Source organism: Stenotrophomonas sp. AS1 (assembly GCF_048957655.1).
Classification (GTDB): Bacteria; Pseudomonadota; Gammaproteobacteria; order Xanthomonadales; family Xanthomonadaceae; genus Stenotrophomonas; species Stenotrophomonas bentonitica_A.
In genome coordinates this window covers 458,624-573,966 of record NZ_JARVXM010000003.1, presented here as the reverse complement: position 1 = coordinate 573,966, position 115,343 = coordinate 458,624, and the positions used below count along the sequence as shown (strand labels likewise).

93 protein-coding genes and 1 tRNA gene (1 of these 94 cut by a window edge) are annotated in these 115,343 nt (G+C 67.6%); 60 read left to right on the top strand and 34 right to left on the bottom strand.

Translation table 11 applies throughout. The features are described 5' to 3' along the window. Positions 1–139: 139 nt before the first annotated feature. Positions 140–2,590, bottom strand: a complete 2,451-nt coding sequence (locus tag PV764_RS06755; protein WP_284128843.1) for a TonB-dependent receptor plug domain-containing protein — start codon at positions 2,588–2,590, stop codon at positions 140–142. A 269-nt stretch (positions 2,591–2,859) separates the two neighbouring features. On the opposite strand from PV764_RS06755, the gene PV764_RS06750 reads away from it, so the two are divergent. The 4 genes from PV764_RS06750 (at position 2,860) to PV764_RS06735 (ending at position 7,844) form a co-directional block, all read left to right on the top strand. After that, positions 2,860–3,342, top strand: coding sequence for a DUF3574 domain-containing protein (locus PV764_RS06750; RefSeq protein ID WP_070471240.1), 483 nt, complete (start codon positions 2,860–2,862; stop codon positions 3,340–3,342). A 35-nt stretch (positions 3,343–3,377) separates the two neighbouring features. Next, the gene (locus tag PV764_RS06745; protein ID WP_421116346.1) at positions 3,378–4,238 is read left to right on the top strand and encodes an XAC2610-related protein; all 861 of its coding nucleotides are present in this window, start codon (positions 3,378–3,380) and stop codon (positions 4,236–4,238) included. Between the two features lie 84 nt (positions 4,239–4,322). Then, complete coding sequence (locus PV764_RS06740; RefSeq protein ID WP_284128844.1) at positions 4,323–6,044, top strand: thiamine pyrophosphate-dependent enzyme; 1,722 nt, start codon at positions 4,323–4,325, stop codon at positions 6,042–6,044. A gap of 201 nt (positions 6,045–6,245) precedes the next feature. Next, the gene (locus tag PV764_RS06735; protein ID WP_046273848.1) at positions 6,246–7,844 is read left to right on the top strand and encodes a membrane protein; all 1,599 of its coding nucleotides are present in this window, start codon (positions 6,246–6,248) and stop codon (positions 7,842–7,844) included. Positions 7,845–8,030: 186 nt separating this feature from the next. Here the strand turns inward: PV764_RS06735 and PV764_RS06730 are convergent, their stop codons facing one another. Continuing rightward, on the bottom strand, positions 8,031–8,741 hold the full coding sequence (locus PV764_RS06730; RefSeq protein WP_421116345.1) for a glutathione S-transferase: 711 nt from the start codon (positions 8,739–8,741) through the stop codon (positions 8,031–8,033). A gap of 114 nt (positions 8,742–8,855) precedes the next feature. Here PV764_RS06730 and PV764_RS06725 point away from each other — a divergent pair, with 114 nt between their 5' ends. From PV764_RS06725 to PV764_RS06710, 4 genes are all read left to right on the top strand, one after another. After that, positions 8,856–10,172: a retroviral-like aspartic protease family protein gene (locus tag PV764_RS06725; protein ID WP_421116344.1), complete on the top strand. Its 1,317-nt coding sequence runs from the start codon at positions 8,856–8,858 to the stop codon at positions 10,170–10,172. A gap of 105 nt (positions 10,173–10,277) precedes the next feature. Then, the gene (clpB, locus tag PV764_RS06720; protein WP_046273851.1) at positions 10,278–12,863 is read left to right on the top strand and encodes an ATP-dependent chaperone ClpB; all 2,586 of its coding nucleotides are present in this window, start codon (positions 10,278–10,280) and stop codon (positions 12,861–12,863) included. A gap of 124 nt (positions 12,864–12,987) precedes the next feature. Next, positions 12,988–14,289 (top strand): O-acetylhomoserine aminocarboxypropyltransferase/cysteine synthase family protein, encoded by a 1,302-nt coding sequence (locus PV764_RS06715; RefSeq protein ID WP_421116343.1) that lies wholly within the window; start codon positions 12,988–12,990, stop codon positions 14,287–14,289. Between the two features lie 249 nt (positions 14,290–14,538). Next, the gene (locus PV764_RS06710) at positions 14,539–15,420 is read left to right on the top strand and encodes an AraC family transcriptional regulator (RefSeq protein WP_421116342.1); all 882 of its coding nucleotides are present in this window, start codon (positions 14,539–14,541) and stop codon (positions 15,418–15,420) included. 6 nt (positions 15,421–15,426) lie between these two features. On the opposite strand, the gene ybaL is transcribed toward PV764_RS06710, so the two are convergent. Both ybaL and PV764_RS06700 read right to left on the bottom strand, forming a co-directional pair. Then, complete coding sequence (gene ybaL / locus PV764_RS06705; protein WP_019186130.1) at positions 15,427–17,130, bottom strand: YbaL family putative K(+) efflux transporter; 1,704 nt, start codon at positions 17,128–17,130, stop codon at positions 15,427–15,429. Between the two features lie 237 nt (positions 17,131–17,367). Then, entirely contained in the window at positions 17,368–19,761 is a 2,394-nt protein-coding gene (locus PV764_RS06700) for a TonB-dependent receptor plug domain-containing protein (protein ID WP_421116341.1), read from the bottom strand. Between the two features lie 344 nt (positions 19,762–20,105). Between PV764_RS06700 and PV764_RS06695 the strand changes: the two genes are divergently transcribed. Continuing rightward, positions 20,106–21,962, top strand: a complete 1,857-nt coding sequence (locus PV764_RS06695) for an ABC-F family ATP-binding cassette domain-containing protein (RefSeq protein WP_019186132.1) — start codon at positions 20,106–20,108, stop codon at positions 21,960–21,962. Between the two features lie 107 nt (positions 21,963–22,069). On the opposite strand, the gene PV764_RS06690 is transcribed toward PV764_RS06695, so the two are convergent. Next, positions 22,070–22,930 (bottom strand): LysR substrate-binding domain-containing protein, encoded by an 861-nt coding sequence (locus PV764_RS06690; RefSeq protein ID WP_284128847.1) that lies wholly within the window; start codon positions 22,928–22,930, stop codon positions 22,070–22,072. Between the two features lie 205 nt (positions 22,931–23,135). Here PV764_RS06690 and blaL2 point away from each other — a divergent pair, with 205 nt between their 5' ends. After that, entirely contained in the window at positions 23,136–24,038 is a 903-nt protein-coding gene (gene blaL2 / locus PV764_RS06685) for a L2 family extended-spectrum class A beta-lactamase (RefSeq protein WP_284128848.1), read from the top strand. Between the two features lie 171 nt (positions 24,039–24,209). Here the strand turns inward: blaL2 and ggpS are convergent, their stop codons facing one another. Both ggpS and PV764_RS06675 read right to left on the bottom strand, forming a co-directional pair. Further along, the gene (gene ggpS / locus PV764_RS06680; RefSeq protein ID WP_026070239.1) at positions 24,210–26,456 is read right to left on the bottom strand and encodes a glucosylglycerol-phosphate synthase; all 2,247 of its coding nucleotides are present in this window, start codon (positions 26,454–26,456) and stop codon (positions 24,210–24,212) included. Positions 26,457–26,518: 62 nt separating this feature from the next. Continuing rightward, positions 26,519–27,787, bottom strand: coding sequence for an MFS transporter (locus tag PV764_RS06675; protein WP_421116340.1), 1,269 nt, complete (start codon positions 27,785–27,787; stop codon positions 26,519–26,521). Between the two features lie 162 nt (positions 27,788–27,949). Here PV764_RS06675 and PV764_RS06670 point away from each other — a divergent pair, with 162 nt between their 5' ends. After that, positions 27,950–28,585 (top strand): hypothetical protein, encoded by a 636-nt coding sequence (locus PV764_RS06670; RefSeq protein WP_051010555.1) that lies wholly within the window; start codon positions 27,950–27,952, stop codon positions 28,583–28,585. Between the two features lie 85 nt (positions 28,586–28,670). On the opposite strand, the gene PV764_RS06665 is transcribed toward PV764_RS06670, so the two are convergent. Then, a complete protein-coding gene (locus tag PV764_RS06665) occupies positions 28,671–29,621 on the bottom strand; it encodes a DUF3011 domain-containing protein (protein ID WP_284128850.1) in 951 nt (316 codons plus the stop codon). Between the two features lie 171 nt (positions 29,622–29,792). Between PV764_RS06665 and aspS the strand changes: the two genes are divergently transcribed. From aspS to PV764_RS06570, 19 genes are all read left to right on the top strand, one after another. Continuing rightward, positions 29,793–31,550 (top strand): aspartate--tRNA ligase, encoded by a 1,758-nt coding sequence (gene aspS, locus PV764_RS06660; RefSeq protein ID WP_019186138.1) that lies wholly within the window; start codon positions 29,793–29,795, stop codon positions 31,548–31,550. Positions 31,551–31,721: 171 nt separating this feature from the next. Then, a complete protein-coding gene (locus PV764_RS06655; protein WP_046274331.1) occupies positions 31,722–32,255 on the top strand; it encodes a GNAT family N-acetyltransferase in 534 nt (177 codons plus the stop codon). Positions 32,256–32,365: 110 nt separating this feature from the next. After that, entirely contained in the window at positions 32,366–32,998 is a 633-nt protein-coding gene (locus PV764_RS06650; protein ID WP_026070240.1) for an esterase/lipase family protein, read from the top strand. An 84-nt stretch (positions 32,999–33,082) separates the two neighbouring features. Beyond that, complete coding sequence (locus PV764_RS06645; RefSeq protein ID WP_019186141.1) at positions 33,083–33,814, top strand: YebC/PmpR family DNA-binding transcriptional regulator; 732 nt, start codon at positions 33,083–33,085, stop codon at positions 33,812–33,814. Positions 33,815–33,943: 129 nt separating this feature from the next. Then, positions 33,944–34,465 carry a crossover junction endodeoxyribonuclease RuvC gene (ruvC, locus tag PV764_RS06640; RefSeq protein WP_019186142.1) on the top strand — a complete coding sequence of 174 codons (522 nt, stop codon included), beginning with the start codon at positions 33,944–33,946 and terminating at the stop codon, positions 34,463–34,465. A gap of 10 nt (positions 34,466–34,475) precedes the next feature. Further along, positions 34,476–35,066: a Holliday junction branch migration protein RuvA gene (gene ruvA / locus PV764_RS06635; protein WP_046274332.1), complete on the top strand. Its 591-nt coding sequence runs from the start codon at positions 34,476–34,478 to the stop codon at positions 35,064–35,066. A 123-nt stretch (positions 35,067–35,189) separates the two neighbouring features. Next, a complete protein-coding gene (locus PV764_RS06630) occupies positions 35,190–37,040 on the top strand; it encodes a potassium transporter Kup (RefSeq protein WP_341986574.1) in 1,851 nt (616 codons plus the stop codon). A gap of 264 nt (positions 37,041–37,304) precedes the next feature. Then, positions 37,305–38,345, top strand: coding sequence for a Holliday junction branch migration DNA helicase RuvB (gene ruvB / locus PV764_RS06625; RefSeq protein ID WP_019185223.1), 1,041 nt, complete (start codon positions 37,305–37,307; stop codon positions 38,343–38,345). Further along, the gene (gene ybgC / locus PV764_RS06620; RefSeq protein WP_019185222.1) at positions 38,335–38,778 is read left to right on the top strand and encodes a tol-pal system-associated acyl-CoA thioesterase; all 444 of its coding nucleotides are present in this window, start codon (positions 38,335–38,337) and stop codon (positions 38,776–38,778) included. The genes ruvB and ybgC overlap by 11 nt, the downstream gene beginning before the upstream one ends. A gap of 10 nt (positions 38,779–38,788) precedes the next feature. Further along, a complete protein-coding gene (tolQ, locus tag PV764_RS06615; RefSeq protein ID WP_019185221.1) occupies positions 38,789–39,568 on the top strand; it encodes a protein TolQ in 780 nt (259 codons plus the stop codon). Positions 39,569–39,591: 23 nt separating this feature from the next. Next, positions 39,592–40,020 carry a protein TolR gene (gene tolR, locus PV764_RS06610; protein WP_019185220.1) on the top strand — a complete coding sequence of 143 codons (429 nt, stop codon included), beginning with the start codon at positions 39,592–39,594 and terminating at the stop codon, positions 40,018–40,020. After that, positions 40,010–41,071 carry a cell envelope integrity protein TolA gene (gene tolA, locus PV764_RS06605; protein WP_019185219.1) on the top strand — a complete coding sequence of 354 codons (1,062 nt, stop codon included), beginning with the start codon at positions 40,010–40,012 and terminating at the stop codon, positions 41,069–41,071. The genes tolR and tolA overlap by 11 nt, the downstream gene beginning before the upstream one ends. 216 nt (positions 41,072–41,287) lie before the next feature. Beyond that, on the top strand, positions 41,288–42,607 hold the full coding sequence (tolB, locus tag PV764_RS06600) for a Tol-Pal system beta propeller repeat protein TolB (RefSeq protein ID WP_046272625.1): 1,320 nt from the start codon (positions 41,288–41,290) through the stop codon (positions 42,605–42,607). A gap of 64 nt (positions 42,608–42,671) precedes the next feature. Then, positions 42,672–43,187, top strand: a complete 516-nt coding sequence (gene pal / locus PV764_RS06595; RefSeq protein WP_019185217.1) for a peptidoglycan-associated lipoprotein Pal — start codon at positions 42,672–42,674, stop codon at positions 43,185–43,187. 3 nt (positions 43,188–43,190) lie between these two features. After that, on the top strand, positions 43,191–43,997 hold the full coding sequence (gene ybgF / locus PV764_RS06590; RefSeq protein WP_046272626.1) for a tol-pal system protein YbgF: 807 nt from the start codon (positions 43,191–43,193) through the stop codon (positions 43,995–43,997). 132 nt (positions 43,998–44,129) lie between these two features. Next, positions 44,130–44,828 (top strand): 7-carboxy-7-deazaguanine synthase QueE, encoded by a 699-nt coding sequence (queE, locus tag PV764_RS06585; protein ID WP_046272627.1) that lies wholly within the window; start codon positions 44,130–44,132, stop codon positions 44,826–44,828. Positions 44,829–44,902: 74 nt separating this feature from the next. Beyond that, positions 44,903–45,568 carry a 7-cyano-7-deazaguanine synthase QueC gene (queC, locus tag PV764_RS06580; RefSeq protein WP_019185214.1) on the top strand — a complete coding sequence of 222 codons (666 nt, stop codon included), beginning with the start codon at positions 44,903–44,905 and terminating at the stop codon, positions 45,566–45,568. 72 nt (positions 45,569–45,640) lie between these two features. After that, positions 45,641–45,716 (top strand) — tRNA-Lys (locus PV764_RS06575). Between the two features lie 85 nt (positions 45,717–45,801). Then, positions 45,802–46,416, top strand: coding sequence for a DUF922 domain-containing Zn-dependent protease (locus tag PV764_RS06570; RefSeq protein WP_341986519.1), 615 nt, complete (start codon positions 45,802–45,804; stop codon positions 46,414–46,416). 27 nt (positions 46,417–46,443) lie between these two features. On the opposite strand, the gene PV764_RS06565 is transcribed toward PV764_RS06570, so the two are convergent. Continuing rightward, positions 46,444–47,919 carry a S41 family peptidase gene (locus PV764_RS06565; RefSeq protein ID WP_421116339.1) on the bottom strand — a complete coding sequence of 492 codons (1,476 nt, stop codon included), beginning with the start codon at positions 47,917–47,919 and terminating at the stop codon, positions 46,444–46,446. 277 nt (positions 47,920–48,196) lie between these two features. On the opposite strand from PV764_RS06565, the gene PV764_RS06560 reads away from it, so the two are divergent. Next, a complete protein-coding gene (locus PV764_RS06560; RefSeq protein WP_019185161.1) occupies positions 48,197–48,865 on the top strand; it encodes a lysozyme inhibitor LprI family protein in 669 nt (222 codons plus the stop codon). Between the two features lie 21 nt (positions 48,866–48,886). Here the strand turns inward: PV764_RS06560 and PV764_RS06555 are convergent, their stop codons facing one another. The 3 genes from PV764_RS06555 to PV764_RS06545 form a co-directional block, all read right to left on the bottom strand. Beyond that, entirely contained in the window at positions 48,887–49,552 is a 666-nt protein-coding gene (locus PV764_RS06555; RefSeq protein WP_019185160.1) for a DUF3011 domain-containing protein, read from the bottom strand. 109 nt (positions 49,553–49,661) lie between these two features. Beyond that, entirely contained in the window at positions 49,662–50,060 is a 399-nt protein-coding gene (locus PV764_RS06550; RefSeq protein WP_019185159.1) for a response regulator, read from the bottom strand. Positions 50,061–50,182: 122 nt separating this feature from the next. Then, on the bottom strand, positions 50,183–50,947 hold the full coding sequence (locus PV764_RS06545; RefSeq protein ID WP_399619400.1) for a CPBP family intramembrane glutamic endopeptidase: 765 nt from the start codon (positions 50,945–50,947) through the stop codon (positions 50,183–50,185). Between the two features lie 151 nt (positions 50,948–51,098). On the opposite strand from PV764_RS06545, the gene PV764_RS06540 reads away from it, so the two are divergent. Then, positions 51,099–51,395 (top strand): zf-TFIIB domain-containing protein, encoded by a 297-nt coding sequence (locus PV764_RS06540; protein ID WP_019185157.1) that lies wholly within the window; start codon positions 51,099–51,101, stop codon positions 51,393–51,395. Between the two features lie 18 nt (positions 51,396–51,413). Here PV764_RS06540 and PV764_RS06535 read toward each other — a convergent pair whose 3' ends face one another. The 6 genes from PV764_RS06535 to PV764_RS06510 form a co-directional block, all read right to left on the bottom strand. Beyond that, positions 51,414–51,926 (bottom strand): GNAT family N-acetyltransferase, encoded by a 513-nt coding sequence (locus PV764_RS06535; RefSeq protein WP_421116338.1) that lies wholly within the window; start codon positions 51,924–51,926, stop codon positions 51,414–51,416. Between the two features lie 99 nt (positions 51,927–52,025). Beyond that, positions 52,026–53,108, bottom strand: coding sequence for a copper resistance protein B (locus PV764_RS06530; RefSeq protein WP_341986514.1), 1,083 nt, complete (start codon positions 53,106–53,108; stop codon positions 52,026–52,028). Then, positions 53,105–54,898: a copper resistance system multicopper oxidase gene (locus PV764_RS06525; protein ID WP_421116337.1), complete on the bottom strand. Its 1,794-nt coding sequence runs from the start codon at positions 54,896–54,898 to the stop codon at positions 53,105–53,107. Before PV764_RS06525 ends, PV764_RS06530 begins: the two co-directional genes overlap by 4 nt. A 104-nt stretch (positions 54,899–55,002) precedes the next feature. Continuing rightward, on the bottom strand, positions 55,003–55,401 hold the full coding sequence (locus PV764_RS06520) for a CopL family metal-binding regulatory protein (RefSeq protein ID WP_046272672.1): 399 nt from the start codon (positions 55,399–55,401) through the stop codon (positions 55,003–55,005). Between the two features lie 94 nt (positions 55,402–55,495). Then, on the bottom strand, positions 55,496–57,301 hold the full coding sequence (gene recQ, locus PV764_RS06515; protein ID WP_019185152.1) for a DNA helicase RecQ: 1,806 nt from the start codon (positions 57,299–57,301) through the stop codon (positions 55,496–55,498). A 160-nt stretch (positions 57,302–57,461) separates the two neighbouring features. Further along, on the bottom strand, positions 57,462–58,013 hold the full coding sequence (locus PV764_RS06510; protein ID WP_019185151.1) for a Dps family protein: 552 nt from the start codon (positions 58,011–58,013) through the stop codon (positions 57,462–57,464). A 96-nt stretch (positions 58,014–58,109) separates the two neighbouring features. On the opposite strand from PV764_RS06510, the gene hrpA reads away from it, so the two are divergent. After that, positions 58,110–62,213 (top strand): ATP-dependent RNA helicase HrpA, encoded by a 4,104-nt coding sequence (hrpA, locus tag PV764_RS06505; RefSeq protein ID WP_421116336.1) that lies wholly within the window; start codon positions 58,110–58,112, stop codon positions 62,211–62,213. Positions 62,214–62,258: 45 nt separating this feature from the next. Here the strand turns inward: hrpA and PV764_RS06500 are convergent, their stop codons facing one another. After that, on the bottom strand, positions 62,259–62,771 hold the full coding sequence (locus tag PV764_RS06500; protein ID WP_070471292.1) for a hypothetical protein: 513 nt from the start codon (positions 62,769–62,771) through the stop codon (positions 62,259–62,261). A gap of 132 nt (positions 62,772–62,903) precedes the next feature. Here PV764_RS06500 and PV764_RS06495 point away from each other — a divergent pair, with 132 nt between their 5' ends. Next, positions 62,904–65,057 (top strand): bifunctional (p)ppGpp synthetase/guanosine-3',5'-bis(diphosphate) 3'-pyrophosphohydrolase, encoded by a 2,154-nt coding sequence (locus tag PV764_RS06495; RefSeq protein WP_421116335.1) that lies wholly within the window; start codon positions 62,904–62,906, stop codon positions 65,055–65,057. A gap of 29 nt (positions 65,058–65,086) precedes the next feature. After that, a complete protein-coding gene (locus PV764_RS06490) occupies positions 65,087–66,652 on the top strand; it encodes a hypothetical protein (protein ID WP_421116334.1) in 1,566 nt (521 codons plus the stop codon). Here the strand turns inward: PV764_RS06490 and PV764_RS06485 are convergent. Beyond that, the gene (locus tag PV764_RS06485) at positions 66,649–68,748 is read right to left on the bottom strand and encodes a glycosyltransferase (RefSeq protein WP_421116333.1); all 2,100 of its coding nucleotides are present in this window, start codon (positions 68,746–68,748) and stop codon (positions 66,649–66,651) included. The genes PV764_RS06490 and PV764_RS06485 overlap by 4 nt on opposite strands. A 96-nt stretch (positions 68,749–68,844) precedes the next feature. On the opposite strand from PV764_RS06485, the gene mrcB reads away from it, so the two are divergent. The 4 genes from mrcB (at position 68,845) to tsaB (ending at position 74,672) form a co-directional block, all read left to right on the top strand. Beyond that, positions 68,845–71,286, top strand: coding sequence for a penicillin-binding protein 1B (gene mrcB / locus PV764_RS06480; protein WP_019185145.1), 2,442 nt, complete (start codon positions 68,845–68,847; stop codon positions 71,284–71,286). 15 nt (positions 71,287–71,301) lie between these two features. Beyond that, complete coding sequence (locus PV764_RS06475; RefSeq protein WP_046272678.1) at positions 71,302–71,829, top strand: hypothetical protein; 528 nt, start codon at positions 71,302–71,304, stop codon at positions 71,827–71,829. A 69-nt stretch (positions 71,830–71,898) separates the two neighbouring features. Then, positions 71,899–73,956, top strand: coding sequence for an ATP-dependent DNA helicase (locus tag PV764_RS06470; protein ID WP_019185143.1), 2,058 nt, complete (start codon positions 71,899–71,901; stop codon positions 73,954–73,956). A 5-nt stretch (positions 73,957–73,961) separates the two neighbouring features. Then, complete coding sequence (gene tsaB / locus PV764_RS06465) at positions 73,962–74,672, top strand: tRNA (adenosine(37)-N6)-threonylcarbamoyltransferase complex dimerization subunit type 1 TsaB (protein WP_019185142.1); 711 nt, start codon at positions 73,962–73,964, stop codon at positions 74,670–74,672. Positions 74,673–74,778: 106 nt separating this feature from the next. Here the strand turns inward: tsaB and PV764_RS06460 are convergent, their stop codons facing one another. After that, a complete protein-coding gene (locus PV764_RS06460) occupies positions 74,779–75,666 on the bottom strand; it encodes an energy transducer TonB family protein (protein WP_399619377.1) in 888 nt (295 codons plus the stop codon). Further along, positions 75,663–76,613 carry a glutathione synthase gene (gene gshB, locus PV764_RS06455; RefSeq protein ID WP_019185140.1) on the bottom strand — a complete coding sequence of 317 codons (951 nt, stop codon included), beginning with the start codon at positions 76,611–76,613 and terminating at the stop codon, positions 75,663–75,665. The genes PV764_RS06460 and gshB overlap by 4 nt, the downstream gene beginning before the upstream one ends. Positions 76,614–76,872: 259 nt before the next feature. Between gshB and pilG the strand changes: the two genes are divergently transcribed. From pilG to PV764_RS06420, 7 genes are all read left to right on the top strand, one after another. Next, positions 76,873–77,274, top strand: coding sequence for a twitching motility response regulator PilG (gene pilG / locus PV764_RS06450; protein WP_019185139.1), 402 nt, complete (start codon positions 76,873–76,875; stop codon positions 77,272–77,274). An 18-nt stretch (positions 77,275–77,292) separates the two neighbouring features. Continuing rightward, positions 77,293–77,655, top strand: coding sequence for a response regulator (locus PV764_RS06445; protein WP_019185138.1), 363 nt, complete (start codon positions 77,293–77,295; stop codon positions 77,653–77,655). Further along, a complete protein-coding gene (locus PV764_RS06440) occupies positions 77,655–78,185 on the top strand; it encodes a chemotaxis protein CheW (protein WP_019185137.1) in 531 nt (176 codons plus the stop codon). The genes PV764_RS06445 and PV764_RS06440 overlap by 1 nt, the downstream gene beginning before the upstream one ends. 43 nt (positions 78,186–78,228) lie before the next feature. Beyond that, positions 78,229–80,265, top strand: coding sequence for a methyl-accepting chemotaxis protein (locus PV764_RS06435; RefSeq protein ID WP_284128859.1), 2,037 nt, complete (start codon positions 78,229–78,231; stop codon positions 80,263–80,265). 94 nt (positions 80,266–80,359) lie between these two features. Beyond that, positions 80,360–87,136, top strand: a complete 6,777-nt coding sequence (locus PV764_RS06430) for an Hpt domain-containing protein (RefSeq protein WP_421116332.1) — start codon at positions 80,360–80,362, stop codon at positions 87,134–87,136. Next, on the top strand, positions 87,123–88,409 hold the full coding sequence (locus tag PV764_RS06425) for a chemotaxis protein CheB (protein WP_421116331.1): 1,287 nt from the start codon (positions 87,123–87,125) through the stop codon (positions 88,407–88,409). The genes PV764_RS06430 and PV764_RS06425 overlap by 14 nt, the downstream gene beginning before the upstream one ends. Positions 88,410–88,439: 30 nt before the next feature. After that, entirely contained in the window at positions 88,440–88,913 is a 474-nt protein-coding gene (locus PV764_RS06420) for a chemotaxis protein CheW (RefSeq protein ID WP_421116330.1), read from the top strand. Positions 88,914–89,007: 94 nt separating this feature from the next. On the opposite strand, the gene PV764_RS06415 is transcribed toward PV764_RS06420, so the two are convergent. Both PV764_RS06415 and bioA read right to left on the bottom strand, forming a co-directional pair. Further along, positions 89,008–89,742, bottom strand: coding sequence for a 16S rRNA (uracil(1498)-N(3))-methyltransferase (locus PV764_RS06415; protein ID WP_070425747.1), 735 nt, complete (start codon positions 89,740–89,742; stop codon positions 89,008–89,010). After that, a complete protein-coding gene (bioA, locus tag PV764_RS06410; protein WP_046272683.1) occupies positions 89,733–91,124 on the bottom strand; it encodes an adenosylmethionine--8-amino-7-oxononanoate transaminase in 1,392 nt (463 codons plus the stop codon). Before bioA ends, PV764_RS06415 begins: the two co-directional genes overlap by 10 nt. A gap of 50 nt (positions 91,125–91,174) precedes the next feature. Between bioA and nudE the strand changes: the two genes are divergently transcribed. From nudE to gcvH, 8 genes are all read left to right on the top strand, one after another. Continuing rightward, complete coding sequence (nudE, locus tag PV764_RS06405; RefSeq protein ID WP_019185130.1) at positions 91,175–91,723, top strand: ADP compounds hydrolase NudE; 549 nt, start codon at positions 91,175–91,177, stop codon at positions 91,721–91,723. Further along, a complete protein-coding gene (gene cysQ, locus PV764_RS06400) occupies positions 91,720–92,523 on the top strand; it encodes a 3'(2'),5'-bisphosphate nucleotidase CysQ (RefSeq protein ID WP_070425744.1) in 804 nt (267 codons plus the stop codon). The genes nudE and cysQ overlap by 4 nt, the downstream gene beginning before the upstream one ends. Positions 92,524–92,539: 16 nt before the next feature. Continuing rightward, positions 92,540–93,352: a nucleoside triphosphate pyrophosphohydrolase gene (gene mazG / locus PV764_RS06395; RefSeq protein WP_421116329.1), complete on the top strand. Its 813-nt coding sequence runs from the start codon at positions 92,540–92,542 to the stop codon at positions 93,350–93,352. Continuing rightward, entirely contained in the window at positions 93,349–93,672 is a 324-nt protein-coding gene (locus PV764_RS06390; RefSeq protein WP_284128863.1) for a YnfA family protein, read from the top strand. The genes mazG and PV764_RS06390 overlap by 4 nt, the downstream gene beginning before the upstream one ends. Positions 93,673–93,765: 93 nt before the next feature. Beyond that, positions 93,766–94,728 carry an SPFH domain-containing protein gene (locus PV764_RS06385; RefSeq protein ID WP_046272684.1) on the top strand — a complete coding sequence of 321 codons (963 nt, stop codon included), beginning with the start codon at positions 93,766–93,768 and terminating at the stop codon, positions 94,726–94,728. 1 nt (position 94,729) lies between these two features. Further along, on the top strand, positions 94,730–95,161 hold the full coding sequence (locus tag PV764_RS06380) for an NfeD family protein (protein WP_019185125.1): 432 nt from the start codon (positions 94,730–94,732) through the stop codon (positions 95,159–95,161). A gap of 86 nt (positions 95,162–95,247) precedes the next feature. After that, positions 95,248–96,360 (top strand): glycine cleavage system aminomethyltransferase GcvT, encoded by a 1,113-nt coding sequence (gcvT, locus tag PV764_RS06375; protein ID WP_019185124.1) that lies wholly within the window; start codon positions 95,248–95,250, stop codon positions 96,358–96,360. Positions 96,361–96,457: 97 nt separating this feature from the next. Then, positions 96,458–96,853, top strand: a complete 396-nt coding sequence (gcvH, locus tag PV764_RS06370) for a glycine cleavage system protein GcvH (RefSeq protein WP_019185123.1) — start codon at positions 96,458–96,460, stop codon at positions 96,851–96,853. Positions 96,854–96,930: 77 nt separating this feature from the next. On the opposite strand, the gene PV764_RS06365 is transcribed toward gcvH, so the two are convergent. Then, complete coding sequence (locus PV764_RS06365) at positions 96,931–97,083, bottom strand: hypothetical protein (protein WP_284128864.1); 153 nt, start codon at positions 97,081–97,083, stop codon at positions 96,931–96,933. 414 nt (positions 97,084–97,497) lie between these two features. Further along, a complete protein-coding gene (locus PV764_RS06360; protein WP_020424295.1) occupies positions 97,498–97,689 on the bottom strand; it encodes a hypothetical protein in 192 nt (63 codons plus the stop codon). Positions 97,690–97,779: 90 nt separating this feature from the next. On the opposite strand from PV764_RS06360, the gene PV764_RS06355 reads away from it, so the two are divergent. Further along, positions 97,780–98,358: a hypothetical protein gene (locus PV764_RS06355; RefSeq protein ID WP_019185121.1), complete on the top strand. Its 579-nt coding sequence runs from the start codon at positions 97,780–97,782 to the stop codon at positions 98,356–98,358. Positions 98,359–98,496: 138 nt separating this feature from the next. Here the strand turns inward: PV764_RS06355 and PV764_RS06350 are convergent, their stop codons facing one another. Next, positions 98,497–99,891: a serine hydrolase domain-containing protein gene (locus PV764_RS06350; RefSeq protein WP_019185120.1), complete on the bottom strand. Its 1,395-nt coding sequence runs from the start codon at positions 99,889–99,891 to the stop codon at positions 98,497–98,499. A 164-nt stretch (positions 99,892–100,055) separates the two neighbouring features. After that, positions 100,056–101,645 carry a GMC family oxidoreductase gene (locus PV764_RS06345; protein ID WP_421116328.1) on the bottom strand — a complete coding sequence of 530 codons (1,590 nt, stop codon included), beginning with the start codon at positions 101,643–101,645 and terminating at the stop codon, positions 100,056–100,058. 200 nt (positions 101,646–101,845) lie between these two features. Here PV764_RS06345 and PV764_RS06340 point away from each other — a divergent pair, with 200 nt between their 5' ends. Continuing rightward, positions 101,846–103,180, top strand: coding sequence for an NTP/NDP exchange transporter (locus PV764_RS06340; protein WP_037553782.1), 1,335 nt, complete (start codon positions 101,846–101,848; stop codon positions 103,178–103,180). Positions 103,181–103,211: 31 nt separating this feature from the next. Further along, the gene (locus PV764_RS06335; protein WP_341986500.1) at positions 103,212–103,568 is read left to right on the top strand and encodes a DUF1304 domain-containing protein; all 357 of its coding nucleotides are present in this window, start codon (positions 103,212–103,214) and stop codon (positions 103,566–103,568) included. 85 nt (positions 103,569–103,653) lie between these two features. Here PV764_RS06335 and PV764_RS06330 read toward each other — a convergent pair whose 3' ends face one another. The 3 genes from PV764_RS06330 to PV764_RS06320 form a co-directional block, all read right to left on the bottom strand. Next, positions 103,654–104,124 (bottom strand): hotdog fold domain-containing protein, encoded by a 471-nt coding sequence (locus tag PV764_RS06330; protein WP_421116327.1) that lies wholly within the window; start codon positions 104,122–104,124, stop codon positions 103,654–103,656. 63 nt (positions 104,125–104,187) lie between these two features. Then, positions 104,188–106,665 carry an acyl-CoA dehydrogenase gene (locus PV764_RS06325; protein ID WP_019185115.1) on the bottom strand — a complete coding sequence of 826 codons (2,478 nt, stop codon included), beginning with the start codon at positions 106,663–106,665 and terminating at the stop codon, positions 104,188–104,190. After that, positions 106,662–107,585, bottom strand: a complete 924-nt coding sequence (locus PV764_RS06320) for an alpha/beta fold hydrolase (protein WP_343312801.1) — start codon at positions 107,583–107,585, stop codon at positions 106,662–106,664. Before PV764_RS06320 ends, PV764_RS06325 begins: the two co-directional genes overlap by 4 nt. Positions 107,586–107,724: 139 nt before the next feature. On the opposite strand from PV764_RS06320, the gene PV764_RS06315 reads away from it, so the two are divergent. Next, positions 107,725–108,327, top strand: a complete 603-nt coding sequence (locus PV764_RS06315; RefSeq protein WP_019185113.1) for a TetR/AcrR family transcriptional regulator — start codon at positions 107,725–107,727, stop codon at positions 108,325–108,327. A gap of 140 nt (positions 108,328–108,467) precedes the next feature. Here PV764_RS06315 and PV764_RS06310 read toward each other — a convergent pair whose 3' ends face one another. The 3 genes from PV764_RS06310 to PV764_RS06300 all read right to left on the bottom strand — a co-directional run bounded on the left by PV764_RS06310 (position 108,468) and on the right by PV764_RS06300 (position 113,518). Then, entirely contained in the window at positions 108,468–111,293 is a 2,826-nt protein-coding gene (locus PV764_RS06310) for a TonB-dependent receptor (RefSeq protein ID WP_019185112.1), read from the bottom strand. Between the two features lie 351 nt (positions 111,294–111,644). Next, a complete protein-coding gene (locus PV764_RS06305) occupies positions 111,645–112,469 on the bottom strand; it encodes a hypothetical protein (protein ID WP_172838071.1) in 825 nt (274 codons plus the stop codon). Between the two features lie 152 nt (positions 112,470–112,621). Beyond that, positions 112,622–113,518, bottom strand: a complete 897-nt coding sequence (locus PV764_RS06300; protein WP_019185109.1) for an Hsp33 family molecular chaperone HslO — start codon at positions 113,516–113,518, stop codon at positions 112,622–112,624. A gap of 79 nt (positions 113,519–113,597) precedes the next feature. On the opposite strand from PV764_RS06300, the gene mtgA reads away from it, so the two are divergent. Together mtgA and PV764_RS06290 are read left to right on the top strand one after the other, a co-directional pair. Then, positions 113,598–114,347: a monofunctional biosynthetic peptidoglycan transglycosylase gene (gene mtgA, locus PV764_RS06295; protein ID WP_019185108.1), complete on the top strand. Its 750-nt coding sequence runs from the start codon at positions 113,598–113,600 to the stop codon at positions 114,345–114,347. A gap of 39 nt (positions 114,348–114,386) precedes the next feature. Further along, positions 114,387–115,343: the 5' portion of a glycosyltransferase gene (locus tag PV764_RS06290; protein WP_046272689.1), read on the top strand. 63 nt of this gene lie beyond the right edge of the window; 957 of the gene's 1,020 nt are visible here — the first part of the coding sequence; it begins with the start codon at positions 114,387–114,389; the stop codon falls past the right edge of the window.

Below are 115,343 nucleotides of genomic sequence, written 5' to 3'. Positions count from 1 at the left end.
GGTCATGGCATCACCCACGCATCCTCCCGTTCACCACCGGTAGAGCCGACGGTCAGCCGGCTGCACCAAACCCGGTAGAGCCGACCGTCGGTCGGCTGCACAAACCCGGTAGAGCCGACCGTTGGTCGGCTGCACCCCGTCAGAACGTATACCGCACGCGCCCGTAGTAATACGCACCATTGCTACCGATCGGTGACAGCACGTCATACGGCAGGTTGCCGAAGTAGTAGATATCGTCGTTGGACAGATCCGAGTAGTTGTCGGTCAGGTTCTGCCCGCCCAGCGCGACGCTCCACTGCGGGGTGATCTTGTATTCCACCTCGGCATCCAGCTGCCACTCGGCCCCGTAGGTCTGGCGCGGAATGTAGCCATCACCGAAGTTGAACACGCGGGTGACGCTGCCATAGCGGCTCAGGCGGCTGCTCAGCGACCAGCGATCATCGGCCCAGCTGGCGGCCAGCGCGGCGCGGGTGCGCGGGGTGGCATCGGTCAGCGTATTGGTCTCTTCCACGCCGAACAGCACGTAGTCCGGGTCCAGCGCGAGCAGTCCCGGCGGGGTGGCGAGCACGTTCTTCAGCGTGGTCTTGGTGTAGGCGTAGGTGCCGGTGAGCACCAGCTCGCCATCGCCCAGCGACTGCCGCCAGTTGCTCACCAGTTCCGCGCCGCGGGTGCGGGTATCGGCGGCATTGACGAAGAAGCTCGCGCTCTGCAGGCCGGCCACGCCGAACTGCTGCTGCACGTAGTCGGTCAGGGCATCACCGGTGATGCTTTCCGACAGTGCGATGCGGTCATCGATGTCGATCTGGAAGAAGTCCAGCGAGACATCGAAGTGCTCGCCGATACGGCTGGTGAAGCCCAGGCTGGTGTTGAGCGACTTCTCCGGCTTCAGGTCGGTGGCGCCCAGGCCACGCGCGATCGGATTGTTCACCGACAGCACGCGGCCCTGCACCAGCTGGCCGGCCGCGTTGTAGCCGGTGGACGTGGATTCGTAGCCGATCTGCGCCAGCGACGGGGCACGGAAGTTGTTGGAGATCGCACCGCGCAGCGCGAAGGCCGGCGTGAATTCGTAGCGCAGCCCCAGCTTGCCGGTGAGCTCGCCACCGAAATCATCGCTGTGCTCGTAGCGTGCGGCCAGATCGCTTGAGAAATGCTCACCGAACTGGCTGGACAGGCTGGCGTAGGCGCTGGCGACATCGCGCGAGAGCGAGGTCGCATCCTGCGGGGTCAGGCCACCACCGGCCTGCGAGCCGGTCGGGCGATCGGTGAACGGACCCGCGGCATAGCTGGTCGGATCGCCCGGACGGGTCTGGTAATGGTCGCGGCGCGCTTCCAGGCCCAGGCCAAGGCTGTGGGTGATGCTCTCGCCCTGCGAGAACACACGGCCGAGGTCGACGTTCGCGACCGTCAGCTCATTGCGGTAATCACCGGTCTTGAACCGGGTCGGGCTGGTCGGGCCCAGCGAGGCGTTGAGCGAGTTGCGCAGGCGGTAAGTGAACGTGTTGATGCCGTAATCCAGGCTCGCATCGTAGTTCCACTCGCCCCACTGGCCCTTCGCGCCGGCCACGGCCTGTACGTCGCGGTTTTCGCCCTCGGAGATCGGACGGTAGCCGTTCGGGTAGATCTGCGCCCAGTTGGCGTCGCTGTCCGGGTAGCGGAAGTAGTTCGCGCCTTCGCTGTCGCGCTGGTTGAAGGTGGCGAAGCTGTAGAACGTGGAGGTTTCACCGAACGGCAGCTGCGCGTTGTACCAGGCGTTCAGGTCCTTGGTCTTGCCATCGCCGAGCACGTAGTTGCGCTTGCCCTGCAGGGCAAGGTTGGTCGGGGTCTGGTCCCACGGCGGGATCTGGTCGAAGCCGGCGCGATTGGTGCCTTCGTGATTTTTCAGCTCCAGGCCCACGCGCAGGAAGCCGCCCTCATCGCCCAGCCGGGTGCCGACCTTGGCGCTGGCGTAGCTGGTCTGGCCGTCGGTGAGGGTGCGGTCGATCGGCTTGAGGTCGGTGTGGTTGGCGCCGAAGCTCGCTTCGAATGCACCGCCTTCCGGCGCGTCATCCAGTATCACGTTGATCACGCCGGCCACCGCATCGGAGCCATACAGCGCGCCGGCGCCATCGCGCAGCACTTCGATGCGCTTGATCGCGCTGACCGGGATCGCGTTGAAATCGACCGGGGTGGTGCCCTTGCCGATCTTGCTGTCGGTGTTGACCAGGGCGCTGCTGTGGCGGCGCTTGCCGTTGACCAGCACCAGCACCTGATCGGGCGAGAGGCCGCGCAGCTGGGCGGCCCGGATGTGGTCGGCACCGCCGGAGTTGGACTGGCGCGGGAAATTGAACGAGGGCAGCAGCGCCTGCAGGGCGCTGCCAAGCTCGCCATTGACCACGCCGGCCTTGCGGATGTCCTCGGCGGTGAGCACATCCACTGGCGAGGTGGATTCCAGCACGGTCCGGTCAACGGCACGGGTGCCGGTGACGATCACGGTGTCCAGCGTTTTGGCGGTGTTCGGCGCGTCCTGCGCAAGTACGTCCTGGGCGAGCAGGGGGGAGGAAAGGACGAGCGCGATGGCAAGGCCAAGGCGCGACGCGGACGGACGGGACATGCGGACTCCAGCGGGACGACGAGGGGGAGGGAGGGGCGGGGGAGGGGCGGGGGGAGGGGGGAGGGGGGAGGAGCCGGCGTTGCCGATCCAAGGTCGGCACTACCAATCCATCCGGATGAAGCGATATATTATCTTCGCGTGATGTCCCTGTGTGACGCAAGTCCCATCGGGGTGGTTATCAGCAGATAGCGATTGGCGATCTGCGCTGGACCGGGATGTCCGGCACGCTCCTTCCCCCTGCCTGTCCCCGAGTTTCCGGAGAGTTGTCCATGTCGTTCCGCGCCATCCTGATTGCCCTGGTCCTGGCCACCAGCGGCTGTGCCACCGCTGCCCCGGCCGCCAAACCCACTCCGCCAGCCGCCGCCACGGCCACCCTGCAGGGCGACGCCGCGCGCCCGGACGCTGCGGCCGGCTGGGTCCGCAGCGAGCTGTACTTCGGCGTGGGCGAAGAAACCGGCGTGGCCGACCGCCCGCAGACCGAGGGCATCAGTGACGCGCAGTGGCGCGCCTTCCTCGACAAGGAAGTCACCCCGCGCTTCCCGGACGGCCTGACCGTGTTCGATGCCTACGGCCAGTGGCTGTTCCGTGGCGCCGCCGAGCCGAACCGCCTGCGCACCAAGGTGCTGGTGGTGCTGCACGAGAACACCCCGCAGCGCCGCGCCGACATTGAAGCGATCCGCCTGGCATGGAAGCAGGCCACCGGCCACCAGTCGGTGCTGTGGGCGCAGCAGGCGGTTGAAGTATCGTTCTGACCCAGGGCGCCGCAGCGGCGCTGCACGGAGCGATGATGAAACACGGCAATGCGATGCTGGCCGCGGTGTTGATGGGCGTGGCGGCAGCGTCCGCGCACGCGCAGGACGCCGCCCCGGCCCGGCTTCTGCTCGAGGTGGCTGGCGGCGTGCAGGTGCAGGCGACGCTGCAGGACGACGGCGGTATTTCCGTCGTACTGGCCCCGTCGGGCAAGCGTCAGGTGCTGCCGGGGGTGACCGACGCGGACGGCAACGCACGCCTGTCCGCCGAGGATGTCGATTTCGATGGTCACCCGGAGCTGGTCGCGCGTGCCGCGGTCGGCATGGTCAACGAAGCGGTCGCGGCGTACCGCTACGCTCCGGCGCGACAGGAACTGGTGGCGCTGGCGCCCATCGCGAACGACCGTGCGCAGTGCGGTGACCTGATGGGGCTGACGGTGGAGGCAGACAACCGCACCCTGAGCAGCAGCTGCCGCAGCGGGCCGATGTGGTACGTGGATCAGTACCGCTACGACGGCGGTCGCCTGTACCTGTACCGCGCCGAGCGCATGTTGATGCTCGACGATCTGCTCGAGCCGTACGTGTTCGTGAAGCAGACCGCCGACAGCGGTCCCCTGGCGGTCTGGAGCACCTTCGATCCTGAAGGCAACGTGCTGGAGACCGCGATCGGCGATGGTCTGGAGGCGCCGCGCGCCGGCTCGCCGCTGCTGCGCATTTCCGGGCATGTGATGGTGGCGCGGCTGCCGTTGTACCGCCAGCCCGGTGATGCCACGACCCCGCGGTATCTGGTGCGCGATGACCGCGTGGAGCTGCTCGATGAGCGCGATGGCTGGGTGCAGGTAAGTTATGACCATCCCACGCGCGGCGCGGTGCTGGGCTGGGTGAACACGCAGCCGTGACCCAGCGCCGGCACGCGTAAACCCACACGAGTGTCACTTGCCCGGGACTAGGCTGACGTTTCCCCCTCGTCGTGGAAGCATGTCATGAGCAAGCGCGTTGCCGAAATCGTGGTTGAGACCCTCCAGGCCGCCGGTGTCCGTCACTGTTACGGCATCGTCGGCGATACCCTCAACTACGTCACCGATGCCATCCATCACAGCGAGATCGAGTGGGTACACACGCGGCATGAGGAAGTGGCCGCGTTTGCCGCCGGTGCCGAGTCGCTGATCAGCGGGCAGCTCACCGCCTGCGCCGGCTCGTGCGGCCCGGGCGGGCTGCATTTCATCAATGGCGTGTTCGAGACCAACCGCAACCGCGCGCCGATGGTGCTGATCGCCAGCCAGGTGGTCACCGCCGAGCTGGGCATGGAGTTCCCGCAGGAAGTCGATTTCAAGGCGGTGTACGGCAGCTGCAGCGTGTTCTGCGAGCAGGTGCAGAGCGCCGAGCAGGCGCGCCGCGTGGTGACGTTGGCGTGCCAGGCGGCGATCAGCCGCCGCGGGGTCGCGGTGGTGATCCTGCCGGCCGACATCAGCGAAGCGGAGGTCAAGCACGATGTGCCGTTCTCGGTGCATTACACCCAGCCGGTGCTGCGCCCGTCGGACGATGAACTGCAGCGCATCGCCGCGCTGATCGGCGAGGGCAAGCGCATCGGCATCTACGCAGGTGCGGGCTGCGAACATGCGCATGATGCCCTGGTCGCGCTGGGTGCCCGGCTCAAGGCACCGATCGCGCATACCTCGCGCGCGAAGGACTTCGTGGAGTACGACAACCCGTACAACATGGGCATGACCGGCATCTTCGGCATCGAGTCCGGGTATCACACGCTGATGGCCTGCGACACGCTGCTGCTGCTCGGCGCGGACTTCGCTTGGGGCCAGTACTACCCGGACAAGGCCACGCTGATCCAGGTGGACCGCGATGGCAGCCATCTGGGCCGCCGGCATCCGGTGAATCTGGGCGTGGTGGGGGATATCGGCCCGACCCTGGAGGCATTGCTGCCGCTTCTGCCCGAACGCGAGGACCGCAGCTTCCTGGATGAGTGCATGGAGCACCGCGAGAAGGCGCTGGCCACGCGGGCCAAGGAAGAGCAACCGGGCGAAGGCGAGCTGATCCACCCGCAGCATCTCACCGCGCTGATCGACCGCCACGCTGCCGACGACGCGCTCTTTACCGCAGATGGCGGCTCGCCGATGGTGTGGATCCTGCGCCATATCCGCGTCAATGGGCGCCGCCGCACGCTGACCAGCCTGCTGCACGGCACGATGGCCAACGCGATGCCGCAGGCGCTGGGCCTGCAGAAGGCCTACCCGGGCCGCCAGGTGATTTCGCTGTCCGGTGATGGTGGCCTGGCGATGCTGCTGGGCGACCTGCTCACCGCCGTGCAGGAAAACCTGCCGATCAAGGTGGTGGTCTACAACAACAGTTCGCTGAATTTCGTCGAGCTGGAGCAGAAGGTCGAAGGCCTGCTGGACAACTACACCGACCTGAAGAACCCTGACTTCGGCCGCCTGGCCGAGGTGATCGGGTTCTACGGCCGCACCGTGACCCGCTCGGAGGACCTGGAGCAGGCGGTGAAGGATTTCCTGGCGCACCCGGGCCCGGCGCTGCTGGACGTGCACACCAGCCCGACCGAGCTGGTGATGCCGCCGCAGGTGGAAGCCAAGCAGGTGGCCGGTACTGCCCTGTACGCGGCCAAGGCGCTGCTGAGCGGGCGGGTCGGGGATGTACGGGACCTGCTGGCGAACAACTTCCTCAACAAGCCCTGATCCACGCTCCGGTAGTGCCGGCCGCTGGCCGGCTCCCCAGGATTCATCCGACGGTATCGGGAGCCGGCCAGCGGCCGGCACTACGCGGGCGCAATCGGGTATGCGATGACCCATACATCCCGGCGTTCCATTGATGTGCCTGTTACTGGGGGCGGCGAGGCCCTACCATCGGCTACCCCCTCCCCATGGCCGCCCCCGCGCATGTCCGCCTCCGCTCCCGTCCCCACCGGACGCCCCCGCTGGTTCGTCGCCGGCGATCTCAACGGTTTCTTCGGCCTGGTGGTCGACAACCTGTCCATCCTCGGCTTCATCGCGATGGCCCTGGTCGGCATCTTCCAGTTCCCTGCGGATGTGGTGTTCGGCCGCATGTTCCCGGGCACCGCCTTCGGCGTGCTGGTCGGCAACGTGCTCTACACCTGGATGGCGCGCCGCCTGGCCGCGCGCACCGGTCGCGATGATGTCACCGCGATGCCGCTCGGCCTGGACGCGCCGACCAGTATTGGCATGGCGCTGCTGGTGCTCGGCCCGGCCTTCCTCGCCTTCAAGGGCCAGGGCCTGGCCCCGCACGATGCGGCCATCGCCACCTGGCAGCTGGGCATGGCCTCGCTGGTGATCATGGGCGTGCTCAAGGTGATCCTGTCGTTCTTCGGCGAGGCGGTGACCCGCGCGCTGCCGCGCGCCTCGCTGCTCGGCTCGATCGCCGGCATCGCGATCGTGCTGATGGGCTTCCTGCCGCTGCTGGAAACGCTGCGCTCGCCGGTCGTCGGCTTCGTCACCCTGGGCCTGCTGCTGTACGTGCTGATCGCCAAGCGCAAACTGCCGATCCGCGCGCCCGGCGTGCTGGTCGCCTTCGTCTTCGGCACGATCCTGTATTACGGACTCGGCCTGGCCGGCCTGGGTGCGCCGGGCTTCAAGGTGCCTGAGTGGGTACCGCCGCAGGTGGTGCTGCCCTGGCCGACACTGGGGTTCATCGACGGCCTGCCGACCGCGATCACCTACCTGCCGCTGCTGCTGCCGTTCGGCCTGCTGATGGTGGTCGGTGGCATCAACGTTTCCGAAAGCGCGCGTGCGGCCGGTGATGATTACCGCACCCGCGACATCCTGCTGGTGGAGGCCGTCGCCACGCTGGTGGCCGGGTTCTGCGGCGGCGTCGCACAGACCACGCCGTACATCGGTCAGCCGGCCTACAAGCACATGGGCGCGCGCAGCGGTTACACGCTGCTGACCGGTCTGTTCGTCGGCATCGGCGGCATGCTGGGGGTGATTTCCGGGCTGGTGCAGTGGCTGCCGCTGGCCGTGCTGGCGCCGATCATCGTGTACGTGGCGATCGACATCACCACCCAGGCCTTCCAGGCCACGCCGCGCGAGCACGCCGGCGCGATGGTGCTCGGCTTCCTGCCTTCGGTGGCCTACCTGCTGGCGATCAAGGCCCCGGGCTGGATCGCCCCGGAACAGCTCGCGGCGATGACCACTACGCTGGACGGGCATGGCCTGCCGGAGCTGGCGGTGATCTTCACCCTGGGCAACGGCTTCATCATCACCTCGATGCTGTGGATCGCGGCGGTGGTGGCGATGATCGATGGGAAGCTGCTGCGCGCCTCCGGGTTCCTGCTGGTGGCGGCGGTGCTGACCCTGTTCGGCCTGATCCACTCGGTGGACCCGCGCGGTGGCATCTATCTGCCGTGGCAGCTGGAGGGCCTGCCGAAGATCATCAGCTGGCAGTTCACCGGCGCGTACGTGGCGCTGGCCGGGTTGCTGGCGCTGTTGTCGCTGCAGAAGCAGCCTTCAGAACGCGCGTAGCGCTGTAGTGCCGGCCGCTGGCCGGCTGCGTTTCATTGTGCTCACGACCAACGGTCGTGAGCTACCGAATGGGGCAGGTCTGCTGCGGAGCCGGCCAGCGGCCGGCACTACCTGCTCACGACCAACGGTCGTGAGCTACCGAATGGGGTAGGTCTGCTGCGGAGCCGGCCAGCGGCCGGCGCGGCATCATTGCTCGCCATCCAGCTCCGGGTAATGCCGGAAGATGCCATTGGTGTTGAACGCCAGGCGCCGTTCCGAGGCGAGATAGGCGGCGATGTTGGGCCGGGTTTCCACCCGGTCCTTCAGGGCGCGCAGCTGCGGCAGCGTCGGCCAAAGCGCCTGCATGCGGCGCGGGAACATGTACTCCAGCCCGCTCAGCAGCTGGAACAGCGACAGATCGACATAGGAGTGCTCGCGCAGCGGATGACGCCCACCGTTGTGCTTGAGCACGTTCTCGAAGTAACCGAGGAACTTGGGCATTCGCTCGCCGCGCATCGACGTCGCGCGCGCTTTGGCTTCGTGTTTCTGGTCGTCGTAGTACTTCGACGCTGCGATCGGGTGGTGGGTGTCATGCACCTCGGCCACCAGATCGGCGATGGTCAGCTGCAACTGCAGGGCCTGCTGCCGCCGTGAACTGGCATCGGGCACCAGGCCGAGCTCCGGTCCCAGATGATCCAGGATCGCGCCCACCTGGGCGATCACCTGCCGGCCGGTGCGCAGGAATGGGGGGGCAAACGGCTGCAGGCCCTCGACCTTGCCGTCCAGATACGGCTGCATCACGGCATCGCCGTGGACCCGCGCCATATCCGTGTAGCCCGCGCCCGCATCCTCCAGCGCCAGCCGCACGAACTCGCCGCGGCCCTGGATGCCGGTCCAGTAATACAGTTCGTAATGCATGCAGCCACTCCGTGCGGAACCGGTGGCCAGCATGGCCCGCGCAGCCGAAAGCAGGCGTGAGCGCAGCGTGGTTCCCGTGCTAGGGTCGGGCGGGGATGTCGATGGGAGCAGGCGATGCGGATGTGGGCGATGGGCGTGTGCGTGGCGATGTTGCCGGCTGCCGTAGCGGCCGACCCGGTGGCCCTGCACGATGGCTTCGGCTACAGCGATGCAGTGCTGCGTGCGGAACTGACGACGCTGCGCGAGATGAGCGGGGTATCCGGTGCACGCCGGCACCTGGGTGCGGCAGGCTATCACCGCGTCCGTGGTGAGCTGGCCGCCTCCAATCGGGCTGCACGCCAGTGCCTGGACGAAACCCGTGATGCGCCGCCTGCGCTGCAGGGGCTGGCCTTCCTGTGTGAATCCACCTTGGCCGGCAACGCGCTGATCGAGGGCGATATCGCTGGATGGGCGAGCCTGATGCTGCGCGTGCGCGAGGACTACCAGCGCACCATCGTGCCGATGCTCAAGCCCGGCGATGAGGTGCCCGATGTCACCCGCCCGGCATTCGCGGCGTTCACCGACTGGCCGCGCAGTGCGCCGCCCGTTGCCGAGCGCGAGCAGGAGGTGGCGGTGCCGATCCAGTTCAGCAACGAGCTGCCCTCGGTCACGCTTACCCTGCACGGCACGCGCGACGGCCATCCCGTCAGCCAGGAGGCTGCCTTCATCGTCGATACCGGCGCCCCGCGTTCGCACATCACGCGCGCGCTGGCCGAATCGCTGGGCCTGACGGTGACCGAAAACTTCGTGGTCTCACGCATCATCGACGACGACATCCAGCAGGCGGGGCTGGCTGCACCGATCGATATCGAGCTGGGCGGGCAGCGGGTGCGCGATGTTTCGTTCAACAGTGAAGCCACGCGCGAGCTCAACCTGATCGGCCTGGATGTGCTGCGCGCGCTGGGACGGGTCCGCCTTTCCCGCGACACGCTGACGCTGCTCGGGACGCAGACTCCAGCCGCCTGCACACGGCGGATGGTGTTCACCTCCTCGTTGTGGGGGCCGTTCCAGCAGGCCCGCTACCCGATCCGCGGTCGCGAAAACACGCTCATGCTGGTCGACACCGGCTTCAATGGGGCATTCCAGATGCGGGGTGCGCCGCGTTCGTCGGTGCCGGCCGCCGCAATCCAGCGCAAGAATGTCATCACCACGCGCGGGGCGGAGGACATCGAGTACGCGCCGGCCAGCACGCCACTGCAGGTGGCCGATACCTTGGCGAACATTCCGGTGGATATCGCCTTCCAGCCGCCGGATCTGTTTCCCTCGTCCTGGCGGGTCGGCTACGGCGTCACCGGCGGCTACGACGTGGCGCTGGACCTGCCGGCCGGCATCGGCTGCCTGGTGCCATTGCCGCCCGAACCGCCCCTGCTGGGCCGCCCGCCAGGGGCCTGACGAAGCCTGAATCGGCATCTCATCCACCCTTGAAACACGCCCCCGTAACCGCATCTCAGGGACAGTGCTGGCACGGCCAGCCCCGTTTACATCGAGGACAAGAACATGCGGATGGACAAGCTCACCTCGCGTTTCCAGCAGGCGCTGGCCGACGCGCAGTCGTTGGCCGTGGGCCGCGACCACAACATCATCGAACCGGTACATGTGTTCAGCGCGCTGCTGGACCAGCAGGGTGGCAGCACGCGCCCGCTGCTGGCCCAGGCCGGCGTCAACGTGCCGGTACTGCGCGAACGTTTGAATGAAACCCTGGAGGCCCTGCCCAAGGTCTCCGGGCAGGAAGGCAACCTGTCGATCGGCAACGATCTGAACCGGCTGCTCAACAACACCGACAAGCTGGCCCAGCAGCACGGCGATGCCTTCATCGCCAGTGAGTGGTTCGTGCTGGCCGCGGTCGACGATGGCGGCACCCTGGGCATGGCGCTGCGCGCCGCCGGTGCCGACAGGAAGAAGATCGAAACCGCCATCGACAAGGTGCGCGGCGGCGAGACCGTGCAGTCGGAAAATGCGGAAGACCAGCGCCAGGCGCTGGAGAAATACACCATCGACCTGACCGCGCGCGCAGAGAGCGGCAAGCTGGATCCGGTGATCGGCCGCGATGAGGAGATCCGTCGCACCATCCAGGTCCTGCAGCGCCGCACCAAGAACAACCCGGTGCTGATCGGTGAGCCCGGCGTGGGCAAGACCGCCATCGTGGAGGGCCTGGCCCAGCGCATCATCAACGACGAAGTGCCCGAGGGCCTGCGCGGCAAGCGCGTGCTGTCGCTGGACATGGGCGCGCTGATCGCCGGTGCCAAGTTCCGCGGCGAGTTCGAAGAGCGCCTGAAGGGCGTGCTCAACGACCTGGCCAAGAGCGAAGGGCAGGTGATCCTGTTCATCGACGAACTGCACACGATGGTCGGCGCCGGCAAGGCCGACGGCGCGATGGACGCGGGCAACATGCTCAAGCCAGCGCTGGCGCGCGGTGAGCTGCACTGCGTCGGTGCGACCACGCTGGACGAATACCGCAAGTACATCGAGAAGGATGCTGCGCTGGAGCGCCGCTTCCAGAAGGTGCTGGTGGGCGAGCCGAGCGTGGAAGACACTATCGCGATCCTGCGCGGGCTGAAGGAAAAGTACGCCGTGCACCATGGCGTGGAAATCACCGACCCGGCGATCGTCGCCGCGGCCACGCTGTCGCACCGTTACATCGCCGACCGGCAGTTGCCGGACAAGGCCATCGACCTGATGGACGAGGCCGCCTCGCGCATCCGGATGGAGATCGACTCCAAGCCGGAGGAACTGGATCGGTTGGAGCGCCGCGTGATCCAGCTCAAGATCCAGCGCGAAATGCTCAAGAAAGAAAAGGACGACGCCTCGCGCCAGCGCCTGGCCGATCTGGAAACCGACATCGATGCGCTGGAGCGCGAGTTCTCCGATCTCAATGAAATCTGGAAGTCGGAGAAGGCGACGCTGCAGGGTGCCACCCGGATCAAGGAACAGATCGAACAGGCCAAGCTGGAACTGGAATCGGCGCAGCGCCGCCAGGATTTCGGCCGTATGAGCGAGATCCAGTATGGGCAGCTGCCGCAGCTGGAAAAGCAGCTGGCCGCCGCGCAGGAAGTGGAAACCAGTGAGTTCAAGCTGGTCCAGGACCGGGTGACCGCCGAGGAGATCGCCGAAGTGGTCTCGCGTTGGACCGGCATCCCGGTCAACCGCATGCTCGAAGGCGAGCGCGACAAGCTGCTGCGCATGGAAGAGGTGCTGCACAACCGCGTGGTCGGCCAGGAAGAGGCGATCAAGGTGGTCTCCGATGCGGTGCGGCGTTCGCGTGCGGGCCTGTCCGATCCGGACCGTCCCAGCGGCTCGTTCCTGTTCCTGGGGCCGACCGGCGTGGGCAAGACCGAGCTGTGCAAGTCGTTGGCCGAGTTCCTGTTCGACAGCGCCGACGCGATGATCCGCATCGACATGAGCGAGTTCATGGAGAAGCACAGCGTCGCGCGCCTGATCGGTGCGCCCCCGGGCTACGTGGGCTACGAAGAAGGTGGCTACCTGACCGAGGCGGTGCGTCGTCGCCCGTATTCGCTGATCCTGCTCGATGAGGTGGAGAAGGCGCATCCGGACGTGTTCAACATCCTGCTGCAGGTGCTGGACGATGGCCGCCTGACCGATGGCCAGGGCCGCACGGTGGACTTCCGCAATACCGTCATCGTGATGACCTCCAACCTGGGCTCGCACCAGATCCAGGACATGAGCAGCGATGACAGCCCGGAGGCCTACACGCAGATGAAGGCCGCGGTGATGGGCGTGGTGCAGGCGCACTTCCGCCCGGAATTCATCAACCGCCTGGACGACATCGTGGTGTTCCACCCGCTGGACAAGGTGCAGATCAAGCAGATCGCCCGCATCCAGATGCAGGGCCTGGAAAAGCGCCTGGCCGAACGCGGCCTGCGCATCGAGGTCAGCGACGAGGCCTTCCAGCTGCTGGGCAACGTCGGCTTCGATCCGGTCTATGGTGCGCGTCCGCTCAAGCGTGCGATCCAGTCGCAGCTGGAGAACCCGCTGGCGCAGAAGATCCTGTCCGGCGAGTTCCTCAACGGCGATGTGATCCGGGTCGATGCGGCCGAGGGCAAGCTGGTGTTCGTGAAGGGCTAAGCCCCGCGCGCACCGGCGGCCTGATAACCGTTGAGCCTCACACCATGCATGTTTGGCATGAACCCCCGCCTCGGCGGGGGTTTTTTGTTCGGTATCGTCGGCATTCACCTGGAGGCGATGCGCTATGTCCGAACACGGCAGTCCCGAATCACAGTGGCGCGCGGAGACCATCGCGGTGCATGGCGGTTACCGGCCCGACCCCACCACGCGCGCGGTGGCAGTGCCGATCTACCAGACCGTGGCCTACGCCTTCGATGACACCCAGCACGGCGCGGACCTGTTCGACCTGAAGGTGCCGGGCAACATCTACACCCGCATCATGAACCCGACCACGGACGTGCTCGAGCAGCGCATCGCCGCGCTGGAGGGCGGGATCGGTGCACTGGCACTGGCCTCGGGCCAGGCCGCGATCACCTACGCGATCCAGACCATCGCCGAGGCGGGCGACAACATCGTCTCGGCCAGTGCCCTGTACGGCGGCACCTACAACCTGTTCGCGCACACGCTGCCGCAGTTCGGGATCGAAACGCGCTTTGCGGACTACCGCGATCCGCAGGCGTTCGGGGCGCTGATCGATGACCGCACCAAGGCGGTGTTTGTCGAATCGATCGGCAACCCGCGCGGCAACATCACCGATATCGAAGCCGTGGCGAAGATCGCGCATGCGCACGGCGTCCCGCTGATCGTGGACAACACGGTCGCCACGCCGTACCTGCAGCGCTCGTTCGACTTCGGCGCGGACATCGTCGTGCATTCGATGACCAAGTATCTCGGTGGTCATGGGACCAGCCTGGGCGGGGCGATCGTGGATTCCGGTCGCTTCCCCTGGGCGGAGCACAAGCAGCGCTTCCGCCGCTTGAACGAGCCGGACGTGAGCTACCACGGCGTGGTCTACACCGACGCCCTCGGGCCGGCCGCCTACATCGGCCGCGCGCGGGTGGTCCCGCTGCGCAATACCGGCGCGGCCATCTCACCGTTCAATTCCTTCCTGATCCTGCAGGGCATCGAGACCTTGGCGCTGCGCCTGGACCGGATCAACGCCAACACGCTGGCGGTGGCCGAACACCTTCAGCGCCATCCCAAGGTGGCGTGGGTCAACTACGCCGCGCTGCCCGACCATCCCGAGCACGCGTTGGTGCAGAAGTACCTGCGCGGCCACGGTTCCGGCGTGCTGACCTTCGGCCTGCCCGGTGGCCGCGCCGCAGGCGCGCGCTTCCTGGATGCGCTGCAGCTGTTCACCCGCCTGGTGAACCTGGGCGATGCCAAGTCACTGGCTACGCACCCGGCCTCGACCACCCACCGGCAGCTGGATGCGGCCGAGCTGGAGAAGGCGGGCGTCAGCGAAGACACGGTGCGGCTGTCGGTGGGCATCGAACACATCGACGACCTGCTCGCCGATCTGGAGCAGGCGTTGGCCAAGGCGTAGTGGCAGGACCCACGGCGGCCGGTGCGGGCCGGCCGCCGTGGGGTTTTTCCATGGGGCCATGGGATTCTCCGCCATGGGGTAGAGCCACGCCATGCGTGGCTGCTTCTTCTTCCGGCGCCGCAGCCACGCATGGCGTGGCTCTACCGGCAGGGTTAGGATCGGCTGACGATCGCCCAACTGCGCAAGATCGGCCACGCGCAGGGGCGCGGCAGCACGCACGCTGAGCGTCACCTAGAGAGGGAGCCCGCCATGCGCCGCATTGCCCAGGTCCGCCAGCGCCACGGTATCGATCGCGTCATCGCCCATCTGCAGGCCTGCCTGCGTGCTGGCGATCCCTTGCCGGATCTGGAAGCGCTGGCCGCGATCGCGCACCAGTCACCGTTCCATTTCCATCGCCTGTACCGCGCGCTGACCGGCGAAACGCCCGGGCGCACCGTGGCGCGCCTGCGCTTGCTGCAGGCGCTGCAGCTGCTCGGCCAGGCGGACAGCCGGGTGACCGAGGTGGCCTTGAACGTCGGTTATGAAAGCCCACAGGCGCTGGCCCGTGCCTGTCGCCAGGCGCTGGATGCCACGCCGAGCAGCCTGCGCGAGAATGCCGGGCTGCGCAGCCACTGGCAACAGCGGCTGGCACGCCCGCCGGGCGATCACGCCGACGGGACGGTGCCGTTGCAGGTCACGGTGACCACACTGGAACCCTTCGATGTGGTGGCGCTGCGCACGCAAGGGGCCTTCGATGATCTGGATCAGGCGTTCGGCGAGATCTTCACCTGGGCCGCCGAGCAGGGCTGGGTCGAACAGCTGCAGCAGCTGATCGGCATCGCACGGACGGACCACCGCGATGCGCCGGCGCAGGAATGCGTATTCGATTGCGCAATGGGCTTCGGGCGCACGCCGCAGGCGCTACCCACCCCGCTGCGTGCGCTGACGCTGGGCGGTGGCACGTATGCCGTGCTGCGCCATGTGGGCAGTTACGCGGGCCTGGAAGCGGCCACTGATGCCCTGCTACGCGACTGGCTGCCCGACAGTGGTCACACGCTGCGCGATGCAGAGCTGTACTACCACTACCTGGATGACCCCGAAGAGGTGCCCGACGCCATCCTGCGCGCCGATATCTGCGTGCCGGTGGGGTAGCGGCGGTCAGACCACCGGAATGCTGTGCTGCTGCCCCATCGTGCGGTACGGCGGGGTGGACATCACCATCTCGGCCAGCGAGTAGGCCAGCTCGCGCTCGGCCATGACCGTGCCATCGGCGCCGTGGGCGAGCAGGTGCTTCACCTCGGCATCGCTGTGTGCGCGCGCCAGCAGGGTCAGGCCCGGATTGAGCGCGCGCAGCTTGGCCAGGGTCTCACCGGCTTCCAGCGGCTGCGGAATCGCCAGCACGGCGATCTTGGCGCGCTCGGGGTGTGCTTCGGCCAGCACGCGATCGGAGGCCGCGCTGCCACGGATGCCCGGCAGGCCGGCCGCATGCGCCTCGGCGACGTGCTCCTTGTTGTCGTCGATGATCATCACCGGCACGCCACGGTCGCGCAGGACCTGCGCCAGCGCGCTGCCGACGCGGCCGTAGCCGATCACGATGGCATGGTCGTGCAGGTCCAGCGAGGGGCCGGGCGGCAGCTCGGTCTCCACCGCAGTGGGGGTGGTTTCCTGGTTCTTCAGCAGCCAGCGGTCGAGCAGGCCGAACACCAGCGGGTTGAGCATGATCGAGATCAGCGCGCCGGCCAGTACCAGGGCCTGGCCGGTCGGCGGCAGGATCTTCAGGGTCACGCCGAGGCCGGCGATGATGAAGGCGAACTCGCCGATCTGCGCCAGGCTGGCCGAGATGGTCAGCGCGGTACCCGTCGGATGGCCGAAGGCACGCACGATCACGAACGCGGCGGCAGACTTGCCGAACATGATGATCGCGGCGGTGGCCAGCACCTGCCACGGGTGCTCGATCAGGATGGCCGGGTTGAACAGCATGCCGACCGAAACGAAGAACAGCACCGCGAACGCATCGCGCAGCGGCAGGGAATCGTTGGCGGCCTTGTGGCTCAGCTCCGATTCGTTGAGCAGCATGCCGGCGAAGAACGCGCCCAGCGCGAAGGAGACGCCGAACAGCATCGCCGAGCCGAACGCCACGCCCAGCGCGATCGCCAGCACGGCCAGGGTGAACAGCTCGCGCGAGCCGGTACCGGCGATGCGTTCCAGGATCCATGGGATCACCCGGCGCCCGACCACCAGCATCACCGCCACGAACAGGCCCAGCTGCACGAAGGTCCAGCCGATGCTGGCCAGCACGCTGCCGACGGTATGGGTTTCATTGGCCGCATCGGGGCCGAACACGCCGGCCAGCACCGGCATCATCACAAGCGCCAGGACGCAGGCCAGGTCTTCCACGATCAGCCAGCCGATCGCGATCTTGCCGCGCGTGGTTTCCAGCAGGCGCCGTTCTTCCATCGCGCGCAGCAGCACCACGGTACTGGCGGTGGCCAGCGAGAAACCGAACACCACGCCGTAGATCACCGGCCAGCCCATCAACGCGGCCAGGCCCCAGCCGAGCAGCGTGGCGACCAGGATCTGGCCGATCGCACCCGGGATGGCGATCGCTTTGACCTCCATCAGATCTTTCAGCGAGAAATGCAGGCCGACCCCGAACATCAGCAGCATCACACCGATCTCGGCCAGCTGGTTGGCCAGGGCCTGGTCGGCAACGAAGCCGGGGGTGAACGGGCCTACGCAGATGCCTGCAATCAGATAACCGACCAGGGGAGACAAACGCAGCTTGTTGGCCAGCGCGCCGAAGATGAAGGCGAGCCCAAGGCCAACGGCAACGATGTTGATCAGGTCGGTGTCATGGTGCATCGGGGCTCGCAAAGATGGGGGGTGCCCCGATTTTCACCGATGCAGCCGGTCCGGGCAAACATCCTTGCTCGCAATGCTGCTATGTCCCCGTGGTCAGGTCATGTGCTGTCCGGGACAGCGAAGGCGCGCTGCGATGAATGCGCAGATCCCGGCATTTCGGCGGCCCAAACGCACATGCCCCGGGTGACCGGGGCATGGGAAAACCGGTGTTGCCGGCCGGCGGCCGGCACTACCCTGTTACCACTTGTAGGTCACGCGGCCGTACACGTAGGCACCATTGAACCCGTACGGCGAGTAGTTGCTGTAAGGCAGCATGCCCCAGGTGGAGTTCTGCAGGTCCACGGTGCGGTCGGGGTACTCGTCCAGGATGTTGTCCGCACCCAGGGTCAGGGTCCAGTTCTCGCTGGGCTTGTAGCTGGCCGAGGCATCGAGAACCCACGAGGCGTCGTAGGTCTGGTCACGCAGGGCGGTGGCCGAGTTGCGCACGGTGAACGAGCCGTAGCGCGTGGCGGCCAGGTTGAGGTCCCAGCGATCCGAACGCCACGTGCCGCTGAGGATGGTCTTGTCGCGCGGGTAGCTGTCTTCGATGCGGCCGATCTCATCGCGGCCGATCAGCGACTGGGTGATGCCCAGCGCGCCGAACACCGCCGGCGAGGCGATGAACTTCTTCACCTCGGTCTCGTTGTAGCTGTAGGCCGCGGTCAGTTCCAGCGAACTGGCGGCGAAGGGGATGGTGTAGCTGGAGACCGCATCCACGCCGCGGGTGCGGGTGTCCACGCCGTTGGTGAAGTAGGAGAACGCCGTGACACCCGGCAGCCCCAGGTTGGACAGCAGCGCATTGGCGGCGTCATTGGTGGTGATGTTGGTGGACAGCACGATGCGGTCATCGATGTCGATCTGGTACGCATCCACGGTCAGGTACAGCCGGTCCACCGGCTGCAGCACCAGGCCCAGGCTGTAGGAGGTCGAGCTCTCGGCCTTCAGCGGGCTGGCGCCCAGCGCCTGCGCGGCCGGGCTGGTGGTCGGGAAGGTGCCGCGTTCGACGAACACGCCGTTGACGATCGTGCTGGTCACCGCCTGGTAGCTCTGCTGGGCCAGCGACGGCGCGCGGAAGCCGCTGGACGCCGTGGCGCGCAGGGCGACCTTGTCGGTGAAGGCGTAGCGTGCGGAGAGCTTGCCGGAGAACTTGTCGCCGAAGTCCGAGTAGTCCTCGTAGCGGCCGGTGACACCGGCGGAGAACTTGTCGCTGAGGTCGGCTTCCAGGCCAGCGTAGACGGCGTAGTTGTCGCGGTCGGCGTCCACGGCGTTGAGCGGGGTGAAGCCGCCGAAGCCCTGCGCACCGCTGCCGGTGTAGGAATTCAGTTCACCGGCCGATTGCTCCCACTTCTCCTTGCGGTACTCACCGCCGAAGGACAGCGTGACCGGGTAGGCCAGGCCCCAGTCCAGTGTCTTGGTCACATCGGCATTGACGATGTTCTGGGTGTACTCCAGCGCGCCGTCGTAGAACGAGCGCGGGCTGTTTACGCCGAGTGCGTAGTTGATGCTGTTGCGGGTGTGGAAATCGATCTTGTTGGCGCCGTAGTTGTAGCTGACATCCCAGTTCCAGCCGCTGTCCGTATCGCCCTTGACGCCAGCGACCAGCGAGCGGTCCTTGGAGTACTGGTTGATCTCCGGCACGAAGCCGTTCGGGTAGGTCTGCGCCAGCAGCGCGCCCTGGCTGAGGTGGTTGCGCGAGCGGTAGAACGCGAACGAGGTGATGTCACGGTTGCTGGCCATCGCCGTGGCGTAGGCCGAGACGTGGTCGCTGAACTGGAAGCTGGCGTTGGCCGAGGCGGCGGTCGCATCCACCTGCGGATCGCCGACCACGAAGGTGGTCTGGCCGATGCTGGGGAAGTTGCTCGTGTTCGGCGTGGTGCCCTGGTAGGGACCGGCACGGTTGCTTTCGTCCTGCTGGATGATCTGGCCGGCCACGTGCACGCTGCCACGGCCGTCGGCGAAGCCGATGCCGGTATCGCCGGAGAGCTGGTACTTGTTGCCGTCACCGGCCGAGTACTGGCCGGCGTCCAGCGCCAGGCTGCCGCCGGAGGACGAGCCTTTGAGCACGATGTTGATCACGCCGGCGATGGCGTCCGAGCCATACTGCGCCGAGGCGCCGTCGCGCAGCACTTCCACGCGTTCGATCGAGGCGATCGGAATCGCGTTGATGTCCACCGCCGAGGAGCCGCGGCCGATGCTGCCGTTGACGTTGATCTGGGCCGAGGTGTGGCGGCGCTTGCCGTTGACCAGCACCAGCACCTGGTCCGGGGAGAGGCCGCGCAGCTGCGCCGGGCGGATGCCGCTGGTGCCGTCGGTCAGGGCCGGGCGCGGGAAGTTCAGCGAGGGCAGGGCGCGGGCCAGGGCCGTGGCCAGTTCGGTGGTGCCGGTGGACTGCAGCGCCTCGGGGGTGATGATGTCGATCGGCGACTGCGACTCGGCCACGGTGCGGTCGGCCACGCGGGTGCCGGTGACGATGATGGTGTCCAGGGTGTTGGCCGCCGTGCGGGCGGGCGCATCCTGGGCCGTAGCGGCGAAGCTGGACATACCGAGCGCGACAGCTACGGCGGCGGCGAGCGTACTGGTCTTGCGGTTCATCAGGATGTGGCTCCGGTAGTGGCGGTGCTGCACCAAAGCGACATCACGACATCGAGGATCGGGTCTGCGAAGGCGGTTGTTGCGGTGCGCAATAGAGGGATTAACGGGATATTCATCGCTTGTCAAATGTTTGCCGTTTTCGCAAAAAACGTTGCAGCAGCAACCATTTACGTGAGGCGGGGGATTCGACAGGAGGGTCCCGGGGAAGCGCGGGCAGGGTCGTGGGAGAGAGAAACGAGGCCTGCCGCGCATCCCGGGGCCCGTCAAGTATTCGTTAACGCTAGAATTACGTCGCAGGAAAGGTGCTCACGAGCACATTCCATTCCGTTATATGGACCCCCAAGATGATTTCCCTTCGTAACTTCGCCTTGCGCCGTGGCGAGCGGCTGCTGTTGTCCAATGTCGACCTGACCCTGCACGCGGGGTACCGCGTGGGCGTGGTCGGCCGCAACGGGGCCGGCAAGTCCAGCCTGTTCGCCGCTGTGAAGGGTGAGCTGGAGGCGGACAAGGGCGACGTCGATCTGCCCGGCAAGATCCGCATCGCCAGCGTGGCCCAGGAAACCCCGTCGCTGCCCGACCCGGCGCTGCAGTTCGTGCTGGAAGGCGACACCGAGGTGGCCGCCGTCATGCGTGAAGAGGCTGCGGCCGCGGCACGTGAAGACTGGGAAGCCGTTGCCACCGCCCACCAGCGCATGGCCGAGATCGGCGCCTATGACGCCGAAGCGCGCGCCGGCAAGCTGCTGCATGGCCTGGGCTTCCCGGCCGAGACGCACTCGCGTGCGGTCTCCTCGTTCTCCGGCGGCTGGCGCGTGCGCCTGAACCTGGCACGCGCGCTGATGATGCCCAGCGACCTGCTGCTGCTGGACGAGCCGACCAACCATCTGGATCTGGACGCGGTGTTCTGGCTGGAGCAGTGGCTGCTCAAGTACCCGGGTACCCTGCTGCTGATCTCGCATGACCGCGAGTTCCTGGACAACGTGGCCACCCACACCCTGCACCTGCACGGTGGCGGCGCCAAGCTGTACGTTGGCGGTTACACCGATTTCGAGCGCCAGCGCGCCGAACAGCTGCGCCAGCAGCAGCTCGCCCACGAGAAGGAACAGGCCGAGCGCGCGCATCTGCAGAGCTTCATCGACCGCTTCAAGGCGCAGGCCAGCAAGGCCGCCCAGGCGCAGAGCCGCATGAAGCGCCTGGCCAAGCTGGCCGGCACCGAGGCCGTGCGCGCCGAGCGCGAATTCCGCATCGAATTCGCCCCGCCGGCCAAGCTGCCGTTCTCGCTGATCCGCCTGAACCATGTCGAGGCCGGTTACGGCGCCGATTCGGTGATCCTGCACAACGTGGGCTTCGGCCTGGAGGCCGGCCAGCGCATCGGTCTGCTCGGCCCGAACGGCGCCGGCAAGACCACGCTGGTGAAGACCCTGGTGGGTGAACTGGACCCGATCAGTGGTGAGCGTGCCGCGCATCCGGACCTGCGCATCGGTTACTTCGCCCAGCACACGGTGGAATCGCTGCACGAAGGGCAGTCGCCGATGGAGCACTTCCGCGACCTCGCCCCGGACGCGCCGAACCAGTCCTTCCGCGATTTCCTCGGCAAGTGGAACTTCGCCGGTGACCGCGCCTTCGAACCGGTGGATGGATTCTCCGGTGGCGAACGCGCGCGCCTGGCGTTGGCGCTGATCGCCTACCAGCAGCCCAACGTGCTGCTGCTCGACGAACCGACCAACCATCTGGACCTGGAAATGCGCGAAGCGCTGGCTGAAGCGCTGGCCGACTTCGAAGGCGCAATCGTGATGGTCTCGCATGACCGCCATCTGATCGGCCTGGTCTGCGATACCTTCTGGCGCGTCGCCGATGGCGTGGTCGAGCCGTTTGACGGCGACCTGGATGCGTACGCGGCCTGGCTGCGTTCGCGTCCCGCCGCGCAGGGCACCAAGCACAAGCTCGCCGCGGCCGCCCCGGAGCCGGCACCGCCGACCCCGCCGCTGCCCGCGCGCAAGCCGGCCAACCCGCACAAGCTGGCCGCCGCTGAAGCCAAGGTCGGCGAACTGGAGGCGCTGTTGGCCGACCTGGACCGCCAGCTGGCCGATCCGTCCAACTACGCCGATGCGACCCGCATGGCCGTGCTCGGCCGTGATCGTGAAGCCACTGCCACCCTGCTCAGCAAGGCCGAGCAGACGTGGATGGAATTGCTGGACGCCTGATCGGGGCGGGCGATGCGGCACGCTGGTCGTGCCGCATCCCGTGTAGATCCACGCCATGCGTGGATGAGGTGCGTTCCGACGTTCGGCTATCCGCGCATGGCGTGGATCTACCGGGCGTCCAGCCATTCCCGGAACCGCCGCGCCGCATCACTCTCGGCGCGCGAGCGAAGCCGCGTCAGCCAGTACCGCCCCAGCTCCAGCGTCTGCGCGAAGGGCTGGATCAGGCGGCCGTGGGCCAGATCCTGCTCGAACATCTTCAACGGCAACAGCGCCACGCCGGCGCCTGCGGCGGCGGCACTGGCCAGCGTCAGTGACGAATCAAACACGGGGCCGCGGGCGTCCAGTTCCGGTACGCCTGCGGCCTGCAACCAGCGTGGCCACTCATCGCTGCGGTAGGAGCGCAACAGCGGCACGCTGGCCAGATCGCGCGGCTGCCGCAGCGTACGTGCCAGCGCCGGCGCGCACAGTGGCGCGAACGGTGCATCCAGTACGGGTTCGCTGACCTGCCCCTGCCAATCGCCATCACCGAACCGGATCGCCAGGTCCAGCCCTTCACCGGCCAGGTCGATGCGGTTGTTGTGGGTCTGCAGGCGCAGCTCGATATCCGGATGGCGCGCATTGAAATCCCCCAGGCGCGGCAGCAGCCAGCCGGTGGCGAAGGTGCCGACCACCCCCACGCTCAGCACCTCGCGGAAATGCCCGCCGACGAACCGGTCCAGGCTCACCGCGATACGGTCGAAGGCCTCGTTGAGCACCGGATACAGGCGCGCGCCTTCGTCGGTCAGTGCAACGCCACGCGGCAAGCGGGTGAAAAGCGACACCCCCAGCCGATCCTCCAGTGCCCGGATCTGATGGCTCAGCGCAGCCTGGCTGACGCACAGCTCCAGCGCGGCGCGGGTGAAGTTCTGGTGCCGGGCAGCGGCCTCGAAGGCGCGCAGGGCATTGAGCGGCAGCTGGGGGCGGAGCATGGGCGAGCCGTGAGCAGGGGTGATGCATCATCGCACCGCGGGGCGGTGCCAGCACGCCAATCACCACGGATACACCAGATTTCGTGGGGTTGGGAGGCGTGCTTCCGTTGATGGTATTAGGTGAGCTGATGGCTCCCGATGAAAATCCTCGCTGGTGGCCGGCGCGCAACCTGCCAATACTCGGGCCTTCGCCAAGGAGAACCCCATGATCGCTCGACGACAGTTCCTGCAATGGACCGGCGCGGCCGCCGCGTCTGCATTGGCCGCCACCGCCTTCGCCAAGACGCCGCTGCCCTCGCCGCAACCTGCCGTCGCGGCGAAAGACTTCGCAGCGTTGGAAGCAGCAAGCGGTGGTCGCCTGGGCGTGACCCTGCTCAACACCGCCACCGGCTGGCGTACCGGCAACCGCCAGGACGAACGTTTCCCGATGTGCAGTACGTTCAAGTTCGTATTGTCTGCGGCGGTCCTGCATCTGGCCGACCAGGGCACGCTCCCGCTGGACCGGCGCATCCCCGTGCGCCAGCAGGACATGCTCTCGCATGCGCCGGTGACGACGCGACACATCGGCAAGGATGTCACCGTGCGCGACCTGTGCCGGGCAACGATGATCACCAGCGACAACCCTGCCGCGAACCTGCTGCTGGGGGTGGTCGGGGGACCGGCCGGGGTGACCGCGTTCCTGCGTGCCAATGGCGATGCGGTGACCCGCAATGATCGGCTCGAGCCGGAGATGAACCGCTTCACTCCCGGCGACCCGCGCGATACCACCAGCCCGGCCGCGATGGCGGCGAGCCTGCAGCGCTTCGTGCTCGGGGATGTGCTGAAGCCTGCCTCGCGGCAGCAGCTGGCGGATTGGCTGATCGACAACGAAACCGGCGATGCGCGGCTGCGTGCCGGTTTGTCCAAGGCGTGGCGGGTCGGCGACAAGACCGGCAGCAACGGGGAGGACACCACCAACGACATCGCCATCCTGTGGCCGCTCGCCGGCGGTGCGCCGTGGGTGCTGACCAGCTACCTGCAGGGCGCGACGGTGGACGATGCCGGCCGCAACGATGTGCTGCGGCAGGTGGCCGTGATCGCCGAAGGCATCATGCAGCAGGCCGGGTAGGCGATACCGCCCGGGAGGCACCGACCGTTGGTCGGTGCGCACGCCGTAGTGCCGGCCGCTGGCCGGCAACCCATGAAACCGGCATCGCCCGCAGCCGGCACCGCTTGGAGCCGGCCAGCGGCCGGCACTACCTGGAGCCGCCGGCCAGCGGCCGGCACTACCGTTCCCGCGTCAGCCTTCGGATTGGCTGGTGCGCACGGCCTCCAGGAACTCCCGGCCCCAGCGATCCACGTCGTAGTACTCCACGCTGCCGAACAGCTGGCGCATGCGTCCGGTGGCTTCCTCGTCGGGCATCGACAACGCCTGCAGCAGGCCAGCGGTGAGGTCGGCCGGGTCATGCGGATTGGTCAGCACCGCGCCCTTCAGCTCGGCCGCCGCCCCGGCGAATTCGCTGAGCACCAGCACGCCGTTGCTGCCCTCGATCCCCTGCGTGGCCACGAACTCCTTGGACACCAGGTTCAAGCCATCACGCAGCGGGGTGATCCACATCACCTGCGCGGCGGCGTAATGGGCCACCACTTCTTCGAACGGCAGCGCCTGGGCGAAGAAGCGCACCGGCGTCCAGTCCAGCCGCGAGAAGCGCCCGTTGATCCGCCCCACCGCCTGCTCGATCTGGTTCTGCAGCGTGCGGTAGATGGTCATCTCGCGTGCGGCCGGCACGCAGATCATCAGCAGGGTGACCTTGCCCTGGCGATCCGGATGCTGTTCCAGCAGGCGCTCGAACGCCTCCAGTTTGGCCAGCGTTCCCTTGGTGTAATCCAGGCGCTCCACCGAGAGCACCAGCTTGCGCGCGCCGATCTCGCGGCGCAGCTTGAAGATGTCGTTGCGCACGTCACTGCGTGCGAGCACGTTGTGGATGCGGCGCAGGTCGGTGCCCACCGGATGTGCACCCAGAGCGACTTCGCGATCGCCCACACGCAGGCGCGTGGTCATCGTGTCCAGGCCAACCGCGCACCCGTAGGTGAGGAAGCGCGGGGCGCAGCTTTCCCACGCCAGGCGCTCGGCCGGCATCGCACCGCGGACCACGTCCACGAAGTTCTCCACCTGGCGCGGAATGTGGAAGCCGATGTAATCGCAGCTGAGCAGGCTGCCGATGATCTCGCGGCGCCACGGCACCACGTTGAACACATCAGCCGAGGGGAAGTAGGTGTGGTGGAAGAAGGCGATCTTCAGGTCCGGGCGCAGCTCGCGCAGCGTGGCCGGCACCATCCACAGGTTGTAGTCGTGGATCCACACCGTCGCGCCATGCGCGGCTTCGGCGGCAGTGGCCTCGGCGAACTTGCGGTTGACCTTCAGGAACACCTGCCAATCTTCCTCGCGGAACTTGGCGCGCTCCCAGAACACATGCAGCATCGGCCAGAACGCTTCCTTGGAAAAGCGCTTGTAGAAGATGTCCACTTCCTGCTTGCTCAGCGGCACGCGCGCGGCGGTCAGGGTCGGGTAGCGCTCGGCATCCACCGGCAGGTGGGTCTGGAACGGGCCGCGCTTGGGCTCATCGATGCCCCAGGCCACCCAGGAGCCTTTCTGGCCGCCTTCGAAGAAGCTCAGCAGGGAGGGAATGATGCCGTTCGGCGAACGCGGGGGGCGCTGCACCAGCACGCCGTCTTCCATGACTTCATCGAAGGGCAGGCGGTGGTAGACCATCACCAGGTCCGCCCCGTCGGCGCGTGCCTGCGCCGGGGGGCGCAGGAAGGGATCGTCATCGGCAAGCAGGTGGAAATGTTCGATCGCTTCGAGAATGCCGCCACACCCCGGTGCCTGCGCGTGGAAGGTGTGGTCCAGGTCGGCGGTGGCGGCGGTCAGTGCCGGCTCGGAATCGCCGACGCACACCCCGCGGAAACCGGAGGTGTACATCGACAGGTCGTTGAGGGTGTCACCGGCGACCAGGATGCGGTCGCGCGGCAGTTCCAGCAGGCGCGCAAGCGCGGCCAGGGTGCGGCCCTTGTCGGTATCCGGCGGCAGGATGTCCAGATAGCGGTCGGCCGAATACAGCACATCGCAGCCCAGCGCCTGTGCGGCCGCCTGGATCTGCGAGCGCAGTGGCGCCAGCGTGTCCGGATCACAGAAGTAAGAGCAGCGGCGTTCCTGCGGCACGTCCTGGCGCTGCAGCGCGGTGAACGGACGCATCGCCGCGGCGACCACCTGCTCACCCGGCCAGTGCGCGTCGATCATCGATTGCAGGGGCTGCAGCGGCTGCAGGGTGTGGCCATCGACGACGGTGGCGCCGACATCGCAGACCACGTAGTCCGGGCGCGGAATAGCCGGATCGGAGAGCAGGGGCATCACCGCTTCCAGGCCGCGGCCGGTGATGAAGATCAGGCGGATGCCGGGGTGCTGGTCGACCAGCCGGTAGAGCCGATGGCGCGCGGCGGCATCGCCGGCGAGGAAGGTGCCATCCAGATCGGTGGCAAGGATCAGTTGCGGTGCCGGCGGCGCCGGCGGTGTACGGGTTGGAGTGAGGGAGGTCGGTGTCGAAACAGTCAATGCACTTCCTTATCGGAGTCAGAGGGGAGGGGGTTATCGGGATCCGGCGGTGCGGTGTCGGTCTCGGGCATGAGCTCAAGGGCCGAGGGCGTGGTGCGCAGCATCAGCCGGAACCCGACCGGATGCGTGCGCAGGCGCTGGAAACTGAGCAGGCGCGCGGTGGTGAACAACGCCAGCAGCATCAGCACCACCGCGAAGTACAACGGCAGCGCAGGCGCGCCAAACCGTTGCATGGCCGCACCGGCCAGTGCCGGGCCAAGCGCAGCGCCCACGCCATGCACCAGCAGCAGGCTGGAGCACCCGGACAGCAGGTCTTCGCGTGGCAGGTAATCGAGCATGTGCGCCACGGCGAAGGGATACAGGGCGAAGGCCAGCCCGCCGTAGAAGAAGAACAGGCCGAACAGCACATGGGTCTGCAGCTGGATCATCGGCAGCGACGCCACGACGGCGATGCCGGCCGCAGCCAGGCTGAGGGCGACCAGCCCGGTGCGGCGGTCATGCCCGTCGCTGATATGGCCCAGCGGCCACTGCAGCAACGCGCCACCGGCGATGGCGGTCAGCATGAACAGGGCCACGCCATTGCCATCCAGGCCGACCTCGCCGGCGTACACCGGCAGCAGGCCCCAGAACGCGCCCATCGCCAGCCCGGACAGGCCGGCGGCAACGGTCGCCACCGGCGCCATCGTGTACAGGCGCGCCAGTTTCAGGCGCGGCACCGAGGGAATCTCCGGCGGGCGCAGCCGCGTGGCGGTGACCGGCAACACCGCCGCGCAGACCAGGATGGCGGTGAGCATGAACATCGAGGTCGCGCCGGCGTCGCCGAGCATCAGCAGTACCTGGCCCAGGGCCAGTGCCGAGAGATTGACCACCATGTAGAGCGAGAAGGCGCGGCTGCGCAGCCGGGGGTCGGGTTCGGCGTTGAGCCAGCTCTCGATCACCGTGTACAGGCCAACCAGCGCGATGCCGGTGAGGATGCGCAGTACGCCCCAGCCCACCGGATTGATCCACAGCGGGTGCAGCAGCACCGCGATGGCGGCGAGGGCGGCAAAGAAGGCAAACGCACGGATATGGCCGATGCGGCCGATCAGCGAGGGGGCGAAGAAGGTGCCGATGAAAAACCCGGCGAAATAGCCGGACATCACCAACCCCAACGTGCCGGCACCGAAGCCGGCTTCACCACCGCGCACCGCCAGCAATGTCCCGAGCAGGCCGCTGCCGGTCAGCAACAGCGCCACACCGGTGAGCAGGGCGGTCAGCCGCAACACGCGTGCGTCCTTCGTGGGGAAGAAGGCGAACGAATCACGTGACCGACCATAACACAGGGGCAATGAAGCGCTGGTTGCAGCGGCGCGGATGCGTTGGCAACCCTGTCTGTCGCATCAAGCGCGCGGTTTGCGCTGCCCGCTCGCGCCCGTTAGGGTGGGGGCATGAACGCAGTCAAACTTCTTCCTTTGGTCGCTGCGCTGGCGATCACCGCCTGCAGCGGCACCAATGACACCGTCGGGCACGAGGTGTCGATGGCACCGTCCGATGCCTTCATGTCCGCCGTAGCCGCGCACTGCGGCAAGGCGTTCGAAGGCCGCATCGCGGTCAACGAACCGCGCACCGATGCGCCCGATCCCTTCGAGGGCAAGCGCCTGGTGATGCATGTGCGTGGCTGCGAGGATCCGGCACACGAGCTGCGGATCCCGTTCCATGTCGGCGACGACCACTCGCGCACCTGGGTGCTGAGCCGCACCGAGAACGGCCTGCGCCTGAAGCATGATCACCGCCACGAGGATGGCAGCCCGGATGCGGTCACGATGTACGGCGGCGACAGCAAGCCGCCGGGGACCGCGCAGCGCCAGTCGTTCCCGGTGGATTCGGATTCGGTGGCGATGTTCCGCAAGGCCGACATGCTGGCCTCCGTGCAGAACACCTGGGCGATGGAAGTGGACCCCGACCAGCGCTTCGTCTACGAGCTCACCCGGCCGGGCGGGCGCCACTTCCAGGTGGTGTTCGACCTGACCAAGCCGGTGGCGTTGCCGCCGGCGCCGTGGGGTAGTGAGACGCCGGCACCGTAACCCCGGCCTCCCGGCGCCGGCCGCAGGTGGCCGGCAACGCAAGGGTGCCGACCCACGGTCGGCACCGGGTGCAGGGCTGGGCCGCTCAGCGCGCCCCGAAGCGGGCGCGGCAGCCGCCGCTGACCCACAGGCTGCCATTGCTGTAGCCCCAGCTGCGGCCCTCCACGCAGGCCGTGCCGGACAGCTGCTGGACCAGTGCCGGGCGCCCCTGGCGGTCATCCCACGCGCAGGTCTGCTGGCGTTTGTCGTTGCTGCTGCAGGTCACGCTGTAGTTGCTGTTGCCACCGCCGCCCCAGTTGCCGCCGCTGTTGCCACGCGCCTCGGCGAACTCGCCGCGGCAGCCGCGGTTGACCCACACCGCGCCATTGCGCACGCCCCAGGTCTGGCCTTCGACACAGGCCGTGCCGGAGATCTGACGGACCAGGGTCGCGTTGCGCCAACCGGTGTTGCAGGTCCGCTCGCGGTTGTCCTGGCTCTCGCAGCGGATGGTCGCCCCGGTGCCGCTACCGCCGCCCCAGTTGCCGCCATTGCCGCGTCCCTCGACGAATTCGGCCCGGCAGCCGCCGCTGACCCAGACGGTGCCATTGCGCGAGCCCCAGTTGCGGCCCTCGGTACAGGTCGTGCCGGAAATCTGCCGGGACAGCCGGGCGCTGCGCCAGCCGGTGTTGCAGACCCGCTCGCGGTTGTCCTGGCTTTCGCAGCGGATCGTGCCGTTGTTGCCGGATCCGTTGCCGCCGCCATTCCAGCCGCCGCCGTTGCCGTTGCCGCGCAGCGAGGTGGCGATGTCCTGCTTGATGCGTGAGAAGCTCCAGCCCGAGTTGACCTGGGCCAGGTAGAAGCGCAGCTGGTCATCCGGGATCCGGCGGCCATTGGACTGGTCGGCGTATTCCTGGGTGATGACCCGGCTGCGGTCGGAGGAGGACAACTGCGACAGATTCTCCGGGGCATAGGCCCGGGTGCTGATCTGGGCGTGCAGGGCCGGGGCCATACAGGCCAGGGCAAGGGTGAGGCAGGCGGTGCTCAGACGGCGTTGCATGGCTACATCCCCGTGCGGTCGTTGGTGCGCGGACTATAGGAATGCCCCCGGTTCAGAGCGTGTGATGCCGGGCCGCGGCGCCCGGATTTGCCCCGCCGGGCTGGCGGCCGCAGAATAACGGGCTTTCCGGCGCAGCTTGGCGCCGGCACTCTCCTGCGGAGCTTTACCCCCATGCGTACCCACTTCTGTGGCCTGGTCGACGAGACCCTGATTGGCCAAACCGTTACCCTCGCCGGCTGGACCGACGTTGCCCGCAACCAGGGCGGCGTGGTCTTCATCGATCTGCGCGATCATGAAGGCATCGTGCAGGTGACGGTGGAAGTCGACAACGCAGCCGTGTTCGCCGTGGCCGCCAGCCTGGGCTACGAGGACGTGCTGCAGGTCGAAGGCGTGGTGCGTGCGCGGCATGCGGCCAACGACAAGCTCCGCACCGGCAGCGTGGAAGTGATCGCCACGTCGATCACCGTCCTCAACAAGGCCGAGCCGCTGCCGTTCCACGCGCACGAGAACCCGGGCGAGGAAACCCGCCTGAAGTACCGTTACCTGGACCTGCGCCGCCCGGAAATGCAGCGCATGCAGCGCACCCGCATCAAGCTGGTGCAGGCCCTGCGCCGCCACCTGGACGCCACCGGTTTCCAGGACATTGAAACCCCGATCCTGACCAAGGCCACCCCGGAAGGCGCCCGCGACTTCCTGGTGCCGGCGCGCATGCACCCGGGCGAGTTCTACGCCCTGCCGCAGAGCCCGCAGCTGTTCAAGCAGATCCTGATGGTGGCCGGCTTCGACCGCTACTACCAGATCGCGCGCTGCTTCCGCGATGAAGCCCTGCGTGCCGATCGCCAGCTGGAATTCACCCAGCTGGACATGGAGTTCGCCTTCGTGCGCGAGCGCGACGTGCAGGACTTCGTGGAAACCATGATCCGCGCCATCTTCAAGGAAGTGGTGGACGTGGAGCTGGCCGCCAGCTTCCCGCGCATGACCTGGGCCGAGGCGATGCGTCGCTATGGCTCGGACAAGCCGGACCTGCGCATCGCGCTAGAGCTGGTGGACGTGGCCGAACTGGTCAAGACCAGCGAATTCCCGGTGTTCACCGCGGCCGCCAACGATGCCGATGGCCGCGTGGCCGCGCTGCGCATCCCGGGCGGCGCCAGCCTGTCGCGCAAGCAGATCGACGAATACGCCGCGCACGCCGCCAAGTACGGCGCCAAGGGCCTGGCCTACATCAAGATCAGCGAGAGCGGCGAAGTCAGCTCGCCGATCGCCAAGTTCTTCAGCGAAGAAGCCTTCGCCGCGCTGGTCGCCCATGTCGGCGCCGGTAACGGGGACATCGTGTTCTTCGGCGCCGGTGGCTATAACAAGGTCTCCGATTTCATGGGCGCCCTGCGCCTGAAGGCCGGCAAGGACTTCAACCTGGTCGCCGCCGGCTGGGCACCGCTGTGGGTCACCGATTTCCCGATGTTCGAGTACGACGACGAAGCCCAGCGCTACGTCGCCCTGCATCACCCCTTCACCGCCCCGGCGGTGGACGACATCGCCGACCTGCGCGCGAATGCGAAGACCGCCGTGTCGCGTGGCTATGACATGGTGCTCAACGGCAACGAGATCGGCGGTGGCTCGATCCGTATCCACCGCTCGGACATGCAGAGTGCGGTGTTCGAACTGCTGGGCATCGGTGCCGAAGAGGCCGAGGGCAAGTTCGGCTTCCTGCTCGATGCGCTGCGTTTCGGCGCGCCGCCGCACGGTGGCATCGCCTTCGGCATCGACCGTATCGCCGCGCTGATGGCCGGTACCGAGTCGATCCGCGACGTCATCCCGTTCCCGAAGACCACCGGCGCGCAGTGCCTGATGACCGGCGCCCCGTCGCCGATCCCGGACGAGCAGCTGGCCGAAGTGCACGTGCAGGTCCGCCCGCGCGCCGCCAAGGAATAAGCCGGGACGCGCCGGCCCCCGGTCGGCGTCGACACGTGGCAGGTACCGACCGGTGGTCGGTACCTGTTGCGGATCCTGCCCGCCAGGATCGACAGGTTCGCGGGTCGTGGGGCGCCATCGCCGCCACGTTCAGGTAAATTGGCGGTTCTTGCCGATGCCGATGCTCCCGCCGTGACTCCAGGCCGCTATACCATCCGCCGCGCCACCCCGGACGACGCCCAGACCCTGTCGGTGCTGGCCACGCGCACGTTCGTGGAAACCTTCGGCTCCCTGTACCCGCCCGAAGACCTGCAGGCCTTCCTGGATGAGGCGTACCCGGCGCAGCGCCAGCGCATCATCCTTGAGCACCCCGATTACGCGGTCTGGCTGCTGGAGCTCGATGGCGTCGCCGTGGGCCATGCCGCCGCCGGCCCCTGTGGCCTGCCGCATGCCGAGGTGCAGCCCGGCGATGGCGAACTCAAGCGGCTGTACCTGATCAAGGACCAGCAGAGCTGCGGCTGGGGCAGCCGCCTGTTCGAAACCGCGCTGGCCTGGCTGGAACGGGAAGGCCCGCGCACGCTGTGGCTGGGCGTCTGGTCGGAGAACTTCGGCGCGCAGCGGTTCTATGCCCGCTATGGCTTCAGCAAGGTCGGCACCTACGAGTTCCCGGTCGGCAGCGTGCGCGACCTGGAGTTCATCCTGCGCCGCCCGCCCACGGCGGGCTGAGCACGACATCGTCATGGCCGCAGCGGCTTCACCTGCCGTTGGCTGGCCCATTTGTCTAATGACGCTGTTTCCTTCTGCAGGCGCCCCGCCCAATGGGCGAGGCTGACATCATGAATCCCCCCGTTTTACTGCTGCATGGCATCTGGAACGCACGCGCCTGGGTCGGCCCGTTGGCCTGGCGCCTGCGCGCCCGTGGCTTCACCGTGGATACCTTCGGGTATTCGAGCGTGTTCGGTGGCCCCGAGGTGGCAGTGCCGCAGCTGCTGGAGCGGCTCAAGGACAGTGGCCCGGTCTCGCTGGTCGGCCACAGCCTGGGCGGACTGGTCGCCCTTGAGGCCCTGCGGCGCGCCCCGGAGCTGCCGGTGTCGCGCGTGGTCTGCCTGGGCTCGCCACTGCGCGGCAGCGTGACCGCCCGCTCCCTGAGCGATCACGGCTGGTCGCTGGCGCTGGGGCGCAGCTCGGAACTGCTGCTCGATGGGCTGCCGGCCTGGGAGGGCAGGGCCCAGGTCGGGCTGATCGCCGGCTCGGTCCCGCATGGGCTGGGCAGCCTGCTGGGCGCCTGTGGCGAGGCCTCCGATGGCACCGTGGCGCTGGATGAGACCCAGCTGCCGGGGCTCGCCGACCACTGTGTGATCCCGGCCAGCCACAGCGGGCTGGTGTTCTCGCCCGATGCCGCGCGGCAGACCGCCGCCTTCCTGCGCGATGGCCGGTTCCGGCGCGATGATGCGGCCCACGCCGCCTGAGCGGGCGGGGGTGGTGACACGGGCGGGGCGGCGGATCAGGTAGAATTCGCGCCCTGTTCCTGACAGAAGCACGAGAGTCACCCCATGGGTAGAGGCCCCTCCATCGAGAACCGCAAAAACGCGTCTGACGCGAAGCGCGGCAAGATTTTCACCAAGATCATCCGCGAGATCGGCGTTGCCGCGCGCGGCGGTGGAGGCGACCCCAACAACAACCCGCGCCTGCGCGTTGCCATGGACAAGGGCCTGTCCTCGAACATGTCCAAGGATGTGATCGAGCGCGCCATCAAGAAGGCGACCGGTGAGCTGGAAGGCGTGGAGTACGAAGAGATCCGCTACGAGGGCTATGCCCCCGGTGGCGTGGCCGTGATCGTGGACTGCCTGACCGACAACCGCGTGCGCACCGTGGCCGATGTCCGCCATGCGTTCAGCAAGTGCGGCGGCAACATGGGCACCGAAGGCTCGGTGGCCTTCATGTTCAAGCGCCTGGGGGTGCTGCACTTCGCCGCCGGTGCGGACGAAGAAGCCGTCACCGAAGCGGCGATCGAGGCCGGTGCGGACGACATCGTGGTCTACCCGGAAGATGGGGCGATCGATGTGCTCACCGCGGCCGACAGCTATCACGCCGTCAAGGACGCGATGGAAGCAGCCGGTTTCAAGCCGGACCATGCCGAAATCACCTTCCGTGCCGACAACGACATCAAGGTCGAGGGCGACACCGCTCTGCAGGTCAAGAAGCTGCTGGACATGCTCGAAGACCTGGACGACGTGCAGGACGTGTTCTCCAACGCCGATCTCGGCGCGGACGCCTACGCCTGAGCGGGCCCTTCACCGGTCGCTTTGCGCGACCGGTGAGCGGACAATGCGGACCATGATGACTCCAGCCGTTCCCTGTTATCCCCGCCGCATGTGTCCCTTCCGGGCCGCGGGCGGCCGTGTGCGTGCCGCATGACACGCATCCTCGGCATCGACCCCGGTTCGCAGCGCACCGGGGTGGGCATCATTGATGTGGACGCCGCCGGCAGGGTGGTGCATGTCCACCACCTGCCACTGGTGCTGCTGGGCGCGGACGACTTCCCGCAGCGGATGAAGCTGCTGGTGGTGGGCCTGACCGCCCTGGTCGAGGAGTACCGCCCCGACGAAGTGGCCATCGAAAAGGTGTTCATGGCACGCAACCCGGATTCGGCCCTGAAGCTGGGCCAGGCCCGCGGCGCGGCCATCTCGGCCGTGGTGATGCGCGACCTGCCGGTCAGCGAATACGCGGCCACCGAGATCAAGCTGGCCGTGGTGGGCCGCGGTGGCGCGGAAAAACAACAGGTCCAACACATGGTCGGGCTCATGCTCAACCTGAAAACCAAGCTGCAGGCCGACGCTGCCGATGCGTTGGCCGTGGCGATCACCCACGCCCATGTCCGGGCCACGGCGCTGCGCCTGGGCGTCAATGCGCGCCAGGCCTGGAGCCGGAAATGAGGAAAACTGCATGATTGGTCGTCTGCGCGGGATCGTGGCCTACAAGGCGCCGCCGTGGCTCATGGTCGACGTCAACGGCGTCGGCTACGAACTGGAGGCGCCGATGAGCACCTTCTACGACCTGCCCGAGCTGGGCCGCGAGGTCACGCTGTTCACCCACTACGCGCAGAAGGAAGACAGCGTCTCGCTGTACGGCTTCCTGCGCGAGGGCGAGCGCCGCCTGTTCCGCGATGTGCAGAAGGTCAGCGGGATCGGTGCCAAGATCGCGCTGGCGGTGCTGTCCGGCGTCAGCGTGGATGAATTCGCGCGCATGCTGCAGGCCGGTGACATCACCGCGCTGACCCGCATCCCGGGCATCGGCAAGAAGACCGCCGAGCGCATGGTGCTGGAGCTGCGCGACCGCGCGGCCAATTTCGGCGGCGGCGGGGCACCCATCGCCGGCGCGGCACCGGCCACCGATCCGGTCTCCGAGGCGACCGTGGCCCTGCAGCAGCTGGGTTACAAGCCGGTCGAGGCTGCACGCATGGCGCGCGACGCCAACGCCGAAGGCGACGATGTCGCCACGGTCATCCGCAAAGCCCTGCAGGCTGCGCTGCGCTGAGCCGCGCGCCCGCCTGTTCCTGATCCGATACCGACCGCGTCCGCCCGGAGCCTCATGTCCACCACTTCCCCCCAGCACAGCGACGGCCAGGCCCCGCACGGCCACGCGCCGGCGGCCGGCGGCATGGCGCTGATGATCGGCGCCATCGGCGTGGTGTTCGGCGACATCGGCACCAGCCCGCTGTACACGCTCAAAGAAGCGTTCTCCCCGCACTACGGCCTCAACAGCGACCATGACACCGTGCTGGGCGTGCTTTCCCTGGCCTTCTGGGCACTGAACATCGTGGTGACGCTCAAGTACGTCACCATCATCATGCGCGCCGACAACGACGGCGAGGGCGGCATCATGGCGCTGATGGCGCTGACCCAGCGCACCCTGCGCAACGGGTCGCGCTCAGCCTATGTAGTGGGCATCCTGGGCATCTTCGGTGCCTCGCTGTTCTTCGGCGACGGCGTGATCACCCCGGCGATCTCGGTGCTCGGCGCGGTCGAGGGCCTGGAGGTCGCAGCCCCCGGGCTGCATGCGTTCATCGTGCCGATCACGGTGGTGGTGCTGCTGGCCGTATTCGCGGTACAGCGCTTCGGCACGGCCAAGATCGGCAAGCTGTTCGGCCCGATCACCTCGATCTGGTTCATTTCGCTGGCCGCGATCGGCATCTGGAACATCGTCGATGCGCCGGAAGTGCTCAAGGCCTTCAACCCGATGTGGGCGCTGCGCTTCTTCATGGAGCACGGCTGGCACGGCATCTTCATCCTCGGCGCGGTGGTGCTGGCGGTCACCGGCGGCGAAGCGCTGTATGCCGACATGGGGCACTTCGGGGCCAAGCCGATCCGCCACGCCTGGTACTTCTTCGTGCTGCCCTGCCTGGTGCTGAACTACCTGGGGCAGGGCGCGCTGGTGCTCAACAACCCCGAGGCGGTCAAGAACCCGTTCTTCGAGGCCGTGCCGGACTGGGCGCTGTACCCGATGATCATCCTGGCCACCATGGCGGCGGTGATCGCCTCGCAGTCGGTCATCACCGGTGCGTTCTCGGTCTCGCGCCAGGCCATGCAGCTGGGTTACATCCCGCGCATGCGCATCACCCACACCTCGCACGACACCATCGGCCAGATCTACATCCCGGGCATCAACTGGGGCATCGCGGTGATGGTGATCGGGCTGGTGCTGGCCTTCCGCAGCTCCTCCAACCTGGCCGTGGCCTACGGCATTTCGGTGTCGGCCACCATGCTGATCGATACCCTGCTGCTCGCACTGGTCGCCCGCGCGCTGTGGCCGAAGGCGCGCAACTGGATCCTGCCGCTGTGCGTGATCTTCTTCGTGATCGACCTGGGCTTCGTGATCGCCAACGGCGCCAAGCTGCTGCAGGGCGCGTGGTTCCCGGTGGTGCTGGGCATCGTGCTGTTCACCATGATGCGCACCTGGCGCCGGGGCCGCGAGCTGCTGCGCGATGAGATCCGCAAGGACGGCATCCGGATCGACACCTTCCTGCCGGGCCTGATGCTGGCCCCGCCGGTGCGGGTGCCGGGTACCGCCGTGTTCCTGACCGCCGACCCCTCGGTGGCCCCGCACGCGCTGATGCACAACCTCAAGCACAACAAGGTGCTGCACGAGCGCAACGTGTTCCTGCACGTGGTGACCCTGCCGGTGCCGTACGCGCCTTCGGGCCAGCGCCTGAAGATCGAGTCGGTGGGCGATGAGTTCTATCGGATCTACGTGCGCTTCGGCTTCATGGAGACCCCGGACGTACCGCTGGCGCTGATGCGCTCGTGCGACCACGGCGGGATCTACTTCGACCCGATGGACACCACCTTCTTCGCCAGCCGCGAGACCATCGTGGCCACGGCCAACCGCGGCATGCCGATCTGGCGCGACAAGCTGTTCGCGCTGATGCACCGCAACGCGGCGCCGGCGACCGGGTTCTTCCGGATTCCGGGGAATCGGCTGGTGGAACTGGGCGCACAGGTGGAGATCTGACTGCCTCGGATCGCCCCTTGCTGCCCAAGGTTTGCTGCGCAGACCTTGGGACCCGGGCGCCTTCCAGTTAAAACCCCGCACCGTCGGTGTGCCCCTCCGATGCGTAACCGGTAGTGCCGGCCGCTGGCCGGCTCCCCATGACCCCTGCATCGTGCGGAGCCGGCCAGCGGCCGGCACTACCTGGAGCGCGCATCGTGCGGAGCCGGCCAGCGGCCGGCACTACCTGGAGCGCGGATCGCGCTCCTTTTGCCGCATAATTGCCGCATGACAGACGACCGCATCATCGGTGCCGGTGCCACCCGCGAAGACGAGGGCACCGACGCCAGCATCCGCCCCAAGCGCATGGCCGATTACCTGGGCCAGGCGCCGGTGCGCGAGCAGCTGTCGATCTACATCGAAGCGACCAAGGCGCGTGGCGACGCGCTCGACCACGTGCTGATCTTCGGGCCGCCGGGCCTGGGCAAGACCACCTTGAGCCACGTGATCGCCAACGAGCTGGGGGTCGCGCTGCGCGTCACCTCCGGGCCGGTGATCGAGAAGGCCGGTGACCTGGCCGCGCTGCTGACCAACCTGCAGCCGCACGATGTGCTGTTCATCGATGAAATCCACCGCCTCTCGCCGGTCGTCGAAGAAGTGCTGTACCCGGCGATGGAAGATTTCCAGATCGACATCATGATCGGCGAAGGCCCTGCGGCCCGCTCGATCAAGATCGATCTGCCGCCGTTCACGCTGATCGGTGCGACCACCCGTGCCGGCCTGCTGACCGCGCCGCTGCGCGACCGCTTCGGCATCGTGCATCGGCTGGAGTTCTATACGCCCGAAGAGCTGACGAAGATCGTCCGGCGCTCGGCCAGCATCCTCAACATCGACTGCACCGCCGAAGGCGCGGCCGAGATCGCCCGGCGCTCGCGCGGCACGCCGCGTATCGCCAACCGGCTGCTGCGCCGGGTACGCGACTTCGCGCAGGTGAAGGCGGCCGGCCACATCGACCAGGCCGTGGCCCAGGCCGCCATGCAGATGCTCAAGGTCGACCCGGAAGGCTTCGACGAGCTCGATCGGCGCCTGCTGCGGACCATGGTCGATTACTTCGACGGCGGTCCGGTCGGGATCGAATCGCTGGCCGCCGCGCTCTCCGAAGAGCGTGGCACGCTGGAAGACGTGGTCGAACCCTATCTGATCCAGCAGGGCTTCCTGATCCGCACCGCCCGGGGCCGCATGTGCACGCACAAGGCCTACCGGCACATGGGCCTGAAGCCGAAGAATCCGCCGGCCGACCTGTTCGCGGAGGTCCCGGATGTCGGTTGATCCCCGGGTTGAGCCCCGATTCAGTTGGCCGACACGCATTTACTGGGAAGATACCGACGCTGGCGGGGTCGTGTACCACGCCCGCTACGTGGCCTTCATGGAACGGGCGCGGACCGAATGGATGCGCGCATTGGGGTATGGTCAGGAGCGCATGCGCTGCGACCATGGCCTGGTGTTCGCGGTGCGCAGCATGACCATGGATTTCCTCAAGCCGGCGCGGCTGGACGATGCGCTGGCGGTCACCGCCACGCTGGTGCAGTGCAAGCGTGCCAGCATGGTGTTCGCCCAGGCCGTGTGCCGGGGCGAGGAAACACTGCTGACCGCGCAGGTGAAGATCGCCGCGCTCGATGCAGCCACCTTCAAACCGCGTGGCATGGACGATGCACTGCATGCCGCGCTGAAACACCTCGAATTTCCAGAATCCGCATACTGAGGAACAACGGATGATCGCAATGCTCCTGGCCCTGCAGGCCACGGTGACCGAAGCGCTGCCGCAGGAAGTCACCAGCGCCGCGGCGCAGACTGTCGCCCAAGCCGCGCACGGCGGTGGCATCAACTACCTGGACCTGATGGTCAAGGCCAGCATCCCGGTGAAGATCATCGTGCTGCTGCTGCTGGCCGGCTCGTTCATCAGCTGGGTGATCATCTTCCGCAAGGCGCGCGTGTTCAACGCCGCCAACCGCGCTGCCGATGAGTTCGAAAGCCGCTTCTGGTCCGGTGCGGACCTGGGCAAGCTGTACAGCTCGGCGACCGACCGCAACCGCCAGGTCGGTGGCCTGGAAGCGATCTTCGAATCGGGCTTCCGCGAGTTCACCCGCCTGCGCGACAAGCGCCGCCTGGATGGCCGCGCCCAGCTGGAAGGTGCCCAGCGCGCCATGCGCACCACCTATACCCGCGAAGTGGACCAGATGGAGCGCAGCCTGGAGCTGCTGGCCAACATCGGCTCGACCGCCCCGTACGTGGGTCTGGTCGGCACCGTGTTCGGCATCATGGTGACCATGCACGACATGATCAACAGCGGCGAGCAGGCCGGTATCGCCTCGGTCGCCCCGGGTATCTCCGAAGCCCTGTTCGCCACCGCCATCGGCCTGTTCGTGGCGATCCCGGCGGTGTGGGCCTACAACCGCTTCACCACCCGCGTGGAGCGCATGTCGGTGCGCTTTGAAACCTTCGCAGAAGAGTTCAGCTCGATCCTGCAGCGTCAGACCGCGGGCGACGAGTAAGCGCCCAGCACAGGAGTCCTGCCATGACCGCAGCCATTGGCCGCCGCAAGCGCCGAAAGCTCAAATCCGAAATCAACGTCGTGCCCTACATCGACGTCATGCTGGTGCTGCTCATCATCTTCATGGTGACCGCGCCGCTGCTCACGCTGAGCTTTGAAGTGGATCTGCCGACCTCCCAGGCCAAGGCGCTGGAGAGCAAGCAGGATCCGGTGATCGTCTCCGTCCGCCTGGATGGCCAGCTCAGCCTGAAGCTGCCCGAGGCCAAGGATCCGGAACCGATGGATGCCGCCCGCCTGCAGGCCCAGCTGTCCGCGCTTTCCTCGCAGGACAAGAACCTGCGCGTGATCGTTGCCGCCGACAAGGCCGTGGCCTATGAGAAGGTGGTCGCGGCCATGGACGTGATCAAGCGCGCCAACGTGGAAAAGGTGGGCCTGGCGACCGATGCACGCTGAAGCCCTGCCACCGCAGCGTCAGCCTGAAGAGAAGTGGGGTCTGCCGATCGCGCTGGCGCTCGGCGTGCACCTGCTGCTGGCCCTGATCTTCATCGCCGCCTGGTTGTGGTCGCCGCAACGCACCACCGAAGCGGCCGCCGGCGATCCGGCCATCGAGGCCAGCCTGCAGCTGTCCGCCTCCGAAGCCTCGGCCGCGCGCCAGGCCCTGCGCGCCTCCGAGACGCTGCCGGACCTGCCCGAACCGGTCGCCGAGCCCGAGCCCATTCCCGAAGACACCGTGCCGCCGCCGCAGCCGTTGCCCGAGCCGCGCCCGCAGGACGCGCCGACGCCGCAGCAGTCGCAGGCGCAGGAGCGCATCGCCCAGCCGGACACGGTCGACCAGGAAGCGGTCAACGCGCTGGCGATCTCGGCTGAAAAGGCCAAACAGGAGCAGGAAGCCAAGCGCCGCCAGGAACAGATCGATCTGACCGAGCGCAAGCGCCAGGAACAGGCCGAGCAGAAGCTGCGCCTGGCCAAGCAGCAGGAAGAGGCCGAGCTGAAGAAGAAGCTGGCCGAGCAGGAACAGAAGGCCAACGACGCCAAGGCCGAGGCCGAGCGCGACAAGAAGCTGGCCGAGATCCGCCGCAAGCGCGCCCAGGCCGAGAACGAAGCCAAGCTGGCCGAGCAGAAGCTGCGCCAGGTCACCGCCGCGCGTGCCGCCAATGCCTCGGCCTCCACCGCCGGTGCCACCGGTGCCGCCAAACCGGCGGCCGGTGCGGGCGGGACCAGCGACGATCTGAGCGCCAAGTACGCCGCCGCGATCCAGCAGAAGGTCTCCGCGCAGTGGACGCGTCCGGATTCGGTGCCATTGGGCCAGCGCTGCCAGGTCTCGATCACCCAGATTCCGGGCGGGCAGGTCATCCAGGCCAAGGTCAGCGGCAGCTGCCCGTTCGACGAGGCCGGCCGCCGCTCGATCGAGGCCGCCGTATTGAATGCCCAGCCGTTGCCGTACCGCGGTTTCGAATCGGTGTTCGCGCGCACGATCAACTTCACCTTCACCGCCCAGGATTGATCCCGGGCGGTCCGGTGATGGTCCGCCGACACGCTGTACAGGGGCTCATGGCCAAGTTGGGGGGCGGAGCGCGCCGAATCCGGCCGGTTGGTTAACGGGCCGTGAGATTTGTGCGCTCGGTGACTCGGAATTCACACTGCCTTGGTTCATGATTGCGAAACTGTTCACCGCGGTCCTGTTATCCCTCGTTCTGGTTTCCCCCCTATTGAGCGCTCCATGAAAAAAATGCCTCGCTGGCTTGCCGTTGTTGCGGCCCTGTTGTTGCCCTTTGCTGCCATGGCGCAGCAGAAGGGGCTGGATATCGACATCATTGGCGGCAATGCCTCCGCCACGCCGATCACCGTCGTCCCGATGCCCTACCAGGGTTCGGCCGGTGCCCCGCAGACCGACGTGGCCGCCGTGGTACGCGCCGATCTGGACCGTTCCGGCCAGTTCCGCAACCTGCCGGAAGCCCAGATCGTCGAAAAACCGACCCGTGGCAGCGAGATCCAGTTCGCCACCTGGCGCGCGCTGAAGCAGAACTACATCGTCGTCGGCCGGGTCATGGACGCCGGTGCCGGTGCCTACCGCGTGGAGTACGAGCTCTACGACGTGCCCAAGGGTGAGCGCCTGCTCGGCCTGGCGATGACCGCCCGTGGCAACGCCATGCGCGATGTCGCCCACCAGATGGCCGATGCCATCTACGAAAAGATCACCGGTGTCCGCGGCGCCTTCTGGACCCGCATCGCCTATGTCACCGCCAGCGGCAAGGGCGATGCCATGCGCTATGCGCTGATGGTGGCCGATTCGGACGGCTTCAACCCGCAGACCATCGTGCGCTCGGCCGAGCCGCTGCTCTCGCCCAGCTGGAGCCCGGACGGCAACAAGCTGGCCTACGTCAGCTTCGAACGCGGCAACTCGGCGATCTACATCCAGAACATCTCCAGTGGCGCCCGTGAGCTGGTCACCAGCTTCCGCGGCATCAACAGCGCCCCCTCGTTCTCCCCGGACGGCCGTCGCCTGGCCCTGTCGCTGTCGCGCAGCGGCAACCCGGAGATCTACGTGATGGACCTGGGCAGCAAGCAGCTGACCCAGCTGACCAACCACTTCGCCATCGATACCGAGCCGACCTGGAGCCCGGACGGCAGCAGCGTCTACTTCACCTCCGACCGTGGTGGCCGCCCGCAGATCTACCAGGTGGCCTCCAGCGGCGGCAGCGCTTCGCGCGTGACCTTCCAGGGCAACTACAACGCCACCCCGAGCCTGTCCTACGACGGCAAGAAGCTGGTGGTCGCCCAGGGCAGTGGCAACACCTACAAGATCGCGATGATGGACAGCAGCACGGGCTCGGCCCGCTGGAACACGCTGTCGCCAGGGTCGCTGGATGAATCGCCGAGCTTTGCGCCCAACGCGAGCATGGTGTTGTACGCCGCCCGCGAGGGTGGTCGTGGAGTGTTGTATGCCGTTTCGGCCGATGCGCGCGTGCGCCAGCGGCTGGTTCTGGCCGACGGTGATGTTCGTGAGCCTTCTTGGTCGCCATACCGTACAAAGCGCTAACAGAGTGTTAAGATTTCGCCGTATTCATCCCTCATCCGGCTTTAGGAGCCTCAAAGGTATCGCCATGAACAAGACCACCCGCGTTCTGCTTGTCTCCCTGTTGTCCGTGGCCGCCCTGGCCGGTTGTTCCAAGAAGGTCAAGGAAGCGCCTGTTGCCCCGGTCGATACCGGCAGCACCACCGCTCCGACCGGCCCGTCCACCTCCGGCCTGTACGGCCCGGGCGATCTGGATACCGACTCCTGCCTGCGCCAGCGCGTGGTGTACTTCGACCTGGACAAGGAAGACGTGAAGCCGGAATTCCAGGCCATCATGGCTTGCCACGCCAAGTACCTGCGTGACCGTCCGTCCTCGCGCATGACCCTGCAGGGCCACACCGACGAGCGCGGTTCGCGCGCGTACAACCAGGCCCTGGGCGAGCGTCGTGGCAACGGCGTGTCCTCGGCACTGCAGGCCAACGGTGGTTCGGCTTCGCAGCTGACCGTCGTGTCCTACGGTGAAGAGCGTCCGGTCTGCACCGAGTCGGGCGAGTCCTGCTGGTCGCAGAACCGTCGCGTCGAGATCGTGTACACGGCTCAGTAATAGATGCGCTTTCGATTTCTATCGATGATCGTTGCGGCAGCCCTCGTGGCTGCCGCACCGGCCAATGCGCAGCGCCAGAGTCTGGCCGACCGCGTCGGCGCGCTTGAGCAGCAGGCGAACAACAACCAGTCCAACATGGACATGCTCAACCAGCTGAACCAGCTGCGTACCCAGTTGCAGGCCCTGCAGTCGCAGGTCGAGCAGCTGCAGCACGACAATGAGCAGCTCAAGCAGACCGGCAAGGACCAGTACCTGGACCTGGACAGCCGCCTGAACCGCCTGGAAGGTGGAGCCCCCGTGCTTCCCGCCGCCCCGGCCGCAGCCGCGACTGCCCCCGCTGCACCCCCGAAACCGGCAACGGCCGCTTCCGAGCGGCCGCCCTCCGTGCACGGCGATGCCGGCAGCCTGGCTGCCAGTGGCGACGAGCGCACGGCCTACAATGTCGCCTTCGATTCGCTCAAGGCCGGCAAGTACGACGACTCAGCGCAGCTGTTCATGAGCTTCCTCGAGCTGTACCCCAACGGTGTCTATACCCCCAACGCGCTGTACTGGTTGGGTGAAAGCTATTACGCCACCCGCAATTTCCCGCTGGCTGAGGCGCAGTTCCGCGACCTCATCTCGCGTTACCCGACCCATGACAAGGCGTCCGGTGGCCTGCTCAAGATCGGCCTGTCGCAGTATGGCGAAGGCAAGGTCGACCAGGCCCAGGCGACCTTGGAGCAGGTCGTGTCCACGTACCCCGGCTCCGACGCCGCGCGCACCGCGCAGGACCGTCTACAGTCGATCCGGCTGGGTCAGCAGATCCGCTGAACCCGCCCCGGGCCGCTGAGGCGGCCGGGCCCGGTATAATGATTGATCGCCAACCGGGCATTGCCCGGTCTTCCGTGCCGGGCCATGCCCGGCTGTTGTCGTTTCCGAAGCCGTCCCCCAAGAATCACCGCCATGACCACGACCCTGTCCGCTGCCGCCGCACTCCCCAGTGAGATCGTGCAGTCCCCGCTGCCGCGACTGAAGATCACCGAGATCTTCCTGTCCCTGCAGGGCGAAGCCGATACCGCCGGCTGGCCGACCGTGTTCGTGCGCCTGACCGGCTGCCCGCTGCGCTGCACGTACTGCGATACCGCCTACGCCTTCCATGGCGGCACCTGGTGGGACATCGACGCGATCGTGGAAGAGGTGCTGGCCCAGGGCGTGCACCACGTCTGCGTGACCGGTGGCGAGCCGCTGGCGCAGAAGCGCTGCCTGGTGCTGCTGGAGAAGCTCTGCGATGCCGGCCTGGACGTCTCGCTGGAAACCTCCGGTGCGCTGGATGTCAGCGCCGTCGATCCGCGCGTATCGCGGGTGGTCGATCTGAAGACCCCCGGCTCCGGCGAAATGGCCCGCAACCGCCTGGAGAACCTGCCGCTGCTGACCAAGCGCGACCAGATCAAGTTCGTCCTGTGCAGCCGCGAAGATTACGAATGGGCCCGCGGCATGGTCCGAGAGCATCGCCTCAACGAGCGCAGCATGGTGTTGTTCTCGCCGAGCAAGAGCGAGGTCAGCCCGCGCGAGCTGGCCGACTGGATCGTCGCCGACCGCCTGCCGGTGCGCTTCCAGATGCAGCTGCACAAGCTTCTGTGGAATGACGAGCCGGGCCGGTAAGCCGCCTCGGCATTCCCTGATGTACCCGGCGCGGGACAGCGTGCTGGTTCCCTGCAAACCACCGGAAACACCCCATGAAGAAAGCAGTCGTCCTCCTGTCCGGCGGCATGGACTCCGCCGCCGTCGTCGCCATCGCCCGCGAGCAGGGTTTCGCCGTCCACGCCCTGAGCGTGCGCTACGGGCAGCGCCACACCTCCGAACTCGATGCCGCCGCGGCGGTCGCCAGCGCGCTGGGCGCGGTGGCCCACAAAACCGTCAACGTCGACCTGCGCAGCATCGGCGGCTCGGCCCTGACCGATGATATCGACGTCCCCGAAGCGGGCGGTGAGGGCATCCCGGTCACCTACGTGCCGGCCCGCAACACCATCATGCTGTCCGTCGCGCTGGGCTGGGCCGAAGTGCTGGGCGCCAACGACATCTTCTGTGGCGTCAACGCCGTGGATTACTCCGGCTACCCCGATTGCCGCCCTGAGTTCATCCAGGCCTTCCAGGCGCTGGCCAACCTGGCGACCAAGGCGGGTGTGGAAGGGGCGGGCATCCAGGTCCACGCGCCGCTGCAGTTCCTGAGCAAGGCCGACATCGTGCGTGAAGGCGTTCGCCTCGGTGTGGACTTCGGCCTGACCGTGTCCTGCTACAACGCCGACGACCAGGGCCGCGCCTGCGGGCACTGCGACGCCTGCCGCCTGCGTGCGCAGGGTTTCACGGATGCCGGCGTACCGGATCCCACCCACTACGTGTGATGCCGGACGGGTACGCATGAGCGCGAAGATGCGTTAGAATGCGCACCCCCGGCGTCATGTCGGGGATGCAATGGGCCGTTAGCTCAGTTGGTAGAGCAGAAGACTTTTAATCTTTTGGTCGATGGTTCGAATCCATCACGGCCCACCATTGCATCCATGATCAAGGCGACCGCGAGGTCGCCTTTTTCATGCCTCCCGTTCGGCCCGGATCGCATCAAGCCCCGTCCTTCTGCATGGAACGCGTCGTGAACAACCAGCTCCCACATCCCCGGTCTACCTTCCGTCCCCACGCGCTGCTGCGTGGCACTGCACTGGTCCTTGCGCTGATTGCCCTGGATGCGGGCGCCGCGCAGGATCTGACGATCACCTACTACGACGTGCAGGGCGACACCCTGCAGGAACTGCGCGCCTCACTGAACGCGCACGGGCCCGTCGGCAAGGACGGCGTGCGCCATCACGGCCACGTGGACTGGTACGTGGGGTGGAACTTCGACTATGCCCCACGAGGTGCAGGTTGCAGGCTCGGCAAAGTGCGCATGGAGGTGAGGGCCACCATGGTGCTGCCGCGCTGGACCGGCGCGGACACGGCGCCCGCCTCGCTGCAACAGGAATGGGCGCGCTACAGCCAGGCGCTGCGGGTACATGAAGACGGCCATGCAGCGCATGCCGATCAGGCTGCCGAGGACATCCAGCGACGATTCGCCGCCGTCGGCGGCGGGATGCGCTGCCCGCAGCTCGGTGAGGAACTCAACCGCATCGGGAAAGCGGTTCTCGATGAATACGCCGCGCGCGACAAACAGTACGACGAGACCACCGAGCATGGTGCCACGCAGGGCGCGCGTCTCTAGCGCGCAGGAGGCACTGCAGTGAGCGGCTCAGTGCCGCGTGATGTCCTCGGCAACGGTCTCCAGCAGTCGTTGCGCGCGTGCGCGTGCCCCTTCGCCAGCGCGGGGCGTGATCGGTAGATCGGGCGCGATGCCCGCCACTTCATCGGTGCCGTCGGCGCGCAACCGGACACAGTCCGGAATACGCATGCGCAGGTGTGAGTGGGGCAGCTCGCGCGATGGGGCGCCGCTCATGAAACCGCAGCCGTAGCCACCACTACCGATGCCGACGATGCGCGCGATGCGGTTGTCCTGCATGCGCGCGGCAAACATCTCCGCCGAGGACACGGTCTTGCCATTGGTGATGACGTAGACCGGCCCGTCCCACGCACCCCAGTGGGCGCGCAGGTCCTGTGCCCAGTCGAGACGGTGGGCGATCAGGAAATCGTCCAGCGTATCCACCGCCTGGCTTGGCAGCGGGCCACCGGAGGTGCCTGCCGCGACCAGGCGGCGGCACTGGCCGCCGTTCCATGGCTGCTGGGTCTGCCACACCCAGGACAGGTCACAGGCTGGAAGGCTCAGTGCACGCCGCGAAGCATCGAAGCTGGCGCGCTCCGCCGTCAGCAGGCGGCGGGCGGTGGCGGCCGGATGATGGCGGCGCAGGGCATCGTCGAGTCGCTCGTACTGTTCGTCGAGATAGGGCTTGCCTGCGGCGGACTGACTGACCAGCAGCGTGGCCGACGTGACCGGCCGCGGGGTGAACAACCGCGCAAGCGTGTCGCCACTGTCATCCCCGCCCGGGTTGTCGCCGACATCGACCAGCACGGCATCGACGCCATCGTGCTGGAACCGGCGCAGGCTGCCGGCGATCATGGCCACCCAGCCGTTCACCAGCACGCTGCGCATGTCGCCGATGGAATCGGCATGGCGCAGCTGTGGCCACAGCGCGTGGCATAGACCGGGATAGCGCAGCGCATCGAACTCGTGCAGCCGAAGCACGCCCACCTTGCGTCCCTCGGGCAACGCGAGGATGCCGGCGCGCAGCGCAGGGTCGGCCTGGCCGTCCAAGGGGGTGTAGCCGGGCAGTGTTTCCAGCGGAAGGCTGAAGTCCTGCCGGCCTTCATCGGCGACCCCGAGCGCGGCGCAACCGGCACTCGGGCCCAGCGTGCGCGGATCGACAGCCCGTGGTGGCTGGGACGTGCCGCCTGCATCCAGCCGGTCGAGCAGCGCTAGGTGGCCATCATGGAAGCCGGCCAGAAAACTGCGCAGCGCCTGGGTGGCCTGGGCGTCATTGCGTGCCTCGGCGAGGTCGCGCTGTGCCCGGGCATCAAGGGTCGGCAGATCGACGCCGCTCTCGGGCGAGGCCATCCAGGCCAGGTGTGCGTAGTCGCTCTGCAATGCTGCTTTGAGCACCGCGTAATCTGCCCGCCAGGCATCCCGATCCACTGCCGCGGCCGCGCTCACGCCACTGGCCGAGAGCGTGCCCACCGCCGCCAACAGGCCTGCCATCCATCGCATGGTTGCCATCACATCCTCCCTGAGTCGGGCCGGCACATCCGGCTTCCGCGTGACTGTCCACCCTCGATCTTAGTCAAGGGGACGCCTCGCAGGTAGTGGCAGCGGTGCCCTGCGCACACCTGCACGTCGAGGCGGAGAAGCGCCATGAGCATTGCAGGGAAGGACGCCACGGGCCGATCCTTGCGCCCGGCGGACCGTGTCGGCTGGAGGAGGCGCCGCATACACCCGCTACGCATGCGATCGCGCACAATAGGCCGTCTTTGAGCTGATTGCTGTTGGAGGTGCCATGAAACGTGTCGTCCTGCTGAGCCTGGGGGCGCTTGCGCTCGCGGCGTGCTCCAAGCCTGAATCCGCCGATCAGGCGGGCCCGTCGGCCACCGCCGAGGCCCCCACCGCGGCCAAGCCTGCCGACCCTGCCGCTGCCGCGACCCAGTCCCCGTCGTTCGATTGCGCCAAGGCACAGTCCGAGGCCGAGAAACTGGTGTGCGTCGACCCCCGGCTGGCCGCGCTGGACCGTCAGCTGGCCGCGCTCTACAAGCGTGTGCAGACCAGTCCGGACGAGCTGGACATCGCGGCCGAACAGCGTGGCTGGATCAAAGGGCGCGATGCCTGTTCGCGCGCGGTGGATCCCAAGCGCTGCCTGGTCGAGTCCTATCAGACCCGTCTGGTCGAGCTGACCATCAACGGCGGCGGCATCCAGGTGCCGGCGAAGGTCGAGTACCGCTGCGACGACAACAGCAAGCCGGTGACGGCGGTGTTCTACAACGACATCGACCCGACCGCGGCCGTGGTCAGCTGGGGCAACGATCAGGCGATCGTCTTCCCGATGCCCGTGAGCAAGGACGAGAACAATGGCGGCCGCTGGGGCCGGGAGGGCGTCGACCTGCGTATCCACGACGACCAGACCACCCTGGACTTCTACGGCACCACGCTGCAGTGCCAGATCGCCCGGTGATGCCGGCCACCGCCGCGTGGCTCAGCGCACGCGGCGGTAGCGCACCTCGTTCTGCCGGTCGCCGACCTCGGTGGTGACGAACCCGTCGCGGCTCTGGCTGATATCGAACACGCTGCTGCCGACGTTGAGCTGGCCGCCGTTGATCCAGCCATTCAACGTCTGGCCGCGGGTCTGCGCGCTCATCCGGCCATCGCTGTCGATGCGCATGCGGATGTCGGCATTGAAGGTCGGGTTGTAGCCCTCGAATTCTCCGATCATCCAGCCGGGTACGTAGGACGTATGCCGGGCGCCCTGGTAGGTGTCGTCGTCGTAGCGCGCGTCATCCTTGTTGGCGTTGTGCGCCAGCGCGCCGAGGATGGCCGCGCCGATCAGCACGCCGGCGGCGACCTTGGCGTCGTGGTTGTCATCATCGTGGCGATCATCACGGTCGCTGCCGCCGTGGACCCGGAACGAGGCCCGGCAGCCATCATCCACCCAGACCTCGCGGCGGTCGTAGTCCCAGGTGCGGCCTTGCCGGCAGTCCGCACCGGACAGCTTGCGGTCCAGGGTGACGTAGCCGGCGCGGGGCAGGGTGCAGGATTGATAGCGGTTGTCGCGGCTCTCGCAGGTGACGAAATCATCCGCACGCGCGTTCTCGAACGGAAGCAGCAACAGCAGGGGCGTGGCCAGCAGCGTACGAAAAAGCATGACGTCGATTCCGGCAGGGAAAAGAAGCGCGTTTCACTGACGCCGACGATGGGCACGCGGGCATGAAATCCGGATGAAGATCACCCGCCGTTCAAACCGATCAGCCGCCTCAGGCGCAGGCGGCCAGCGGTTGCTGGAAACAGGCCCGGATCGCGTCGAGCAGTTCGCTCATGCTGTACGGCTTGGGCAGGAAATGCATGCCAGGGCCGAGCTGCGGCACCACGACGGAAGGCTCCAGGCCCGAGGTGACCAGCACCGGCAGCCCGGGCCGTTCCTGCTTGACCCGATGGGCGGCCTCGATGCCGCTGACCGCGCCCAGGCAGACATCGGTGAACACCAGATCGAAGCGCTCGCCGGCCTGGAGCAGCCCCAGCGCGGCTTCCGCCGAACTGACCGCAACGACTTCGCAGGCCTGGCTTTCCAGTGCCATGCGGCTCAGTTCGCGGGTGTCTTCGGTGTCTTCGATCAACAGCACGCGGGGTTCGGGATGGTGCTTGGACAACAACATGGAGCGTGGTTCCTGCTTACCCCCGGACAGGGGCGCGCAAGTATCGCGGGCCGCCGGTGAGGAGGCCGTGGACGGCACCGAAATGCCGGGTAAACCCCCCGCGTGGCCTGCCTTCGAGTGGCTCATGCCGATGTGAGGGACCGGGGCCTGCGGCGGTGCCAGACCCAGACCAGCGCCACCGCCAGTCCTGCTGCTGACAGGCGCAGCACGGTAGCCGGCCAACCGACGGCCGTGGCCTCGGTGATCACGAACACGTTCCAGGCCAGGTTGAGCGAGACATGCAGGGCCAGCCCGCTCCACAGGGTGTAATCGTCCAGAGTATTGAGCCAGGCGAACACCAGCCCACCGATGCCGGTGATGGCGAACACCTGCAGGGCCATGCCGCCGCCACCGCCGAACGACCACCAGTGGATGGCGCCGAAGATCACGGCCTGGACCAGCGCAGCAGCCAGCCACGGCCAACGCTGCTGACGGTGCGCGAAGATGAAACCGAAACCGCGGAAGATGATCTCTTCGGCGAGTGGAAACAGCACGCCGAGCATCAGCAGGGCGAGAACATCCTGGGTCGGATTGAATCCCCCCAGCCACCACAGACCCAGCCAGCACGGCAGCGTCGCCAGCAGCGCCAGGGCCGGCCCCTGCCAGCCATTCCAGCGCAACCCGAGCAGCGCATGCAGGCGCTGCCCCGGCCGCACCAGCAGCGCGGCCACGAGCAGCACCAGCAGCACGCCCAGGCCGTTGTCGAGGATGGCGCCGCCATAGGGAATCGGCAGTTTCGGGATCGGTGCGCCCAGCCACGCGGCTATGTCGCGCAGGTTGATCGAGATGGCCAGGGTCAGCACGACCACGCAGGCGGCCAGCCAGGTGGGCAGGCGGAAGGACGGCATGGGACGCTCCATATCCAGGGATGCGTGGATTGTTGGCGAGGACAGGCCGGGCAGCATGGGGCATTGGTCGGGGGCCATCGGTCATGGCCGCGTTGCACCACGGTCAGGTGGGACCGGCTAGAGTGCGGCTTTGCCCCTTGGATAACTGCCCATGCAATGCCCCGTATGCAAGACCCAAGCGCTGCAGATGTCCGAGCGCCAGGGCATCGAGATCGATTACTGCCCGCAGTGCCGTGGCGTGTGGCTGGACCGTGGCGAGCTGGACAAGATCATCGAGCGCTCGGCCGGTGCCGCAGCACCGGCTCCGGTACGCGCGGCTGCTCCGCCGCCGCCGGCCGCCGTGCAGCACCGTGACACCCGCCATCTGGGCCAGCAGCAGTACGGCGACCAGCACGGCTACCGCAAGAAGAAAAAAGAAAGCTTCCTGTCGGACCTGTTCGACTTCTGACAGGCGCCTGTGCCGTGCTCAGGCGCGGCGCAGGATGAATTCCCGGTCGACACTGTCGCCGACCGGAAAATCGTATTCGCCGACCTTGCTGCAGCCATAGCGCGCATAGAAGCGCTGCGCACCTAGATTTTCCGACCATACGCCGACCCACAGCGTGCGCCGCTGCGGTTGATCGAGCCACGCCAGGAACGCGTCCATCAGGCGCGCGCCGTGACCACCGCCCTGGTGGCTGGCGAGCAGGTAGAGACGTTTGAGTTCGATATCGCCCTCGGCGGCATCGGCATGCGGCAGACCGTTCGGCCCTGCTGCGAGATAGCCCACCACACGTGCGCCGTCTTCCAGCAGCCACGCCGCATTGCGTGGGTCGGCGAGCTCGCGGCGTTGTGGCTCGACCGCGTAGTGGCTGTCCAGAAAATCGCGCAGATCCTGCGGCGAGTACGAATCGCCAAAGGTCTCGGCGTAGGTGGCGATGGCGATCGCCGACAGCGCGCCGGCATCGGCAACGGTGGCACGGCGGAGGATCAACGTCATGGCGCAGGGCAGGCAGCTGGGGCCGGCAGCTTACGGCATCGGCGCAGGCGGCAGGGGTTCCGGGCACCTTGGTACCCGGAACCTGTCACGGCCGCTGGATCAGAACCAGACCCGTACGCCCGCCACCCAGCGGGTATCGCGCGCGCGCTCACCGGCCGCCTCGTGGTAATCAGCGGTATCGCCGAACAGCCGCTCGTGGCTGATACCGATGTAAGGCGCGAAGCGGCGGCTGAACTCGTAGCGCAGGCGCAGCCCGGCCTCGACCTTGTTGAGTCCCGAACCGTTGCCGTACGCCGGCTCGTCCTTGGCCGAGAACGTGGCTTCCACCAGCGGCTGCAGGATCAGGCGGTTGGTCAGCAGCAGCTCGTACTCCACTTCCACCGTCGCAGCAAACTGTCCGCCTTCGCCGATGTAGGCCGTGGCCGAGGTCTCGAACTTGTACGGCGCCAGGCCCTGGATGCCGAACGCCGCCCACGTGCGCGAATCCGCCGGGCGGAAATCCTGCTTCACGCCGACCAGCACGTCCCACCACGGCGAGACGCTGCGGCCGTACATCACCTCGAGATTGGCCGACTCGGTGCGGCCGTCACCGCGCTCGCCTTCGCTGCGCAGCCATAGCCTGTTGATGTTGCCGCCCACCCAGCCGCTGGCCTCCCAGGCCTGGCCGGTGCCGTGCTGACCGTCCCAGTGTTCGAGGCGGTTGACCAGCAGCATGCTGTGGATCTCCGGTGCATGCTCCATCGCGCCGTGGTCGATCGGCGGGAACGCGGCGAGGCGGTCCGCGGCCGTCACCGCCGGAATCGGTTCGAGCGGTTCGGTGGGCGCAGGCGCCTTCGGCACGCCATGACCCATCGCGGCATGGTCCATCTTCGAATGATCCATCTGGCCGTGATCGGTCTTGCCGTGGTCCATCGCCGAATGGTCCATCTGGCTGTGATCAGCGCTGCCGTGGTCCATCTTCGAATGATCCATCTGGCTGTGATCAGTGCTGCCTTGGTCCATCTTCGAATGATCCATCTGGCTGTGATCGACGTTGCCGCCATCTGCCGGTGGTGTGTCGGCCGTGGTTGCGGTCGGCGTCGTGGCATGGCCGGCATGCGATTGCGCCCAGGCCGGTGCCGACAATGCCAGCAGCAGGGCGGTACTCAAGGCCGATGTGGCGATGAAAGGAGAGCGGCTCATTCTTCGATCCTCACTTCGCGCATCATGCCCGCTTCCATGTGGTACAGCAGGTGGCAGTGGTAGGCCCAACGGCCGAGCGCGTCGGCACGCACGCGATACGTGCGGCGGGTGCCCGGTGGCATGTCGATGGTGTGCTTGCGCAGGTGGAATTCGCCGTCCGCATTTTCCAGATCGCTCCACACGCCGTGCAGATGGATCGGGTGCTGCATCATGGTGTCGTTGACCAGCACGATGCGCATGCGTTCACCGTAGTTCAGGCGCAGCGGTTCGGCGCTGGCGAACGGAATGCCGTCGAAGGACCAGCTGAATTTCTCCATGTGGCCGGTCAGGTGCAGCTCGACCTCGCGGCCGGGATCGCGGCCATCGGGATCGTCGAACAGGCTGCGCATCGCACCGTAGGTCAGCACGTGACGACCGTTGTCGCGCAGGCCGATGCCGGGATCATCGAGCTTTGGGTCGGTGGCCATGCTCTGCATGTCCACCAGCGGATTGCCTTTTTCGCTGGCCGGGTGGCGCGGTGCCTTGGGATCGGCGCCGTGCGTGCCGTGGCCCATGCTGGCGCCGCAGCCGCCTTCCATGCCCTTCATGTCGTGGCCCGCCATCCCGTTCGAGGCATGGCCCATGTCATGTCCCATGTCGCTCATGGTTAGCAGCGGGCGCGCGTCGCGCTCGGGAATCGGCGCCTGCAGGCCGTGGCGGACCGCCAGAGTGCCGGCGGCGTAACCGGTGCGGCCCATGTCCTGGCAGAAGATCGTGTACGCGTCCTGGCCGCTGGGTTCGACGATCACGTCGAAGGTTTCAGCCGGGGCGATGCGGAATTCATCGATGCTGACCGGGTGGATGTACTGGCCATCGGCGGCGACCACGGTCATTTTCAGGCCGGGGATGCGCACATCGAAGTAGGTCATCGAGCCACCGTTGATGAAGCGCAGCAGCACCTTCTCGCCACTGCGGAACAGCCCGGTCCAGTTGCCCGCCGGTGCGGTGCCGTTGAGCAGGTAGGTATAGGTGTGGGCGTTGATGTCGGAGATGTCGGTCGGCGTCATCCGCATCCGGCCCCACATGCCGCGGTCGGCGGTGGCTGCGGCCCAGCCATCCCGGCGCACATCACGGAGGAAGTCGGGCAGGGTGCGCTTGTAGTAGTTGTCGTACTCGGCGAGCTTCTTCATGCGCCGGAACAGCGCGCCAGGGTCCATGTCGGTCCAGTCCGAGAGCACGATCACGTGCTCACGGTCGAAGCGGTACGGCGCCGGCTCGAGCGGGTCGATGATCAGCGCGCCGTACAGGCCGGCCTGTTCCTGGAACATCGAATGGCTGTGGTACCAGTACGTGCCCGACTGCTTGAGGGTGAAGCGGTACTGGTAGGCCTCGCCGGGGGCGATGCCGTTGAAGCTCAGGCCGGGCACGCCGTCCATGTTGGCCGGCAGCAGCAGGCCGTGCCAGTGGATGGAGGTGGGGTGCCCCTGCAGCGTGTTGGCCACCCGGATGTTGACCGTCTGGCCTTCGCGCCAGCGAAGGATCGGCGCCGGCAGGCTGCCGTTGACGGTGATCGCCGGGCGGGTGCGCCCGGTGAAGTTGGCCAGCGATTCGCCGATGCTCAGCTGCACGTCATGGCTGCTGAGCACCTGCGGGGCACCGGCCAGGCCGGGGCCGGCGGCCGCGAAGGCGCGTGGGCTCAGGCCGGTGGCGGCCAGACCGGCGACCACGCCGCCGGCAGCCACGCCCTGCACGAACAGGCGGCGTGACGGCATGGGCGGGGTGCCCGTGCCGGGTGTTTTAAGGAAAGACATTGCAACTCCGGATCCGATTCGAATGGCACGCGGGGTGCCGGCAACGCCCGCAGGCGGGGCCATGCGGGCAGGGCATCAGGCAGGCGCTCGCAGAGCGCTGCGGATCAGGCGATCGGAGGGCGGGTGATGCGGTCCAGCGGCGGTGTCGGTTGCGACGGATGCGCGGCCGGCAGCGGGGCCAGCGACAGCGGCGGGGGCGTGGCCAGCCAGGCGACCTGGGCGGTCAGGCTGGGTTGCTGCGCGCAGCTGCGCAGGCAGTCCTTGATCTTGCAGTGGTCGCCATCGTGAGGCGCCTGCACTCCGCTGGCGGCACCGGGCATGGCGTGGTGGTCATGCGGGAGGGCGGCCGCCGGTGCATCACCATGGCAGGGCGGTGCGGCACGGCTTGCGGTGGCCGGCTCGGCCAGGGCGAGCGCCATCGGGCCGGCCATGGCCACGTTCAGCCCGTTGAGCAACAGGCTGAGCATCAGGACGACTCGCAGGAGCAGGCCACTGGCGGACATGGGGCTCACCTTACTGCCAAATCCGCACGGTCGCACCTATGGCTGAACACGCGGTTCAACTCTGGAGCAAGGTCTGTCTGGCCGCCCCGGCGCATCAGCCTTCCTCGCGCACGATCTCGACCAGGCGGTCGCCGTAACGGGCCAGCTTGGTGCCACCGATGCCCCCGACCCGGCCCAGCGCATCGACGCTGGTGGGGCGCTGTTCGGCAATGTTGCGCAGGGTGCTGTCGTGGAAGATCACGAAGGCCGGCACGTTCTGCTCGCGCGCGAGTTCGGCGCGCAGGCCCCGCAGCGCATTGAACAGCGCCAGGTCCTGCGGCAGCACCGACAGGCCGGTGCGCTGGCCGCTGCGATCGCGCTCGCGGGCCGCCTTGGGCGTCTCGCGGCGCATCATGACCTTGCGCTGGCCCTTGAGCACCTCGCGGCTGCCATCGGTCAGGCGCAGCCCGCCGTAGGCGCTGCTGTCCACCTCGAGCAGGCTGGAGGCGACCAGCTGGCGGAACACGCTGCGCCAGGTACGCGCGTCCAGATCCTTGCCGATGCCATAGGTGCTCAGTTCGGTATGCCCGAACTGGCGGACCTTCTCGTTCTCGCCCCCGCGCAGGATGTCGATCAGATGGCCCACGCCGAAGCGCTGGCCACTGCGGTAGACGCAGCTCAATGCCTTCTGGGCGGCGACGCTGGCATCCCAGGCATCGGGCGGCAGCAGGCAGTTGTCGCAGTTGCCGCAGGGCTGCGGGTAGGTCTCGCCGAACCCGGCCAGCAGGACCTGGCGGCGGCACTGCATGGATTCGCAGTAGCCGAGCAGGTGGTCCAGTTTGGAGCGTTCCAGCGCTTTGCGTTCTTCGCCCGCCTCGGACTGCTCGATCATCTGTTTGAGCAGCACCACGTCGCCCAGGCCGTAGCAGAGCCAGGCCTCGGCGGGCTCGCCATCGCGACCGGCGCGGCCGGTTTCCTGGTAATAGCCTTCCATCGATTTGGGCAGGTCGGTATGCGCGACGAAGCGCACGTCCGGTTTGTCGATGCCCATGCCGAAGGCGATGGTGGCGCACATGACGATGCCATCCTCGCGCAGGAAGCGACGCTGGTTGGCGGCGCGGACCTCGGGCGGCAGGCCGGCGTGGTAGGGCAGGGCGTTCATGCCCTCCTTGCACAGGAACTCGGCGGTTTCCTCGACCTTGCGCCGCGACATGCAGTAGACGATGCCGGCGGCCCCGCGGTGGACCTTGAGGAAGTCCAGCAGCTGCCTTTTGGCGTTGTCCTTCTGGACGACGGTGTAGCGGATGTTGGGCCGGTCGAAGGAGCTGACGAAGTGCTGGGCGTTGGTGAGGTCCAGGCGTTCGGCGATCTCGCGCTGGGTGGGCGGATCGGCGGTGGCGGTCAGCGCGATGCGCGGCACGTCGGGCCAGCGTTCGTGCAGGACGGTGAGCTGGCGGTATTCGGGGCGGAAGTCGTGGCCCCACTGGGAGACGCAGTGGGCTTCGTCGATGGCGAACAGGGCGATCCGGCTGCGCGAGAGCAGCGACAGGAAGCGACCGGTGAGCAGGCGCTCGGGCGCGACGTAGAGCATGTCCAGTTCGCCGGCGAGCAGTTCGCGTTCGACGCGGGCACTGGTTTCGCCGTCGAGGGTGGAGTTGAGGTATTCGGCGCGGACGCCGAGCTGGCGCAGGGCTTCGACCTGGTCCTGCATGAGGGCGATCAGCGGCGAAATGACGATGCCGGTGCCGTCGCGGAGCAGGGAGGGGACCTGGTAGCAGAGCGATTTGCCGCCGCCGGTGGGCATGAGGACGAGCGCGTCATTGCCGGCGGCGACATGCTCGACGATCGCCTGCTGCGGACCGCGGAATTCGTCGTAACCAAAGATGCGGCTGAGCAGGTCGTGCGCGGGGCGGGAAGACATCGCCGTAGTTTACAGGGCTGGGCGCCCCGAGGCGGGTCATCCCATTCCGGATGTGAACGTAAGCGGGACACCCTTCGACCAGGCAGCCCCCCTTGGAGTCAAGGGGGGCGCGCCGCAGCGCAACCTTGGAAATCCCGCGGGGGCAAGGCCCCCAGAGGGATTACTGCAGCAGCGAACGCAGCATCCAGGCGTACTTTTCGTGGGTCTGCAGGCGCTGGGTCATCAGATCTTCGGTCGGTGCGTCATCGGCATCGTCGGCCACATCCAGCACTTTCCGGGCAGTGCGGCACACGGCCTCGTTGGCGGTGACCAACTGGCGTACCATTTCACGCCAGTCCGCGCTGTCGGTCAGGCCCGGCTCCTCGGCGATCGAGGTCAGGGCCGCGAACTCGCGGTAGGAGCCCGGGGCGTTGAAGCCCAGTGCACGGATGCGTTCAGCGACGTCGTCCAGGGCGGCCCACTGTTCGGTGTACTGGGTCTCGAACATGGTGTGCAGCGAGTTGAACATCGACCCGGTCACATTCCAATGGAAGTTGTGCGTCTTCAGGTAGAGCGTGAACGCATCTGCCTGGAAGGCCGACAGTCCATCGGCGATCTTCTTGCGATCGCCCTCCTTGATCCCGATATCAATGTTCGGGGCCGACGGGGCCGCCGCGCCGAGTTTCTGCTTGGCCGTCTTGGGCTTTGCCGGGGTCTTGGTCGTCTTCGCCATGGGAGAACTCCTTATGGATGGGATGAATCGGATGGCCTTCACAATAGATCAGACTACCCTTTCAGTAGTAAACAAAAGTTCTAAACGAATCGATTGATGAGCGCTATCGAAAAACCACATGCAGGACGCCTGGCCCAGCAGCAGGCCGCGATCAACGGGGCCATGAGCCGCGACCGCGGTCGTTTGCTGGGGATGCTCTCGCGTTGGCGGGCCAAACCGGCGGATGCGGGGCTGGCTGCGGCGTTCGAGCAGGCCTTGCAGGCGTCCGTGCAGCGCCGTGAAGCGCGTGCGCTGAATCAGCCGGCCATCACTTTGGACGAGCAGCTGCCGATTGCGCGTGAAGCCGAGGCCATCACCGCGCTGATCCGCGACCATCAGGTCGTGGTGATCGCCGGTGAGACCGGCTCGGGCAAGACCACCCAGCTGCCCAAGCTGTGCCTGGCCGCCGGCCGTGGCACCGCCGGGATGATCGGCTGCACGCAGCCGCGGCGGATTGCCGCACGTGCGGTGGCCACGCGTGTCGCGCAGGAGCTGCAGTCCGAACTGGGCACCACCGTGGGTTACCAGGTGCGCTTCACCGACCGTGTCGGTGACGATACCCGCATCAAGTTCATGACCGACGGCATCCTGCTGGCCGAGATCAGCAGTGACCGCTGGCTGTCCAACTACGACACGATCATCGTCGACGAGGCGCACGAACGCAGCCTCAACATCGATTTCCTGCTGGGCTATCTGAAGCAGCTGCTGAAGAAACGGCCGGATCTCAAACTGATCGTCACCTCGGCGACCATCGATACCTCGCGCTTCGCCCAGCACTTCGATGATGCGCCGGTGATCAGCGTGGAAGGCCGCACCTTCCCGGTGGACGTGCGCTACCGCCCGCTGGAAGGCGAGGGCGGCGGCGATGCCGACGGTGGCCGCGACGGCGAGCGCACCGTGAATGATGCGGTGGTCGCGGCGGTGGATGAAATCACCCGCATCGATCCGCGCGGCGACATCCTGCTGTTCTTCCCGGGCGAGCGCGAAATCCGCGATGCGCACCAGGCACTGGAGCGGCGCAAGTACCGCGGCACCGACGTGCTGCCGCTGTATGCGCGGCTGTCGGTCAAGGACCAGGACCTGGTGTTCAACCCGGGCAGCAACCGGCGCATCGTGCTGGCCACCAACGTCGCGGAAACCTCGCTGACGGTGCCGCGCATCCGCTATGTGATCGACCCCGGCTTCGCCCGCATCAAGCGTTACAGCCCGCGCCAGAAACTGGACCGGCTGCATATCGAAGCGGTCTCGCAGGCCAGCGCCAACCAGCGCAAGGGCCGGTGCGGTCGTGTCTCCGAAGGCATCTGCTACCGGCTGTATTCCGAAGCGGATTTCCAGTCGCGCCCTGAGTTCACCGATCCGGAAATCCGTCGCTCCAGCCTGTCCGGGGTGATCCTGCGGATGCTGCAGCTGGGCCTGGGCAGGATCGAGGATTTCCCGTTCCTGGAGGCGCCGGACGAACGCGCCATCGCCGATGGCTGGCAGCAGCTGGGTGAGCTGGGTGCGGTCGATGCCGAGCGCCGCCTGACCCCGATCGGGCGCCAGATGGCGCGCCTGCCGGTGGACGTCAAACTGGCTCGCATGTTGGTCGCCGCGCAGGCACAGGGCTGCCTGCGGCCGATGCTGGTGATCGCCTCGTTCCTGGGCATCCAGGACCCGCGTGAGCGCCCACCGGAAGCGCGCGCCGCCGCGGACAACGCACATGCGCTGTTCGCCGATGGGCGCTCGGAATTCGTCGGCGTGCTGCGCCTGTGGGACGGCTACCGCCAGGCCCACGAAGATCTCACCCAGTCCAAGCTGCGCGACTGGTGTGGGCGACATTTTCTTGGTTTCCTGCGCATGCGCGAATGGCGGGAACTGCATCGCCAACTGCGCGTGCTGTGCGAAGAACTGGGCTGGAATGAAGAGCCGGCCGAGACCTCGTTGGCGCCGCTGCTGGCCGGTTCCTCGGCACCGGCGCCGGCGCGCGATGACGAGGCCAGGATCAAGGCGACGCGTGGCCAGCAGCACCGTGCCGCGCGCCTGGCCCGCGAAGGGAAATCCGAACCGGCGCCTGCCGGGAACAAGGCCGCGCCCGGCAACGGTGCCGATCCCGAGGCACGCAGCGCGTTCAGCGACAAGGTGCGCGCCGCGGCGTACCAGACCCTGCACCGCGCGCTGATCGCCGGCCTGCCCACGCAGATCGGCCATCGCAGCGACAAGGGCGATTTCCTGGCGCCACGCCAGCGTCGCTTCCTGCCGTTCCCGGGCTCGGCCCTGGCCAAGCGGCCGCCGCCGTGGCTGCTCACTGCAACCCTGCTGGACACCCAGAAGATCTGGGGTCTGACCAACGCGGCGATCGAGCCGGACTGGGTCACCAACGAACTGCCGCATCTGCTGCTGCGCAAGCACTTCGATCCGCACTGGTCGCGTGCGCAGGGCCAGGTGCTGGCCTCGGAGCAGATCAGCCTGTTCGGGCTGGTGCTGGCCCCGAAAAAACCGGTGCATTACGGCCGCATCGCGCCGGGCGAGGCGCATGACATCTTCGTGCGCCAGGGCCTGGTGACCGGCGAGATCAACACCCGGGCCGGCTTCGTGGCCGACAACCTCAAGGTGCTGGACCAGGCGCGCGAAGAAGAAGCCAAGCTGCGCCGCGCCGGTATCGTCGCCGATGAAGGCTGGCAGGCGCGCTGGTACCTGGACCGGATTCCGGCCGAGATCCATTCGGCGATGGGCCTGGATACCTGGTGGAAAGCACTGGCGCCGGAGAAGCGCCGGGCGCTGTCGTGGACGCTGGCCGATCTGCTGCCGGGCGAAGGCAGCGATGCCGAGCGCTATCCCAGGTACCTGCCGCTGGGCGATGCGCGGCTGGCGCTGCATTACACCTTCGAACCCGGTGCCGAGGACGATGGTGTGACGCTGGAGGTGCCGCTGCACCTGCTCAACGCGCTGGATCCGGCGCGGCTGTCGTGGCTGGCGCCGGGCTTCGTCGCTGACAAGGCCGCCGCATTGATCCGCAGCCTGCCCAAGGCGATGCGCCGCAACTATGTGCCGGCACCGGACTTTGGCCGCGCGTTTGCCGAGGCCTTCGCCGAACCGACCGCCGATGACATCCGGGGCGAACTGGCGCGGTTCCTCGCGCGCGCGACGGGTGCCAAGCTGGCCGCAACCGATTTCGACGAAGCCTCGCTGGAGCCGCACCTGCGCATGAACCTGCGCCTGCGCGATGCCGACGGCAAGGTGCTGGCGACCTCGCGCGATCTGGAGGCGCTGCGTGCCCGCTTCGGCGACAAGGCCGGTGAGGCCTTCGCCGCACGCGCAGGGCGTGCGCTGGCCGCGGAAGGGCTACGCGATTTCCCGGCCACCCCGATCCCGCTGCAGGTGCCCGGCGAAGCCGGCGTGCCGGCGTACCCGGCGCTGGTCGATCAGGGTGAGACCGCAGCGCTGAAGATCTTCGCTGACCGCAACGAAGCGCTGGAACAGCATCCGCTCGGGGTTCGTCGATTGATGGAGATCGCGCTGGCCGACAAGGCCAAGCAGGCGCGCAAGCAATTGCCGGTGCCGCCCAAGACCGGACTGCTGTACGCCGCGATCGAATCGCAGGAGCGGCTGCGGGGCGATCTGGTCGATGCGGCGATGAATGCCGTGCTGGCCGACGGGCTGGGTGATATCCGCGACCCTGCCGCGTTCGCCAAACGCAGTGCCGAGGCGGGCAAGGCGTTGTTCGGTGAGGCGATGGCGCGCCTGAAGCTGGCCGAGAACATCCTCGCCCACGTGGCCGAGCTCAAACCACAGCTGGAAGCGCCGCTGATGGGGTGGGCGCGTGGCAACCTCGATGACATGGAGCAGCAGCTTGCCGCCCTGGTCCATCCCGGGTTCCTGCGTGACACGCCGGCCGATGCGTTGGCGCAGTACCCGCGCTATCTGCGCGCGATGATCCTGCGCACCGAGCGTGCCAAGCGCGATCCACCGCGCGATCAGGCCCGCATGCTGGAGCTGCGTCCATTCGTGGAGGCGCTGGCGCAGGCCGACGCGCGCGGCCTGCGCCAGCGGCCGCAGTGGCAGGACCTGCGCTGGGACCTGGAGGAGCTGCGGGTTTCGCTGTTCGCCCAGGAGCTTGGGGCGCGTACCGGCATTTCGGCCAAGAAACTGGCCCAGCGCGTGGCCGCGCTGCAGAAGGCCTGATCCGGCAACCCCCGTGCCGGTGCGGCACGGGGAACCGGGTGCGGATTACTTGACGCGGCGGACCTTGGCGCGGGTGTTGACGCCCTGCACCTGCATGTACCACACGCCGCCCAGGCCGGGAGCGATGCTGACCTCGGGCGATTGGCGGCGGACGCCACCGACCTGGGCGTCGTCGATCTGCTCCCACTCCTGCGCGTTGGCCAGCACGTAACGCTGGCCCTTGCCGAAGCCGCGGAACTCACCGGTCAAGGTGCTTTTGATCGGCTCCTTGGTGCCGAAATCGAAGAAACCGTGGTTCTTCACGATGACTTCCTGGCGCCCCTCTTCGCGGGCCTGCTCGCGAGCATCGGCCGCCAGGGCAGCCACTTTGCCCTGCAGCCAGTTGTTGAGCTCGGCCAGTTCCTGCGGTGTGAGTTTCTCCAGCCCGGCCGCCTTGAACTCGGCCGGCGACATCTGCTGCTGCAGATCGCCTTCCACCACGCGCTGGGCCAGCGCCGGCAGCGACACACTCATCACAATGGCCGCGCAGGCCAACAACCGCAGACGGGAAAAGCGCATGGCAGGGTCTCTCCTAGGGATGGCCGCAGTGTAGTGCCAGCGCCCGGGCATGTGCACATGCAGGCGACGGCGATTGTCGGGGGGGCGCTGCGACGCTAGTGTAGGTGGCCTCTGTCTTGTCTGTACGATGCTGTGAACCGCGCTTCTGCCCCCGGCCTGGATGCCTTGTTGAACCGACCCTCGGTGGCTTCGCTGCCGATCGAACTGCGCGAGGCGTTGCTGCAGCGCTGGCAGCAGCCCGAGGCCGATCTGGACATGCGCGCGGGCTGGCCGGTGCTGGCCGACACGCTTGATGCGCTGTCGCTGCTGTCGGCCGACGAGTCGGCGCTGCTGGCCACCCTGCTGTTCGATCTGCCGTGGCTGCGCGCCGGGCTGGACGCGTTGCCGGTCGGTGCGCTCAAGCCGGTGGTGGTCGGCCTGCTGGACGGGCTGGACGCGGCCGACCAGGTCTGGGCGCTGCATGCCGGGCGTGAGGCCGGTCGCAACAGCGAGGGGCTGCGTCGCCTGCTGCTGTCGATCATCCGCGATCTGCGCGTGGTGCCGATCCTGCTCGCCCGCCAGCTGGCCCGCATGCGCGGTGCCGATCGCCTGCCCGAGGAGGAACGGCGCGCGTTGGCCCAGCTCACCCGCGACATCCACGCGCCGCTGGCGAACCGGCTCGGCATCTGGCAGTTGAAGTGGGAGCTGGAAGACCTGGCGTTCCGCCACCTCGAACCGGAGACCTACCGCCGCATTGCCCGCGAGGTCGACGAAACCCGGTTGGCGCGCGAGCGCTATGTCGAGGCCGTCAAAAAGGCGCTGTCGCGCGAGTTGCTGGCGCAGGGCATCCGCGCCGAGGTCAGCGGCCGCCCGAAGCACATCTACAGCATCTGGCGGAAGATGCAGAAGAAGCGGCTGGCGTTCGAGCAGCTCTACGACATCCGTGCGGTACGCGTGATGGTGGAGGACGTGGCCGCCTGCTACGCCGCATTGGGCGTGGTGCACGCGCTGTGGGCGCCGGTGCCGAGCGAGTTCGACGATTACATCGCGCGCCCGAAGGCCAATGATTACCGCTCGCTGCATACCGCCGTGGTCGGCCCGGAAGGTCGCACCATCGAAGTGCAGATCCGGACCCACGACATGCACGCCCAGGCCGAGCTCGGCGTGGCCGCGCACTGGCGCTACAAGGAAGGCAGCAAGGGTGCGGAGAAGGCCTTCGACCGCAAGATCACCTGGATGCGCCAGTTGCTGGAGCAATCCCAGGAGGGGCACGGCGGTGAGCTGGCCGGCGCGCTGGATGCCGAGCTGACCGAGGACCGGGTCTACGCGCTCAGCCCCAAGGACGAGGTGATGGACCTGCCGCAGGGCGCCACGCCGCTGGATTTTGCCTACCACGTGCACACCATGGTCGGGCACCGTTGCCGCGGCGCGAAGGTGAATGGCCGCATCGTGCCGTTGACCTACCGGCTGCGCAGCGGCGACCGCGTCGAGATCCTGACCGGCAAGGAGGCCGACCCCCGGCGGGACTGGCTGCTGGCCTCCAGTGGCTTCCTGGCCAGCAACCGCTCGCGTGAAAAGGTGCGCGGCTGGTTCCACAAGCTGGACCGCGCACGCAATGTGCAGGCCGGACGCGAACTGCTCGAGCGCGAGCTGAAGCGGCTCGGCCTGCAGCATGCCGACCTTGCCATCGCGGTGAAGAAGTTCCACGCCGACAGCGTCGACGATCTCTATATCCAGGTCGCGCTGGGCGACACCGGGCCGAACCAGGTCAGCCGCGCGCTGCTGGAAGCCGAACGGGCCGCCAGCCAGCCGGCGGTGCCGGCGATGCCGCGGCCCACGGCGCGGCGCGACAGCGTGCGCAGTGCCAACTTCACCGTGCAGGGCGTGGGCAACCTGCTGGTGCAGCTGGCCCGCTGCTGCCAGCCGGTGGCCGGCGAACCGATCGTCGGGTACCTCACGCGGGCGCGTGGCGTCACCGTGCACCGCACCGACTGTGCGGCGCTGGCCCGGCTGGCCGCAGCCAGCCCGCAGCGCATTCTTCCCGTGGAGTGGGGCCAGGCCGGCGGTGGCTATGAAGTGGACGTGGTGGTCGATGCGGTCGACCGGCGCTGGCTGCTCAAGGACATCACCAACCTGATCGCGCAGGAGGATGCCTACGTCCTGGACATCCACAGCGACAACGTCCGCAACAGCGGCCGGGCGCACCTGCGGCTGCGGCTGAAGGTCAGCGACTACGGGCAGCTTTCCACCCTGCTGGGCAAGCTGGACGCACTGCCCGGCGTCAGCGAAGCCCGGCGTCTAGGCTGAGCTCACGTGCCCCACGCTAGGCTCGCGGCATGAGCCGGGACGACGATGACAGGCATGATGCCGCGCATGAGGCGCTGCGGCGGGTGCGCCGCGAGGGGCGCTGGTGGTGGGTGCAGGCGCGCCACGCCAAGCGCATCTGGCGCTGGGCGTTGCTGATCGCCGTGCTGCTGTTCGTGGCCCTGGCGCTGTTGCGCCGGCCGCTGGCGAACTGGTTCTGGAATGAACCGCAGATCGAGCAGCTGCTCGACCAGGGTGATCGCGCGCTGGCCGCAGGCCGCCTGACCCTGCCCGACGGCAGCGGCGCACGTGAGTCCTATCAAGCAGCGCTGGCGCTGGACAACGACCGGCTGCAGGCACGCACCGGCCTGGCCCGTACCGGCCAGGCGGCACTGCAGCAGGCACGTGCTGCACTGGAACGCGGCGACCCGGCGGCGGCGACGACAGCGCTGGCCCTGGCGCGCGAGCTGCAGGTACCGCAGCGCGAAGCCGACGCGGTGGCGCAGCAGCTGCACGCGCACGACCAGGCACGCGCGGGGATCGGCGCCTTGCTCGGCCGCGCCGAAGCGGCCCTGCAGGCGCAACGGCTCGATGGCAGCCCGGACAGCGCGCTGCCGCTGTTCCAGCAGGTGCTCACGCTCTCGCCCAACCAGGTGCGTGCGCTGGAAGGGCGTGAGGATGCGCTGTCCGACCTCCTCCAGCAGGCGCGCATGGCGGCCGGGCGCGGCGATGTCGCACGCGCGGCCGAACGCGTGCGCAGTGCCCGGGGCTTCGACGCCGGACATGTCGATCTGCCGGCCACCCAGGAGGCACTGAACAACGCACTGGAGCGGCGCCAGCGCGAAGGCGAAGCCGCGCTGCGCCGGCAGAAACTGGAGGCTGCGGCGGAGGCCTTCGCCGCGGTGCTTGCCGCGTTGCCCGACGATCCTGCCGCACACCGCGGCCAGCAGCAGGTGGCCGATGCGCAGCTCTCGCGTGCGACGCGGCTGGCCGGCAATTTCCGCTTCGACGAAGCGGCCCAGGCGGTGCAGCAGGCTGAAACGCTGGGCGCTTCCACGCGCGCGCTGGAGACGGCGCGGCATGCCATCGAGCAGGCGCGTCGTTCGCAGGCCGCGTTGAAGACCCCGGCGGTGCCGCGGGCGCAGCGCGAACGCACGCTGCAGGGCCTGCTCACGCGCCTGGAAGAGGCCGAGGGCCGTGGCAATTTCCTGGATCCCCCCGGCCGCAGTGCCTACGACGCCCTGCGTGAGGCCCAAGGGGTTGCGCCGCAGGACCCGCGTGTTCGCGCGGCGGCGCAGCGGTTGTTGCCAGCGAGCCGGCAGTGTTTCGAGGATCGCCTGCGCGAGAACCGGGTACTAGGGGCCGGAGCCTGTCTGGAGGCCTGGCAGACCCTGTCCTCCAGCGACGCAGGCCAGGCTGCGGCAAGGCGCCGGCTGGCGCAGCGCTGGTTGGCGATCGGCAGCGAGCGGCTTGGCTCGGGCGATATCACCTTCGCGCAGCAGGCGCTGGTGCAGGCGCGCCGCTGGCAGCCGGACCTGCCCGAGCTGCCGGCGTTCGCCGAGCGCCTGCGCAGCGCCGGTGGTGGCGCGGGAGCCTAGGCCAGGAACACCCGCTGTACGGTGGCGCGGGCGGCATCCAGCGAGAAGTGGTCCACTATGTTCTGCAGCCCGGCGGTGGAGAGCCGGCGCCACAGGGCCTCATCCTGGTACAGCCGGACCACGGCCTGGGCGAACGCCTCGGCATCATCGGCCACCAGTACATCCTCGCCATCGCGCAGGTGCATGCCTTCCACGCCGCAGGTGGTGGCGACCACGGGCTGGCCGTGCGCCATGCTGAGATTCACCTTGCCCTTGACCCCCGCGCCGAAGCGCAGCGGCGCCACGGCGATGCGCACGCCGTCCATGTACGGCACCACGTCCGGCACGAAGCCATGGATGTCCACACCGGGCTGGGTCGCGGCCAGCTCGCGCAGCGCATCGGGCACGGCTGCGCCGATGCAGTGGAACCGGATATCGGGCAGCTGTGCACGGATGCGCGCGAAGACATCGCCGATGAACCACTGCATGGCATCCAGGTTCGGCGGATGACGGAAGCCGCCAACGAACACCAGGTCCCGACGCTCGGCCCAGTCGGGGCCCGCGCCTGCAACTTCATGCAGGTTGGAGATCAGTTCCACCGTCGCGCCCGGCGCATCGATGCGCAGCTGCTCGCGCTCGGCCGCGCTGACCAGCACGGTCACATCGACCTGATCCATCACCGCCAGCTCGCGTGCGCGGGTGCGCTCGGCATTGCGCAGCAGCCCTGCATCGCCGGCGATCTCCGCACCACGGCGCTCGCGCAGGTAATGCAGGTCGACGGTATCGAACACGGTGCGCGCCTGCGGCGCAAAGCTGCGCAGCAGCGGCAGGCACTCGTGGGCAACGTGGTAGCGCACCATCATCACCACCTCGAAGCGGGCGCCGTTGGCGCGCAGCCACGGTGCCACGCCGTCGAGGTAGGGCGCGTACCAGACCTCCACGCCCAGCGCCTGCAGCGCCTCGGTGGCGGCGCCGGCATGCTCGCGCCGGGTCGGCACGAACACCACATGGACGCCCTCGTCGAGCAGCATCCGGATCAGGTTGTACTGGCGCAGCGAGGCCGAGTCGCGATCCGGCTGCGGCACTTCTTCATCCAGGATCAGGACCTGGCGCTGGGCGCGATGCAGCAGGGCCGGCGAGGGCACGCTGCCCACGCTCGGCTGCGCTTCCAGCGCCTTGGCCCACTTCGCCGCGAACACCCCGCGGTTGCGGACCTGATAGGCCTTGACCCCGCTGCGGGTATCGGTGCCGTTGCTGGTGCCCTCGTCATGCACGACGCGGCTGGCGGGCTGCACCAGCACCCGATGGCCACTGGCGCGGACAGCGAAGGCCAGGTCGGTATCTTCGTAGTAGGCGGGCTTGTAACGTAGATCGAAGCCGCCGAGCTGGTCCCACAATGCGCGCGGGATCATCAACGCCGCACCGGAACAGTAGTCGGCATCGCGCAGCGCGCTGTAGCGCGGATCCTCGGGTGACTCGAAGCGGCCATAGCTCCAGCCGCTGCCGTCCTGGAAAATCACCCCGCCCGATTCCTGCAGGCGGCCATCGGGGTAGAGCAGCTGCGCACCGACCAGGCCGGCCCGCGGCACCCGCGCAAAGGTGGCGAGCAGGGCATCCAGCCAGCCCGGCTGGGGCACGGTGTCGTTGTTGAGCAGCACCACGTACTGGCCACGCGAGCGGGCCACGCCATCGTTGCAGGCCTCGATGAATCCGCCGTTGGTTGGCCGCACCTCATAGCGCAGCCCGCTGACCTGCGGCATCCAGGCGGTGGTTTCGTCGCTGCTGCCGTCGTCCACCACCAGGATCTCGCAGTCGACCTGCGGCGGGTGGGCCGCCAGCGCCCGCAGGCAGGCCAGCGTGTGGCCGGCATGGTTGTAGACCGGAATGATGATGCTGACCACCGGGCGCTCGCTGGCCGGGACCGTGAACGGCGCGAACGGTGTGGCCTCCGGCAGGAACAGCGGTGCGCCGCGCGGGGCGGGCACGGCCTGGGTATGGACCCGGATGCGCTGCCAGGTGGCGCGCCAGCCCCGGGTGCGCAGACTGGCCAGACTGCGACGGAACAGGCCGAGCATGCGGTTCAGGAAATAGCGAGCATCGGCCAAGGACATCGACATCCCGTTGCAACTCCAGCTTAAGCGGGGGAACCCGGGAGAACGCGCCGCTCGCGGTGGCTGCGTTAGACTCGCCGGACTTCATATTCTCGCATCCCCGTGCCCCGACGCTACGATTCCGACGACATCGACGAGTTCGACGACGACACCGAAAGCCGCGGCCCGCTGTGGCGGCGCCGGTTGATCACCTGGGGCATGGCGGCTGTCGCGCTGGGGCTGGGCTTCCTGATCCCCTATACGGTGTACCTGAACCAACAGGTCACCCAGCGCTTCGGCGAGCTGCGCTGGCAGATTCCCACCCGTGTCTATGCGCGCCCGCTGGCGTTGGCGCCGGGTGTGGCCATGGATGCGGCCACGCTCAAGACCGAGCTGGCGGCGTCGGCCTACCGCGATGACGGGATCGGCAAGTCGCCGGCCACGTACACGCAGGAAGGCGGGCGCTTCGTCATTTCCAGCCGTGGCTACAACGATGTGGATGGCCGGGTCGCCCCGCGCCGCGTCGAGCTGAGCCTGTCCGGCGGGTCGATCGCCTCGCTGCGCGATCCCGACAGCCGCAAGGCCCTCAAGGCCGCGCGCCTGGATCCGGCCCGTATCGCCACGCTGTACGGCCAGAAGCAGGAAGAGCGCCGGCTGGTTCGCATCGAGGAAACCCCCGAGCTGCTGGTCACCGGCCTGCAGGCGGTGGAGGACAAGGATTTCAGCCGCCACCACGGTATCGATCTGAGCGGTATCGCCCGCGCGGTGTGGGTGACCGTGCGCTCCGGCGGCCAGAGCCGCCAGGGTGCCTCGACGCTGACCCAGCAGCTGGCCCGCAGCGGTCTGCTCGGGATCGGCAAAGAGCAGACCGTCACCCGCAAATTCAACGAGGTGCTGTACGCGCTGATCATGGAGGCGCGCTACGACAAGCGCACCATCCTGGAGGCCTACCTCAACCAGGTCTACCTGGGCCAGCGCGGCAGCCAGGCCATCCATGGCATGTCCTCGGGTGCGGAGTTCTGGTTCGGCCGTGATCTGGCTTCGCTCAACACCGAGCACGTCGCGCTGCTGATCGGCCTGGTCAAAGGCCCGTCCTATTACGACCCGCGCCGCAATCCCGAACGCGCGCTGGACCGCCGCAACTTCGTGCTGGGCAAGCTGCGCGAAGCCAATCTGATCGACGATGCCGAGTACAAGCGTGCCGTCGAGGCGCCGCTGGGTGTCCCCAAGACGCCGGGGCTGATCGCGGCCAACCGCTTCCCGGCCTATGTGGATCTGGTCCGCCGTCAGCTCGGCCACGACTATCCCGAGTCCGTGTTGCAGGGCGCCGGGCTGAGCGTGATGACCGGCATGGCGCCGTCGGCGCAGGCGTATGCCGAAGGTGCGGTCACCAAGACGATCAAATCGCTGGAGAGCAAGCGTCGCCCCGAGCTGCAGGCCGGCCTGGTCCTGACCGACGTCCACAACGGCGATGTGCTGGCCGTGGTCGGCAGCCGCGAAGTGTCCGAGCCGGGCTTCAACCGCGCCATCGAGGCGCAGCGTCCGGTGGGTTCGCTGCTCAAGCCGTTCGTGTACCTGCTGGCGTTGGCGCAGCCGGACCGCTACTCGCTGTCCAGCTGGGTCGACGATTCCCCGGTGACGGTGCAGCTCAGCCGCGGCAAGCAATGGACGCCCGGCAATGCGGACAACCGCAGCCATGGTACGGTGCGCCTGATCGACGCGCTCGCCAGTTCCTACAACCAGGCCACGGTGCGGGTGGGCATGCAGGTCGGCCCGGAGCGGGTCACGCAGTTGATCCACGTCCTGGCCGGGATCAAGGCCGACCCCAATCCAGCGGTGATCCTGGGCTCCACCGATCAGAGCCCGTATGCGATGGCCCAGCTGTACCAGTTCCTGGCCTCCGGCGGTGAAATCCAGCCGCTGCATGCGGTGCGTGGCGTGCTCGATCCGCAGGGCAAGCTGATGAAGCGCTACGACAAGACCCCGGCGCCGGCGCAGGAGGGCGACTCGATCGCCGCGAACCTGATCAGCATCGGCCTGCAGCAGGTCGTGGCCAGCGGTACCGCGCAGCGCCTCAACGCCGATGGGCTGGGCCGCCTGCAGCCGGCGGGCAAGACCGGCACCACCAATGATGGTCGCGACAGCTGGTATGCCGGCTACACCGGCGACCACCTGGCGGTGATCTGGATGGGCAATGACCAGAACCAGCAGGCTGGGCTGTATGGCGCGACCGGCTCGATGCGGGTCTGGTCGGGCATCTTCCAGCGCCTGCCGAGCGCGCCCCTGAAGGTGAGCAACAAGGGCCTGGACTGGCAGTACGTGGAGGCCAGCGGTACCGCCACCACCGATGAAGGCTGCCCGGGCGCGCGTCGTTTCCCGTTCGTGGTGGGGTATACCCCAGCCTACGTCCCGTGCGCCGCGCCGAGCGCGTTGCCCGAAGGCGAGGCCGGCGAGCAGAGCGAAGGCGGTGGCTGGCGCAGCTGGTTCGGCCTGGAGAAGAAGCCCGAGCCCGCCCCCGAACCGGCGCAGAATGCACCGGCCACCTCCCCCGCCCGTCAACCCTGATCAAGGCCAGCCTGCATGACCACCCGATTCCTGATCCGTTCCGCTTCGCTGGCCACGCTCTGCCTGGCCCTGGCCGCCTGCGTCACCCCGCCGCCGGTGGTGAAGGCGCCCGTCGATACCACCACGCCGGCCCAGCGCCTGGCGGCCGTGGATGCCGCCGCCGGCAACGACGACAAGGAACTGGCCGTGCAGCCACTGCGCGACAGCGAAGTGGAAGATCTGCGCCAGGCCGCGCTGGCCCGCCGCCAGGTCAATGATCTGGCCGGCGCCGCGGCCGCGCTCGACCAGGCGCTGGCGATCATGGCCTCGGATCCATCGGTGCTGCAGGACCGCGCCGAAATCGCGCTGCTGCAGGGTGAGTGGGCGGCTGCCGAAACCTTCGCCCGCAAGTCGGTCGAGCTGGGCTCCAAGACCGGCCCGCTGTGCCGCCGCCATTGGGCGACGATCGAACAGTCGCGCCTGGCCCGGGGTGAAAAAGAGAATGCCGCCTCGGCGCATGCCCAGCTGGAAGGCTGCACGGTGCCGGGCATCATGCGTTACTGATGCAGCGCGAAAGCGGATGCGTGACGGCGTAGCGCCGGGCGCAACCCGGCAGCCTCTATCATTGTCGTCATGTCCCAACTCGCACACGCCAGCCGCGATGCCCTCAGTGAGGGCGGTGCGCTCGCCAGCCAGCTCGATGCCTTCGTGCCGCGCCCGGCCCAGCTGCGCCTGACCGCGGCGATCGCCGAAGCGTTCGACCAGCGCGACGTGCTGCTGGCCGAGGCAGGCACCGGCACCGGCAAGACCTATGCGTATCTGGTGCCCGCGCTGCTGTCCGGGCTGAAGACCATCATCTCCACCGGGACCCGCGCGCTGCAGGACCAGCTGTACCACCGCGATCTGCCGCGGGTGCGTGCCGCGCTCGGCGTGGGGCACAGCAGTGCGCTGCTGAAAGGACGTGCCAACTACCTGTGCCGCTATCGGTTGCAGCAGGCCCGCGGCGAACCCCGCTTCAGCTCCCCCGAGCAGGTCGCACAGTTCCAGCGGATCCTCGCATGGTCCGGACGCACGAAATTCGGCGACATGGCCGAGCTGGACGCGCTGCCGGAAGACTCGCCGCTGTACCCGATGGTGACCTCCACCGTCGACAACTGTCTGGGCACCGAATGCCCGTTCTGGGACGACTGCTTCGTCGTGCAGGCACGGCAGCGGGCGCAGGCCGCCGATGTGGTGGTGGTCAACCACCATCTGCTGCTGGCCGATCTGGCGCTCAAGCAGGAAGGCTTTGGCGAAATCCTCCCCGGTGCGCAGGCGTTCGTGATCGACGAGGCGCACCAGCTGCCGGAACTGGCCGCCAACTTCTTCGGTGAAGGCTTCGGCATGCGCCCGTGGCAGGAACTGGCGCGCGACTGCCTGGCCGAGAGCCGCAGCGTGGCCGGTGCCCAGGCGGCGTTGCAGGTGCCGGCTGCCGCACTCGAGCAGACCCTGCGCGACCTGCGCGTGGCGATGGATGGGCTGCCGCCGCGCGGCACCCAGTGGCGTGCGCTGACCGTGCCGCAGGTGCGCGATGGCTTCGACACGGCGATGAGCACGCTGGTGCAGCTGCGCGATGCGCTGGCGGGCGTGCGTGAAGCATCGCCCGGCCTGGATGCCTGCCATGCGCGTGCGATGGACGCCGTCTCCCGCTTGTCGCGCTGGCTCGGTGAGGACGCACCGATGCTGGATTTCGACACCGATCCTGAGCAGGCGCCGCCACCGGCCGAGGTGCTCTGGTACGAGCTGACCCCGCGTGGCTTCCGTTGCCAGCGCACGCCGATGGATGTGTCCGGCCCGCTGCGCGAGCATCGGCAACGCTCGATGGCAGCCTGGGTGTTCACCTCGGCCACGCTCACCGTGGACGGCGGTTTCGAGCATATTTCCCAACGGCTGGGCCTGGATGATCCGGTCAGCCTGCTGCAGCCCAGCCCGTTTGATTGGGCCCATCAGGCGCTGTGCTACCTGCCGACCGATCTGCCCGATCCAGCCGCGCGCGGCTTCGGCACCGCCTTGATCCGCGCATTGACCCCGGTGCTGGAAGCCTCGCACGGGCGCGCGTTCCTGCTGTTCGCCTCGCACCGCGCGCTGCGCGAAGCCGCCGAGGCGCTGCGCGATGCACCGTGGCCGCTGTTCGTGCAGGGCGAGGCACCGCGTGCGACCTTGCTGCAGCGGTTCCGCGAGTCGGGCAATGGGGTGCTGCTGGGCTCGGCCAGTTTCCGCGAGGGCGTGGACGTGGTGGGCGATGCGCTGAGCGTGGTGGTGATCGACAAACTGCCGTTCGCCGCGCCGGATGATCCCGTGTTCGAGGCGCGGCTGGACGCGATCCGCCGCGATGGTGGCAATCCCTTCCGCGACGAGCAGTTGCCGCAGGCGGTGATCGCGCTCAAGCAGGGCGTGGGTCGCCTGATCCGCAGCGAGACCGATCGCGGGGTGCTGGTGCTGTGCGACCCGCGCCTGCTCAGCCGCGGCTATGGCCGGATCTTCCTGGATTCGCTGCCGCCGTTCCGTCGCACCCGCTCGCTGGCCGATGTGCAGGCCTTCTTTGCGCCACAATGGCCCGTCCTCGGCGCTCCGCCTGCACCGGCGCCCGTCGCTGCGCCGCCCGGGCGGGCTGTACCGCCGACCGATGACTTTCCTACTTCCCTGTTCTGACCGCCATGAAACTGCTCGCCTTTGAAACCGCCACCGAAGCCTGCTCCGTCGCCCTGTATGTGGATGGGCAGGTCACTGAGCGCTTCGAGATCGCGCCGCGCCGCCACGCCGAACTCAGCCTGCCCTGGGCCGAGGCGCTGCTGGCCGAGGCGGGGGTGGCCCGTTCGCAGTTGGATGCGATCGCACTGGGCCGCGGCCCGGGCGCGTTCACGGGGGTGCGGCTGGCGATCGCCATCGCCCAGGGCATCGCCCTGGCGCTGGACCGCCCGCTGATCGCGGTCTCCACCCTGCAGGCGCTGGCGCTGCGTGCGCCGGCGGACGCCGATCAAGTGCTGGCCAGCATTGATGCGCGCATGGGCGAGGTCTATGCCGCGCGCCATGTCCGGATCGACGGGCAGTGGCAGTTGCAGGGCGAGGAAATCGTCTGCGCGCCCGAGCAGGTGGTGTTGCCCGGGGGCTCGCGCTGGTTCGGCGTGGGGACTGGCTTTGGTGCGGCCGAGGGCGTGCTGGCCACGCGGCTGGCCGATCAGCTGACCGGCGTGGACGCGCAGGCATTGCCGCGTGCATCGGACGTACTTGCGCTGGCGGTGCCGGCGTTCCAGCGCGGCGAAGGCGTGGCACCGGAGTTGGTGGAGCCGGCGTATCTGCGCAACAACGTGGCGCTGACCCTGGTGGAACAGCAGGCCGCGCGGGCGGCGAAGCAGGCGGCCTCGTAGCGTCCAGCTGCGCATCGCATCGTAAGCCCCAGCCACGCATGGCGTGGCACTACCTGCGCGGCGTTCTTGTAGAGCCACGCCATGCGTGGCTGGACCTTGCGCGCGATCAGCGGTCGTCGCGCAGCTCCCCGCCGGGCAGGAACACCCAGGTGCGGGTGACCTGCAGGATGTCGATCGCATCCTCGGTCTTGGGCAGTGGCGGGAACGGCTGGGCGAGCGTGATCACGCGCAGCGCGGTTTCATCGAGCAGCGGGGTGCCGCTGGACTGCAGGATGCGGGCACTTTCCACCGTGCCGTCGCGGCGCACCCCGACGGTGATCACTACCTGCCCGCCGAGCCGGCGCGCGCGCGCCTCGTCGGGGTAATTCAGATTGCCGACACGCTCGGCGCGGTCGACCCAGGCACGCAGATAGTTGGCATAGGCGTATTCGCGGGTACTGGCCGAAACGAACTTGCGGTTCGGGCGCTTGGCGTACTGCGCCGAGCGCAGGTGCACTTCGGCGGCCAGCCGTGCCATCTCCACGTCACGCTGCTCGCGCGCGGTCATCGGCGCATCCGGGCGGGGCTGCTCGGGCAGCGGCTGTGGCTGGGCTGCCGCAACCGTGTCGGTGCCATTGCGGCTGTTGACCACGCGGGTCTGCGGCGGCGGCACGCTGGCCGCCTCCTGGCGCTGCTGCGGAACCGGCGACAGCCCGGCCTGCGCCTGCGGCACGATCCCGGCCTGGTTGTCGCGCGGGCGTTGCACCTTGTCGTGGTCGCCACCGCCCTGCTGGTTGGCCTGGGCCAGGAAGTCGGCCTGCTTGGGCGTCAGCGGGGTCTGGGTCTGGCTGAAGATCACATCCAGGGTCGGTACCAGCGGGGCGCTGTCACTCACCGCGAAGCCGACCCCGAGGATCAGCAGGGCGTGCACGAGCACCGACAGCGTCAGGGTCGCGCCCAGCCGCTGGGATTCGCGCGCCTGCCACGTCGGCACCGGGGCGACGCTGGTGCTCATCGCGGCAGGCCGGCCTCGATCGCGTCGAACAGGGTGCCGGCGATGTTCAGTCCGAACTGGGCGTCGAGCTCGCGCACGCAGGTCGGGCTGGTGACGTTGACTTCGGTCAGGTAGTCGCCGATCACGTCCAGGCCGACGAAGCGCATGCCGCGGCGCTTCATTTCCGGCCCGACCTGGGCGGCGATCCAGCGGTCGCGCTCGCTCAGCGGGCGGCCTTCGCCGCGGCCGCCGGCGGCCAGGTTGCCGCGGAATTCGTCGCCCTGCGGAATCCGCGCCAGGCAGTAATCCACCGGCTCGCCATCCACCAGCAGGATGCGCTTGTCGCCGGCGGTGATGTCCGGGATGAACTTCTGCGCCAGGGCCAGCGTGCGCTCGCCGTCGGTCAGGGTTTCCAGGATCACGTTTAGATTGGGGTCGCCGGTGCCGCTGCGGAAGATCGAGCGGCCGCCCATGCCGTCCAGCGGCTTGAGCACGGCCTGGCCGTGTTCGAGCACGAAGGCCTTCAGGTCGGCGTTGCGGCGGCTGACCAGGGTCGGCGGGCAGCACTGCGGGAACAGCAGGGCGGCCAGTTTCTCGTTGTAGTCGCGCAGTCCCTGCGGGTCGTTGACCACCATCGCACCGGCCTGCTGGGCGACGCTGAGCACGTGGGTGTCGTAGATGAATTCGGCATCGACCGGCGGGTCCTTGCGCATCAGCACGACCTGGCCGGGGCCGAACACGGTCTGGCTGAAGTCGCCCAGGGTGAACCAGTCGTTCTTGTCCTCGCGCACCTGCAGCGGGGCGGTGCGGGCGATGGCCTGGCCGTCGCGCAGGGCCAGCCCACCGGGGCTGACGTAGTGCAGGGCATGGCCGCGGCGCTGGGCTTCCAGCAGCATCGCGAAGGTGGTGTCCTTGGCAATCTTGATATGGGCGATGGGGTCCATCACCACGATGACATTCAACGGCATGGTCGCAACCTGGCGGGCAGGCCGATGATGGTAGCGACAATGGCCCGGCAATGCCTGCCCCGGGGGCCGGAACGCAGTGTCCGGCCCGGCCGGGGAACGGGCCGGGTTTGCGCAAAAGGGGCGTGCCGCGCACCGGCTGGCCCGCTCGCGGCGGGGCCGCGGTGGGTGTGCTTGAAGCGCGCGCCGGTATTGGGATATAGATACGCTTTCGCAGCGGCGCCGGGGATCAGCGCAAGCGTCGCGAGCTTGGGGAAAGGTAATGACTGAATACATGGCTGCGGGTGGGGAACTCGCAGGGCTGCGCGTGATGGTCATCGATGATTCGAAGACCATCCGCAGGACCGCGGAAACCCTGTTGAAGCGGGAAGGCTGCGAGGTGGTGACCGCGACCGATGGTTTCGAGGCGTTGGCCAAGATCGCCGACCAACAGCCGCAGATCATCTTCGTGGACATCATGATGCCGCGGCTGGACGGGTATCAGACCTGTGCGCTGATCAAGGGCAACCAGCTGTTCAAAGCCACGCCGGTGATCATGCTGTCCTCCAAGGATGGCCTGTTCGACAAGGCGCGCGGCCGCATCGTCGGCTCGGAGCAGTACCTGACCAAGCCATTCACGCGTGAAGAACTGCTGGGTGCCATCCGCACATACGTCAACGCCTGACCAGGGGGGAAAGGCACAATGGCTCGAATCGTACTGATCGAGGATTCACCGACCGACCGTGCGGTGTTCACGCAATGGTTGACCAAGGCCGGTCATGAAGTCCTGGAAGCGGACAACGCCGAGGACGGGCTCAAGCTCGTGCGCGAGCAGTCCCCGCAGCTGGTGCTGATGGACGTGGTCCTGCCGGGCATGAGTGGCTTCCAGGCCACCCGTGCGATGGCGCGCGACGCGGCCACCAAACATATCCCGGTGGTCATCGTCAGCACCAAGGCGATGGAAACCGACAAGGCATGGGGGCTGCGCCAGGGGGCGGCCGACTACATCGTCAAGCCGCCGCGCGAGGAGGAACTGATCGCGCGGATCAACCAGTTGGTGGTCTGATGCGTTCTCCTTTCGACATCCTCCAGGGCTATGAGCGGCGCAGCCTGGCCCATGCGGTGCAGCTGCCCGAGCGGCAGTTCTCGCAGGACCTGTGGCGTGGCGTCGGTTACCGGGTCGGCAAGCGCCGGCTGGTGTCGGATTTCCGCGAAGTGGTGGAAATCGTGCCGATGCCGCCGGTCACCCCGGTGCCCGGCGCGCAGCCGTGGCTGCTGGGCGTGGGCAACCTGCGCGGCAACCTGTTCCCGGTGGTCGACCTGAAGTTCTTCCTGGAAGGTGAGCGCACCGTGCAGCAGGAAGGCCAGCGCGTGCTGATCATGCGCCAGGCCGGCGGTGACGTGGCGCTGACCATCGATGAACTGTTCGGCCAGCGCAGCTTCGAGCTGGACCAGGACATCGTCGCCGGCGATCTGGCCACCGGCCGCTACGCACATTTCATCGATCGCGCCTTCCATGGCGATGGCCATGACTGGGGCGTGTTCTCGCTGTCGCTGCTGTCGCGTACCCCCGAATTCAGGCAGGCCGCGGCCTGACCCCAGGCGCCTGTCTCTCCGTATTGAAGATCGAGGTTGAACGATGAGTACTACTTCGGAATCCGCCAAGGCCGGCAAGTTCGGTTCGGTGGGCACCAATTTCTGGCTCGGCCTGCTGGCCGTGTCGATGATCGTGTTCGGCGTCAACACCGGCGTGGCGACCTGGCAGGGCAGTCGCCTGGCCAGTGCCAGTACCGATGCCGCGAACCTGCAGGTGCTCTCGCAGCAGCTCGCCAACCAGGGCCGTGAAGCGGTGTCGGGCAACGCCCAGGCGTTCACCGCGTTCAAGCTGACCAAGAGTGACATCGAAACCACCGTCAGTGGCCTGAAGGGCCGCTACGGGACCGAAACCAATGTCGCCGGGCCGCTGAACACGCTGATCCAGACCTGGGAGCCGCTCGGCAAGAGCGCCGGCCAGCTGGTCGCCAGCGAACCGGCCGTGCTGGCCCTGGCTGGCAATGCCAACAACTTCGTCAACGGCGTGCCCGCACTGCAGGCGCAGCTGAACGAAGTGGTCCGCGCGATGTCGGCCAGCGGCGCCCCGTCCTCACAGGTCTACAACGCGCTGCAGCAGGTGGTGGTGGTCGGCTCGATGGCCCGCCGGGTGACGGAAATGCGCGCCGGTGGCGCCAATGCCGCGGCCGCCGGCGATGCGCTCGCCCGCGACTCGGTCGTGTTCACCCAGGTGCTCGACGCACTGCGCAATGGCAACGAGGAACTGGGCATCGCCGCGGTCCGCAACGGCCCGGCACTGGCCGCGCTGGAGCAGTCGCAGAAGCAGTGGGACACCATGAAGCAGGACGCCGACGCGATCCTGGCCAGCTCCCGCCAGCTGTTCGCCGCGCAGTCGTCGGCCGCTGCCCTGACCGGCGGTTCGGCGGACATGCTGCGCGACAGCAAGAAGCTGTTCGAAGCGTTCTCCTCGTTCGGCTCGCTGCGCGATACCCGCCTGTTCCCGAACTTCTGGCTGGGCGTGGCCTCCGGCGCGTTCTCGCTGATCGCCATCGTCGGGTTCGTCGGCAGCACCGTGCGCAGCCGCTCGCGCGAGCAGGAACTGCGTTACCAGACCCAGGTGGAATACAACAGCCGCAACCAGCAGGCCATCATGCGGCTGCTGGATGAAATCAGCTCGCTGGGTGAAGGCGACCTGACGGTGAAGGCCTCGGTGACCGAGGACATGACCGGCGCCATCGCCGACGCCATCAACTACGCCGTGGATGAGCTGCGCCATCTGGTGACCACGATCAACGACACTTCGGCCAAGGTCGCCGTGTCGACCCAGGAAACCCAGGCCACTGCGATGCAGCTGGCCGAAGCAGCCGGCCACCAGGCCAACCAGATCACCTCCGCCTCGGACCGGATCGGCGAAATCGCATCGAGCATCGAGCAGGTGTCGCGCAACTCGGCCGAGTCTGCCGACGTGGCGCAGCGCTCGGTGATCATCGCCGCCGAAGGTGCCGGCGTGGTGCGCGAGACGATCCAGGGCATGGACCAGATCCGCGACCAGATCCAGGAAACCTCCAAGCGCATCAAGCGACTGGGTGAGTCCTCGCAGGAAATCGGCTCGATCGTGGAACTGATCAACGACATTTCCGAGCAGACCAACATCCTGGCGTTGAACGCGGCCGTGCAGGCCGCTTCGGCCGGTGAGGCCGGTCGCGGTTTCGCCGTGGTGGCCGACGAAGTGCAGCGCCTGGCAGAGCGAACGTCCGGTGCGACCCGACGGATCGAGAATCTGGTCCAGGCCATTCAGGCCGATACCAACGAAGCGGTCAGTTCGATGGAGCAGACCACCGCCGAAGTGGTCTCCGGCGCGCGCCTGGCCGAAGACGCCGGTACCGCGCTGACCGAAATCGAGCGCGTCTCCAACGCACTGAACAACCTCATCAAGAACATCTCGATCGCTGCCCAGCAGCAGTCGGCCGCAGCATCGGACATCACCCGCACCATGGGCGTGATCCGTCAGATTACCGGCCAGACCTCGCAGGGCGCGGGACAGACCGCCGAGTCGATCGGCCACCTGGCACAGCTGGCGGCCGACCTGCGCCGCTCGGTTGCCGACTTCAAGCTGCCGGCGTGAGCCACGGGCAGGGCGGAGAGGGAAGGAACAAGCAGATGATGCATCGCGAGAAATCACCGCACGCCATGTGCGCCGAGCTGCCGGGAGACCTGGCATGAGCACGCTGCGCGATGCCATGAGCCATGCTGCGCTGGGCTGGGTCAAGCCGGAGCTGGACGAGACCCTGCGCCAGGTGCGCAACGAGGTCGAGTACTACGTGGAAGACCCTGCCGACGGCAGCCGGATGCGCTTCTGCGCCGGCTACCTGCACCAGGTGCAGGGCACCCTGCGCATGGTCGAGCTGTACGCCCCGGCGATGGTGGCCGAGGAGCTGGAACAGCTGGCCAACGCGATCGGCGCCGGCGACGTACCCGACCGCGATGAAGCCTGCGCCACGCTGATGCGTGGCAGCGTGCTGCTGCCCGATTACCTGGAGCGCCTGCAGAACGGCCACCGCGACATCCCGATCGTGCTGCTGCCGCTGCTCAACGACATCCGCTCCGCTCGCGCGGCACCGGGCATCAATGAAAGCGTGCTGTTCGCCTTCGCACCGGACAGCGCGAGCGCCACCGAGGCCGAGCTGGACCACGCGCGTGGCAGCCTGAGCGGCCGCAACCGCGAGCTGCTCGATACGGTCGGCAACGCGGTCAAGGAAGAGCTGCTGCGGATCAAGGACGCGCTGGACCTGCACCTGCGTACCGGCGGCGAGCCGGTGCAATTGCAGACCCAGGTCAACGAGCTGGGCGCGGTCGCCGATACGCTGGGCATGATGGGCCTGGGCGTGGCCCGTGGCGTGGTCGTGCAGCAGCGCGATGCGCTGCGCGAGGTGGTCGAGGGCGTGCAGCAGATCGATGAAACGCTGTTGCTGGATATCGCCGGCGCGCTGCTGTACGTGGATGCCTCGCTGGACGACCAGGTCGCCCATCTGGGCGCCGGCGGCAGTGGCGAGGACGATCCCAGCGCGGTGGAGAACCGCCGCACGGTGGAAGTGCTGGCCCATGAAGCTATTGCCAACTTCGCCGCCGCGCGCGAGCATTTCGTCGCCTTCATCGAAACCAACTGGAATCACCAGCAGCTGCAGGAAGTGCCGCGCCTGCTCGGCGAGGTGGCCGGCGCGCTGCGCATGCTCGATCTGTCGGCCCCGGCCGACTACCTGCAGGGCGTGCGCCAGTACATCGCGGTGGAACTGCTCGGCAAGCAGCGCGTGCCCAGTGGGCGCCAGCTGGATACCCTGGCCGATGCCATGGCCAGCCTGGAGTACTACCTGGAAGCCCTGCGCGAACGCCGGCCGGGCCGCGACGACATCCTGGACATCACCCGCAGCAGCCTGGAAACCCTGCGTTACTGGCCGCTGCCGGATGCGAACCAGCCAACCGCCGACACCGGCCCGGAATCGCTGCCGGTTGCGCCCGAACCCATCGAACTGACACCGTGGGACGCGCCGGCCCCCGAGCCGATCGAGCTCGCGGTGACCGCCGAGGTACCGCGCCCGGCCAACCTGCCGCCGCCGCTGCCGGACTTCACCTTCGATCCGCCGCCGGCGGCCGCCGCGCCCGTGACACCGCCGCCGGTGGCGCTGGTGTTCGATGCCTCCACCGCGCCGGTCACTGCCGATGCGCCGCAGTGGACGCTGGGCCAGCAGGACGACGCCGATGAAGGGCTGACGTTTGCCCATCTCGACCCGATCATTGCCGACCTGCCGCCCGGCGCTGCGTGGGGGGGGGCCTCGCTGCCGCCCGCGCTGCAGGCCGATCGCATGGGCGACGACGTCGCCGACGCCCCGCTGGAGATGCCGGCCTTCGTGGCCACCGGCGCCGGGTTCGATCCGGTGGCCGCCGAGCACGAGCTGCTGGCGCTGAGCGACGAGCCGATCGAATTCACCTTCGATGACGGCCTGCGCAACGCCGATGACGTGCTCTCGCTGCAGATCGATGACACTGACGCTGACATCGATAGCGATACTGATACCGGTACTGATATCGATACCGATACCCATAGCGGTACCGATACTGATACCGACAGCGACAGCATTGATGCAGGGGCCGCGGCTTCGTCCAGCGTCACGCCGGGCGAGGTGGATGTGCAAGCGCTGCCGACGTTCCTGCAGGAGATTCCCGTCGCATCGGCGCAGGACAGCGCCGCGCCGCCGCTCGACCCGTTCGCCGACGATGTCGACACGGCCGCCGAGGCCGCAGCCGATGCAGCGCAGCCGAACGCCACGGTGCGCGATGCGGTGATCGGCCGTATCGAGCTGGACGATGCCGCTACCCGCTTCCTGGCCGAGCTGGATGCCGCCGCGGCGCAGTTCCGCCCGGAACGCGCCGACACCGAGACCGTGCCGACGGCCGCCGCAGCGGGGAGCCCGGCGGTGGCCGCGTCCGCCGATGACATCAGCATCGAGGCGGGCTTCGAAGACGATGGCGAGAACATCGACCAGGACATCCGCGAGGTGTTCATCGAAGAGTTCGACGAAGAGCTGGTGAACCTGGGCAACCTGCTTCCGGCCTGGCGCGCCGCGCCGGACAACCTGGACCGCCTGCGCCCGATCCGTCGCGTGTTCCATACCCTCAAGGGCAGTGGCCGGCTGGTGGGTGCGCGCACCCTGGGCGAGTTCAGCTGGAAGATCGAGGGCATGCTCAACCGCGTGCTCGATGGCAGCCGCCCGGCCTCGCCGGCCGTGGTTGCGCTGGTCGGCCAGGCCTACGACGCGCTGCCGCAGCTCAACGCGGCACTGCGCGATGGCAGTCGTGTCACCGCCGATCTGCAGGCCATGCAGGCCATCGCCGATCGCGTGGCCGCGGGCGAAGAGACCTTCCACGTGCCGCTGCAGCTGGCGGCGAGCGCCGCGGTGCCGACGGTCATGGAGACCGTTGCGGCCGAGGCTGTGCCGGTGATCGAGAGTACGCCGGCCAACATCGACAGCGTGCTGCGCGAGATCCTGGAAGCCGAGGTCGAGGTGCACCAGGCGACGCTGCAGGCGTGGCTGGATGCGGCTGCCGATGCTCCGCAGCCGGTGACCGACGGCCTGCTGCGCGCCGTGCACACGATGAACGGTGCTTTCGCCATGACCGATGTGCCGGAGATCACGGCCGTCACCGGCGCGGCGGAAAGTTACCTCAAGCGTTCGCTTGCGGCCGATGCGCTGCCGGCTGCGGCAGGCATGGACGCGCTCGCCGAGACCTGCGCCGCCATCACCACCACCATGGCGGCCCTGCACGACGAGGCCCCGCGGGTGCCCGTGCAGACCGCCTTGGCGGCCCGTCTGGTCGCCCTGGCCGATACGTTGCCCGAAGCGCGCTGGCCGGCGCTGGCCGAGGACGATCTGGACCTGGTGCACGACGAACTGCCCGTCCAGGCGACTGACGCCGCCGGCACGGACGCATTGGACGAAGCGACCGACGCCGGCGAAACAGCTGAAGCGTATGCCGCCGAGCCTGGGCAGTTCGCCCCGGTCGCCGATGCGCTCACGGATGCGGTCGAAGTGATTGGCGATGAGGTTGAGGACGATGCCGCACCGGTGTTGGCGCGCGTCGATGACACCACCGGCATCGACGAGCTGGAGGCCGAGATCGACGCCGATGGCCTGAGCGTGATCGAGTCCAGTCACGCGGTCGCGCCGGCCAACGACGATGATGCGCTCATCGCCATGGAGCTGACCGGCACGGACGACCTGTCCGCCTACTTCGATGCGGAACTGCCCGACAGCACGCATGCCGCCGATGCGCAGGCAGCATCCGATGCGCAGGCAGCATCCGATGCGGTGGCCGAGGACGCCGATCCGGCCGCTATGCATGCGGGCCTGGAATCGGCCGAATTGACCGCGGCCGAGGATCTCTCGCGCTACTTCGATCAGCTCGCCGAGCCGACCCCCCCGGCAAGCCAGGACGACGCCGACACTGAAACCAGGGCCGACGCCGACGCTCCGGCCGACACCCAGGCCGACACTCAGGCCGATCCGGCAGCGGCGAGCCCGGTCGGCCCCGACGGTCCGGCTGCCGACACCTCTGCCGATGCTCCTGCGCCGGCCAGCGTCTACGCGGCCTCCGTGGATGACGCGGCCAACGACAACTGGAGCGATGGCGAGCAGGACAGCGAGCAGCACGGCGAGCAGGTCGGCGAGCAGGTCGGCGAGCAGAGCAGCGACGAAGACAGCGACGAAGACAGCGACGAAGACAGCGACGAAGACAGCGACGAGGACGCGCAGGCACTGTCCGACGTCCTGCCACCGCCGCCGGCCTTTGGCGAGGTGGTGGACGCGCAGCAGGCGATGGACGACGGCCTGACCGTTGTCGATGCGCCGGATGCGCTGGACACCCGGGTGCTGGGTCTGGACGCCACCGACGAGAACACAGGTGAAGCCGACGCGTTCGCCGACGTGAGCGAGACCACGGCGCCGGATACTTCGGCCGACGCGGCCACCCCGGCCCGCTTCTTCGAACTCGAAGACGCGCCTGCGGCCAGCCTCACCAACGATCCGGAACCGGCCGACGTCCTCGCGGCGGCATCGGCCGACAGCGACGACCTCGGGCCGGGCGATGCACTCGACTTCACCCAGCTCGACCAGGAGCTGGTCGATATCTTCGTGGAGGAGGGCAAGGACCTGCTTGACCACTGCGATGGTCTGATCAGCGAGCTGCGCGCTGCGCCCCAGGACCGCGACGTGATCGCTGGCCTGCAGCGCGATCTGCACACGCTGAAGGGTGGCGCGCGCATGGCCGGGATCAATCCCATCGGCGACCTGGGCCACGGCATCGAGTCGCTGCTGGAAGCCGTGGCCGCCAACCGCACCGATATCGACCGCAGCGACGTGCACCTGCTGGAGCGTGGGTTCGATCGCCTGCACCAGCTGCTGACCCGTACCGGGCAGCACCGCACCGTGGCCATGCCCGACGACCTGATCGCCGCCTTCGAGCAGCGCACCCAGGGCCGCATCGCGCCGGCGCCGGCCGACACCGCCAACGATGCGCTGCCCTCCGGCGATGCCAGGGTCGAGGCGGCGATCGCCGCGCTTGTCGCAGCGCCGCTGTCGGCACCGGTTCCGCTGGAAACCGTCAGCGAAGAGGATGGCCTGCCGCGGCCGCAGCAGGAACAGGTGCGCGTACGCGCCGATCTGCTCGACCGCCTGGTCAACCACGCCGGTGAAGTGGCGATCTACCGTTCGCGGCTGGAACAGCAGCTCGGGGCCTTCCGCGGCGCCATGGGCGAACTGGACCGCACCAATGCCCGTCTGCGCGATCAGCTGCGCCGGCTGGACCTGGAGACCGAAGCGCAGATCGTGGCCCGTTACCAGCGCGAACAGGACCAGGCCCACCACACGTTCGATCCGCTGGAACTGGACCGCTTCTCCACGCTGCAGCAGCTCAGCCGCGCGCTGAACGAGTCCGCGGCCGACTTGGGCGGCCTGCAGGGCGTGCTGGACGATCTATCGCGCCAGTACGACGTGCTGCTCCAGCAGCAGTCGCGGGTCAGCTCGGAACTGCAGGACGGCCTGATGCGCGCGCGCATGGTGCCCTTCGATGGGCTCGTGCCGCGTCTGCGCCGGGTGGTTCGCCAGGCCGGACAGGACACCGGCAAGCAGGTCCACGTCACCCTGGAAGGCACCCACGGCGAACTGGACCGCAACGTGCTCGACCGCATGGTCGCGCCGCTGGAACACATGCTGCGCAACTCGGTGGCGCACGGTCTGGAAACCCCGGAACAGCGCCGTGCCGCCGGCAAGCCGGAAGAGGGCGAGATCGCCATCCGCCTGCGCCGTGAAGGCTCGGAAATCGTGCTGGAAGTGGCCGACGACGGCGCCGGCCTGGATCGCGGGGCGATCCGTCGCCGTGCCGAACAGCGTGGCCTGATCGCCGCCGATGCGGTACTGGGCGATGCCGAACTGGACGCGATGATCTTCTCGCCCGGCTTCAGCACCGCCGACCAGGTCAGCCAGCTGGCCGGCCGTGGCGTGGGCATGGACGTGGTCCACAACGAAGTGCGCCAGCTCGGCGGCTCGGTGGACATCCACTCGGTCAGCGGCCAGGGCGTGACGTTCACCCTGCGCCTGCCGCAGACGCTGGCGGTCACCCAGGCGGTGTTCGTACAGATCGGCGAGACCACCTTCGCGGTGCCGGTGGCCTCGGTCAGCGGTATCGGCCGGATCTCGCGCGAGCGTTTCGAAACCGCCAACGGCGGCTACCACTACGGTGGCGAGGAGTTCGCACTTCACGATCTGGGCACCCTGATCGGCCAGGCCCAGGCCCGTGCCGAAGGCCAGGCCCAGGTGCCGCTGCTGCTGGTCCGCGCCGGTGACCTGCGCGTGGCCGTGGCGATCGACCAGGTGCTGGGCAACCGCGAAATCGTGGTCAAGCCGGTTGGCCTGCAGATCGCGTCGGTACCGGGCATCTACGGTGCGACGATCACCGGCGATGGCCGCGTGGTCGTCATCCTCGACGTCGCTCCACTGGTGCGTCGTTACCTGGCCAATCCGCACAAGCCGATCACCGCCACCGCCAAGGTCAGCGACCGCGATGTGCCGCTGGTGATGGTGGTCGACGATTCACTGACCATGCGCAAGGTCACCGGCCGCATCCTGGAGCGCCACAACTTCGAGGTCACGGTTGCCCGTGACGGCATCGAAGCACTGGAGCGGCTGGACGAGCGCGTGCCCGACCTGATGCTGCTGGATATCGAGATGCCGCGCATGGACGGCTACGAGCTGGCCAGTGTCATGCGCGCCGACCCACGCTACCAGCGCGTGCCGATCGTGATGATCACCTCGCGCAGCGGCGACAAGCACCGTCAGCGCGCCTTTGAACTCGGTGTCCAGCGCTACCTGGGCAAGCCGTACCAGGAGCTGGATCTGATGCGCAACGTGTATGACCTGCTGGGGATCGCCCGTGCACGCGAGTGATGTCCACGCCCTGTTGTCGGTGGCGCTGCTGGCCCGGTCCGGGCCGGCGCGTGAGCGGCTGCGCGAGGCGCTCGACCATGCCGGCGCCCGCGTGGTGCTGGAGGACGACCCGAATACGCTCGAGCTGCAGGCCCTGCGTGATGCCGACCCCGGCGCGGTGCTGATCGCGCTGGAGCCGGCGATCGAAGACGCACTGGAACGGCTGGAGCCGGTGCTGGGCTCGCCGTCACTGACCCTGATCTTCGACGAGGCCGAGCTGGCCGCGCGCCGCGATGGCTGGGAAGCGCAGCGCTGGGCGCGGCATCTGGTGGCCAAGCTGCACGGTCACCAGGACGTGCTGCCGCCGGGCTCGGAACAGGACCAGCAACTGCAGCCCGAACCGGGCCTGCCGGTCACCCCGGCGCAGTTGCATGCCGATGCGCCGCTGGAGTTCCACCTGCGCGAAGCGGAGGATGCGGCGTCCGAGGTGCCTGCCGATGGCCTGTACCAGGTGCCGGCGGAGCTGAGCGAGCCGGTGTCGCTGGAAGAGGCATTGGCCGCGCTGGAGGTGGACGATGCGGCGAGCAGTGCGCCGGTGGACCCGATCGCCGCGATCGGGGACCACAGCCGCTGGTCGCTGGTCGAAGATGACGCCGTGGTCACTGGCTCACCATCGAGCACCCACACGGGCTCGGCGCCGGAGCGCTTCGACATCGAACGTCTGTCGCTGGTCGAGCTTGAGCCCGAGCCGGGAGCCGCCGGTGGCTGCACGGGTGCGGTGCTGGTCCTGGCCGGGATCGGCGGGCCGGATGCGTTGCGCCGCCTGCTGGCCGCGCTGCCCGAATCGCTGAGCACCGCGGTGCTGGTGCATATGCGCCTGGACGGAGGCCGCTACGGCAATCTGGTCAAGCAGATGGCACGGGTGTCCGCCCTGCCGGTGCTGCTGGCCGAAGACGCCCAGCCGGTGGAAGCCGGGCAGGCCTACATCCTGCCTGATGACATCGGCATCGTCGTGCGCCAGGGCACGCTGCATTTCATCGCCGAGCCCACCGGCATCCAGATCGCGGCACTGCCGGCCTTGCACAGCGGCGTGGTCCTGCTCAGCGGCGCCGATGCCGCCCAGGTGGACGCCGTGCTCGCCCTGGCGGCCGCCGGGGCCTGGGTGGGCGGTCAGATCGGGGAGGGCTGCTACGACCCGACGGCGGCCAGTACCGTGGTCGCTGCCGGCCAGCAGGCCGGTGAACCGCCGCAGCTGGCCGCCACCATCGCCGAACGCTGGGGCGTGGACGCGTAAGCGCGCCGACGCACCCTTGAAGGAATCTCCATGAGCTACGCCAGCAACGACGAAATCCGCGGTGTCCTGATCCAGGCCGGGCACGAACGCGTGCTGCTGCCCAATGCCACCGTCGCCGAAATGATGTCCAAGGTGCCGGTCGAAGCCGTGCCCGACGCACCGGCCTGGCTGGTCGGGCAGATCGCCTGGCACGGCTGGGACGTGCCGCTGCTGTCCTTTGCCCGGTTGTCCGGGCAGGGCGACGAGCCGGTGGTGACCAACAACAAGGTGGTCGTGCTCAAGGCACTGGGCGGCAATCCGCGCCGCCCGTACTTCGCCCTGCTGACCCAGACGTTCCCGCAGCTGATCGCGGTGCCGCGCGACGGCCTGCTCGCCGACGCGTCCGAAGAAACCCTGCCGCAGGGCGTACACATGCGCGTGCTGCTGGGTGAGCAGAGTGCGCTGCTGCCGGACCTGGACGCCCTGGAAGCGGCGCTGGACGAATCTTTCCCGGTCGCGGGGTGAAGTGTCCCCGCGCCTGTCGGCGCGCCCCCTGGACTCAAGGGCGCAATCGCTCCCGATGAATCAAGGGGGCTGAGGCGTCAGGCAAGCGCGATCGTCAGCCCAGATCGCCCAGGCGTGCCTGCACGGCCGCAATCGCCGCCAGCCCTGCGGTCTCGGTACGCAGCACGCGCGGGCCCAACTGCAATCCCTGGAAGCCCGCCGCGGCCAGCGCCTGGCGGTCGCGCGGCGACCAGCCGCCTTCCGGGCCGATCGCGATCACCACACCGCCCGGTGCGGCCGAGAGCGTCGACAAGCGATGCTCGCCCTGTGGATCCAGGGTCAGCTTCAACGCCTCGGCCGGCATCGCGTTGGCGGCGTCCTGCAGCGATCGCGGCGCGACCACGCTTGGCACGCGCGCGCGACCGGATTGGCCACAGGCCGAGACCACCACGCTGTGCCAGTGCGCCAGGCGCTTCTCGGCGCGGGCCGCGTCAAGCTTCACTTCCGTGCGCTCGGCATTGACCGGCACGAAGGCCTGCACGCCCAGTTCGGTGGCCTTCTGCAGGATCAGGTCCATCTTCTCGCCACGGGCGATGCCCTGCAGCAGGGTGATGTGCAACGGCGATTCGTTGTCCAGCGCGGTGGCGGCCTCGATGCGCACCTGCGCATCGCGCTTGCCCACCACCACCAGGGTCGCGCTGTAGTCCTGGCCATCACCGTTGAACAGCACGCAGCCATCGCCTTCGCGCAGGCGCATCACGCGGACCAGATGGTTGGCCGCATCCTCGGGCAGCGACAGGGTCTGGCCGACAGTCAGCGGATGATCGATGTAGCTCCGGGTCACGCGCATGCAACGGCCTCGTCGATGGCAGCCAGGGTGGTCAGTGCAAGCAGATCCAGATGGTCGTCCTCCACGCAGTACGGCGGCATCCAATACAGCACATTGCCCAGTGGGCGCAGCACCACGCCGCGCTTGAGCGCGGCCTTGTAGGCGTGCAGCCCGATTCTGGCCTCGGCCGGGAACGGCGTACGCTTGTCGCCGTTGCGGGTCAGTTCGAATGCCACCACCATCCCGGCCTGGCGCACATCGGCGACATGCGCGTGGTCGGCGAACGGTGCGGCCAGGGTGCGCATCACTTCAGCGGTGCTGCGGTTGCGGGCGATCACGTCCTCGCCGGCGAAGATGTCCAGCGTCGCCAGCGCAGCGGCGCAGGCCAGTGGATTGCCGGTGTAACTGTGCGAATGCAGGAACGCGCGCTCGCGCGAATCGTCGAGGAAGGCGTCGTACAGCGCCTGCGTGGCCAGCACCGCCGAGAGCGGCAGGAAGCCGCCGGTCAGGCCCTTGGACAGGCACAGCAGGTCGGGCATCACCCCGGCCTGTTCGCAGGCGAACATCGTGCCGGTGCGGCCGAAACCGGTGGCGATTTCATCGGCGATCAGGAACGCACCGTTGGCATCGCACAACGCACGCGCACGCTGCAGATAGACCGGGTCATGCATGCGCATGCCGCCGGCGCACTGCAGGCGCGGCTCCAGGATCACCGCGCAGATCTCGCCCGGGTGCTGGTCGAACAGCGTGGCCAGCGCATCGGCCGCCTGGTGCGCACGCTGCGCCGCGCTCTGGCCGGGTTCGGCCAGGTAGGCGTCGGGCGAGGGCGCGAACAGTGCCTCGGTCAGCAGCGGCGCGTATACCCGCCGGTACAGGGGGATGTCGCCGACCGACAGCGCACCCAGGGTTTCGCCGTGGTAGCCGTTCTCCAATGCCACGAAGCGGGTGCGGTGGTTCTCCCCGCGGTTGCGGAAATAGTGGAAGGCCATCTTCAGCGCCACTTCCACCCCGGCCGAACCGTTGTCGGCATAGAACACCTTGGCCAGCGGATCACGCCCGGCCTGGCGTGGCGCGATCGCCAGCAGGCGCTCGGCCAGCCGCACCGCCGGCGCATGGCTGAAGCCGGCCAGCATCACCTGTTCCAGCTGCGTGGCCTGCTGGGCGATGGCCGCGCCGATGCGCGGCTGCGCATGGCCGAACAGATTGGTCCACCAACTGCTCACCGCATCCAGATAACGATGGCCGTCGTGGTCGATCAACCACGGGCCCTCCCCACGGGCGATCGGCAGCAGGGGCAGGGTGTCGGGGTGCTCGCGCATCTGCGTGCACGGGTGCCACAGCACGGCCAGATCGCGTTGCCGCCACTGATCGGCCAGCGTGAGGGGGGCTGGGTCTGCTAGCATTTCGGGCTCATGAACACGTTTTCACCAGTACCCATTCTAGAGATGCTCGCATGAGCCGTCGCCTGCCCATCATCCACCAGATCACGGACGAGGAAAGCGGGCCGTTCCAGCGCCAGCATCTGGATCTGGAATTCTCCAATGGCGAACGCCGCCGCTTCGAACGGCTGGTGACCCGCGGCCATGGCGCCGTGGTGGTGGTGCCGATGCTCGACGACGAGACCGTGCTGCTGGTGCGTGAATACGCCGCCGGCATGCATCGCTACGAGCTGGGCCTGGTGAAAGGGCGCATCGATGCCGGCGAGACGCCCGAACAGGCGGCCGACCGCGAATTGAAGGAAGAGGCCGGTTACGGTGCCCGTCGGGTCGATGTGCTGCGCGCAATGACCCTGGCGCCGACCTACATGAGCCACCAGTCGTGGCTGGTGGTGGCGCGCGATCTGTACCCCGAGCGCCTGGCCGGCGACGAGCCGGAGGAACTGGAAGTCGTGCCGTGGAAGCTGGCCGACCTGGACCAGCTGATGTTGCGCGAGGACTTCTCCGAGGGCCGATCGCTGGCGGCGCTGTTCATCGCGCGCGAGTGGCTGGGACGGAAGGAATGATCAAACTCACGACGGATCTGCGCGAAACCGTCATCGCCATCGCCCAGGACGCGGCCGCCGCCATCATGGCCGTCTACGCCACCCCGTTCGATGTGGAGATCAAGTCCGACCACAGCCCGGTCACCGCCGCCGACCTCGGCGCCAACCAGGTGATCGAGCGCGGGCTGGCGCAGCTGACCCCGGACCTGCCGATCCTGTCCGAAGAATCGGCGCAGGTGCCGTGGGAGGTCCGCCAGCACTGGGGGGCGTACTGGCTGGTCGATCCGCTCGACGGCACCCGCGAATTCGTCAAGCGCAACGACGAGTTCAGCGTCAACATCGCGCTGATCTACCAGGGCGCACCCGCCTTCGGCGTGGTGCTGGCCCCGGCCACCGGCCAGGTCTGGCACGCCATGCGCGGCGAGCTGGCCTATCGCCGCGACGGCATGCGCGATTCGGTACTGCGCACCCGCACGCCGGCCTCGGCGCCGCTGCGGGTCGCCGCCAGCCGCTCGCATCGCAGCGAGCAGACCCAGGCGCTGCTGGACCGCATGGGCGATATCGAGGTGCTCGCACAGGGCTCCTCGCTCAAATTCTGCCGGCTGGCCGAGGGCACCCTGGACGTCTACCCGCGTCTGGGCCCGACGTCCGAATGGGACACCGCCGCCGGTCAGTGCGTACTGCATGCCGCCGGTGGCGCGGTGCTCTCGGCCGAGACCGGCAAGCCGTTCCGCTACAACCGCCGCGAGACCCTCTTGAACGGTGACTTCATCGCGCTGGGCGATACCCGCCTGCCGTGGCGCGAGTGGCTGCCCGCCTGACCTGACTGGAGCAACGATGCCTGCCACCCCCGAACTGGACCGCCTGCTGGGCATCATGGCGCGCCTGCGCGACCCGCAGCAGGGCTGCCCCTGGGACCTGCAGCAGGATTTCGCCAGCATCGCCCCGTACACCATCGAGGAAGCCTACGAGGTCGCCGATGCGATCGACCGGGGTGACCTGGATGACCTGAAGGATGAACTCGGCGACCTGCTGCTCCAGGTGGTCTTCCATGCGCAGATGGCGCAGGAGCAGGGCGCGTTCGGGTTTGCCGACGTCGCCCGCGCGATCAGCGACAAGATGGAGCGTCGCCATCCGCATGTGTTCGCCCAGGTCCAGGTGAACGGTGCGGAGGACGTCAACAGCAACTGGGAGGCGATCAAACGCGCCGAGCGCGCCGCCAAGGGCCACACCGATACCTCGGCGCTGGCCGGGATCTCGCGCGGCCTGCCGGAATGGCAGCGGGCGGTGAAGCTGCAGGCGCGCGCGGCGCGGGTGGGTTTCGACTGGCCGGGCCCGGCGCCGGTGATGGATAAAGTACGCGAGGAACTGGACGAGGTCGCCGCTGAATTCGCGCGCGGCCCGGTCGAGGAAAACCACGCGCGCCTGCAGGAAGAACTCGGCGACCTGCTGTTCGTCTGCGCCAATCTGGCCCGCCACGCCAGGGTCGATGTCGGCGCCGCACTGCGCCAGGCCAACCAGAAGTTCGAGCGCCGCTTCCGCGCGATGGAAGCCCAGGCCCACGCGGCCGGGCAGACCATGGCCGCGCTCGATCTGGACGCGCAGGAAGCCCTCTGGCAGCAGGCCAAGGCGGACGAGCCCAAGCCGTGAAAACGCTGCTGCTGTTCGTGCTGACCGCCGTGGCCGAGATTGTCGGGTGTTACCTGCCCTGGCTGTGGCTGCGCAGGGAGGGCAGCGCGTGGCTGCTGCTGCCGGCCGCTGCCAGCCTGGCATTGTTCGCCTGGCTGCTGACCCTGCACCCGGCCGCCAGCGGCCGTGTCTATGCGGCCTATGGCGGGGTCTACATCGGCACCGCGCTGATGTGGTTGTGGCTGGTGGACGGCATCCGCCCCAGCCGCTGGGACCTGCTGGGCGTCGGCCTGTGCCTGGCCGGGATGATGGTGATCATGTTCGCCCCGCGCAGCGCCTGATCCTGACCTGCGGCGCGTCAGGCACCCCGATGCCGGCGTGAAGGCAGCGTGGCTATACTCGGTGCTACGAATCCGGGGAAAGGGAGTGACCTGATGTTTCCGACCATGCTGTTCTCGCTGGTGCTGGCCTTCGTGGCCGTTGTCATCCTGTTCAAGGCCGTGCGCATGGTGCCGCAGGGCTACGAATGGACCGTGGAGCGCTTCGGCCGCTACACCCACACCATGTCGCCGGGCCTGCATTTCCTGATCCCGATCGTCTACGGCGTGGGGCGCAAGGTGAACATGATGGAGCAGGTGCTGGATGTGCCCAGCCAGGAAGTGATCACCAAGGACAACGCTGCCGTGCGCGTGGATGGCGTGGTGTTTTTTCAGGTGCTCGATGCCGCCAAGGCCGCCTACGAGGTCGCCAACCTGGAGGTGGCGATGATCGCCCTGGTGCAGACCAACATCCGTACCGTGATCGGCTCGATGGACCTGGATGAATCGCTCAGCCAGCGCGAAGTGATCAACGCCCAGCTGCTGAGCGTGGTCGACCATGCCACCAACCCGTGGGGCGTGAAGGTCAACCGCATCGAAATCCGCGATATCCAGCCGCCGCGCGACCTGCTTGATGCGATGGCGCGGCAGATGAAGGCCGAACGCGAGAAGCGCGCGCAGATCCTGGAAGCCGAGGGTTCGCGCCAGTCCGAGATCCTGCGCGCCGAGGGCGAAAAGCAGGCCACGGTGCTCGAGGCCGAGGGACGCAAGGAGGCCGCCTTCCGCGATGCCGAAGCGCGCGAACGCCTGGCCGAGGCCGAAGCCAAGGCCACCACGATGGTGTCCGAGGCGATCGCCCAGGGCGACGTGCAGGCGATCAACTACTTCATCGCGCAGAAGTACGTGGAAGCCTTCAAGGAACTGGCGACCTCGCCGAACCAGAAGCTGGTGCTGATGCCGATGGAGGCCAGCGGGGTGATCGGCTCGATCGCCGGCGTCGCCGAGCTGGCCCGCGAAGCGTTCGCCAAGCAGGAAGAGAAGAAAGCCACGCGCGGCGTCCCGCCGCGGATCGGAGGCTGACATGCGCTGGGAAGTGGTGGCCTGGGGCGCGCTGGCACTGGTGCTGTTCGCCGCCGAGGCGCTCGCGCCCGGTGCCTTCATGTTGTGGATCGGGATCGGTGCGGCTGCGGTGTTCGTGCTGGTGGCGGTGTTCGCCGAGATCCCGCTGCTGTGGCAGGTGGTCGCGTTCGTGGTGCTCAGCGTGGTCTCGATCCAGTGCTACCGCCGCTGGGGCCGGTCGCACGATCGCCAGAGCGACCAGCCGCTGTTGAACCGCCGCGCCGAACAGCTGATCGGGCGGGTGGTCGTGCTCGACCAGGCCATCATCGCCGGCAAGGGCCGGGCCAAGGTGGACGATGCCTTCTGGGTTGTCGCAGGTCCCGACCTGCCCGCCGGCAGCCCGGTACGGGTGGTGGCGGTGGAAGGGATGACGCTGAAGGTGCAGCAGGCCTGATCCGCGGTTTTCCCGCACCGCCGCAGGCGTTGTGAAGACGGTTCTGGGATAATGGATGTCTTGCCTTCATTCCCCCGGAACCGGTCATGACCCAGAAGACGCTTCTCAACGATACCCACCGCGCACTCGGCGCCAAGATGGTCGATTTCGGTGGCTGGGACATGCCCATTCATTACGGTTCGCAGCTGGACGAGCACCATCTGGTGCGCAGCGACGCCGGCATGTTCGACGTCAGCCACATGACCGTGGTCGACCTGCGCGGTGACCAGGTCAAGCCGTTCCTGCGCACGCTGCTGGCCAACTCGGTGGACAAGCTCAAGGCCACCGGCAAGGCACTGTACTCGTGCATGCTCAATGCCCGCGGCGGCGTGATCGACGACCTGATCGTCTACTACATGGCCGACGATTTCTTCCGCATGGTGGTCAACGCCTCCACCCGCGAAAAGGACCTGGCCTGGATCCGCCAGCAGGCCGCGGCATTCAACGTGGAGGTCATCGAGCGCGAAGACCTGGCCATCATCGCGGTGCAGGGGCCGACCGCGCGCGAGCGCGTGATCAGCCTGCTCGGCGAGGGCGACCGCGCCGCGCTGGAGAAGCTGGGCCGTTTCGCCGCGCTGGAAACCACCACCGCCGATGGCACCGCGCTGTTCGTGGCCCGCACCGGGTACACCGGTGAGGACGGTTTCGAGATCCTGTTGCCGCAGAGCGCCGTGGTCGCCTTCTGGAATGCCCTGAGCGCCGCCGGCGTGCGTCCGGCTGGCCTGGGTGCGCGCGACACGCTGCGCCTGGAAGCCGGCATGAACCTCTACGGCCAGGACATGGACGAAGAGATCACCCCGTACGAAGCCGGCCTGGCCTGGACCGTGGCGCTGGACGAAGGTCGCGACTTCATCGGTCGCGACGTGCTCGAAGCGCAGAAGGCGGCCGGCAACGCCCGCCAGCTGATCGGCCTGGTGATGGACGAGAAGGGCGTACTGCGCCACGGCCAGGTGGTACTCACCGCCGGCGGCGAGGGCGAGATCCTGTCCGGCACCTTCTCGCCGACCCTGGGCAAGGGCATCGCGTTCGCCCGCGTGCCGGGCGGCGAACTGGGCGAGGTCCGCGTGGATATCCGCGGCAAGCAGGTTCCGGTGCGCGTGGTGAAGTTCCCGTTCGTGCGCGAAGGCCAGCCCCAGCCCGGTGTGCTGATCGACGGCTGATGCCGTGCTTTACCCGGTGCGGATGCCTCCGCATCCGCGCCGGTTGGTTACACTACCCCCGTTTCTTGACCCCCCTGATATTCCTCGGAGCAGTCCCATGAGCGAGATCCCCGGCGACCTCAAATTCCTCAAGTCCCACGAGTGGGCGCGCGTTGAAGGCAATGGCCGCGTCACCGTCGGTATTTCCGACCACGCCCAGGGCCTGCTCGGCGACCTGGTCTACGTTGAACTGCCGGAGGTTGGCCAGGAGGTCAAGGCCGGCGAGCAGGCTGCCGTGGTCGAGTCGGTCAAGGCCGCCTCGGACGTGTACAGCCCGATCACCGGCACGGTGGTCGAGGTCAATTCGGCCCTGAGCGACAAGCCGGAAACCATCAACGAAGACGCCTACGGCGACGGCTGGATCTATGTCGTCGAAGTGGCCGGCCTGGAAGAAGTCAACGACCTGCTGGGTCCGGACGACTACGCCGAGCTGCTGGAAAACGACGATCACTGATCGTCGCCGCCGCTGAAGAACGGCCGCCTGGTGCGGCCGTTTTTTTTTGCCCGTTCGCCGGGCGCGCGCGAACGGCGTTAGCAGTACGTGAGGATTGCAGTGCGCGCGCGGCGGCACGCGATCGCGACCACGGGCTCATGACGATCGGTTCGGTGCCGATGCATGCCGGTGATCTGGTCCGCGCCGCGCACCCGATCGCGCACCGATGCGGCATCGATATGGACGCGCACGGACGCTCGAAGTCGATCATCGCGGACGGACGCGCCGGTGCCAGGGCGGTCAAAAGTTTGCGCAGTTGCGCGAATCGGGTCGAAAAAAGTGCGCGCAGATGTGAAAAGTTTTCCGGTCCGTTTAAGGGGCGCACGGGGAGGCTGGCGAGGTGCGTGGTCGAGCAGGCTGCACGCGCGGGCACGCAATGGCATGCACCGCGATGTTGCGATGTCGCGACACGAAAGTGCTTCTTTTAAGTGTTTTTCTTTTCAGCGCTGTCAGCGTGTGCGGGCGCAGGGCGTTCGCGCCGGCGGCGGCATCGTGCGTTTGGCAGGTCGCAGGCGGGCGCAGCGAGGGGGGCGAGGCAAGGCGCCGGTGTGAAAATTTTTCGCCGGGGTTGTTGACAGTCAAAAAAAGCGTGATTAGGTTTCGCCTCAGCAGACCTTGCCTGCGAACAGAGTGAGCAGAATCGACATCAAGTCGCGAAGCACAACCTGGACATCCACCTCGCGTCCCATGACGGTGGAGATGGCTTCGCTTCCTCCGGCGAACCGCAAGTTCCTTTCCTCTTCGATACCTGCCTGGCCACATGCGGCGGGTGTCACCGTATCCGTCACGACGCGCATGACGCGACGGCGGTCCCCGCAACGCAGCAACGGCGGGTTTGCTTTACCTGGGCGTTTCCACTCCATAGATCACTGACGAGGAGCCATCCCATGGCAACCAAGAAAGCTGCGAAGAAAAAGCCGGCCGCCAAAAAGGCAGCCAAGAAGGTCGCTAAGAAGGCCACTGCCAAGAAGGCCGTCAAGAAGGTAGCCAAGAAAGCTGCTGCCAAGAAGACGGTGAAGAAGGCGGCCAAGAAGGCGACCGCCCGCAAGGCAGCCGTGAAGAAGACGGCGAAGAAGGCCGTGAAGAAGACGGCAAAGAAGGCCGCGACCAAGAAGACCGCGAAGAAGGCAGTGAAGAAGACGGCGAAGAAGGCCGCCAAGAAGACTGCAAAGAAGGCAGCCACCAAGAAGACCGCGAAAAAGGCGGTAAAGAAGACGGCCAAGAAGGCGACCCGCAAGGTAGCCAAGAAAGCCGCTCCGAAGAAGGCTGCCAAGAAGACCGCCAAGAAGGCCACCCGCAAGGTAGCCAAGAAGGCCACCGCCAAGAAGGCGACTGCCCGCAAGGCTCCGGCCAAGAAGGCATCGGCGAAGAAGGCGGTGAAGAAGGTTGCAAAGCGCAAGCCGGCCGTTCGCAAGAAGAAGGCCGCACCGGTCGCTCTGCCGGCAACCCCGGCACCGCTGATCTGAGTTTTTCCCGATAGCCGTACCTGAGACTCCTTCCCTGGCAGCCCAGCGGGGAAGGAGTTTTTTTATGGGCAAGGCAAACAGAAACCATGAAAAAGGCGGCCATCCGGCCGCCTTTTTCGATGCCACTGTGCGCGCGGATCAGCGCGGGGAGGCGACGGCGCGGTTCGATGAGACGCCCTTGCGCTTGCCCTGCGGGGCGGCGTCTTCGGCCATGAGGTTGTCGCTGCCGAAATCAGTGTCCACGTCCAGCCAGCGCTGGGTCGGCAGGCCCATCGCCTGGTCGAGCACGGTCGGCAGCAGGCCGCTGGGCAAGCTGCTCTCGCCGTTCCACATGATGGCGATGCCGAGGTCACGCTCGGGCACGAGGGCGACCAGGCCGCGATAGCCCTGGACGGCACCGGCATGGAAGATCACTTCGTGGCCGGCGTAATCGAAGGTGCGCCAGCCAAGGGCGTAGCCGGCCGAGTTGAGGCGCTCGCGGCGCCAGCCCGAGCGCATTTCGCCGGGGGTGCTGATCAGGCTGGCGTGCAGCGTGGCCAGCAACGGGGCGGGCAGCACGTCAGGGCGGTGGCCGGTGTGGGCCAGCAACCACTGCGCCATGTCGCTGGCACTGGCGTTGACGCCGGCGGCCGGAGCAAGGCGGTAATACGTCGGCTTGGGCGTGAGCGCGACCCAGCCGTTGCGGCTGCGCACGTGCGGGCGGGCCCAGCGCGAGCTGGCCTGGATGCCGGCCAGGCCGAGGCTCGCATCGTCCATGCCGAGCGGCTTGAACAGGCGGCGCTCGACGGACTGTTCGTAGAAGCTGCCGGAGGCGGCGTAGACGACATCGCCGATCAGGCTGAAGGCCACGTTCTGGTACGCATAGCAGTCGCCGGGCAGGCACTTGAGCGAGGTGGCGGCCAGCTTGTGGGTGAGGGTGTAGTACTCGGCGTTGGCTTCAACGTCGCGGTCGTAGGCGTTGTACGGCAGGCCAACGCGATGGCTGAGCAGATCGGCCACGGTCAGGCGCTCGGTCGCTTCGGGCGTGCTGAGCTGGAAGCCGGGCACGTAGTCGGTGACCTTGCTGTCCCAGCGCAGCGTGCCGTCGTTGACCAGCAGTCCGGCCATCGTGCCGGCGAAGGCCTTGGACAGCGAGGCCAGGCGGAACACGGTGTGGGCATCGACCTGCTGCGGGTTGTTGACGTCGGTGACGCCGTAGCCGCGCGCGCTCAGCACGCGGCCGCCCTGGACGATGGCCACGGCCATCCCGGGCACGCGCTCGCCGTAGGTGAGCTGCTGCGCCATCGATTCGATCGAAGCGACGTTGAAGCCCGGCGCGGGCGGCTGCACCTTCAGGCCGGCCGGGGTCGTGCGGTACGCTGCAGGCTGGGTGTGCGGTGCCGCGGTCGGCGCCGACTCCTCGATGTTGACCGGCAACGCGGCGGGCGAGGCGACAGGGGTCTGCGCGGTGGAAGACATGGCGATGGGCATCAACATGCCCAACAACCCGGTTGCCGCCGAACGGATCGGTCGGCGCCTGTTGTTCTGGTTCATCGTATGGGTGCCCGTGCGCGACTGCTGTGACCGATTCTAGCGCCGCTTTTCGTGATTGCACAAACGAATCGAAGATGAATGCGTATCGCATTGAAAACATGCGGGTTTACCGATCCCGGTCCCGGTCGGTCGCGGGCACGGGAGGGCGGCCAGCGCACCCCTGTTCAGCCTGCCGCGGCGGTCCGGATCCAGTGGGCGGCCCGCTCGGCGATCATCATCGTCGGCGCGTTGGTATTGCCGCTGATCAGGGTGGGCATTACCGAAGCGTCCACTACCCGCAGCCGCCGGGTGCCGTGCACGCGCAGGGTCGGGTCGACCACGGCCTGGGCATGCTGCCCCATCGCGCAGGTGCCGACCGGGTGATAGAGGGTCTCGGCCTTGGCCCGGATGAACGCCTCGAGCGCGGTGTCATCTAGATTGCTGTGCGACGGAAACACGGGCGTGCCGCGCCAACGGTCGAAGGCGGGCTGGGCCAGGATCGTGCGCGCCAGGCGCGCGCATTCGAGCATCATCTTCAAGTCATGGCCACCCGTATCGCCCAGGTAGTTGGCATGGATGCGGGGCGCTGAGCGTGCGTCGGCGTCGCGCAGCCGCAAGCGGCCGCGGCTGCGGGGGTGCAGCGGGCACGCATGCAGGGTGTAGCCGTCGCCGGGAAGGCGGTGGCGGCCGTGGTTGTCGAGCATTGCCGGGACGAAATGGAACTGCACGTCGGCGCGGGCATCGGTGGCCAGCGATGAGCGCACGAAACCACCCGCCTCGGCCAGGTTGCTGGTGCCGGCGCCGCGATGGCCACGCAGGAAGTAGTCGATGGCGATGCGCAGTTCGCTGCTGCGGTCGTAGCTGACGCCTGGGCCGGTGTGCACGACGGTGCAGATGTCCAGGTGGTCCTGCAGGTTGCGGCCGACCCCGGGCAGGTCCACGCGCGGCGTGATGCCGTGGCAGCGCAACGTGTCCGCCTCGCCGATGCCGGACAGCATCAGCAGGTGCGGGGAATGGATGGCGCCCGCGCTGAGGATCACCTCGGTACCGGCGCGTGCATGCAGGTGCTGCCCGCCACGCCGATAGTGCACGCCGGTGGCGGTGGTGCCGTCGAAGCTCAGCGCGACGGCGTGAGCACCGGTCAGCACCGTCAGGTTGCGCCGGTGGCGCGCTGGGCGCAGGTAGGCGTCCGCGCTCGAGCAGCGCGCGCCTTCGCGCTGGGTGACCTGGTACAGCCCAACACCGAGCTGCTGGTGGCCATTGAAGTCGGGGTTATGGGCGTGGCCGGCCTGCTGCGCGGCCGCGATGAAGGCAGCCGAGAGAGGGTTGTGGTGGCGCAGGTCGGACACCGACAGCGGACCGGCATCGCCGTGCAGCGCGCTGGCACCGCGGCTGTTGCGCTCGCCCTGCACGAACCAGGGCAGCACCTGCTCCCAGCCCCAGCCGGTGGCACCGGCGGCCTCCCAGCCATCGTAGTCGGCTGGTACGCCACGCACGTAGCACATCGCATTGATCGAGCTGGAGCCGCCCAGCACCTTGCCGCGTGGCCACCACAGGCGACGGCCGCCGAGCGCGGGCTCGGGCTCGGTGTCCAGGTTCCAGTTGATGCGGCGGTTGTTGACCAGCCGCGCCAACCCGGCCGGCATGTGGATGAACGGGTTGGTGTCGCGCGGGCCGGCTTCCAGCAGCAGCACCCGGCAGGCAGGGTCTACGCTGAGCCGGTTGGCCAGCACGCAGCCGGCCGAGCCGGCACCAATGACGATGTAGTCGTACATGCCGCTCCTGGACGGGGTGCCCGCCGAGCATAAGGCAGGTTGCCCCGCGCAGGGGCTGCAGCATCGGCCACGCAGCGTTGCGCAGGTGGCCGCGCCCAACGCTGGCGATGTTGCGGTGCATCGTTTACCTTGCGCGCTTCCCTGCCCGGAGTTTCCACGATGCCGCCGTTGTCACGCCGCCCAAGCCGGGAGTGGGTGCGATGAGTGCTGCCGCAACAGCACCGGTGCAATCGGGCCTGCGCGGGGCGCTGCGCCAGTCGCCGCCCCTGATCTGGGCGTGCCTGTACTTCTTCTGCCTGCTGAGCGGCTACTACGTACTGCGCCCGGTGCGCGAGGCAATGGCTGCCTCGGCCGACGCCAAGGCGGTGTTCCCGCCCGTGCTGATCGACTGGTTCAGCGCGCATGGCATTGCGGTGCAGGACTTCGTGCTGCAGTTTCTGTTCACCGGGGTGTTCTTCATCATGCTGGTGTTGCAGCCGCTGTACGGCGCGCTGGTCAGCCGCTATGCGCGGCGGGTATTCCTGCCCGCGGTGTATGTCTTCTTCATCATCTCCCTGCTGGGTTTCTACCTGCTGTTCGACAGTGGCGTGCCTGGGCGCGGCATGGCGTTCTTCTTCTGGGCCGCCGTGTTCAACCTCTTTGCGGTGGCGGTGTTCTGGAGCTTCATGGCGGACGTGTTCTCCAACGCCCAGGCACGCGAGGTATACGGCTACATCGGCGCGGCAGGCACGCTCGGTGCGTTCCTGGGGCCGATCATCACGGCGGCGCTGGTGGAGCGGGTGGGTATTGCCAACCTGATGCTGGTCTCGGCCGGCTTTCTGAGTGCCTGCCTGGTCTGCATCTGGCGGCTGCGGTTGTGGGCGGTGGCACGGGAGCAGGAGCAGAAGTTGGTGTCGGGTGAAACCCCGATGGGCGGCAGCGTGCTCGACGGCCTGAAGCTGATCGTGCGTGAGCCGCTGTTGCGCTGGCTGGCTGTGCTGGTGCTGTTCGGCGTGGGCGTGGGCACGATGCTCTACAACGAGCAGGCCTCGATCGTGCGCCGCCTGTATCCCGACGCCGCGGCCAGCACGGCCTTCTTCTCGCGGGTGGACCTGGCGGTGAACACGCTGACCCTGATCGTGCAGCTCGGCTTCACCCGCTGGTTGCTGTCGCGGTACGGCATCGCCCCGGCGCTGCTGATCCCGGGTGTCGCCATCATCATCGGGTTTTCGATACTGGCCGCCTCGCCGCTGCCGCTGATGGTGGCGATGGTGCAGGTGATGACCCGCGCCAGCGAATTCTCGCTGGCCAAGCCCGCGCGCGAGACCATCTACACCCGTGTGGACCGCCAGTGGCGCTACAAGGCCGGCGCGGCGATCGACACCGTGGTCTACCGTGGCGGCGACCTGACGTTCGCCTGGGTGCACAAGGGGCTGTCCCTGTTCGGTTCGCACATTGTCTTCGTCGGTGGGCTGGTGGTGGCCGGGGCGATGACGATTGCCGCGCTGGGCCTGCTGCGCGAAGAAAAGAAGCTGCCCGGCGAGCGACCGGAGTAAGCTCTCCGGAGTCTTCCAGGAACCTTGGCCCATGTATTGGATCGCGCTGTCATTGACCTTGCTGGTCGCCCTGCTGCACGTGTACTTCCTGGTCCTGGAAATGTTCCTGTGGACCCGGCCGCTGGGCCTGAAGACCTTCCGCAACACGCTGGAGAAGGCCGAGACCACGCGCGTGCTGGCGGCCAACCAGGGCCTGTACAACGGCTTCCTCGCTGCCGGCCTGTTGTGGGGGCTGTTCGATCACCTGCCGATGCTGGTGAACTTCATGCTCGGCTGCGTGATCGTGGCCGGCTGCTACGGCGCCTACAGTGTCAACAAGCGGATCTTCTTCATCCAGGCCGTGCCGGCGATCCTGGCCGTGGCGGCATGGTGGATGGTGCCGGCCTGACAGGCGCCAGCCACGCACGGCGTGGCGCTACCCTGCGACATACGGATCGAACGTAGAGCCACCCCATGGGTGGCTGCGCCAATGCTCATCGCCTGACCGGCGACACCCACATCGCGATCCGCGCCTGGAACACCACCGTGCCGGCGTCACCGCGCACCTGCACCTTCACCGGCAGCGCGTAACCTGCCTCGGCCGCCACGATCGGCTGCTCCGGGGTGGCGATGGCGTGCTGGGTGCCGGTCGCCTTGGCCAGGTACTGCACCTCCATGCCCTTCGGGATCCAGCGCATGCCCTTGGGCAGCGAAGCGTCCACCATCAGCCCCGCAGTGAGTTCGGCCAGGTTGCACAGCGCGATCGCATGCACCGTGCCGAGGTGGTTGGTGACCTTGCGCCGATGCGCGATGCGTCCTTCGCAGCGGCCCGGCTCGAGCACGGTGATGCGCGGGGCGATGCTGGCGAAGTAGGGCGCCTTGAAGCACACCGCGCGCGAGAACAGCCAGCCGCCGGCGGGCCAGCGCTGCATGCGGCGGTAAAGCGTGAGCAGGGGAGCGGGCATCGGGAGTCTCCTGAAAAAACGGCGGACCGAAGTCCGCCGCTGTCGTTTACCTGGTGGCCGGGATCACGCGGCCTGGGACTGCGCGTCCGTCTGCTGGCGCTTGTAGTAGCCCGCCGAGCGCAGTTCTTCCGGATCGAAGTCGTCCACCGTGATGGTTTCCAGGGTGAGCGTGCGCAGCTCTTCGAGCAGGGTGCGCTCATCCTGGGTGATCACGCCTTCGGCCACGGCCTCGTCCAGCTGGGTGGCGAAGTCCAGCGCTTCGATGCCCTTGGTCTTGAGCGCCTTGATGAACTTGCGCTCGACCGGCTCGGCCATGATCGCCTTGGACAGGTAGCTGTTGATGCGGCCACCCGGGTTGTTCTCGCACGGCGTCAGGAACACACCACTGGCCAGGCGGTCACGGGCTTCGTTTGGCGCCATCAGCAGCGCGGCCACGCGGTGGCCCAGGCGATCGCCCGGCGCCTCGGCACGGCGGCCGAACGGGAAGATCAGCGCCCACATCAGCCAACCGATCGGACGGATCGGGAAGTTGCGCAGCGCCGCCGACAGCGATTCTTCGATCTTGTGCACGCTGTCATGGAAAGCCCAGGCCAGCAGCGGCTGGTCGGCCGCCGGCGCGCCCTCGTCGTGGTAACGCTTGAGCATGGCGCTGGTCATGTAGATGTGGCTCAGCACATCGCCCAGGCGGCCGGACAGCGATTCCTTGAACTTCAGCTTGCCGCCGAGGGTCATCATCGAGATGTCGGCCATCAGCGCCAGGTTGGCCGAGTAGCGGTCCAGCTTGCGGAAGTAACGGCGGGTGTAGGCATCGCCCGGGGCGGCACCGAAGCGGGCGCCGGTGAGGCCGAACCAGAACGAACGCACGGCGTTGGAGATGCCGTAGCGGATGTGGCCGAACAGGCTGCGGTCGAATTCCTGCAGGCCGGCACGGGTGTCCGGATCCTGCGCGGCCTTCATTTCCTTCAGCACCCACGGGTGGCACAGGATCGCACCCTGGCCGAAGATCAGCAGGCTGCGGGTCATGATGTTGGCGCCTTCGACCGTGATCGCGATCGGCGCGGCCTGCCAGCTGCGGCCGGCGAAGTTGCGCGGCCCCAGGATGATGCCCTTGCCGCCGATCACGTCCATCACGTCCGAGATCACTTCACGGCTCATGGTCGTGCAGTGGTACTTGGCGATCGCCGACGGCACCGACGGCACGTCGCCGCGGTCCACCGCAGCGGCCGTGGCCTGGCACAGCGCGCTGATCGCGTACGCCTTGCCGCCGATGCGGGCCAGCGCCTCTTCCACGCCCTCGAAGCGGCCGACCGACAGGCCGAACTGCTTGCGGATGCGGGCATAGGCACCGGTCACCACCGCACCGGCCTTGGCACCGCCGCTGGCGGTGGAGGGCAGGGTGATCGAGCGGCCCACGGCCAGGCACTCGTTGAGCATGTTCCAGCCCTTGCCGGCCTTCTCGGCGCCACCGATCAGCTGGGTCAGCGGGATGAAGACATCCTTGCCGCGGATCGGGCCGTTCTGGAAGGTCGAGTTGAGCGGGAAATGGCGACGGCCGATTTCCACACCGGCGGTGTCACGCGGCAGCAGCGCCAGGGTGATGCCGATGTCGCGGGTGCTGCCGATCAGGCCGTCCGGATCGTACATGCGGAAGGCCAGGCCGATCAGCGTGGCCACCGGGGCCAGGGTGATGTAGCGCTTGTCGAAGGTGAGCTTGACGCCGAGCACCTGCTCGCCGTTCCACTCGCCCTTGCAGACGATGCCGTAATCGGGAATCGAGGTCGCATCCGAACCGGCGAACGGACCGGTCAGGCCGAAGCACGGCACTTCACGGCCATCGGCCAGGCGCGGCAGGTACTGGTCCTTCTGCTCCTGGGTACCATAATGGTTGAGCAGTTCGCCCGGGCCCAGCGAGTTGGGCACGCCGACGGTGGAGCTGACCACGCTCGACACCGAGGCCAGCTTCTGGATCACCTTGTGGTGGGCCAGCGCGCTGAAGCCCAGGCCGCCGTATTCCTTCGGAATGATCATGCCGAAGAACTTGTTCTTCTTGATGAAGCTCCACAGTTCCGGCGGCAGGTCGGCGTAAACGTGGGTGATTTCCCAGTCGTTGACCATCCTGCACAGCTCTTCGACCGGGCCATCCAGGAAGGCCTGTTCCTCAGCGGTGAGCTGCGGCTTGGGATAGTTGAGCAGGATGTTCCAGTCCGGGTCACCGGTGAACAGCTCGCCTTCGAAACCGACCGAGCCGGTTTCCAGCGCGATGCGCTCGGTCTGCGACAGCGGCGGCAGCACCTTGCGGAACACCTTCATCATCGGTGCGGTCAGCAGCGGCTTGCGGATGAAGGGCAGCAGCAGCGGCACGGCGATCACCGCGACGATGGCCGCAGCCACGATCGTGGCGGTCTGGTTGACGTACGGGATGAACCAGCAGGCGGCCAGCAGCACCACACTGATGATCGTCCAGGTGATCAGGCGCATCCGGTGGTAGGCGACGAACGCACCTGCCAACAGGACGACGAGGAAGGGAACGACAATGCTCATGAGCGTGCTCCGGTGACGTGCTCGGTAATGGCGGACGATGCGACGGCGGAGGCCGAGGGCAACACGTCCAGATAGTCCAACACAGTAGCGGTAAAGGCGTTGTTGTCATCACCGGCGACCATATGCGTGGCCTCCGGCAGCTGCACGTGGCGTGCATGTGGCACCAACGCCAGGAACTCGGCCACCGTCTGCGGGGTGACCAGGGTGCTGCGGCCACCGCTGACCAGCAGCAGGGGGCATTTCACCTGGCGCGCCGCATCGGCAAGCGCGTCCTGGTGTTGTTCGCTGTCACGCGCCAGCTCGGCGACCAGGCGCGGATCCCAGTGCCAGCGCCAACGGCCGTGGCCGTCCTCGCGCAGCAATGCGCGCAGGGAATCTTCGGACTTGCGCGGACGGTGCGGCATGTAGGCGGAAATCACATCGGCCGCCTGCGACAGCGAGGCGAAGCCGTCCGGGTGCGCGGTCATGAACATCAGGATCTTTTCGACCCCGGCGGTATCCCAGCGCGGGGTGATATCGACCAGCACCATCGCCGAGAACAGGCCGGGCCAGCGCGACTCGGCGAGCAGGCCGAACAGGCCGCCCATCGACGCGGCGATCAGGATCGGCGGCTGCGGCTGTTCGCCGGCCAGCACGATCAGATCATCGGCGAACTGCTCGCCGTGGTAGGCAAGGTCGGCCGGGTTCCAGTCCGAATCGCCGTGGCCGCGTGCGTCGTAGGCCAGGGTCTGGTAACCGGCCTCGACCAGAGCGCTCGCGGTGGCGTTCCAGGCGTGCCGGGTCTGGCCGAAGCCGTGGGCGAACATCACGGTGCCGCGGCGTCCCGGGGGTGAGCGGGTCGCGGCGAGCACGGTGTCATGTGCGCCGGTCAGTCGCTCATCGTCAAAACGCGGCAAGGTAGAAGAAGAAGGAGTGACCATACTCGCTAGTATGGACCTGCCCTGTGCGATGTCAATACTTATGAGTATGGTGTGTGTATCCCTTGTGCCAGCTGGCGTGAAGCGGCGTTTCACCGATTCACATACTGCAACCAACCCCGGCGTATGGTTAAATCCACCTATGAATGAACCCGAAGCTTCCGCCGGCGAGCCACGTGCCGGCCGCAACAGCCGCCTCAGTGCCGAAGACTGGGCCCAGGCCGCACTGGATCTGATTGCCGAACAAGGCGTGGGCGCGGTCGCGGTGGAGCCGCTGGCGCGGCGTCTCGGCGTCACCAAGGGCAGCTTTTACTGGCACTTCCCCTCGCGCGACGCGTTGCTGCAGGCGGCGCTGGAGCGTTGGGAGCTGTTCGAGCAGGAGCAGGTCTTCGGCAGCCTGGCCGATGTCACCGATCCGCGCGTGCGCCTGCGCCAGCTGTTCCAGGTGGTCGCGCATGAAGTGCAGCCGCACATCATCTACAGCGAACTGCTCAAGGCGCTCGATCACCCGATGGTGCGCCCGGTCATCGACCGTGTTTCGCACCGGCGCCTGGAGTATCTGGTCGCCTCGTTCCGCCAGGCGGGCCTGAGCCGTACCGATGCGCAGCACCGTGCGCGGTTGGCCTACGCCGCCTATGTGGGTTTCCTGCAGTTGTCGCTGCAGCTGCAGCAGCCCAAGCAGGCCCGCGAGGATTTCGAAGCCTATGTGGAGCACGTGATCGAGACGTTGATTCCGCTCGGTTGACCGGCCCGTGACAGGCATGCAGAAGGCCGCGGAAACGCGGCCTTTTCTGTGCGCGTCGTTTGCCGGACGCGGGCACCACCACAAAAAACAACGGCCCCTTTCGGGGCCGTTGGATCAGACGTTGTTGATCAGTGGATCGATCAGAACTTCTGCGAGTACTTCATGTACAGGAAGCGACCGATGTCGTAGCCGCCGTAGTACGAGAAGTTCGAGCTCGGCTGCGAGGTCATCATCGGGCCGACCTTGTTGAACACGTTGTTGGCACCCACGGCGACGGTGGCGTTCCACGGGGTGGCATAGGACACCTGCACGTCGTGGAAGGTCACTGCGCCCAGCTCGGTCTGCGGCGAGATCACGCCCAGGGTGTCCGGTGCGCTGTAGTTGGGCAGCGTGCAACGGGTGGTGAAGCGGCAGCTTTCCTTGGTGCCCGAGTAGTAACGCAGGTTCCAGTTCACCGACAGGTCGTTCATGCTCCAGCCCAGGCCCAGGTTCGAGCGCACGCGGAAGTACGCGCCGAAGCCATTGTTCTGGGACGGCACGGCGTCGGCATCGTCCGTGGACTTCTCTTCGTACTTGCCCACGTACGTGGTCGACGACTTGGCCGAGAAGCGGCCGAAATCGGTATCACGGCTGTAGCTGATGTCGAAGTCGAAGCCTTCGGTTTCGGTGTAGCCGGCGTTGCGGTTGCCGTAGTTCAGCGTGCCCACGATGTTGCCGTTGGCCGGGTCACGGGTGAACATCGAGCAGCGCGACTCGATCAGGCGGACGTAGCAGTCTTCCATGATCAGGTTCGGGCTGTCGGTGACGATCGTGTTGTCGATGCGGATGCTCCACCAATCCACACCCACGCTCAGGCCGGTGACGTAGCTCGGGCTGTACACGAAGCCGACCGTCTTGGACTCGGAGGTTTCCGGGGTCAGGTTCGGGTTCGAGCCGGAGTTGAACGGCACCGGGCTCTGCGCGGCACGGCCGGTGGTCGGGACGAAGCCCTGCTGCAGCTGACGGTAGCCCTGGCCGACATCCTGGACGCAGCGTGCGCTGCCGCGGACGTCGCCATAGACGCTGTCGCACGGATCGACGAAGTTGGTCGGGAAGGTCTGCGAGGTGCCGCCGTACAGGTCACCGATGGTCGGGGCGCGGAAGCCCTCGGCATAGGTGGCACGCACCAGCAGGTCGTCGATCGGACGCCACTTCAGGCCGAACTTGTTGTTGGTGGTATCACCGAAGCTGGTGAAGTCCGAGTAACGGGTGGCCAGGTCCAGGGTCAGTTCCTTGGCGAACGCCAGATCCGCCAGGATCGGGATGTTCAATTCCAGGTAGAACTCATCCAGGGCGTAGGAACCCTTGGTCGGGCCGGACGCCAGGTTGGTCGAGTCACCCGACTGGGCGATCGCATCCGGGTTGAAGGCGCCGCTTTCCTTGCGGTATTCGTAACCCACCGCGAAGCCCAGGTCGCCGGCCGGCAGCGGCACGATGGTGCCCGACAGGTTGGCGAAGTAGTTGTGGGTGCTGGTCTTGCCGGTGGCGTGCTCTTCGCGGAACAGGTAGTTGCGCACGTTCGGATCATCGAGCGAGTTGGCAACCGCGCCGGTACCGAAACCTGCGAACGGATTCCACGGCACGCAGCCGGCGATTTCATTGCCCGGAGTGCCGCAGACGATCTGGCCGGCAGCATTCTGGAACGACGGACCCACGGCATCGGCCACGGCCGGGATGTAGAAGTTGCCGTTGTTGATCAGCAGGCTGTCATTTTCGTTGTACAGCGAGCCGACGTCCCAGCTGAAGAACCGGTCGCCGATTTCGAAGGAGCCTTCCAGGGCCGCTGCGAAACGCCAGGTGGTCAGGGTGCTGTCGGTGGTACGCGGCACTTCCCAGCCACGACGACGCCAGTTGACGTCGGCGACGCCGCCGGTCGGGTTGAAGTAGCTGTCAGCCGACATCGGGATGCCGTACGCAGAAGACTGCAGCGGGTAACCGGCGATCTGGCGCTGCGACTCACGCTTGGTGTAGGACAGGTCCGTGGTGAAGCGGACGTTGTCGGTGATGTCGTAGTTGCCGCTGACGAACAGCGAACGACGTTCCAGCGGGGTCAGCAGGTGCATCTGGTCGGACGAGCGGCTGGTATCGGCCGACGTCTGGCTGTGGAACTGACCCGGGCCCAGGGCGGTGCCGCCACGGTTGGGAGCCTGCCAGTTGCCTGCGTTGCCGACGCGCCAGTTGCCCCACTGGCCAACGGTCGTCAGCGATGCTGCCGGATCCCAATCCGGGTAGGTGTCGGCCGTGAACGGACGATCCTTGGCCCACACGCCTTCTTCCTTGTGGTACTCGGCGCCGACGGTCAGCGAGCCGCGGTCACCGGAGAAGCCCATGACGAAGTCGTAGGTTTCCTTCTCGCCGTCGCCCTGGCTGTACTGGCCCTTGTAGACGTTGGCTTCCAGACCATCGAAGTTCTTGCGGGTGATGATGTTGATCACGCCGGCCATTGCGTCCGAACCGTAGATCGACGAGGCGCCGTCCTTCAGCACGTCGATGCGCTCGACCATCGAGGTCGGGATGATCGAGATGTCCTGGTAACCATCCGGGCTGATGCCCAGGCGCTTGCCATTGACCAGCACCAGCGTGCGCTGTGCGCCGAGGTTGCGCAGGTCGATGTACTGACCACCGGCTTCCTGGTTGGAGGTCAGCGGCGAGGCGCGGCTGAAGTTCGGGCTACCGGCGGCGGAGATGTTCTGCAGGATATCGCCGACCGAGCTGAAGCCCTGGTTCTGGATATCCGCACGCGAGATGGTCAGCACCGGCTGGGCGGTTTCCACGTCAACCTGGCGGATGCGCGAACCGGTGACCGAGATGCGGTCCAGATTGGTGGTGCCAGTGGCTTCCTGAGCGACGGCGCTGCCGGTGCCGGCAGCGCTGGCGATCAGCGCGAGGACGACGGCGTCGCGCAGTTTGTTGCTGTTGCGGTTCATTGGGCTCTCTCTCCAAGTTGACTTGGGTGCAACGTGTTGGGATGGGCTTCAGCGCGGGGACGAAAGGCGTTCCCAATCCGTGAAGCTGACTCGATAGTAACCACGTGCAACTAAAAATTAAAGAGCCGTTAATGTTCCATGTGATTTAGGTGAAATTCGGCAAAGCCTTTGCGATACAAGGCTTTAAGCGATATCTACAGCATAAAACGTCTCATTTGTTAAGATCTTTGTTAAAAAAAATTCACCCTGAATAGGCCGTGCGCGCCCTTGACACCCAGCCCAAACGAAAAAGGGCGCCTCATGGAGGCGCCCTTCGGGTGACGTGTATTGACGGGTGGTCGCAAAGACAGGTCAGAGATCCTGCTCGTACCGGACGTAGGGCACGGTGCCCTCGTCAGTGCTCTCGTTGCGGGGGGCGAACGGGTTCTTGCCGCGGGTGACCACGTTCTCGGCGCCCACGGTGAGCTGACCGCTCCACGGGGTGCGCCAGGTCAGGCCCACCCCCAGGCCTTCCCACTTGCCCGGCTGGCCGGGAACATCGACCACGCGGCCAATGATGTTGCCGCTGAAGTTGCCATAGCCGGCACCGATGGTGAGGCTCTTGCTGTCCCAGCGGTCGACGATCGCCGGCGAAGCGTCCGCGATGGGCACCAGACGCGCCTTGGCATAGGTGCCACCGATGGAGACGAAGCCTTCGCGGCCGATGTTCTTCTGCCCGAAGACGGTCAGATCGTTCTGTTCGGCGCGCAGCGAGGGCGATTTGTTCGGGCCGGCCAGCCAGGCCGGCAGGGTGTCACGGCCGCTGCCGGCGGTGATGCCCACGCGACCGCCGGGGCGGTTGAACGCGGCGGTGCCGCTGACCCGACGGCTGAGCGTGTTGTCTTCTTCATCGCCCAAGGTGGCCAGCATGCAATGGCTGGCCAATCCGCTGATGCTGGTGCCGCGGCTGCTGTTGCACAGCAGGCCCAGCGAGTCACCCGAGGACAGGCCGAAGGCCGCGTCCAGCGAACTGCGGCCGAAATGCCAGCGGGCCCCTGCGGCCTGTTCGCCGGTCGGTTCCAGGTAGAGCAACGCTTCGACCTTGCCACTGCCTTTGTTCCAGACCGGCAGCACCGTGCCGTCCTGCTTGCCCTTGGCCTGCGCATGCGCGCCCGGGATCGCGCCTAGGGCGATCATCAGGGCCAGCGGTAGACGCAGAAGGGGATGCATGGGAACTCTCAGACAAGCGCAGTGAACACAAGTTCCCGCCGAAGCGGGACATTGATCCTAGGGCGTTTATGATTTCTTAACAAGTCTTGGTTCTCCCCAGAACAAAACGCTTGCCAAGTTTACTGAAGCCGTTCAGGTGCCGGCGAGGATATATCCATCTCGCGGAACAGTATGTCGAATTCCGTCAACGGGAAGTGATACTCCTGCCCACAGAATTCGCAACGTACTTCCACCGCGCCAGTGGGCTCGGCGGCGGCGCGGGCCTCCTCTTCGCCAATGGACTGCAGCATGCCTGCCACCCGCTCACGCGAGCAGGAGCACGCAAAGCGCAGGGCCTTGTCGCCCAGCAGTTCCGGCGTCTCTTCATGGAAGAGGCGGTGCAGCAGATCGTGGCCGGGCACCTCGAGCAGTTCCTGCTTGCCCAGGGTCTCGAACAGTGCGCTGGCCCGCGACCAGCCGTCCTGGTCGCCTTCATCGCCGGGCAGCTTCTGCAGCAGCAGGCCGGCGGCGCGGGTGCCATCGGCGGCCAGCAGCAGACGGGTCGGCAACTGCTCGGACTGGCGGAAATAGTCTTCGAAGGCTTCGTCCAGGCCGGCCGCGGTCAAGCCGACCAGGCTCTGGTAGCGCTGCGGTTCGCGCGGATCCAGGCCGGGGTTTTCGATGGTGATCGCCAGCAGCGCATCCTCGCCCAGCGCGGTCAGATCACGCGGGGCATCGCCACCGCCCTCGGCCAGCTGGACGATGCCGCGCAGGGTGCCGGCGGCGGTGCACTCGGCGAACAGGGTGCGCATCGCAGTGTTGCTGCGCAGCTGGATCGACAGGCGGCCATCGACCTTGGTGTGGCCGGTGAACAGCGCCGAGGCCACGCTGGCCTCGCCGAGCAGCTCGGCGGCGCCCGGCGGGTAGACCGCATGCGAGAGGATCTCCCGCCAGGTGTCATCGAGGTGCACATGCACGCCGCGGACGCCGGCATCGGGGAGCAGGAAACGGACAAGGGAGTCGGATTGGGCGGTCATCGGTTCGGTGGCTGCGCGAAAGGAGTGCCGGTTGCCGGATAATGCGCCGACAACCGTGCAAGTAAAGGATGCACCAGTAATGGGGGCAGAGCGCAGCAACCTCAAGGTCGAACCGGATCTGGAACCGTCACCGCGGCGCCGCTGGCGCTGGCGCCGCCTGCTGTGGCTGCCGGTGCTGTTCGTCGGGTTCAGTGTGCTGCAGGTGCTGGTCCTGCGTTTCATCGACCCGCCTGTTTCCAGCGTGATGCTGTGGCGCTACGGCGAGGCGCTGGGGGAGGGTGACTGGAGCTATCGGTTGCATTACCACTGGCGCGATCTGGACCAGATGGCGCCAAGCCTGCCGATTTCGCTGGTGGCTGCCGAGGATCAGCGTTTCCCGGAGCACAATGGTTTCGACCTGCAGGCCATCGAAAAGGCGCGTGACCACAACGCGCGCGGCGGGCGGCTGCGCGGGGCCAGCACGATCAGCCAGCAGGTCGCCAAGAATCTGTTCCTGTGGCAGGGCCGCAGCTGGATCCGCAAGGGGCTGGAGGTCTGGTACACGGTGCTGATCGAAGCGCTGTGGCCGAAGTCGCGCATCCTGGAGATGTACGCCAACATCGCCGAGTTCGGCGATGGCATCTATGGCGCGCAGGCCGCGTCGCAGCAGTATTGGAACAAGGACGCGTCCCGGCTGAGCCCGGCCGAAAGTGCGCGGCTCGCGGCGGTGCTGCCGTCGCCTCGCCGTTACAGCGCGGCCAAGCCCGGCCCGTACGTGCAGCGCCGCGCCGCCTGGATCCAGCGGCAGGCCAGGCAGCTCGGGGGAGGGGCGTACCTCGGCGAGGAGTGAGCATTCATGCATGTGATTGGCTGACGCTACAATCGCCGCATGACCAGCCCTCGCCTGACCGTCGTCGTCGCCGCCCACAACGAAGCACTCGCCTTGCCGATGCTGCACCCGCGCCTGCGCGCAGTGCTGGCTGGGCTGGAGGGCATCGACGGCCGCGTGCTGTATGTGGATGACGGCAGCACGGACACCACCTGGGCCGTCATGCAGGCATTGGCCGCCGAGGATTCGTGCGTCGGCGTACTGCGGTTGTCGCGCAACTTCGGCAAAGAAGCCGCGCTCACGGCGGGGCTGGATTTCATCGACGACGGCGCGGTGATGATCCTCGACGCCGATGGCCAGGATCCGCCGGAACTGATTCCCGAGTTCGTCGCGCTGTGGCAGCAGGGCTATGACAACGTCTATGGCACGCGCCTGGCGCGCGATGGCGAGAGCTGGCTCAAGCGCTCCACTGCCAAGGCGTTCTATCGGGTGATCGGGCGGCTGTCCAAAACGCCGATCCCGGCCGACACCGGTGATTTCCGGCTGCTGTCGCCGCGCGCGGTGCAGGCACTGGGCCAGCTGCGTGAGCGCCACCGGTTCATGAAAGGGCTGTTCGGCTGGGTGGGTTTCCGCCGCAAGGCCTTGCCCTACCACCGGCATGCGCGGCTGGTGGGTGAAAGCAAATTCGGCTTCTGGCGGCTATGGAATTTCGCCCTGGAAGGGATCACCGGATTCTCCACCGCGCCGCTGCGGGTGACCACCTATCTGGGCCTGGCCGCAGCGACGTTCGCGTTCGTGTTCGCGCTGGTGGTGGTGTCCAAGGCAGCGCTGTACGGCGACCGTGTTGCGGGCTGGCCGACCATGATGGCGGTGATCCTGTTCCTGGGCGGCATACAGCTGATCGCCCTGGGCCTGATTGGTGAATACCTGGGCCGGCTGTACGAGGAATCCAAGCAGCGCCCGCTGTACCTGATTGACACCTGGCAGGCCCCGTTCGTGGCAGACTCGGCCGTGCAT

Coding starts and splice junctions, on each gene's coding strand:
- PV764_RS06755 (WP_284128843.1), bottom strand. CDS start 2,590: ATGTCCCGTCCGTCCGCGTCGCGCCTTGGCCTTGCCATCGCGCTCGTC.
- PV764_RS06750 (WP_070471240.1), top strand. CDS start 2,860: ATGTCGTTCCGCGCCATCCTGATTGCCCTGGTCCTGGCCACCAGCGGC.
- PV764_RS06745 (WP_421116346.1), top strand. CDS start 3,378: ATGAAACACGGCAATGCGATGCTGGCCGCGGTGTTGATGGGCGTGGCG.
- PV764_RS06740 (WP_284128844.1), top strand. CDS start 4,323: ATGAGCAAGCGCGTTGCCGAAATCGTGGTTGAGACCCTCCAGGCCGCC.
- PV764_RS06735 (WP_046273848.1), top strand. CDS start 6,246: ATGTCCGCCTCCGCTCCCGTCCCCACCGGACGCCCCCGCTGGTTCGTC.
- PV764_RS06730 (WP_421116345.1), bottom strand. CDS start 8,741: ATGCATTACGAACTGTATTACTGGACCGGCATCCAGGGCCGCGGCGAG.
- PV764_RS06725 (WP_421116344.1), top strand. CDS start 8,856: ATGCGGATGTGGGCGATGGGCGTGTGCGTGGCGATGTTGCCGGCTGCC.
- clpB (WP_046273851.1), top strand. CDS start 10,278: ATGCGGATGGACAAGCTCACCTCGCGTTTCCAGCAGGCGCTGGCCGAC.
- PV764_RS06715 (WP_421116343.1), top strand. CDS start 12,988: ATGTCCGAACACGGCAGTCCCGAATCACAGTGGCGCGCGGAGACCATC.
- PV764_RS06710 (WP_421116342.1), top strand. CDS start 14,539: ATGCGCCGCATTGCCCAGGTCCGCCAGCGCCACGGTATCGATCGCGTC.
- ybaL (WP_019186130.1), bottom strand. CDS start 17,130: ATGCACCATGACACCGACCTGATCAACATCGTTGCCGTTGGCCTTGGG.
- PV764_RS06700 (WP_421116341.1), bottom strand. CDS start 19,761: ATGAACCGCAAGACCAGTACGCTCGCCGCCGCCGTAGCTGTCGCGCTC.
- PV764_RS06695 (WP_019186132.1), top strand. CDS start 20,106: ATGATTTCCCTTCGTAACTTCGCCTTGCGCCGTGGCGAGCGGCTGCTG.
- PV764_RS06690 (WP_284128847.1), bottom strand. CDS start 22,930: ATGCTCCGCCCCCAGCTGCCGCTCAATGCCCTGCGCGCCTTCGAGGCC.
- blaL2 (WP_284128848.1), top strand. CDS start 23,136: ATGATCGCTCGACGACAGTTCCTGCAATGGACCGGCGCGGCCGCCGCG.
- PV764_RS06670 (WP_051010555.1), top strand. CDS start 27,950: ATGAACGCAGTCAAACTTCTTCCTTTGGTCGCTGCGCTGGCGATCACC.
- PV764_RS06665 (WP_284128850.1), bottom strand. CDS start 29,621: ATGCAACGCCGTCTGAGCACCGCCTGCCTCACCCTTGCCCTGGCCTGT.
- aspS (WP_019186138.1), top strand. CDS start 29,793: ATGCGTACCCACTTCTGTGGCCTGGTCGACGAGACCCTGATTGGCCAA.
- PV764_RS06650 (WP_026070240.1), top strand. CDS start 32,366: ATGAATCCCCCCGTTTTACTGCTGCATGGCATCTGGAACGCACGCGCC.
- PV764_RS06645 (WP_019186141.1), top strand. CDS start 33,083: ATGGGTAGAGGCCCCTCCATCGAGAACCGCAAAAACGCGTCTGACGCG.
- ruvC (WP_019186142.1), top strand. CDS start 33,944: ATGACACGCATCCTCGGCATCGACCCCGGTTCGCAGCGCACCGGGGTG.
- ruvA (WP_046274332.1), top strand. CDS start 34,476: ATGATTGGTCGTCTGCGCGGGATCGTGGCCTACAAGGCGCCGCCGTGG.
- PV764_RS06630 (WP_341986574.1), top strand. CDS start 35,190: ATGGCGCTGATGATCGGCGCCATCGGCGTGGTGTTCGGCGACATCGGC.
- ruvB (WP_019185223.1), top strand. CDS start 37,305: ATGACAGACGACCGCATCATCGGTGCCGGTGCCACCCGCGAAGACGAG.
- ybgC (WP_019185222.1), top strand. CDS start 38,335: ATGTCGGTTGATCCCCGGGTTGAGCCCCGATTCAGTTGGCCGACACGC.
- tolQ (WP_019185221.1), top strand. CDS start 38,789: ATGATCGCAATGCTCCTGGCCCTGCAGGCCACGGTGACCGAAGCGCTG.
- tolR (WP_019185220.1), top strand. CDS start 39,592: ATGACCGCAGCCATTGGCCGCCGCAAGCGCCGAAAGCTCAAATCCGAA.
- tolA (WP_019185219.1), top strand. CDS start 40,010: ATGCACGCTGAAGCCCTGCCACCGCAGCGTCAGCCTGAAGAGAAGTGG.
- tolB (WP_046272625.1), top strand. CDS start 41,288: ATGAAAAAAATGCCTCGCTGGCTTGCCGTTGTTGCGGCCCTGTTGTTG.
- pal (WP_019185217.1), top strand. CDS start 42,672: ATGAACAAGACCACCCGCGTTCTGCTTGTCTCCCTGTTGTCCGTGGCC.
- ybgF (WP_046272626.1), top strand. CDS start 43,191: ATGCGCTTTCGATTTCTATCGATGATCGTTGCGGCAGCCCTCGTGGCT.
- queE (WP_046272627.1), top strand. CDS start 44,130: ATGACCACGACCCTGTCCGCTGCCGCCGCACTCCCCAGTGAGATCGTG.
- queC (WP_019185214.1), top strand. CDS start 44,903: ATGAAGAAAGCAGTCGTCCTCCTGTCCGGCGGCATGGACTCCGCCGCC.
- PV764_RS06570 (WP_341986519.1), top strand. CDS start 45,802: ATGGAACGCGTCGTGAACAACCAGCTCCCACATCCCCGGTCTACCTTC.
- PV764_RS06565 (WP_421116339.1), bottom strand. CDS start 47,919: ATGGCAACCATGCGATGGATGGCAGGCCTGTTGGCGGCGGTGGGCACG.
- PV764_RS06560 (WP_019185161.1), top strand. CDS start 48,197: ATGAAACGTGTCGTCCTGCTGAGCCTGGGGGCGCTTGCGCTCGCGGCG.
- PV764_RS06555 (WP_019185160.1), bottom strand. CDS start 49,552: ATGCTTTTTCGTACGCTGCTGGCCACGCCCCTGCTGTTGCTGCTTCCG.
- PV764_RS06550 (WP_019185159.1), bottom strand. CDS start 50,060: ATGTTGTTGTCCAAGCACCATCCCGAACCCCGCGTGCTGTTGATCGAA.
- PV764_RS06545 (WP_399619400.1), bottom strand. CDS start 50,947: ATGCCGTCCTTCCGCCTGCCCACCTGGCTGGCCGCCTGCGTGGTCGTG.
- PV764_RS06540 (WP_019185157.1), top strand. CDS start 51,099: ATGCAATGCCCCGTATGCAAGACCCAAGCGCTGCAGATGTCCGAGCGC.
- PV764_RS06535 (WP_421116338.1), bottom strand. CDS start 51,926: ATGACGTTGATCCTCCGCCGTGCCACCGTTGCCGATGCCGGCGCGCTG.
- PV764_RS06530 (WP_341986514.1), bottom strand. CDS start 53,108: ATGAGCCGCTCTCCTTTCATCGCCACATCGGCCTTGAGTACCGCCCTG.
- PV764_RS06525 (WP_421116337.1), bottom strand. CDS start 54,898: ATGTCTTTCCTTAAAACACCCGGCACGGGCACCCCGCCCATGCCGTCA.
- PV764_RS06520 (WP_046272672.1), bottom strand. CDS start 55,401: ATGTCCGCCAGTGGCCTGCTCCTGCGAGTCGTCCTGATGCTCAGCCTG.
- recQ (WP_019185152.1), bottom strand. CDS start 57,301: ATGTCTTCCCGCCCCGCGCACGACCTGCTCAGCCGCATCTTTGGTTAC.
- PV764_RS06510 (WP_019185151.1), bottom strand. CDS start 58,013: ATGGCGAAGACGACCAAGACCCCGGCAAAGCCCAAGACGGCCAAGCAG.
- hrpA (WP_421116336.1), top strand. CDS start 58,110: ATGAGCGCTATCGAAAAACCACATGCAGGACGCCTGGCCCAGCAGCAG.
- PV764_RS06500 (WP_070471292.1), bottom strand. CDS start 62,771: ATGCGCTTTTCCCGTCTGCGGTTGTTGGCCTGCGCGGCCATTGTGATG.
- PV764_RS06490 (WP_421116334.1), top strand. CDS start 65,087: ATGAGCCGGGACGACGATGACAGGCATGATGCCGCGCATGAGGCGCTG.
- PV764_RS06485 (WP_421116333.1), bottom strand. CDS start 68,748: ATGTCGATGTCCTTGGCCGATGCTCGCTATTTCCTGAACCGCATGCTC.
- PV764_RS06475 (WP_046272678.1), top strand. CDS start 71,302: ATGACCACCCGATTCCTGATCCGTTCCGCTTCGCTGGCCACGCTCTGC.
- PV764_RS06470 (WP_019185143.1), top strand. CDS start 71,899: ATGTCCCAACTCGCACACGCCAGCCGCGATGCCCTCAGTGAGGGCGGT.
- tsaB (WP_019185142.1), top strand. CDS start 73,962: ATGAAACTGCTCGCCTTTGAAACCGCCACCGAAGCCTGCTCCGTCGCC.
- PV764_RS06460 (WP_399619377.1), bottom strand. CDS start 75,666: ATGAGCACCAGCGTCGCCCCGGTGCCGACGTGGCAGGCGCGCGAATCC.
- gshB (WP_019185140.1), bottom strand. CDS start 76,613: ATGCCGTTGAATGTCATCGTGGTGATGGACCCCATCGCCCATATCAAG.
- pilG (WP_019185139.1), top strand. CDS start 76,873: ATGACTGAATACATGGCTGCGGGTGGGGAACTCGCAGGGCTGCGCGTG.
- PV764_RS06445 (WP_019185138.1), top strand. CDS start 77,293: ATGGCTCGAATCGTACTGATCGAGGATTCACCGACCGACCGTGCGGTG.
- PV764_RS06440 (WP_019185137.1), top strand. CDS start 77,655: ATGCGTTCTCCTTTCGACATCCTCCAGGGCTATGAGCGGCGCAGCCTG.
- PV764_RS06435 (WP_284128859.1), top strand. CDS start 78,229: ATGAGTACTACTTCGGAATCCGCCAAGGCCGGCAAGTTCGGTTCGGTG.
- PV764_RS06430 (WP_421116332.1), top strand. CDS start 80,360: ATGAGCACGCTGCGCGATGCCATGAGCCATGCTGCGCTGGGCTGGGTC.
- PV764_RS06420 (WP_421116330.1), top strand. CDS start 88,440: ATGAGCTACGCCAGCAACGACGAAATCCGCGGTGTCCTGATCCAGGCC.
- PV764_RS06415 (WP_070425747.1), bottom strand. CDS start 89,742: ATGCGCGTGACCCGGAGCTACATCGATCATCCGCTGACTGTCGGCCAG.
- bioA (WP_046272683.1), bottom strand. CDS start 91,124: ATGCTAGCAGACCCAGCCCCCCTCACGCTGGCCGATCAGTGGCGGCAA.
- nudE (WP_019185130.1), top strand. CDS start 91,175: ATGAGCCGTCGCCTGCCCATCATCCACCAGATCACGGACGAGGAAAGC.
- cysQ (WP_070425744.1), top strand. CDS start 91,720: ATGATCAAACTCACGACGGATCTGCGCGAAACCGTCATCGCCATCGCC.
- mazG (WP_421116329.1), top strand. CDS start 92,540: ATGCCTGCCACCCCCGAACTGGACCGCCTGCTGGGCATCATGGCGCGC.
- PV764_RS06385 (WP_046272684.1), top strand. CDS start 93,766: ATGTTTCCGACCATGCTGTTCTCGCTGGTGCTGGCCTTCGTGGCCGTT.
- PV764_RS06380 (WP_019185125.1), top strand. CDS start 94,730: ATGCGCTGGGAAGTGGTGGCCTGGGGCGCGCTGGCACTGGTGCTGTTC.
- gcvT (WP_019185124.1), top strand. CDS start 95,248: ATGACCCAGAAGACGCTTCTCAACGATACCCACCGCGCACTCGGCGCC.
- gcvH (WP_019185123.1), top strand. CDS start 96,458: ATGAGCGAGATCCCCGGCGACCTCAAATTCCTCAAGTCCCACGAGTGG.
- PV764_RS06360 (WP_020424295.1), bottom strand. CDS start 97,689: ATGCGCGTCGTGACGGATACGGTGACACCCGCCGCATGTGGCCAGGCA.
- PV764_RS06355 (WP_019185121.1), top strand. CDS start 97,780: ATGGCAACCAAGAAAGCTGCGAAGAAAAAGCCGGCCGCCAAAAAGGCA.
- PV764_RS06350 (WP_019185120.1), bottom strand. CDS start 99,891: ATGAACCAGAACAACAGGCGCCGACCGATCCGTTCGGCGGCAACCGGG.
- PV764_RS06345 (WP_421116328.1), bottom strand. CDS start 101,645: ATGTACGACTACATCGTCATTGGTGCCGGCTCGGCCGGCTGCGTGCTG.
- PV764_RS06340 (WP_037553782.1), top strand. CDS start 101,846: ATGAGTGCTGCCGCAACAGCACCGGTGCAATCGGGCCTGCGCGGGGCG.
- PV764_RS06335 (WP_341986500.1), top strand. CDS start 103,212: ATGTATTGGATCGCGCTGTCATTGACCTTGCTGGTCGCCCTGCTGCAC.
- PV764_RS06330 (WP_421116327.1), bottom strand. CDS start 104,124: ATGCCCGCTCCCCTGCTCACGCTTTACCGCCGCATGCAGCGCTGGCCC.
- PV764_RS06325 (WP_019185115.1), bottom strand. CDS start 106,665: ATGAGCATTGTCGTTCCCTTCCTCGTCGTCCTGTTGGCAGGTGCGTTC.
- PV764_RS06320 (WP_343312801.1), bottom strand. CDS start 107,585: ATGGTCACTCCTTCTTCTTCTACCTTGCCGCGTTTTGACGATGAGCGA.
- PV764_RS06315 (WP_019185113.1), top strand. CDS start 107,725: ATGAATGAACCCGAAGCTTCCGCCGGCGAGCCACGTGCCGGCCGCAAC.
- PV764_RS06310 (WP_019185112.1), bottom strand. CDS start 111,293: ATGAACCGCAACAGCAACAAACTGCGCGACGCCGTCGTCCTCGCGCTG.
- PV764_RS06305 (WP_172838071.1), bottom strand. CDS start 112,469: ATGATCGCCCTAGGCGCGATCCCGGGCGCGCATGCGCAGGCCAAGGGC.
- PV764_RS06300 (WP_019185109.1), bottom strand. CDS start 113,518: ATGACCGCCCAATCCGACTCCCTTGTCCGTTTCCTGCTCCCCGATGCC.
- mtgA (WP_019185108.1), top strand. CDS start 113,598: ATGGGGGCAGAGCGCAGCAACCTCAAGGTCGAACCGGATCTGGAACCG.